This is a genomic window from Halopseudomonas sp. 4NH20-0008 (genome assembly GCF_057548395.1).
Window position 1 is genome coordinate 1 of sequence record NZ_BAAJMD010000013.1, and the last position, 115,343, is coordinate 115,343.

Annotated in this window: 98 protein-coding genes, 1 tRNA gene and 1 riboswitch (1 of these 100 running past the window's edge); of the genes, 37 read left to right on the forward strand and 62 right to left on the reverse strand. The window is 57.6% G+C overall.

What is annotated here, in order from left to right; genetic code table 11:
- Nucleotides 1–102: 102 nt before the first annotated feature.
- From AC27HQ_RS13145 to AC27HQ_RS13195, 11 genes are all read right to left on the reverse strand, one after another.
- The gene (locus AC27HQ_RS13145; RefSeq protein WP_487156634.1) at nucleotides 103–2,451 is read right to left on the reverse strand and encodes an efflux RND transporter permease subunit; all 2,349 of its coding nucleotides are present in this window, start codon (nucleotides 2,449–2,451) and stop codon (nucleotides 103–105) included.
- A gap of 24 nt (nucleotides 2,452–2,475) precedes the next feature.
- Nucleotides 2,476–3,588, reverse strand: a complete 1,113-nt coding sequence (locus tag AC27HQ_RS13150; RefSeq protein WP_487156635.1) for a WD40/YVTN/BNR-like repeat-containing protein — start codon at nucleotides 3,586–3,588, stop codon at nucleotides 2,476–2,478.
- A gap of 221 nt (nucleotides 3,589–3,809) precedes the next feature.
- Entirely contained in the window at nucleotides 3,810–6,185 is a 2,376-nt protein-coding gene (locus AC27HQ_RS13155) for an efflux RND transporter permease subunit (RefSeq protein WP_487156636.1), read from the reverse strand.
- Nucleotides 6,186–6,606: 421 nt separating this feature from the next.
- On the reverse strand, nucleotides 6,607–9,258 hold the full coding sequence (pepN, locus tag AC27HQ_RS13160; protein ID WP_487156637.1) for an aminopeptidase N: 2,652 nt from the start codon (nucleotides 9,256–9,258) through the stop codon (nucleotides 6,607–6,609).
- A 10-nt stretch (nucleotides 9,259–9,268) separates the two neighbouring features.
- Nucleotides 9,269–10,093 (reverse strand): DUF2797 domain-containing protein, encoded by an 825-nt coding sequence (locus tag AC27HQ_RS13165; RefSeq protein ID WP_487156735.1) that lies wholly within the window; start codon nucleotides 10,091–10,093, stop codon nucleotides 9,269–9,271.
- Between the two features lie 8 nt (nucleotides 10,094–10,101).
- On the reverse strand, nucleotides 10,102–10,368 hold the full coding sequence (locus tag AC27HQ_RS13170) for a YeaC family protein (protein ID WP_487156638.1): 267 nt from the start codon (nucleotides 10,366–10,368) through the stop codon (nucleotides 10,102–10,104).
- A gap of 19 nt (nucleotides 10,369–10,387) precedes the next feature.
- Nucleotides 10,388–11,233 (reverse strand): rhomboid family intramembrane serine protease, encoded by an 846-nt coding sequence (locus AC27HQ_RS13175; protein WP_487156639.1) that lies wholly within the window; start codon nucleotides 11,231–11,233, stop codon nucleotides 10,388–10,390.
- A gap of 1 nt (nucleotide 11,234) precedes the next feature.
- Complete coding sequence (locus tag AC27HQ_RS13180; protein ID WP_487156640.1) at nucleotides 11,235–12,203, reverse strand: metallophosphoesterase; 969 nt, start codon at nucleotides 12,201–12,203, stop codon at nucleotides 11,235–11,237.
- 2 nt (nucleotides 12,204–12,205) lie between these two features.
- On the reverse strand, nucleotides 12,206–13,090 hold the full coding sequence (locus AC27HQ_RS13185; protein ID WP_487156641.1) for an NAD(+) kinase: 885 nt from the start codon (nucleotides 13,088–13,090) through the stop codon (nucleotides 12,206–12,208).
- 109 nt (nucleotides 13,091–13,199) lie between these two features.
- On the reverse strand, nucleotides 13,200–14,033 hold the full coding sequence (locus tag AC27HQ_RS13190) for a hypothetical protein (RefSeq protein WP_487156642.1): 834 nt from the start codon (nucleotides 14,031–14,033) through the stop codon (nucleotides 13,200–13,202).
- Between the two features lie 227 nt (nucleotides 14,034–14,260).
- Nucleotides 14,261–16,294: an oxidoreductase gene (locus tag AC27HQ_RS13195; protein WP_487156643.1), complete on the reverse strand. Its 2,034-nt coding sequence runs from the start codon at nucleotides 16,292–16,294 to the stop codon at nucleotides 14,261–14,263.
- 169 nt (nucleotides 16,295–16,463) lie between these two features.
- Between AC27HQ_RS13195 and AC27HQ_RS13200 the strand changes: the two genes are divergently transcribed.
- On the forward strand, nucleotides 16,464–17,480 hold the full coding sequence (locus AC27HQ_RS13200; protein WP_487156644.1) for an AraC family transcriptional regulator: 1,017 nt from the start codon (nucleotides 16,464–16,466) through the stop codon (nucleotides 17,478–17,480).
- Between the two features lie 309 nt (nucleotides 17,481–17,789).
- Here the strand turns inward: AC27HQ_RS13200 and AC27HQ_RS13205 are convergent, their stop codons facing one another.
- From AC27HQ_RS13205 to AC27HQ_RS13310, 22 genes are all read right to left on the reverse strand, one after another.
- A complete protein-coding gene (locus AC27HQ_RS13205; protein ID WP_487156645.1) occupies nucleotides 17,790–18,545 on the reverse strand; it encodes an adenosylcobinamide-GDP ribazoletransferase in 756 nt (251 codons plus the stop codon).
- Nucleotides 18,542–19,108 carry a histidine phosphatase family protein gene (locus tag AC27HQ_RS13210; protein ID WP_487156646.1) on the reverse strand — a complete coding sequence of 189 codons (567 nt, stop codon included), beginning with the start codon at nucleotides 19,106–19,108 and terminating at the stop codon, nucleotides 18,542–18,544. The genes AC27HQ_RS13205 and AC27HQ_RS13210 overlap by 4 nt, the downstream gene beginning before the upstream one ends.
- Nucleotides 19,102–20,166, reverse strand: a complete 1,065-nt coding sequence (cobT, locus tag AC27HQ_RS13215) for a nicotinate-nucleotide--dimethylbenzimidazole phosphoribosyltransferase (protein ID WP_487156647.1) — start codon at nucleotides 20,164–20,166, stop codon at nucleotides 19,102–19,104. Before cobT ends, AC27HQ_RS13210 begins: the two co-directional genes overlap by 7 nt.
- Nucleotides 20,163–20,684, reverse strand: coding sequence for a bifunctional adenosylcobinamide kinase/adenosylcobinamide-phosphate guanylyltransferase (gene cobU, locus AC27HQ_RS13220; RefSeq protein ID WP_487156648.1), 522 nt, complete (start codon nucleotides 20,682–20,684; stop codon nucleotides 20,163–20,165). The genes cobT and cobU overlap by 4 nt, the downstream gene beginning before the upstream one ends.
- Entirely contained in the window at nucleotides 20,677–22,137 is a 1,461-nt protein-coding gene (locus AC27HQ_RS13225) for a cobyric acid synthase (protein WP_487156649.1), read from the reverse strand. Before AC27HQ_RS13225 ends, cobU begins: the two co-directional genes overlap by 8 nt.
- Nucleotides 22,137–23,144, reverse strand: a complete 1,008-nt coding sequence (gene cobD, locus AC27HQ_RS13230) for a threonine-phosphate decarboxylase CobD (RefSeq protein WP_487156650.1) — start codon at nucleotides 23,142–23,144, stop codon at nucleotides 22,137–22,139. Before cobD ends, AC27HQ_RS13225 begins: the two co-directional genes overlap by 1 nt.
- Nucleotides 23,137–24,045 (reverse strand): adenosylcobinamide-phosphate synthase CbiB, encoded by a 909-nt coding sequence (cbiB, locus tag AC27HQ_RS13235; protein ID WP_487156651.1) that lies wholly within the window; start codon nucleotides 24,043–24,045, stop codon nucleotides 23,137–23,139. The genes cobD and cbiB overlap by 8 nt, the downstream gene beginning before the upstream one ends.
- A complete protein-coding gene (locus AC27HQ_RS13240) occupies nucleotides 24,039–24,836 on the reverse strand; it encodes a cobalamin-binding protein (protein ID WP_487156652.1) in 798 nt (265 codons plus the stop codon). The genes cbiB and AC27HQ_RS13240 overlap by 7 nt, the downstream gene beginning before the upstream one ends.
- Nucleotides 24,833–25,480 carry a 5,6-dimethylbenzimidazole synthase gene (gene bluB / locus AC27HQ_RS13245; protein WP_487156653.1) on the reverse strand — a complete coding sequence of 216 codons (648 nt, stop codon included), beginning with the start codon at nucleotides 25,478–25,480 and terminating at the stop codon, nucleotides 24,833–24,835. Before bluB ends, AC27HQ_RS13240 begins: the two co-directional genes overlap by 4 nt.
- A gap of 13 nt (nucleotides 25,481–25,493) precedes the next feature.
- Entirely contained in the window at nucleotides 25,494–26,831 is a 1,338-nt protein-coding gene (locus tag AC27HQ_RS13250; protein WP_487156654.1) for a cobyrinic acid a,c-diamide synthase CobB, read from the reverse strand.
- Nucleotides 26,828–27,439 (reverse strand): cob(I)yrinic acid a,c-diamide adenosyltransferase, encoded by a 612-nt coding sequence (gene cobO, locus AC27HQ_RS13255; RefSeq protein ID WP_487156655.1) that lies wholly within the window; start codon nucleotides 27,437–27,439, stop codon nucleotides 26,828–26,830. The genes AC27HQ_RS13250 and cobO overlap by 4 nt, the downstream gene beginning before the upstream one ends.
- On the reverse strand, nucleotides 27,436–28,023 hold the full coding sequence (locus tag AC27HQ_RS13260) for a hypothetical protein (RefSeq protein WP_487156656.1): 588 nt from the start codon (nucleotides 28,021–28,023) through the stop codon (nucleotides 27,436–27,438). The genes cobO and AC27HQ_RS13260 overlap by 4 nt, the downstream gene beginning before the upstream one ends.
- Before the next feature lie 28 nt (nucleotides 28,024–28,051).
- Nucleotides 28,052–29,872, reverse strand: a complete 1,821-nt coding sequence (gene btuB / locus AC27HQ_RS13265; protein ID WP_487156657.1) for a TonB-dependent vitamin B12 receptor — start codon at nucleotides 29,870–29,872, stop codon at nucleotides 28,052–28,054.
- 121 nt (nucleotides 29,873–29,993) lie between these two features.
- Nucleotides 29,994–30,237: riboswitch (cobalamin riboswitch) on the reverse strand.
- Nucleotides 30,238–30,284: 47 nt separating this feature from the next.
- A complete protein-coding gene (locus AC27HQ_RS13270; protein WP_487156658.1) occupies nucleotides 30,285–31,076 on the reverse strand; it encodes an ABC transporter ATP-binding protein in 792 nt (263 codons plus the stop codon).
- 11 nt (nucleotides 31,077–31,087) lie between these two features.
- The gene (gene ntrB / locus AC27HQ_RS13275; protein WP_487156659.1) at nucleotides 31,088–31,963 is read right to left on the reverse strand and encodes a nitrate ABC transporter permease; all 876 of its coding nucleotides are present in this window, start codon (nucleotides 31,961–31,963) and stop codon (nucleotides 31,088–31,090) included.
- 32 nt (nucleotides 31,964–31,995) lie between these two features.
- Complete coding sequence (locus AC27HQ_RS13280) at nucleotides 31,996–33,339, reverse strand: ABC transporter substrate-binding protein (RefSeq protein WP_487156660.1); 1,344 nt, start codon at nucleotides 33,337–33,339, stop codon at nucleotides 31,996–31,998.
- Between the two features lie 450 nt (nucleotides 33,340–33,789).
- Nucleotides 33,790–35,073 (reverse strand): nitrate- and nitrite sensing domain-containing protein, encoded by a 1,284-nt coding sequence (locus AC27HQ_RS13285; RefSeq protein ID WP_487156661.1) that lies wholly within the window; start codon nucleotides 35,071–35,073, stop codon nucleotides 33,790–33,792.
- A gap of 71 nt (nucleotides 35,074–35,144) precedes the next feature.
- The gene (locus AC27HQ_RS13290; RefSeq protein WP_487156662.1) at nucleotides 35,145–36,326 is read right to left on the reverse strand and encodes a hypothetical protein; all 1,182 of its coding nucleotides are present in this window, start codon (nucleotides 36,324–36,326) and stop codon (nucleotides 35,145–35,147) included.
- On the reverse strand, nucleotides 36,308–37,009 hold the full coding sequence (locus AC27HQ_RS13295) for a hypothetical protein (RefSeq protein ID WP_487156663.1): 702 nt from the start codon (nucleotides 37,007–37,009) through the stop codon (nucleotides 36,308–36,310). Before AC27HQ_RS13295 ends, AC27HQ_RS13290 begins: the two co-directional genes overlap by 19 nt.
- A gap of 177 nt (nucleotides 37,010–37,186) precedes the next feature.
- Nucleotides 37,187–37,263: transfer RNA gene (locus AC27HQ_RS13300), tRNA-Asp, on the reverse strand.
- Between the two features lie 111 nt (nucleotides 37,264–37,374).
- A complete protein-coding gene (locus tag AC27HQ_RS13305) occupies nucleotides 37,375–40,410 on the reverse strand; it encodes an efflux RND transporter permease subunit (RefSeq protein WP_487156664.1) in 3,036 nt (1,011 codons plus the stop codon).
- Nucleotides 40,407–41,489, reverse strand: coding sequence for an efflux RND transporter periplasmic adaptor subunit (locus AC27HQ_RS13310; protein WP_487156665.1), 1,083 nt, complete (start codon nucleotides 41,487–41,489; stop codon nucleotides 40,407–40,409). The genes AC27HQ_RS13305 and AC27HQ_RS13310 overlap by 4 nt, the downstream gene beginning before the upstream one ends.
- Nucleotides 41,490–41,598: 109 nt before the next feature.
- Between AC27HQ_RS13310 and AC27HQ_RS13315 the strand changes: the two genes are divergently transcribed.
- Nucleotides 41,599–42,288: a TetR/AcrR family transcriptional regulator gene (locus tag AC27HQ_RS13315; RefSeq protein WP_487156666.1), complete on the forward strand. Its 690-nt coding sequence runs from the start codon at nucleotides 41,599–41,601 to the stop codon at nucleotides 42,286–42,288.
- On the opposite strand, the gene AC27HQ_RS13320 is transcribed toward AC27HQ_RS13315, so the two are convergent.
- Nucleotides 42,250–42,960, reverse strand: a complete 711-nt coding sequence (locus AC27HQ_RS13320; RefSeq protein WP_487156667.1) for a murein L,D-transpeptidase catalytic domain family protein — start codon at nucleotides 42,958–42,960, stop codon at nucleotides 42,250–42,252. The genes AC27HQ_RS13315 and AC27HQ_RS13320 overlap by 39 nt on opposite strands.
- A gap of 232 nt (nucleotides 42,961–43,192) precedes the next feature.
- On the opposite strand from AC27HQ_RS13320, the gene AC27HQ_RS13325 reads away from it, so the two are divergent.
- Genes AC27HQ_RS13325 through AC27HQ_RS13335 form a run of 3 tightly spaced genes read left to right on the forward strand, consistent with a single transcriptional unit; the run spans nucleotide 43,193 to nucleotide 45,533 of the window.
- A complete protein-coding gene (locus AC27HQ_RS13325) occupies nucleotides 43,193–44,764 on the forward strand; it encodes a L,D-transpeptidase family protein (RefSeq protein ID WP_487156668.1) in 1,572 nt (523 codons plus the stop codon).
- A gap of 12 nt (nucleotides 44,765–44,776) precedes the next feature.
- Complete coding sequence (locus tag AC27HQ_RS13330) at nucleotides 44,777–44,953, forward strand: DUF2897 family protein (RefSeq protein ID WP_487156669.1); 177 nt, start codon at nucleotides 44,777–44,779, stop codon at nucleotides 44,951–44,953.
- 49 nt (nucleotides 44,954–45,002) lie between these two features.
- Nucleotides 45,003–45,533, forward strand: coding sequence for a DUF2058 domain-containing protein (locus AC27HQ_RS13335; RefSeq protein WP_487156670.1), 531 nt, complete (start codon nucleotides 45,003–45,005; stop codon nucleotides 45,531–45,533).
- Nucleotides 45,534–45,561: 28 nt separating this feature from the next.
- Here the strand turns inward: AC27HQ_RS13335 and rloA3 are convergent, their stop codons facing one another.
- A complete protein-coding gene (rloA3, locus tag AC27HQ_RS13340) occupies nucleotides 45,562–46,173 on the reverse strand; it encodes a retropepsin-like aspartic peptidase RloA3 (protein ID WP_487156671.1) in 612 nt (203 codons plus the stop codon).
- A 203-nt stretch (nucleotides 46,174–46,376) separates the two neighbouring features.
- Nucleotides 46,377–47,135, reverse strand: coding sequence for a substrate-binding periplasmic protein (locus AC27HQ_RS13345; protein ID WP_487156672.1), 759 nt, complete (start codon nucleotides 47,133–47,135; stop codon nucleotides 46,377–46,379).
- A gap of 460 nt (nucleotides 47,136–47,595) precedes the next feature.
- On the opposite strand from AC27HQ_RS13345, the gene AC27HQ_RS13350 reads away from it, so the two are divergent.
- Nucleotides 47,596–49,245 carry a methyl-accepting chemotaxis protein gene (locus tag AC27HQ_RS13350; RefSeq protein ID WP_487156673.1) on the forward strand — a complete coding sequence of 550 codons (1,650 nt, stop codon included), beginning with the start codon at nucleotides 47,596–47,598 and terminating at the stop codon, nucleotides 49,243–49,245.
- Nucleotides 49,246–49,349: 104 nt separating this feature from the next.
- On the opposite strand, the gene AC27HQ_RS13355 is transcribed toward AC27HQ_RS13350, so the two are convergent.
- Complete coding sequence (locus AC27HQ_RS13355; RefSeq protein WP_487156674.1) at nucleotides 49,350–50,669, reverse strand: Na+/H+ antiporter family protein; 1,320 nt, start codon at nucleotides 50,667–50,669, stop codon at nucleotides 49,350–49,352.
- Nucleotides 50,670–50,835: 166 nt separating this feature from the next.
- Here AC27HQ_RS13355 and AC27HQ_RS13360 point away from each other — a divergent pair, with 166 nt between their 5' ends.
- Both AC27HQ_RS13360 and AC27HQ_RS13365 read left to right on the forward strand, forming a co-directional pair.
- Entirely contained in the window at nucleotides 50,836–51,432 is a 597-nt protein-coding gene (locus AC27HQ_RS13360) for an NADPH-dependent FMN reductase (protein ID WP_487156675.1), read from the forward strand.
- A gap of 241 nt (nucleotides 51,433–51,673) precedes the next feature.
- Nucleotides 51,674–52,900, forward strand: coding sequence for an OprD family porin (locus AC27HQ_RS13365; RefSeq protein ID WP_487156736.1), 1,227 nt, complete (start codon nucleotides 51,674–51,676; stop codon nucleotides 52,898–52,900).
- 61 nt (nucleotides 52,901–52,961) lie between these two features.
- Here the strand turns inward: AC27HQ_RS13365 and AC27HQ_RS13370 are convergent, their stop codons facing one another.
- Nucleotides 52,962–54,170: an ammonium transporter gene (locus tag AC27HQ_RS13370; RefSeq protein WP_487156676.1), complete on the reverse strand. Its 1,209-nt coding sequence runs from the start codon at nucleotides 54,168–54,170 to the stop codon at nucleotides 52,962–52,964.
- Between the two features lie 253 nt (nucleotides 54,171–54,423).
- Between AC27HQ_RS13370 and AC27HQ_RS13375 the strand changes: the two genes are divergently transcribed.
- Nucleotides 54,424–55,728, forward strand: coding sequence for an EAL domain-containing protein (locus AC27HQ_RS13375; RefSeq protein WP_487156677.1), 1,305 nt, complete (start codon nucleotides 54,424–54,426; stop codon nucleotides 55,726–55,728).
- On the opposite strand, the gene AC27HQ_RS13380 is transcribed toward AC27HQ_RS13375, so the two are convergent.
- The 4 genes from AC27HQ_RS13380 to AC27HQ_RS13395 are packed head-to-tail and all read right to left on the reverse strand — an operon-like array spanning nucleotide 55,696 to nucleotide 58,346.
- Nucleotides 55,696–57,036 (reverse strand): sensor histidine kinase, encoded by a 1,341-nt coding sequence (locus AC27HQ_RS13380; RefSeq protein ID WP_487156678.1) that lies wholly within the window; start codon nucleotides 57,034–57,036, stop codon nucleotides 55,696–55,698. The two genes, AC27HQ_RS13375 and AC27HQ_RS13380, sit on opposite strands and share 33 nt — an antisense overlap.
- Complete coding sequence (locus AC27HQ_RS13385; protein ID WP_487156679.1) at nucleotides 57,033–57,704, reverse strand: response regulator transcription factor; 672 nt, start codon at nucleotides 57,702–57,704, stop codon at nucleotides 57,033–57,035. The genes AC27HQ_RS13380 and AC27HQ_RS13385 overlap by 4 nt, the downstream gene beginning before the upstream one ends.
- Nucleotides 57,704–58,057, reverse strand: coding sequence for a PepSY domain-containing protein (locus AC27HQ_RS13390; RefSeq protein ID WP_487156680.1), 354 nt, complete (start codon nucleotides 58,055–58,057; stop codon nucleotides 57,704–57,706). Before AC27HQ_RS13390 ends, AC27HQ_RS13385 begins: the two co-directional genes overlap by 1 nt.
- Nucleotides 58,041–58,346: a PepSY domain-containing protein gene (locus tag AC27HQ_RS13395; RefSeq protein ID WP_487156681.1), complete on the reverse strand. Its 306-nt coding sequence runs from the start codon at nucleotides 58,344–58,346 to the stop codon at nucleotides 58,041–58,043. Before AC27HQ_RS13395 ends, AC27HQ_RS13390 begins: the two co-directional genes overlap by 17 nt.
- A 144-nt stretch (nucleotides 58,347–58,490) precedes the next feature.
- On the opposite strand from AC27HQ_RS13395, the gene AC27HQ_RS13400 reads away from it, so the two are divergent.
- Both AC27HQ_RS13400 and AC27HQ_RS13405 read left to right on the forward strand, forming a co-directional pair.
- Nucleotides 58,491–59,570 (forward strand): patatin-like phospholipase family protein, encoded by a 1,080-nt coding sequence (locus tag AC27HQ_RS13400; RefSeq protein WP_487156682.1) that lies wholly within the window; start codon nucleotides 58,491–58,493, stop codon nucleotides 59,568–59,570.
- A complete protein-coding gene (locus AC27HQ_RS13405) occupies nucleotides 59,571–60,314 on the forward strand; it encodes a CPBP family intramembrane glutamic endopeptidase (protein ID WP_487156683.1) in 744 nt (247 codons plus the stop codon).
- Between the two features lie 11 nt (nucleotides 60,315–60,325).
- Here AC27HQ_RS13405 and AC27HQ_RS13410 read toward each other — a convergent pair whose 3' ends face one another.
- The 5 genes from AC27HQ_RS13410 to AC27HQ_RS13430 all read right to left on the reverse strand — a co-directional run bounded on the left by AC27HQ_RS13410 (nucleotide 60,326) and on the right by AC27HQ_RS13430 (nucleotide 63,934).
- Entirely contained in the window at nucleotides 60,326–60,838 is a 513-nt protein-coding gene (locus tag AC27HQ_RS13410) for a C40 family peptidase (RefSeq protein WP_487156684.1), read from the reverse strand.
- A 73-nt stretch (nucleotides 60,839–60,911) separates the two neighbouring features.
- Nucleotides 60,912–61,583, reverse strand: a complete 672-nt coding sequence (locus AC27HQ_RS13415) for a DNA-3-methyladenine glycosylase I (RefSeq protein WP_487156685.1) — start codon at nucleotides 61,581–61,583, stop codon at nucleotides 60,912–60,914.
- A gap of 38 nt (nucleotides 61,584–61,621) precedes the next feature.
- Nucleotides 61,622–62,446, reverse strand: a complete 825-nt coding sequence (gene ttcA / locus AC27HQ_RS13420) for a tRNA 2-thiocytidine(32) synthetase TtcA (RefSeq protein ID WP_487156686.1) — start codon at nucleotides 62,444–62,446, stop codon at nucleotides 61,622–61,624.
- A 114-nt stretch (nucleotides 62,447–62,560) separates the two neighbouring features.
- Nucleotides 62,561–63,160, reverse strand: a complete 600-nt coding sequence (locus tag AC27HQ_RS13425; protein ID WP_487156687.1) for a Yip1 family protein — start codon at nucleotides 63,158–63,160, stop codon at nucleotides 62,561–62,563.
- A 162-nt stretch (nucleotides 63,161–63,322) separates the two neighbouring features.
- The gene (locus AC27HQ_RS13430; RefSeq protein ID WP_487156688.1) at nucleotides 63,323–63,934 is read right to left on the reverse strand and encodes a DNA-J related domain-containing protein; all 612 of its coding nucleotides are present in this window, start codon (nucleotides 63,932–63,934) and stop codon (nucleotides 63,323–63,325) included.
- A gap of 143 nt (nucleotides 63,935–64,077) precedes the next feature.
- On the opposite strand from AC27HQ_RS13430, the gene AC27HQ_RS13435 reads away from it, so the two are divergent.
- From AC27HQ_RS13435 to AC27HQ_RS13450, 4 genes are all read left to right on the forward strand, one after another.
- Nucleotides 64,078–65,952 (forward strand): choice-of-anchor I family protein, encoded by a 1,875-nt coding sequence (locus AC27HQ_RS13435; protein ID WP_487156689.1) that lies wholly within the window; start codon nucleotides 64,078–64,080, stop codon nucleotides 65,950–65,952.
- Between the two features lie 202 nt (nucleotides 65,953–66,154).
- Nucleotides 66,155–66,442: a hypothetical protein gene (locus tag AC27HQ_RS13440; protein ID WP_487156690.1), complete on the forward strand. Its 288-nt coding sequence runs from the start codon at nucleotides 66,155–66,157 to the stop codon at nucleotides 66,440–66,442.
- A gap of 16 nt (nucleotides 66,443–66,458) precedes the next feature.
- Nucleotides 66,459–66,926 (forward strand): flavodoxin family protein, encoded by a 468-nt coding sequence (locus AC27HQ_RS13445; RefSeq protein ID WP_487156691.1) that lies wholly within the window; start codon nucleotides 66,459–66,461, stop codon nucleotides 66,924–66,926.
- A 67-nt stretch (nucleotides 66,927–66,993) separates the two neighbouring features.
- Complete coding sequence (locus AC27HQ_RS13450; RefSeq protein ID WP_487156692.1) at nucleotides 66,994–67,482, forward strand: SprT family zinc-dependent metalloprotease; 489 nt, start codon at nucleotides 66,994–66,996, stop codon at nucleotides 67,480–67,482.
- A gap of 6 nt (nucleotides 67,483–67,488) precedes the next feature.
- Here AC27HQ_RS13450 and AC27HQ_RS13455 read toward each other — a convergent pair whose 3' ends face one another.
- Both AC27HQ_RS13455 and AC27HQ_RS13460 read right to left on the reverse strand, forming a co-directional pair.
- Nucleotides 67,489–68,613 carry a DUF5610 domain-containing protein gene (locus AC27HQ_RS13455; protein WP_487156693.1) on the reverse strand — a complete coding sequence of 375 codons (1,125 nt, stop codon included), beginning with the start codon at nucleotides 68,611–68,613 and terminating at the stop codon, nucleotides 67,489–67,491.
- A 92-nt stretch (nucleotides 68,614–68,705) separates the two neighbouring features.
- On the reverse strand, nucleotides 68,706–69,872 hold the full coding sequence (locus AC27HQ_RS13460; protein WP_487156694.1) for a CaiB/BaiF CoA transferase family protein: 1,167 nt from the start codon (nucleotides 69,870–69,872) through the stop codon (nucleotides 68,706–68,708).
- 165 nt (nucleotides 69,873–70,037) lie between these two features.
- Between AC27HQ_RS13460 and AC27HQ_RS13465 the strand changes: the two genes are divergently transcribed.
- Nucleotides 70,038–70,880, forward strand: a complete 843-nt coding sequence (locus tag AC27HQ_RS13465; protein WP_487156695.1) for a sulfurtransferase — start codon at nucleotides 70,038–70,040, stop codon at nucleotides 70,878–70,880.
- Between the two features lie 9 nt (nucleotides 70,881–70,889).
- Here the strand turns inward: AC27HQ_RS13465 and AC27HQ_RS13470 are convergent, their stop codons facing one another.
- A complete protein-coding gene (locus tag AC27HQ_RS13470) occupies nucleotides 70,890–71,756 on the reverse strand; it encodes a spermine/spermidine synthase domain-containing protein (RefSeq protein WP_487156696.1) in 867 nt (288 codons plus the stop codon).
- A 279-nt stretch (nucleotides 71,757–72,035) separates the two neighbouring features.
- Here AC27HQ_RS13470 and AC27HQ_RS13475 point away from each other — a divergent pair, with 279 nt between their 5' ends.
- The 3 genes from AC27HQ_RS13475 (at nucleotide 72,036) to AC27HQ_RS13485 (ending at nucleotide 76,475) form a co-directional block, all read left to right on the forward strand.
- Entirely contained in the window at nucleotides 72,036–72,710 is a 675-nt protein-coding gene (locus AC27HQ_RS13475) for an SGNH/GDSL hydrolase family protein (protein ID WP_487156697.1), read from the forward strand.
- Between the two features lie 185 nt (nucleotides 72,711–72,895).
- On the forward strand, nucleotides 72,896–74,728 hold the full coding sequence (locus AC27HQ_RS13480) for an ABC transporter ATP-binding protein (protein WP_487156698.1): 1,833 nt from the start codon (nucleotides 72,896–72,898) through the stop codon (nucleotides 74,726–74,728).
- Between the two features lie 133 nt (nucleotides 74,729–74,861).
- Complete coding sequence (locus tag AC27HQ_RS13485) at nucleotides 74,862–76,475, forward strand: Vgb family protein (RefSeq protein WP_487156699.1); 1,614 nt, start codon at nucleotides 74,862–74,864, stop codon at nucleotides 76,473–76,475.
- Here AC27HQ_RS13485 and acnA read toward each other — a convergent pair.
- Complete coding sequence (gene acnA, locus AC27HQ_RS13490; RefSeq protein WP_487156700.1) at nucleotides 76,451–79,201, reverse strand: aconitate hydratase AcnA; 2,751 nt, start codon at nucleotides 79,199–79,201, stop codon at nucleotides 76,451–76,453. The genes AC27HQ_RS13485 and acnA overlap by 25 nt on opposite strands.
- A 182-nt stretch (nucleotides 79,202–79,383) precedes the next feature.
- Here acnA and AC27HQ_RS13495 point away from each other — a divergent pair, with 182 nt between their 5' ends.
- Nucleotides 79,384–80,943, forward strand: coding sequence for a methyl-accepting chemotaxis protein (locus AC27HQ_RS13495; RefSeq protein ID WP_487156701.1), 1,560 nt, complete (start codon nucleotides 79,384–79,386; stop codon nucleotides 80,941–80,943).
- A 159-nt stretch (nucleotides 80,944–81,102) separates the two neighbouring features.
- The gene (glmS, locus tag AC27HQ_RS13500) at nucleotides 81,103–82,935 is read left to right on the forward strand and encodes a glutamine--fructose-6-phosphate transaminase (isomerizing) (protein ID WP_487156702.1); all 1,833 of its coding nucleotides are present in this window, start codon (nucleotides 81,103–81,105) and stop codon (nucleotides 82,933–82,935) included.
- A gap of 33 nt (nucleotides 82,936–82,968) precedes the next feature.
- Here the strand turns inward: glmS and AC27HQ_RS13505 are convergent, their stop codons facing one another.
- The 5 genes from AC27HQ_RS13505 to AC27HQ_RS13525 form a co-directional block, all read right to left on the reverse strand.
- Complete coding sequence (locus AC27HQ_RS13505; protein ID WP_487156703.1) at nucleotides 82,969–83,775, reverse strand: ABC transporter ATP-binding protein; 807 nt, start codon at nucleotides 83,773–83,775, stop codon at nucleotides 82,969–82,971.
- Complete coding sequence (locus AC27HQ_RS13510; RefSeq protein WP_487156704.1) at nucleotides 83,772–84,821, reverse strand: ABC transporter substrate-binding protein; 1,050 nt, start codon at nucleotides 84,819–84,821, stop codon at nucleotides 83,772–83,774. The genes AC27HQ_RS13505 and AC27HQ_RS13510 overlap by 4 nt, the downstream gene beginning before the upstream one ends.
- Before the next feature lie 76 nt (nucleotides 84,822–84,897).
- Entirely contained in the window at nucleotides 84,898–85,713 is an 816-nt protein-coding gene (locus tag AC27HQ_RS13515; protein ID WP_487156705.1) for an ABC transporter permease, read from the reverse strand.
- A gap of 63 nt (nucleotides 85,714–85,776) precedes the next feature.
- Complete coding sequence (locus AC27HQ_RS13520; RefSeq protein ID WP_487156706.1) at nucleotides 85,777–86,790, reverse strand: fatty acid desaturase family protein; 1,014 nt, start codon at nucleotides 86,788–86,790, stop codon at nucleotides 85,777–85,779.
- Between the two features lie 355 nt (nucleotides 86,791–87,145).
- Nucleotides 87,146–87,985, reverse strand: a complete 840-nt coding sequence (locus AC27HQ_RS13525; protein WP_487156707.1) for a sugar phosphate isomerase/epimerase family protein — start codon at nucleotides 87,983–87,985, stop codon at nucleotides 87,146–87,148.
- A gap of 268 nt (nucleotides 87,986–88,253) precedes the next feature.
- Here AC27HQ_RS13525 and AC27HQ_RS13530 point away from each other — a divergent pair, with 268 nt between their 5' ends.
- Nucleotides 88,254–88,631, forward strand: coding sequence for a hypothetical protein (locus AC27HQ_RS13530; protein WP_487156708.1), 378 nt, complete (start codon nucleotides 88,254–88,256; stop codon nucleotides 88,629–88,631).
- A gap of 76 nt (nucleotides 88,632–88,707) precedes the next feature.
- On the opposite strand, the gene AC27HQ_RS13535 is transcribed toward AC27HQ_RS13530, so the two are convergent.
- From AC27HQ_RS13535 to galU, 6 genes are all read right to left on the reverse strand, one after another.
- Nucleotides 88,708–90,702, reverse strand: a complete 1,995-nt coding sequence (locus AC27HQ_RS13535; RefSeq protein ID WP_487156709.1) for a polysaccharide biosynthesis protein — start codon at nucleotides 90,700–90,702, stop codon at nucleotides 88,708–88,710.
- A gap of 113 nt (nucleotides 90,703–90,815) precedes the next feature.
- On the reverse strand, nucleotides 90,816–91,835 hold the full coding sequence (gene galE / locus AC27HQ_RS13540; protein WP_487156710.1) for a UDP-glucose 4-epimerase GalE: 1,020 nt from the start codon (nucleotides 91,833–91,835) through the stop codon (nucleotides 90,816–90,818).
- Between the two features lie 124 nt (nucleotides 91,836–91,959).
- Nucleotides 91,960–93,369, reverse strand: coding sequence for a phosphohexomutase domain-containing protein (locus AC27HQ_RS13545; RefSeq protein WP_487156711.1), 1,410 nt, complete (start codon nucleotides 93,367–93,369; stop codon nucleotides 91,960–91,962).
- 94 nt (nucleotides 93,370–93,463) lie between these two features.
- Nucleotides 93,464–95,110, reverse strand: coding sequence for a glucose-6-phosphate isomerase (pgi, locus tag AC27HQ_RS13550; protein WP_487156712.1), 1,647 nt, complete (start codon nucleotides 95,108–95,110; stop codon nucleotides 93,464–93,466).
- Nucleotides 95,110–96,396, reverse strand: coding sequence for a UDP-glucose dehydrogenase family protein (locus tag AC27HQ_RS13555; protein WP_487156713.1), 1,287 nt, complete (start codon nucleotides 96,394–96,396; stop codon nucleotides 95,110–95,112). Before AC27HQ_RS13555 ends, pgi begins: the two co-directional genes overlap by 1 nt.
- A gap of 6 nt (nucleotides 96,397–96,402) precedes the next feature.
- Nucleotides 96,403–97,284 carry a UTP--glucose-1-phosphate uridylyltransferase GalU gene (gene galU, locus AC27HQ_RS13560; RefSeq protein ID WP_487156714.1) on the reverse strand — a complete coding sequence of 294 codons (882 nt, stop codon included), beginning with the start codon at nucleotides 97,282–97,284 and terminating at the stop codon, nucleotides 96,403–96,405.
- A 621-nt stretch (nucleotides 97,285–97,905) separates the two neighbouring features.
- Between galU and tssA the strand changes: the two genes are divergently transcribed.
- The 15 genes from tssA to tssM form a co-directional block, all read left to right on the forward strand.
- Nucleotides 97,906–99,474: a type VI secretion system protein TssA gene (gene tssA / locus AC27HQ_RS13565; protein WP_487156715.1), complete on the forward strand. Its 1,569-nt coding sequence runs from the start codon at nucleotides 97,906–97,908 to the stop codon at nucleotides 99,472–99,474.
- Between the two features lie 12 nt (nucleotides 99,475–99,486).
- Nucleotides 99,487–99,993: a type VI secretion system contractile sheath small subunit gene (gene tssB / locus AC27HQ_RS13570; protein ID WP_487156716.1), complete on the forward strand. Its 507-nt coding sequence runs from the start codon at nucleotides 99,487–99,489 to the stop codon at nucleotides 99,991–99,993.
- Nucleotides 99,994–100,015: 22 nt separating this feature from the next.
- The gene (gene tssC / locus AC27HQ_RS13575; RefSeq protein ID WP_487156717.1) at nucleotides 100,016–101,491 is read left to right on the forward strand and encodes a type VI secretion system contractile sheath large subunit; all 1,476 of its coding nucleotides are present in this window, start codon (nucleotides 100,016–100,018) and stop codon (nucleotides 101,489–101,491) included.
- Nucleotides 101,492–101,497: 6 nt separating this feature from the next.
- Entirely contained in the window at nucleotides 101,498–101,902 is a 405-nt protein-coding gene (gene tssE / locus AC27HQ_RS13580) for a type VI secretion system baseplate subunit TssE (protein WP_487156718.1), read from the forward strand.
- 11 nt (nucleotides 101,903–101,913) lie between these two features.
- Nucleotides 101,914–102,195 (forward strand): PAAR domain-containing protein, encoded by a 282-nt coding sequence (locus tag AC27HQ_RS13585; protein ID WP_487156719.1) that lies wholly within the window; start codon nucleotides 101,914–101,916, stop codon nucleotides 102,193–102,195.
- Nucleotides 102,196–102,359: 164 nt separating this feature from the next.
- On the forward strand, nucleotides 102,360–104,150 hold the full coding sequence (gene tssF, locus AC27HQ_RS13590; protein ID WP_487156720.1) for a type VI secretion system baseplate subunit TssF: 1,791 nt from the start codon (nucleotides 102,360–102,362) through the stop codon (nucleotides 104,148–104,150).
- Complete coding sequence (gene tssG / locus AC27HQ_RS13595) at nucleotides 104,114–105,121, forward strand: type VI secretion system baseplate subunit TssG (protein ID WP_487156721.1); 1,008 nt, start codon at nucleotides 104,114–104,116, stop codon at nucleotides 105,119–105,121. Before tssF ends, tssG begins: the two co-directional genes overlap by 37 nt.
- Before the next feature lie 11 nt (nucleotides 105,122–105,132).
- Nucleotides 105,133–107,778 carry a type VI secretion system ATPase TssH gene (gene tssH, locus AC27HQ_RS13600; RefSeq protein WP_487156722.1) on the forward strand — a complete coding sequence of 882 codons (2,646 nt, stop codon included), beginning with the start codon at nucleotides 105,133–105,135 and terminating at the stop codon, nucleotides 107,776–107,778.
- A gap of 10 nt (nucleotides 107,779–107,788) precedes the next feature.
- Nucleotides 107,789–109,336: a sigma 54-interacting transcriptional regulator gene (locus AC27HQ_RS13605; protein WP_487156737.1), complete on the forward strand. Its 1,548-nt coding sequence runs from the start codon at nucleotides 107,789–107,791 to the stop codon at nucleotides 109,334–109,336.
- 80 nt (nucleotides 109,337–109,416) lie between these two features.
- Nucleotides 109,417–109,548 carry a type VI secretion protein gene (locus AC27HQ_RS13610; protein WP_487156723.1) on the forward strand — a complete coding sequence of 44 codons (132 nt, stop codon included), beginning with the start codon at nucleotides 109,417–109,419 and terminating at the stop codon, nucleotides 109,546–109,548.
- Nucleotides 109,549–109,569: 21 nt separating this feature from the next.
- A complete protein-coding gene (gene tagH, locus AC27HQ_RS13615) occupies nucleotides 109,570–110,775 on the forward strand; it encodes a type VI secretion system-associated FHA domain protein TagH (RefSeq protein WP_487156724.1) in 1,206 nt (401 codons plus the stop codon).
- Between the two features lie 5 nt (nucleotides 110,776–110,780).
- A complete protein-coding gene (gene tssJ / locus AC27HQ_RS13620) occupies nucleotides 110,781–111,260 on the forward strand; it encodes a type VI secretion system lipoprotein TssJ (RefSeq protein ID WP_487156725.1) in 480 nt (159 codons plus the stop codon).
- A 2-nt stretch (nucleotides 111,261–111,262) separates the two neighbouring features.
- Nucleotides 111,263–112,594 (forward strand): type VI secretion system baseplate subunit TssK, encoded by a 1,332-nt coding sequence (gene tssK / locus AC27HQ_RS13625; protein ID WP_487156726.1) that lies wholly within the window; start codon nucleotides 111,263–111,265, stop codon nucleotides 112,592–112,594.
- A 4-nt stretch (nucleotides 112,595–112,598) separates the two neighbouring features.
- Entirely contained in the window at nucleotides 112,599–113,483 is an 885-nt protein-coding gene (gene icmH / locus AC27HQ_RS13630) for a type IVB secretion system protein IcmH/DotU (RefSeq protein WP_487156727.1), read from the forward strand.
- Nucleotides 113,480–115,343, forward strand: partial view of a type VI secretion system membrane subunit TssM gene (tssM, locus tag AC27HQ_RS13635; RefSeq protein WP_487156728.1) — the 5' portion only. It continues 1,586 nt past the right edge of the window; the window shows 1,864 of its 3,450 coding nt (coding positions 1–1,864); the start codon lies at nucleotides 113,480–113,482; the stop codon falls past the right edge of the window. The genes icmH and tssM overlap by 4 nt, the downstream gene beginning before the upstream one ends.

Below are 115,343 nucleotides of genomic sequence, written 5' to 3' on the forward strand. Positions count from 1 at the left end.
AAGCTGGAAGCTGGAAGCTGGAAGCTGGAAGCTGGAAGCTGGAAGCTGGAAGCTGGAATAAAAAACCGCCCGAGTTGGGCGGTTTTTTATTGGCTGCGCGTATCAGCTGCGCAGCTTCTCCGGGCGAATCAGGAAGCGTGCCAGGGCTGGCAGCAACCACAAGGCACCGAACATGTTCCAGAGGAACATGAAGGTCAACAGGATGCCCATGTCGGCCTGGAACTTGATCGCCGAGAAGATCCAGGTCGCTACCCCGATAGCCAGAGTGAAGCCAGTGAAGGTCACCGCCTTACCTGTCGTCTTCAGCGTTTCGTAGTAGGCTTCCTGCAAAGGCAAGCCTTGACGCAGATAGGTCTCAAGCCGGCTGTAGATATAAATACCGTAATCCACACCGATACCCACACCCAAGGCGATCACGGGCAGCGTTGCCACCTTGACCCCAATCCCCAGAAACGCCATCAGGGCATTGGCCAGAACCGATGTCAGCGCCAAGGGGATAATGATGCAAAGCACGGCCCGCAATGAGCGGAACGTCAGCAGACACATGAAGATGACTACCGCATAGACAGTCAGCAACATCTTGGTCTGGGAAGCCTCGATGACCACGTTGGTCGCCGCTTCAATGCCAGCGTTACCTGCTGCCAGCTTGAACTCGAGGTTTTCGGTGTTGTACTCGGCGGCGAAGGCCTCGATCTCATCGGTAACCCGCGTCAGGGTATCGGCCTTATGGTCCTCAAGGAACAGCATGACCGGCGCCAAGGAGCAAGAGGCGTTGAACATGCCAGAGGGGGCGCGGCTGATGGCATTGTTCAAATTGTCCTGATTACGCGACAAAGTCTGCCATTTGAGGCTGCCCTCGTTATTCCCCATGATTACCTGTTTACCTACCGTCACCATGGATACAGCTGACTGCACGCCAGGCAAATTCTGCATGCGCCATTCAAGCTGGTCGATTGCTTCCATGGTCTCATAGGCCGAACACATTTCTTTGGGCGTTTTCACCATCACAACCAGTACATCCGAGCTGGTCGAGTAATTGTTGATAATGAAATCGTTGTCCAGGTTATAACGCGAGTCCGGACGCAGCTCCGGCGCACCCGGATCAAGATCGCCAATCTCGACGTTTTTGCCGTGATAGATACCAAAGGCAAAGGCTATGACGGCCAGCGTTACAGATACCGGCGCCACCTTGGGATGGGCAAATTTGGCAACCTGGACCCATAGACCCTGTGGCCGCGATGCCATATCACGGTTGCGCTCTATTGCCCGCTTGCCGATGCCGATGTAGGACATAAGGATCGGCAACAACATAAGGTTGGTAAGAATAATCACACCCACACCGACTGAGGCAGCAATGCCCAACTCGCGGATTACCTCGATCTCAATCAACAGCAGTGTGACAAAACCAACAGCATCCGACACCAGCGCAACGATGCCCGGAATGTAGAGGGCCCTGAAGGCCCGGCGAGCTGCAGTATTGGCATCATCGGCATTGGCATATTCAATCGCCATGCCATTGATGATCTGCACCCCGTGGGAGATACCAATGGCAAAGACCAGGAAAGGTACAAGTATGGAATAGGGGTCAAGGCCAAAGCCCATGGTCCGTAACAGCCCCAGTTGCCAGACCACGGCGATTAACGAGCACAGCAGCGTGGTTAATGAGCTTTTGAGGCAGCGGGTAAAGATCAAAAGTAGAACAAAGGTAATCAAAAGGGCCGCGCCGAAGAACATCACTACCTTGATGATTCCCTCGATCAGATCACCGACTTTTTTGGCAAAACCGACAATGTGAATACTGATATTGGGGTTTTCGTTCTGGAACTCGTTACGGATCTTCTCTTCCAGCAAGCGCGAGAATTCCCCGTAATCCAGTTTGATCTGCTCAGACTGGTTGTCGGGATTGGGGAAGGATTCCTGCAAAGGCACTTCAATGATAGTGGACTTGAAGTTGTTCGCCACCAGCCTGCCGATTTCACCCGACTTGAGGACATTCTCCCGAAGCTCATCCAGGTCATCTTCGCTGAGATAGGCCGGACGATTGGCCACCGGACCGCCGTCAAAGCCGTACTCGGTCACTTCCGTCCAGCGCACATTGGGCGTCCAGAGCGACCTGAGGTTGGAGCGGTCTACGCCCGGCAGGAAGAACACCTCGTCATTGATGCGCTTGAGGGTTTCCATATATTCGGTTGAGAAGATGTCGCCATTCTCGATGGCTACGGCAATGCGTATGGAGTTGCCCAACCCGGCCAGATCATCCTCATGCTCAAGCATGTTGACGATATAGGGATGCTTCAGAGGGATCATTTTCTCGAAGCTGGTATCGGGCTTCACTTGCGCTGCCTGGTAGCCGAAGAACAGCGTTAACAGCGCAAAAATGAGTAATACAACCAAGCGGTGATTGAAGATCAACCGCTCCACGAGGGGAGCGGTCTCCTTATGCGTGGACATCCAGAGTCTCCTGGTATCTGTTTTTTATTGAGCGGCGGGGCTTCCATCTGGGCCGGCTTTGAATACGCCGGGCTGACCAACCAACAACATGTTGCCATTCGGCAGCGACTTGGCAGATGCCAGGGCCACACGATCCGAACGCACAGTCACGTTAAAGGTACGACCACGATCATCACTGGTAAGTACAACGCCACCCGTTCCGACGACCACCAGCTTACCTTCGCGGGACAAGCTCCCACTTGACAGGGTAGATTCGACCGGACCATTACCGGGGGTCATCAAGCTGACCTGCTGCCAGTTATCACCAAAGTCTTCAGAACGGAACATATTGCCGCGCAGGCCCCAGGCCAACACAACGCCTTGCTCGCCAGTACCACTTACGCCAAACAATGAGCCGTCATAGGGGACGTCTTCGTAGGGATCAAAAGCCTCCCAGGTGTCACCGTAATCGGCAGAGCGATACATGGTGCCCATCTCACCGACCATGAACAAGCCGGTATTGGCGATCTCGGAAATAGCGTTGTAATGGAAGCCATCCGGGTTATCGATGTCGTCAGTCAGATCTTCCCAGGTTTCGCCGCCGTCATCCGTACGCAAATAGATGCCATAGGCACCAATAGCAAAGCCGGTCTGGTTATCACGGAACCAGACATCCATAAGAGGGCGCTCAAGCAAGCCGCCTTCCTGCACCTCTTCTTCCAGGGCCGGATCACGGTATTGCATGGTCCAGGTTTGACCTGCATCACTGGAGTGAAGAATCAGCGAGTCGTGACCCACTGCCCAGCCATGATTTTCGTCACTGAAGTAAACGGCTGTCAGCATCTGACGGGTAGGCACAGGTGCCTGCGTCCAGGTTACACCCTGGTCATCGGAATAGACGATGTGTCCACGGCTGCCCACAGCTACCAGTCGTTCGCCAGCCCGGGCAATATCCAGAAGCAACACTTCAGTCGCCTTCTCGGACATGACAGCCGGGGTTGTTACCGGTTCTGCATCCTGCGCGAGGACAAAACCTGTAGGTGCAGCCAAAGCAGCCGAAAAGCTCAGGGCCATCAGAATCTGACGAGACAGAGAAGTTTTGCGACCTTTGCCTGACTGACAAAGAGATAAAGCGCGCCGCTCGATGGGCTCACGCATACACCATTCCCCCTTATTCTTATAGGAAACCTGTCACACCGGACAAGCATGGCAACCGCCACAGCGGTCAAATAATAGTAACGGGCTTTAGCTGGCAGTGCCAACCGGCCACCGTTATCTTTTGTTAATTCCTGCACTGCTACCAACGAGCGAACAGCATGCCCATTGCGCTGAAATCGGAACGCCTCAACCTGAGGGTAGAAACGCTCCGATATCGGTTATCAGTGCTTGATACCCTTGGATGCAGCGGCCATTTTTTCCGGATTGATCAGGAAGCGGGCCAGTGCCGGCAGCAACAGAATGGCGCCGATCATGTTGACCAGGAACATAAAGGTCAGCATCAGGCCCATATCAGCCTGGAACTTGATTGCCGAGAAGACCCAGGTTGCCACACCAATGGCAAGACACAGACCGGTGAAAAGTACGGCCTTACCGGTTGAACGCAGCGTCTCGTAATAGGCTTCCTGCAACGGCATGCCCGCGCGCAGGAAACTCTCAAGGCGACTGTAGACATAGATGCCGTAATCCACCCCGACACCCACACCCAGGGCAATAACCGGCAGCGTTGCCACCTTCATACCGATCCCCAGGAAGGCCATCAGTGCATTACCCAGCACCGAGGTCAACACCAGCGGCAGTACCACGCAGATGGTTGCCGGCAGTGACCGGAAGGTGAAGTAACACATGACACCAACCCAGACGTAAACCAGCAGCAGGATAGTCAGCTCAGAGCTGGCAATTTCCTCGTTGGTTGCGGCTTCGATACCAGCGTTACCAGCCGCCAGCAGGAACTTACGGTCCTCGGTGTCATACTCCGCCGCAAACTCCTGAACGGCCTTGACCGCATCGCTCAAGGTTTTTGCCTTGTGATCGTTAAGGAAGATCATGACCGGAGCCAACGAACAGGTATTGTTGAACATGCCTTCAGGTGCGCGGCTGACGGCACTGTTCAGGTTGTCCTGGTTGCGCGACAGCGTCTGCCACTTGAGGTTGCCCTCGTTGTTACCCATCAGTACCTGCTTGGCCACCGTCACCAGCGACACGGCAGACTGCACGCCAGGCACGTTGTTCATGTGCCATTGCAGCTGATCAATGGCTTCCATGGTTTCGTAGGAAGAGCACATCTCCGGACCGGTCTTGACCATCACCACCAGTACATCCGAGCTGGTCGAGTAATTGGAAATGATGAAGTCATTGTCCAGGTTGTAACGCGAGTCAGGGCGCAGTTCCGGCGCGCCTGGATCAAGGTCACCGATCTGGATGTTGGCTTTTTGGTAGAAGAAGCCAGCTGTGCCACCCACCAGAGCGAGGATCACCAGGAAAGGTGCGAGTTTCGGATGCGCCGTGTAGGACAATGCACGCCAGAACGGGTGCTCACGCAATGCATCCGCCTTGCTGCGGGCAATCGCCTTCTTGCTGATACCCAAGTAGGAAATGGTTACCGGCAACATGATCAGGTTGGTGAACACAATCACACCCACACCCACCGAGGCACCGATAGCCAACTCGTGAATAACCCCGATATCAATGACCAGCAGGGTAATAAAGCCAACAGCATCGGCCAGGATGGCGATCATGCCGGGCAGGAACAATTGACGGAAGGTACGACGGGCAGCAATAAGCGCGTTGTCGGCCTCGCCGGACTGCAGGGCGATACCATTGATCTTCTGCACACCATGGGAAATACCGATGGCAAAAATCAGGAACGGTACCAACATGGAGTAAGGGTCAAGACCAAAGCCCAGCAAACGAATCAAACCCAACTGCCAGACCACCGCTACCAGCGTGGTAACCAGAACGGAAATGGTACTGCGCACGCAACGGGTGAACCAGAACAACAATACCAAGGTAATCAGCAGTGCGATGCCGAAGAAGGCAACCACGGCAGTGAGACCTTCAATCAGGTCACCCACTTTTTTCGCAAATCCAACGATATGGATCTGGATGTTCGGGTTTTCGTCCTGGAACTGGTTACGGATTTTCTCCTCCAGCAAATCAGAGAACAAACCGTAATCCAACGGGATCAGTTTGGACTGATCATCCGGATCCGGATAAAACTCCTGAAGGGGTACTTCAATGATGCTCGATTTGAAGTTGTTGGCCACCATGCGGCCAATCTCACCCGACTTGAGCACATTGATGCGCAGATCTTCAAGCTGCTCTTCATCCAGATAAGCCGGGTGGCTGGCAACCGGACCACCGTCGAAACCGTATTCGGTCACTTCCGTCCAGCGTACATTCGGCGTCCACAACGAGCGCATGGCAGAACGGTTCACGCCCGGCAGGAAAAACACCTCGTCGTTTACACGCTTGAGGGTTTCCATATACTCGGTGGTGAAAATATCACCATCCTTGATGGATACAGCGATACGAATGGAGTTGCCCAGGTTCGCCAGATCGTCCTGGTGATCCATCATATTGACGATGAACGGGTGCTCCAAGGGAATCATCTTGGCGAAGCTGGTATCGGGGCGTATTTTGCTGGCGTGGTAGCCAAGCACAATTGTGATCAGGGTAAAGAGGACAATAACCAACAAACGGTTATTGAACACCAGCCGCTCCATAAAGGTTTCGGCTTCATGAACATTATTCGACATCCCGACTCTCCAGGCTAACTAGCCATCGATCATTGTTTTTGGAATACAGGCAACGCACAGACTGCCAGAACACGCTGTGGCAGAACTGAAACAACTGAGGAGTTCAGTCGGAGATCTGCGCCGACCTTGCACACGCTCAATTCTGCGCCTCCCTGAATGACAGGCACAGATCAAAAGGTGGTACTTGTGGGTATTGCTTCCAGCAACAGGCTACAGGCCTGTGTCTGCAAGACCACAAATGAATCGCGCCGCTCAGATGAACCTCGCATGCATCAACCCCTTTTTATTGTTATCGGATGCTGCGACGCAGGGTCGCGGCAACATGATATTACAGCGTCTTGGGCAACTTCACTACACACCACTCGGTTATCTTTTGTGAACGGAGCCAGTCGGATCGATATGATCCGACAGATCCCCTTACTTAAGCCAGCGACTTGCTGACCACTTCAAAGACGTCCGCAGATAACTGTTCCGCCGCTCTGATGCGCGCCAATTGGGCTTTTACCAACACCTGACGATCCTCGTCGAGCTTGCGCCAACGCGTCAGCGGCGTCATCAAGCGCGCCGCAATCTGCGGGTTCAGCGAGTCCAGTTCGAGAATGCGATCAGCCAGAAAAGCATAGCCAGCGCCATCCAACGCATGGAAATTGACCAGGTTCTGGTTGGCAAAGGCGCCAATCAGAGAACGCACCTTGTTCGGATTGCGCAGACTGAAGGCGGGATGCGTCATCAAAGCTTCAACCCGTTTCAGAGCCCCCGACTGACTGCAGGCTGCCTGGATACTGAACCACTGATCCATGACCAGAGGGTAATCGTGCCAGCGCTGGGCAAAGTCAGCCAGCGCCGCAGCTTTCTGCTCTTCGGCCGTGGAGTTGACCAGACAGACCAGTGCGGCCTGGCGATCGGTCATATTATTGGACTCAACATACTGGCGCACGCAGACATCAACCGCCTTACCCGAATGACAGAGCATCAAGTAGCCCAGCAGGGTGTTCTTCAGACTGCGCCGTGCCATCTCGTCGGCTGCTGGACTGTAGGCAACCTGATCATTCAGTTGCTCATAGAGTGGCCACATCAGCGGCTCCAACCTTATGGCCAGTTCATGCCGGACCCAATCACGCACGTGGTGAATGGCGTCAATATCAGCAACATCTGCCAGTTCGACCAGATAGGCCTCGGAGGGTAGCCGGAGGATTTCAGCCACCATGGCCGGATCCAGACACTGATCGCTTAAAACGGTCGTGAACACATCGAGCAAGCGCTGATCCAGCATCAGCGGTCGGCCAGCACGGTGAATGCCAATCAGGCCCTGGATAATCTCGACCGCCAGTGCCTGAGCCGCCTCCCAGCGATTAAAACCATCCGGGTCGTACTTGGCCAGAAATACACGATCATCGCGACTATAGGGGTAGGTCATCTTGACCGGCGCAGAAAAGCCCCTGAGCAAGGATGGCAAAGGCGCTTCGGTCAGGCCCTCGAACACAAACAGCTGTTCTGCCTCGGTGACGGAAAGGACAGTTTCAGCGCCCCGCTCTGTGGCTTCGCCCTGCAACTTCAAGCTCAACTCACGACCGCTGGAATCGAGCAACGCCAGACGCAGCGGTATCACCTGCGGCAACTTCTGGGCCTGTCCCGGCGTCGGCGGACAACTCTGGCGACAGAGCAGGCTGAAAGTGCCTGCCGACTCATCGAAACGCCCCTCAATGGCCAGCCGGGGCGTACCCGCCTGACTGTACCAGCGTTTGAACTGGGTCAAATCCAGCCCATTGGCCTCTTCCAATGCCATGACAAAGTCATCGCAGGTAACGGCCTGACCATCATGGCGCGAGAAGTAAAGATCGGTACCCTTGCGGAAACCGTCAGCGCCACACAGGGTATGCAGCATGCGCACCACTTCAGCGCCCTTTTCGTAGACCGTCAGGGTGTAGAAATTGGAAATCTCTATAAAGGAATCCGGCCGCACTGGATGGGCCATTGGGCCGGCATCTTCGGCAAACTGATTAGCCCTGAGAAAGGTGACATCTTCTATACGCTTGACAGTGCGCGAATTCATATCGGCACTGAATTCGGAATCACGGAATACTGTAAAGCCTTCCTTCAAGGACAACTGGAACCAGTCGCGACAGGTCACCCGATTACCCGACCAATTGTGGAAATACTCATGGGCTACCACGGCTTCAACTCGTTGAAAGGCCAAATCCGTTGCAGTATCAGGATGCGCCAAAACACAGCTGGAGTTGAAAATGTTCAGGCCCTTGTTTTCCATGGCGCCCATATTGAAGTCGTTGACCGCGACGATCATGAAGATATCCAAATCATACTCGCGACCATAGACCTCCTCGTCCCAGCGCATGGAGCGCTTGAGACTGTCCATGGCGTGGCCACACTGTTCACGGTTTTCCGGTTCGACATAGATACGCAGGTCGATACGTCGACCCGTCATGGTCGTGAAGCTGTCCTGAATCAGACACAGATCGCCCGCTACCAGGGCAAACAAATAGGCCGGTTTGGGGAAAGGATCCTCCCAGGTTACCCAGTGGCGCCCGCCCTCTTGCTGACCCGAAGCGACCGGATTGCCATTGGACAGCAGGACCGGATAATCCCCGGCATCGGCGATGACCGTGGTGGTAAAGCGGCTCATCACATCGGGACGGTCAAGGTAGTAGGTAATCTTGCGAAAGCCTTCGGCCTCGCACTGGGTGCAGAACATACCGCCGGATTTGTACAGCCCCTCCAGCGCGGTATTGTTCTGCGGTTCAATTCGGGTCGTCAGCGCCAGTTCGAAGGTGTCCTGGGAAACCTGCAGGGTCAGTTGATCTTCATCCAACTGATACTCATCGGCACTCAACAGACGGTCATCCAGGGCAATACTGATCATCTCCAGCTGTTGGCCATCAAGCACCAGTGCTGGCTGAGCACCCTGCCCTTTGACTGCGTTCAGGCGCATGGCCAGCCGACTGTGCACCAGGGCGTGGTCCTCAAACAACTCGAAGGTGAGGTGCGTTTCATCAATCCAGTAATCGGGCTGCTGGTAGTCCTTGAGGTAAATGGTCTTGGGCTGTTCGGTACGCATGGCTTGATCCTCAGGACACACTGACGGAGAGTGTGTAGGCAGTATATTTGCGAATATTGATGACGCCGGTATCAAGCAGCAGATATTGCCCCTTGATACCCAACAATGTGCCCTCAAGCACAGGGTCTTTTTCCAGATTGACGGACTGTGGCTTGACGCTGTATTCGAGAACCGGATAGCTGATATCCAGAGGCTCTGCACTCGCCAGCAACTGGATAGCCTGCAGACCGAAGCGCTGCTGCAGATCAGCAATACCCGGTGCCGCCTCTTCCAGCAGGCGCTCTCGCTCGGCGAGCATATCCAGTGCAGGCGGCGCGCCTTTGAGCAGCGTTCGCCAATTGGTTTTGTCTGCCACCTGCTGACGGAGCAAGTCTTCGACAAAGCCAGACTGCTGACGGGTGGCAACACGCAGTATCGGCAATGCCTGGGATGCACCCTGGTCGATCCACCGCGTAGGCACCTGGCTGGCACGGGTTATACCAACCTTGAGACCGGACGAATTAGCCAGATAGACAATATGATCGGTCATGCAGAACTGCTCACCCCAGGCCGGTTCACGGCAGGTCCCCTGCTCGTAATGACAGCGCTCAGGGCTCATGATGCAGGTATCGCACTGTGCCAGACGGGTCATGCAGGGATAACAATAGCCCTGACTGAAGCTTTTCTTGGTACGGCGTCCACAATGAATGCAGTGAATATCGCCAAGGGCGTGCAGCCGCAGGGTTTTACCCAGCGCCTGATTCAGTGGCAACAACTGTTCGCCAATCGGCAGACTGTATTGCACCGGGCTGTCCAGTTCGCCGCGCAGCTTGCGAATGCTGCCCTCGCCTGCCATGACCCCCATCAGTGAAGAGTATCCTGGCCTGTCGAGAAGAGCAGGTTAGGGATCTCCTTTTTCTCCGACTTGCAGTGCTGCGGGCCCATATAGCCAGTGCGCTCTTCTTCGGGCAGGTTATCCATCTCCCAGGCAATCATCGCCTGCAGACAGAGTTCTTTCTGCTCCTGGGTAAGCTTGCGGCCATCTGGCCACTTGCCAATCTCCACAGCCACCTTGAGACTGTCATAGACTTCAGGGGTAATACTGCGCAGCATGTCGAGGAATTGCGTCATGGAAGCCTCCGACGGCAAGTTAATCCAGTTTGGTTCGTTGTCTTTGCACGGCGCCCGCCAGCAAACCGGCCACGCAACCTGTCAAAAGCCCGCTGACATGGGCGGTATTGGCGATGGCACCAAAGCCGAGCAAGGTCACCAACCCGCTCAGACATAGCACCAGCCAGACCAGCATCAGGGTTACCACCCCGCGTGGCAAATCAAAGTGCACGTTTGGTGCCAGCCACTGGTACAGCCAACAATAGCCCAGTAGTCCGTATAGCACCCCGGACAGGCCACCGAACAAGCCGTTGCCACCCACCCACCATTGCGCCGTGTTCGACACCAGGGCAAACAACAAGGTCAAGCCAAGCAGAAACAGTCCGCCAGAGCGCAGCTCAATGCGTCGACCAAGTTCCCAGTACCACAGGGCATTGAAGGCCAGATGCATAATGCCAAAATGCAGAAAGATCGGGCTGATCAGGCGCCACCACTGGCCAAGATCCAGCTCGCTAGCCAGGTAGCCATCAGCCCCCACGGGTACGATGGTGAAGTGCACTATGGTCTGCGGCGTTGAACCCAGCCCTGTCAGCAAGGCAACAACGGCGGTGATCGCCAGTATCAGCAGCGTAACCGGAATCCTGCGCGGCATCAGCGCCCAGTGCAGGCCTGACGATTGCGGCCGAACATCGGGCCTATGTGGCCCAGGCACGCCCTGTGCGTATAGCGCGCGGACTATCTGGGCACCTGCTTCGTCATGCGTCCAGATAACCTGCCGGTCATTTTCCTCGCTGATCCGATGCACGACGCCCCGGCCACGCAGAAACTGCGTCAAACCACTCAGGTCTTCTTCCAACGGACAGTCCATAGCACGATACATCATCACCTCAAGCCAGTCTCGGGACGTCAACCCAGACAAAATGATCACGCTGCAGGTGCGTTTCACCCTCCCAGCGGTAGGCAACCAGTTTGCCATATTTGACCGCACTGTAATCCAGACAGGCCAGATTGGGTCTGATCGGATGCGGCTTACCCTCTTGCCAGTAATGACCGACGAACAGGATGGGTTGCTCAGCATCATAAACCAGCAGTTCAGCCTTCTGATCGTCAGTCAAGGGGCGGCTTGCGACCTCATCCGGTAGCGCATCCGGCTGAAATACAATATCTCCATAGGTTTCCGGCGCTTCTTCCCAGAACTTGGTGCGGAAGAAAGCCCGATTGAAGCCATCTTTCCCGGTCATGGTCATGCCGTGCGGCAAGCGCATATCCATGCCCCGCAGCAATCGTTCCAGCACCTGGGCGGCGAAGCTATCACGCGCCAGGGCAGACTCCAGAAACTCACGGTCGATACAGCCATCGGCATACTGCGCCTGAAAAGGAGTAATGAGGCTTTGGTCCCAGCACGCATGCACCAGTCGAAACTCACCCATATCCAGAAATAACGGCAGCGTATAGAACCACTCGAGAAAATAGGCCCACTCGTCAGGCCAGGCGGCAAACTGCTCAAGTGTGTCAGCTATCATGCGCCGATGCCGGTCTGTATGCTCACGAATAAACTGGCGACCGGTCCCTGGCGGCGCCGGTGTGGTCCAGGCCAGGGCATTCAGCTCGTGATTGCCCATGATGCAGCGCGCACTGCCCGCCTGGACCATATCATGTACCAGGTGCAGCGCCTCACGGATTCTGGGTCCACGGTCGATGATGTCACCAAGAAACAACGCCTGACGTCGCGGATGCGACCATACCCCCTGAATGCATCTGTACCCCATCTGCTCAAGCAACCGCTCAAGTGTCCGGGCACAGCCATGCACATCGCCAATGATGTCATAGCCGGCAAAGGGCAAGACCTGGGTCATGCTCATTGTTCGGTCAAACGGCTTGACCAGCCAAGCTTGCCACGGCAGGTAGCATAAAAGTTGTGATCAAGTGGATGGATCAGTTTCAACTTCTGCGGCTTCTTGCGTATTGTCAGGCTATCGCCGGGAGCACAAGCAATATGCACCTGGCCATCACAGCTGACCTGCGGATAGATACCATTCTGTTTGGAAATGATGATCTTCAGTTCGCTGTTGGCATCCACCACAATGGGGCGACTCGACAGGGTATGCGGAAACATGGGTACCAACACCATGGCATCCAGACGCGGATGCATGATCGGTCCTCCGGCGGACAAGGCGTAGGCCGTTGAGCCGGTCGGCGTGGCAACGATCAACCCATCGGACTTCTGGCTATACACAAACTGGCCATCGATATACAGCTCGAACTCAATCATCCGGGCCGACTTGCCTGGGTGCAGGACAACGTCGTTCAACGCCTCGCTGGTACCCAGCTGCTCATCATCGCGACGCACAAACGCATCAATCAGAAAGCGGCTCTCAACACTGTATTTGCCGTTGAGCACGTCACCAACACGGGTTTCAATATCATCCGGGGAGATATCGGTGAGAAAGCCCAGGCCGCCCCGGTTTACGCCCAACACCGGCACATTGTAGCGGCACAGGGCACGGGCAGCGCCAAGCAAACTGCCGTCGCCACCCACCACAATGACCAAATCACAGATTTCACCCATCATCTTGCGTGAGCAAACCTGCAGCTGGTGGCCTGGTAACAGATCAGCAACGGCGTCTTCAAGTATGACCGTGTGGCCGTTGTCGAGCAGAAAGCGTTTGAGGCGCTTGAGGGTATCCACTACCCTGCCGCTGCCAAGTCGACCAATAAGGCCGATATTGCGGAACTGCTCCATAGCACCTCACCGTGTTACTGAATAAACCTGTGGGGTGTGATTATCCGCAGCCAGCAGCAGGCTGGCAAATGGGCAGGACAAAAGAAGCGTGTCAGAACGTGATCAGTACTTATTCAACATCGCTTGGCGCGCGATTCTGTAGTTTCAGCAGGTCACGTTTGAGGGCCATGTTCAATTTTTGCTGCTGGGCCAGCTCGTTCTTGATATCGCTCAGCTCACCCTGCAGAACAGTCAGTTGCTCGGCATGCCGCAGTCTGAGCTGATCAGACTCGGCTTGCCGCTGCTGCCTGAGGCTCTTCAGTTGGTTTTGCAGCTCGCTGACCTGGGCCACATGCAGCGCACGCTCCACTTCGAAATGCTTTGCAGTAGCTGATGGTTCAGGTTTGGGTTTGGCTTCAGCGGGCGTATCTGCATAGGCGTTACTCTCCCCGTACCAGGCATCTTCCGCAGCCATTTGCAGACGTTCGGTGGGAATGACCGCAACGGCTTCATCATCATCACCAATGATACCCAGGGTATTGCGCGTCACGGACTCCTTGATCAAGACCAGATCGGAGCGACCATCACGTTGCCCGGGCTTCCATAGCGCATTCTTGTATTTCGGCGTGGGGTTAAACCCAAGACAAACCAGGCGAATAGGCCCGCCGCCCATATCCGGTCCACGCCCAGCTTTTTCGGCAAGCGTCCGCAAGGGCATATTCCAGAGCGGGCTGATATGCCCCTGCTGATCGAAATCCAGGGTAAAAAATACCGCCGCGCGCACATGTAAGCGATTGCTGATCTGCAAAAAAACCGCCTCGATGGTTTCGTCGGCAAATTCCGGCGTGGCCATCATGCCATCGAGCAGGGCTTCAAACTCCGTGTACAACATCTCCTTGGCGATGCCGCGCTCGGAAAAGAACAACACTGCTTCGGTTAGCAAGGGCTTGCGCGTTGTGTTCATTGCGTTCTCCACGCCGGGTCCATCCAGCCGTCACTGATCATTTACGTCACTTTACGCTTTTTTTTGGCAATTGCACTTTGGAACGCAAGTGTAGTGAAAAGTGCAATGGAGGATTGTGATGCAATTGGCAATACTGTCACTGCGACAGCATGGCGAAGCCGGTTGGAGCAGGAGATACCACGGCAGGCGTGGACCATCGGGCAGGCCGATGGTCCACGTGAAGCAGCTCAGATAGCCGCCGCCAGACGGGAACCCTGGTCAATGGCGCGTTTGGCGTCGAGTTCGGCCGCTACATCAGCACCACCGATCAGATGCACCGTCTTGCCAGCAGCTTCAAGGCCGGCCTGCAGCTCGCGCAAGGGATCCTGACCGGCACAGATGACCACATTGTCGACCGGCAACACCTGCGTCTCGCCGTCGGCGATACGGATATGCAGGCCGGCATCATCAATTTTCAGATATTGAACGGCATTCAGCATGTGAACCTGCTTGTTCTTCAGGCCGGTACGGTGAATCCAGCCCGTGGTCTTGCCCAGGCCGTCGCCAACCTTGCTGGTCTTGCGTTGCATCAGGTAAACCTCGCGGGCAGGCGGATGTGGTTGCGGCGTGATACCGGCAATACCACCACGGGCCTCAAGATTCAGATCAATGCCCCACTCCTTCCAGAACAGCTGGGTGTCCAGGCTTGGATTGCCGCCCTGATGAGTAATGAATTCGGAGACGTCAAAGCCGATACCACCGGCGCCCATGACCGCCACACGCTGGCCAAGGGATTTGCGCTCAAGGATGACATCCAGATAGCTGAGCACCTTGGGATGGTCGATACCTTCTATATCCGGAGTCCGCGGCTTGATCCCCGTAGCCAGAATGACTTCGTCAAAGCCAGACAGATCGGCGGCTTCAACCCGTTTGTTAAGCTGCAGCTTGACGCCATTCTTGTCGATCATCTTGCCGAAGTAACGCAGGGTTTCGTAGAACTCTTCCTTGCCGGGCACGCGTTTGGCGATATTGAACTGCCCGCCAATCTCAGCGGCCGAATCAAACAAGGTGACCTCATGGCCGCGCTGCGCAGCAATGGTCGAGGCGGCAAGGCCGGCCGGACCGGCTCCGACCACGGCAATTTTCTTCACTTGGGTGGTCGGGATGTAGTTCAGTTCGGTTTCGTGGCAGGCCCGTGGATTGACCAGACAGCTAGTCAGCTTGCCACCGAAGGTATGGTCAAGACAGGCCTGATTGCAGCCGATACAGGTATTGATTTCATCCGCCTTGCCGGCTGCTGCCTTGTTGACGAAATCCGGATCAGCCAGGAATGGCCGTGCCATGGAGACCATGTCCGCATCACCCTCGGCCAGTACCTGCTCGGCGACCTCCGGGGTATTGATCCGGTTGGTGGTGATCAGCGGGATTGATACTTCACCCTTGAGCTTGGCGGTGACCTTGGTAAAGGCCGCACGCGGCACCTTGGTGGCGATGGTCGGAATCCGCGCCTCGTGCCAGCCAATGCCGGTATTGATAATGGTCGCACCGGCCTTTTCGATGGCCTTGGCCAGCATGACCACTTCATCCCAGGTACTGCCGCCTTCAATCAGGTCGAGCATCGACAGACGGTAGATGATGATAAAGTTGGCACCCACACCTTCACGCACGCGGCGCACGATTTCCACTGGCAGGCGCATACGATTTTCATAGCTGCCGCCCCAGCGATCGGTGCGTTTGTTGACGTGGCTGACCAGGAACTGATTGATGAAGTAGCCTTCCGATCCCATGATCTCGACGCCGTCATAACCTGCACTCTGGGCCAGTTGCGAGCAGGTGACAAAATCACTGATCTGCTTCTCGATACCCTCCTCGTCCAGTTCCTTGGGGGTAAAGGGGTTGATGGGTGCCTTCACCGCGCTAGCCGAAACCTGCTTGGGGCTGTAAGCATAGCGACCGGCATGCAGAATCTGCATACAGATCTTGCCACCCGCTTCGTGCACCGCCTTGGTCACTATCTTGTGCTGCTCGGCTTCTTCCGGCGTGCTCATTTTTGCAGCGCCATGGCCCACACTGCCCTCCTCGTTCGGACCGATGCCACCGGTCACAATAAGGCCGACGCCACCCCGTGCGCGTTCGGCAAAGTACGCCGCCATGCGCTCGAACCCATGGGGGCGCTCTTCCAGCCCGGTATGCATGGAACCCATCAGGGTACGGTTGCGCAGCGTGGTAAAACCAAGGTCCAGCGGGGCCAGCAAGTGCGGATAAAGGGTTGATTCGCTCATGGACTGCTCCGGTAATCACATCATCAGGGGACTTTACCGGATACATGCCCGGCAAATGCTATGGCAAGACAATAGGCTTGAGCCTGACCGCACTCAATCACCTTGAATGACATTTTTATAACTTTGAATTACATTTGTGTGTCTGCTCATGCAAGGTAACGGGGCCGCTATGAAACTCGGTGATATCTCAGTCGGCTACCTTTACAGCCTGCAAGCGGCCCTGCATCACCTTGGCCATGACCCCGAACCCCTGTTCCAGCGTTTTCGTATCACACCCGAATTACTGGCCCAGCCGCAGGCACGAATCAGCATTCCGCGCTTCATGCGCCTGGGTAACGCGGCCATACAATTGAGCGGCCGGCCAGACATTGGCCTATTGATGGGGCATCACAGCCACGCCAGTCACCTCGGCCTGGCCGGCTTGACCGCGCAATGCGCCAGCAGCCTGAGCCAAGCCTTCGACACACTGGTCCGCTTTGAACGGCTGTCAAGCCAGAATTACCGTGGTCACTCGCGCTTTGTCAGTCCGGCACTGCGCTTCTACTCCATCAGCCCCTACAACGCATTCAATCTGTTTGTCGTTGACTCCGCGCTGGCTTCGCGGGCGCAACTGGGGCGCTACCTGACGGGCGGCAAGGCCAGACTATCGGCAGTGCATATCGAGTTTCCTGCACCCGGCTATGCGGCGCGCTACGAGGAATGTTTCAGCTGCCCGGTGCTGTTCGAGCAGCAACACAATCAGCTGTTATGGGAACCCGAGAGTCTAGCCATGCTGCTGCCGCAACGCGCACCTGCCAGCTTCCACCACCTCGAGCAGATCGGCCTTGCACAACTGCACGAACTCAGTCGACAGCGCGGATTGCGGGAAAAGGTCGAGGAGATACTCTCACCACATCTACACCAGCGTCTGCCTACTCTGACTGAAGTGGCACGCACACTGGGCTTGCCGTCCTGGACCCTTCGCCGCCGACTACAGCAGGAAGAGCAGACGCGCTTTCAGGACATTATCGATGAAACGCGCCAGGACCTTGCGGTGAGCTATATTCGTGATACCGAGTTGGCTTTGGGAGAAATTGCCTTTCTGCTTGGTTTCTCCTCACCCGGTGCCTTTCAACGCGCCTTCAAGCGCTGGACCGGTCAGCCGCCAGGACAGTTTCGCAGGCAGCAACGCAGGCAAATAGCCTGATGGCGATATGAGTAAGCTGAATTGGCTTGGCAACGCTTGGGCGGGTCAAACAATGCGGTATTACAAGGGGGATTGATGCAGGCTTGATAAGGGAAAACTCGGCGGCGGAAACGCCGAAGCTGTTACATCTCTTCGGCGTCTTCCACTTCCTGATCCCATTCCTGGGCGCGCTGCTCCATCAGTTCTTCGACATAGTCGTTCATTCTTGCTTCCTCATTACTGTTCATGTTCTTCCTGCTGAGTCATGGGACCCAGTAGATGACGCTAATCTGCGTACATGACAGTAAGATGAAGCTCATAAAGAAAAGTTCAGAACTGTAGAGCAAAACCCAGCAAAAACAGCGTCTCAGCCATTTCTAATAGTGCCCCAGCGGTATCACCCGTGGTGCCACCCAGCCGCCGTATCAATACCCGGCGCCAGTATAGGGTGAATATCGCAACGGCAAGCACGGGCAACAATCCAAGCGCACCCCAAGCCACCAGCGCCATTGTACTGATAGTCAACGCATGAACGGCGAGCCAGCGGAGCAAGGAAGGCGGCGCATTGTCGACCAGCACCTGGCCCAGACCACCGGGACGAGCGTAGGGCGTACTGATCAGCAAAACCGGCAACAGCAGACGACCGACCCAGGGTGCCAGTAGCAGCGTCAGCCAGGCTGATGAGCTGCTGACCAGACTGGTCAGGACCGCGAACTTGAGCATCAAAGTCAGAACGAGCGCGATCACACCCATAGGCCCGCAGGCCGGGTCCTTCATGATCGCCAGAGTACGTTCGCGATCGCCGTGCCCACCGACCCAGGCGTCGGCAGTATCCGCCAGCCCGTCCAGATGCAGGGCACCACTTAGCCAGACCCAGACTGCCAACAACAGGGCCGCCTGCAACAAGGGGTTGCTGCCTGACAGCAGCCAGTGCAGTGCCACCAGCAGTATGCCGATCAGCAAACCCACCAGCGGATACCAGAACAGTGAGCGGCCACTCTCCTGCGGCTCGGGCAGACGCGACAGACTGACAGGTAGACGCGTCAGGAATTGCACGGCAATCAGCAGCGGCAGCCAGCCCCTCACAGAGCCTCCAGCCTGCCGGCCGGATCACACCGCAGCTGCACGCGCTGCGCCAGTGCAACCTCGACCTGCAGTAAGTCAGCCCTTGGCAAACCTCGGGCCCGGGTAATCAGCAGACGCATGACGCCGCCGTGGGTAATCAGCAGCAGATGCTCGTCGGCATGCTCTGCGGCCAGTTTATCGATACTCGCCAGCACCCGTTGCTCGAATGCCGTCATTGTCTCACCGCCCGGCGCGTTGAACTGATAGGGATCGCGCCAGAACGCCGCCAGCCGGTCGGAATACTCCGGCATCAGCTCCGCTGGCGAGCGCCCTTCCCATTCTCCAAAATGCAGCTCGCGCAACCCCGGCTCAAAGCTGACTGGCAAGTTCAGCTGCTCAGCCAGATCCTGGGCAAATAGCGCGCAACGCCGCAGCGGCGAACTGACAATCCGCGTCCAGGCTCCGGGCGCCTGACAGGCCAGCTGCATCTGCTGCCAGCCCTCGGCGGTCAGGTCATCATCCAGGCTGCCGCGCAGGGTGCCTGCCAGGGCTGTTTCACCGTGACGCAGCAGCTCGATCAGCATGATTGTCTCTCCGACACAGCGGCCTCGGCAAAGGTTGCCATGCGGTTATGCAGGGCGCAGGCCGCACGAAGCAGGGGCACTGCTACCGCCGCACCGCTGCCTTCACCCAGGCGCATGCCCAGGTCCAGCAAGGGCTCTGCCTGCAAGGCCTGCAGCACTAGTACGTGGCCTGGCTCGGCGCTGCGATGACTGAACAGCATCCATTTCCGGCAGCCGGGATTCAGGCGCGTGGCACAAAGCGCCGCGACCGAACTGATATAACCATCCACCAGTACCGGCAAACCCCGTTGCGCCGCCGCCACGTAGGCGCCCGCCAGTGCCGTTATCTCCAGTCCGCCCAGGCGCGCCATGGCTGTCAGCGGATCGGATAGATACGCCGCATGCAACGCCAGACCTCGCTCAACGATCTGCAGTTTGTGGGCAACCCCGGCAGCATCCAGCCCGGTACCCGCTCCAACCAGCTTCGCTGCGGGCAACTCGAGCAAGGCGCTGGCCAGGGCACAGGCACTGGTGCTGTTACCAATGCCCATCTCGCCGCCGATAAACAGATCTGCAGCAGCCGCGGCCGACACCGCATCGCGCCCGGCCTGCAAGGCCTGCCGACACTGTTCATGGGTCATTGCAGCGGTACGGGTAAAGTTGGCGGTGCCGGGGGCAATAGGGCGGTGCTCGACCTGGCTCAGGGCAGTGACCGGGGTGGCCAGCCCCAGATCCATGACCCTGAGCGTCGCACCCAACTGATCCGCAAGCACACAGATAGCCGCACCGCCACGGGCAAAGTTGCCCAGCATCTGCCCGGTCACCGCTTGCGGATAGACAGACACGCCCTCCTCGGTCACCCCATGGTCAGCAGCAAAAATGCAGATCCAGGGTGCTTGGATACCAGGCTGCTCCTGTCCCTGCATGGCCGCCAGTTCGATGGCCAGGGTCTCCAGTTGACCCAGCGCGCCCGCAGGCTTGGTCAACTCTGTCTGGCGCAGCACTGCAGCAGCCCGCACCTCTTGCTGCCATGCAGCGACCGGCGCTTTCCACCAATGGGCCTCGGGGCGCAAGGTCATGGATAGCGCCCCTTGACCGCCAGGGGCAGCCCGGCGACACAGAACAGCACGCGCTGACAGCGCTGGGCCAGCGCCTGATGCAACCAGCCAGCTTCATCCACATAGCGACGACTGAGCTCGCCCAGGGGCACCACGCCCAGCCCGGTCTCGTTACTGACCAGAATGATCCGCCCAGGCAAGGCTTCAATGCAGTCCAGCAAGGCCTCGCGCTCGGTCTGCAAACGCTCGGGCGCATCACAGAGCAGCAGATTGGTCAGCCACAAGGTCAGGCAATCGACCAGCAGACAGCGCTTCACACTCGCCTGCTGCTGCAGTACCCGAGCCAGCGCCAGGGGCTCCTCAATCAGCGCCCAGTGTTGGGGCCGCCGCTGTTGGTGCTCGACAATCCGGACACTCATCTCGCCATCCAGTGCCTGGCTGGTGGCGATATAGGTCACTTCCAGGCCGCTGTCACTGGCCAACTGCTCGGCCAGTCGACTCTTGCCCGAGCGCGCGCCCCCTAGTATCAATTCACGCATGAGTTACCCCACAGCATTGCAATAACAGCTCGGTGTTCAGGTGCGCCTCGACGCATTGCGCCAGGCGCTCGATATCGCGCTCGCGCAGCGCTGCGTAATCCAGCGCCTGGGCCTGTTCCAGCCCGGCCCAGCGCAGCAGTGCCTGACTGGCTGCCGGCGATTCAAACAAGCCGTGCAGATAGGTACCGGCAATCTGCCCGTCGGCACTCAGCACACCGTCCGCCTCGCCGCTGTCGAGGTACAGCAGCGGCCGTTCCAGAGCCGGGCCGCTGCTGCGCCCGGCATGTATTTCGTAACCACTGACCCGCGCCTGATCCAGTTGCAGCTGCCCGCTTACCCGGGTCAGGCGCTTATGCGCCTGCAAGCGGGTAGCAAAGTCCAGCAGCCCCAGTGCCGGTTCAGTTCCCACAGGTCCCTCCAACCCCAGGGGGTCGTGCACGCACTGACCCAGCATCTGCAGGCCGCCGCAGATACCCAGCAGCTTGCCGCCGTATCGCAGATGCCGACTGATCGCCTGATCCCAGCCATGTTGGCGCAGAAAAGCCAGATCGGCAGCCACGCTCTTGGAGCCGGGTAGAATGATCAGATCAGCCGCCGGTATTGGCTGGCCCGGACCGACAAACTGCAGGTCTACCTGAGGATGCAGACGCAGAGGATCAAAGTCGGTGTGGTTACTGATACGCGGCAGCACCGGCACCAGTACCCGCAGCGCGTTGGCCTGCTTGACGCCTTGACTGGCATTGACGGCATCTTCCGCCTCCAGGTGCAGGTCATGCAGATAGGGCAGCACGCCCAGCACCGGTTTCCCGGTATGCGCTTCAAGCCAGTCGAGACCCGGCTGCAGCAGAGCGATGTCACCGCGAAAACGGTTGATCACAAAGCCTTTGATGCGCGCCTGCTCGCTGTCGGACAGCAGCGCCAGGGTGCCGACCAGATGGGCAAAGACCCCGCCCTTGTCGATATCGGCAATCAGAATCACCGGACAGTCCACCGCCTCGGCAAAGCCCATATTGGCAATGTCCCCGGCACGCAGATTGATTTCCGCCGGTGATCCGGCGCCCTCCACCAACACCGTCTGGTATTGCTGCAGCAGCCGTGCATGTGAGGCCAGTACCGCCTGCAAGGCCACCGGCTTGTAGGCATGGTAGGTGGTTGCATCCATACAACCGATCGGATGACCGTGCACAATGACCTGAGCACCGACATCGGTATTGGGTTTGAGCAGCACCGGATTCATATCCGTGTGCGGCTGCAGGTGCGCTGCCTGGGCCTGCACCGCCTGGGCGCGACCGATCTCGCCGCCGTCTACCGTGACAGCCGCGTTCAACGCCATATTCTGCGGTTTGAAAGGCGCAACGCTGATCCCACGGTGCCGCAACCAGCGACACAGTGCCGTCACCAGAGTGCTTTTACCGGCATCCGAGGTGGCGCCCTGAATCATCAGCGTGGCCATCAGCGGGCACTCCTGAGCGGCCTAGCAAGATACTCTTCCAGCGCGCTTTGCAACTGCTGCCAGCCCGCCTCAGTGCCGGGCAGGCCAATGCGCACGGCCGGAGGCGCATCGAAGAGGCGCAGCAGAATGCCCCTTTCCGCCATGTGCAGGTAGAGCCCTTTAGCCTCGGCCATGGGTAGATACTGGAAGAGTTCACAGCCGCCCGCTGGCGCTAATCCGGCGCGCGCCAACAACGCAACCAAACGGGCGCTGTCCTGCTGCAAGCGCGTCCGCCACAGGCTCTGGATCATCTGATTGGCCAGCGCCGCCTTGCCTATAGCACGGGCAGGACCGCTGACACTCCAGGGGCCCAGCAGGCGGCGCAATGAAGACAGCACTACCGGCTCGGCCAATACAAAGCCCAAGCGCACGCCAGCCAGACCAAAAAACTTGCCCAATGAACGCAGTACCAGCAGGCCGGGCCTATCACTGTAGGGTGCCAGACTGATCTGCGGCCTCGGGTCGGCAAAGGCTTCATCCACCAACAAACAGCCGCCATGCTGATGCAAGCGTTGATGCCACACCAGCAGCGTCTCGACATCAATCACCTGGCCTGTCGGATTATTTGGATTGACCACCACCAGCAGATCAAGCCCTGACAACTGTTCGGCAACCTCAGACAAAGCCAGTGCAAGCACCTGATGCCCGGCTTTTTCCCAAGCATGTCGATGCTCGGCATAACAGGGCTCGACAATGCCCACCCGCAGTTGATCAGAAAATAACCGTGGCAGGGCCTGGATCGCCGCTTGCGAGCCCGCTACAGGTAGCACATGAGCGGCCTGATAATAGGACTGAGCCAGGGCTTCCAGGCCGTCCTGTTCCTCTGGCAGGCGCGCCCAATCCTCGACCGCCAGCGCCGGCAGGGGCCACTCATAGGGCGCCAGTCCGGTGGACAGATCAATCCACTCTTCCGGGGCGATGCCGAAACGCTCGGCGGCCTGCCGCACGCCACCGCCGTGCTCAAGCATGCAGCACCGCCCAGATCGCCAGCAGAACCACCAGCCAGAACAACACCGCCAGACGCACCAATCGCAGGGCCCGGTCAATATCCGCTGCCTGGGCAGCGGGGCCGGCACCCAGCAGGGAACGATCATGTACCGCGCCATGGTAGACAGCAGGACCACCGAGACTGACATGCAGCGCCCCGGCGCCCGCCGCCATCACCGGACCGGCGTTGGGACTGTCCCACTGTGGCGCCTGGCTGCGCCAGCACGCCAGGGCCTGACGGGTGCGGCCACAGAGCGCGTAGCTTAGCGCCACCAGGCGCGCCGGCAGGTAATTGAGCAGGTCATCCAGGCGTGCCGCCGCCCAGCCAAACTGGTCATAGCGCGCATTGCGGTAACCCCACATGGCATCCAGGGTGTTGGCCAGTCGGTACAGCACCACCCCGGGAGCGCCCAGCAGGGCAAACCAGAACAGGGCGGCAAATACCGCATCGCTGCCATTCTCCAGCACCGACTCGGTCGCTGCGCGGGCCACGCCCTGCTCATCCAGCGCCTCGGTCTGGCGGCTGACCATATAACCCACGCGCTGTCGCGCCCGCGCCAGGTCGCCCTCCCGCAAGGCCGCGCTGACCGGGCTGGCATGCTCGGCCAGGCTGCGTAGGCCGATGGCCAGATACAGCAGTAACAGGGAAAAGACCCAGCCGACCTGCGGCAGACTGGCCAGCAGCCAGGCCAACAGCGTCAGCGGCAACACCGCCAAGACCCAGGCCAGAAGGCCGCGCCAGCGACGTTGAGCGCTCTTATTCAAGCGCTGCTCCAGATAGCCGGCAAAACCGCCGAAGCCGACCAGCGGGTGCCAGCGCCGCGGCTCACCGAGCCAGTGGTCAAGCGCCAGCGCCGCCAGGATCAGCGGGACGTTCAGCATTGACGCTGATCCCAGTCACGGATCAGGCGGTGCAGTTGCTCCAGCCCAATGGTCAAGGCCGAGATACCCGGCTGCAGAATATCCGGCGACTTGATCTCGAACAGTTGCCCGTCACGCAGTGCCGGAATCGCTGGCCAACCCGGCCGATCCGCCAGATGCTCCGGGCGAAAACGCTTACCACACCAGGAGCCGATAATCAGATCCGGCGCTCGTCTGACCACGTCCTGCGGGTCGATGATATAGCGCTGTTTGGCCTTGGGATAGTGGCTGAGTTCAGCAAAACAGTCTTCGCCACCGGCCAGCTCGATCAGCTCACTGGCCCAGCGAATGCCCGAGATCAGCGGGCCATCCCACTCCTCGAAATACACTTTGGGTCGGCGTGACAATTGCGCTGCCTGTTGCCGCACTCGATCCATCCCGGCCTGCAGCTCGGCGACCAGCGCCTCAGCCCGCTCGCTGGCGTGCACCAGTGCACCCAGGGTCTCGATCATGCGCAGGATGCCAGCGATATCGCGTTGATTGAACAGGTGTACTTCCAGCCCCTCGCGCGCCAGCTCGGCAGCGATATCCGCCTGCAGGTCGCAATAACCCAGCACCAGATCCGGTTTGAGTGCGAGAATCTTCTCGGTCTTGGCGCTGGTAAAAGCCGACACCTTGGGTTTTTCCTTGCGCGCCTGCGGCGGATGCACGGTAAAGCCGGAAATACCGACAATTCGATCCTGTTCGCCCAGCCGATAGAGCACCTCGCAGGTTTCGGTGGACAGACAAACGATGCGTTGCGGGCCTTTCATGGCGACTCCCATTGATCGGTAAACAGCAGTTCGGACAAGGGCCTGACGCTGGTCCAGCCCTGCTCCACCAGCATCGGCTCGGCATAGAAGGCTTCCACTGGCCCCAGACACAGCACCGCGACCGGCCTGGCCCCGGCGGGCATGCCCAGCAGCTCTGCCAGCTCCGAGGGCTCGAACAAGGACACCCAGCCCAGCCCGAGGCCTTCGGCACGCGCCGCCAGCCACAGGTTCTGAATGGCACAGGCCACCGAGGCCAGGTCCATTTCCGGCAGGGTACGACGACCAAACACATGCTGCTCGCGGCCATCCGGCAAGGCCGCCACCAGCAGCTCGGCGCAGTTGAGAATGCCCTCGACCTTGAGCCGCATAAAATCCTCCGCGCGTTCACCCAACGCCTCGGCGGTGCACAGCCGCTCCTGCTCCACCAGCCGGTGAATGGCCGTGCGCAGCTCAGGCCGGGTAATACGTACAAATCGCCAGGGCTGCATCAGCCCAACACTCGGGGCCTGATGCGCCGCCTGCAACAAGCGCGACAGTTGCTCGGGCGGCACCACGCCGCCGCTGAAGTGGCGCATATCCCGACGCTCACGAATTGCACGGTAGACTGCGTTGCGCTCAACGGCGGAAAAGGCCGATGTACTCATGGTCGAATGCCGTTCATGGGCGATACAAGGCCGCTGCCGCCAGCGGATTGCCCGGCAGATACAAGTGAACGTAGGAAGCGGTCAAACGATCAATACGCCATACCGCTTCGGCAGTGCGCCTGTAGTTCGGGCACTCGCCACGTACCAGCGGTTCGAGCTCACATACCAGTGACGAGTGATGAAAAGTATGCCCGCGCAGCGTGCCTTCCGGCAGCGCCACTTCCTGAAGGGCCAAGGCAGTCAGGCGCTTTTGCATGGTCGCCTGACCCGGCAACAGACCGACCAGATCGGCTCGGACACCTTCAGCATCGGTCAGCGATTCGCACAGGTAGAGCATGCCGCCACATTCGGCATGAATCGGTTTGCCCGCCGCATGATGCTGCCGAATCGCCGCCTGCATGGCGCTATTGCTGCCCAGCTCGGCCAGATGCAATTCGGGGTAGCCACCCGGTAGATAGAGGCTGTCCACATCCGGCAACTGCCGATCGGCCAGCGGCGAGAAAAACACCAGCTCGGCGCCCAGCGCCTCCAGCAGATCCAGATTGGCCTGGTAGATAAAGGCGAAGGCGCTGTCGCGCGCCACCCCGATACGCACGCCCTGCAGGCCTTGCAGCGCAGACAGGTCGCCAGTGTTCTCAGGAACGGCAAAGCGCACCGGTGAGGGCAAGGGTGCAACCTCGCCATCCGCCAGCGTGCCCAATGTCTCCAGCAGCGCATCGGCAGCGGCATCCAGTCGCGCATCCAGATCGGCCAGTTCATCCGCCTGAACCAGGCCCAGGTGGCGGCTCGGCAGCGTGATTGCTTCGCTACGCGGCAACGCACCAAACCAGGTATGGCCCGCTGGCAGGCAGTCACGCAGAATCTCCCCATGCCGCGTACTGCCGACCTTGTTGGCCAATACCCCGGCAAAGGGCAGGTTAGGCTGATAGCTGGCCAGACCATGGGCCATGGCGCCGAAGGTCTGGGCCATGCCCGAACCATCAATCACCGCCATGACCGGCACGCCAAAACAGCGCGCCAGATCCGCCGCCGAGGGCGTGCCATCAAACAGGCCCATGACGCCCTCGATCAGGATCAGGTCGGACTCGGCCGCCGCCGCATTGAGCAGGCGTCGGCTTTCATCCTCGCCGATCATCCACAGGTCGATCTGGTACACCGGCCGACCGCTGGCGCGCTGCAGGATCATAGGATCGAGAAAGTCCGGCCCGCATTTGAACACCTGCACGCGTCTGCCCTGACGGCTATGCAGCCGCGCCAGTGCAGCGGTGATGGTGGTCTTGCCCTGCCCGGAAGCAGGCGCGGCGATCAGTAACGCCGGACACTGCTGCTCTGTTACTGCGCTCTTGTTCAAAACTCCACCCCTTTCTGCGCCTTGATGCCCGCTTTGAAGGCGTGCTTGACCACCCCCATCTCGGTCACCGTATCGGCGGCCTCGATCAGCTCAGCGGGCGCGCCGCGACCAGTGACCACCACATGCTGGGCCAGCGGCCGTGAGCCGATGTCGCGCAACACCTGATCGAGCGACAGATAACCGTACTTGAGGGCTATGCTCAGCTCATCCAGCACCACCAGTGCCACCTCGGCATCGCTCATCAACTCCACGGCTACAGCCCAGGCGGCTTCGGCCTTGGCAATATCGGCCTGGCGATCCTGGGTTTCCCAGGTAAACCCGGCGCCCATCACGTGATAACGCACCTGTTCGGGGAAACGCCGAAAGAAGGTTTCCTCGCCAGTACTGCGGGCACCCTTGATGAACTGCACTATGCCCACCTGCATGCCGTGGCCGAGACTGCGCGCGGCCATGCCAAAGGCCGAGCTGCTCTTGCCCTTGCCATTGCCGGTCAACACCAGGAGCAGGCCATGCTCGTTCTGGGCCTGGGCGATCTTCTCATCGACTACCGCCTTCTTGCGCTGCATGCGCAGGCGGTGGCGTTCGTCACGCTCAGCGCTGTCACTCATGCCTGACGACCGGCTTGCCCTGCACTCGCGGCCGTGTGGGCGTGGTAAATGCGCGCGGCGATATAGATCAGCGTCGCAGCACCCACATACAGCGCCAGGCCGCTAAGGTATTGCGGGTAGTAGGTGGCAATACGCTCGAGCATGCCGACAAAGGTCGGACTCTCATGACGGCCGGAGAAGAAATAGAAGCCACCACTGGAAAACAATTGGCAAACCAGCGCACTGCCAAGCGCAGTGGGTACCAGTACCAGCAAGCTGCTGAATTGCTCACGATGCCAGCGGGCGTAAAGGCGTCCGCCAAACCAGAGCGCAGCGTAGGCCGGCAACAACATCCAGTAGGCAACTGTCATGCAGTGATGCCCGGCATTGCTCCAGCCGACACTCATGATGTCCATGAAGGTGGTTTGCAGAAACAGCAGCGGAAATACCCAGCGCGGCTTGAGCAGCACCCCGGCAAGGAAGAATACCGCCCAGGATGCGCCCGGCAGATTGACCAGGCTGAAATGGCTGCCACGGGTCATGGCAATCAGCAGTACAAGTACGATACCAATAGCCAACTGGCTACGTCTGGACAGGTCCAACATGGTCATCCTCCTTGGATGTTTGGGTAAATCAAAGCGCTTGATAGCGCAGGGTCAGATAGCCCGCCCTACCCTGTTGCTGGTAGGTCGCGGCAGTTTCATAGTCGCTGTCAAACAGGTTGCTGATGCGCGCCTGAACGCGCCAGCTATCACTCAACTGATATTCGGAGCGCAACTCGACGGTGTTGTAGCCGGACAGCTCGTTGGTGTTGCTGGCGTTATCCCAACGCCGTCCCTCGACATGCAGACTGGCGCCGACGCCCAGCCGACCAAAACGGCGATCCAGATCCAGATTGAATATCTGTTCGGCGCGGCGAGGCAGCAGGTCGCCCTGACCGGCACGGGAAGACTTGTTGGCGGGGTCCTGCAGCGTCAGGTTGCTGCTCAGATCCCAATTCAGCACCTGGCTGGCGATCGACAGTTCAATGCCGGTAATGACCGCCTTGTCGATATTCTGCGCCCGCAGTCCGCTGCCCTGATTGAAGTAGGCGATCAGGTCGTCGATCTTGTTGCGATAGACCGCCACCGCCCAACTACCCCACAGGTGTTCGCCGTCCAGACCCAGCTCCAGTCCCTGGGAGGTCTCCTCGTTGATATCCGGATTGCCAAAGGTCGGGTGGTACAGCTGGTTGAAGGTCGGCGCCTTGAACGCTGTGCCATAGCTGGCACTGGTCCGCAGGCTGTCGTTGATGGCATAGCCATAGCCAATGCTGCCGGTGTTGTAGGTGCCATGCTGTTCGTTATCATCATGTCGGGCACTGAACTGCAGCTCGTGGCGACCTAGCTGTGCCAGGTATTGTGCATAAGCGCCGTGATTGTCGCGGCTGTCTTCAGCAAACGAGGTAGTGCCGCTGACCGAGTCCTGCAGCAGGTCATAGCCCAGGGTCAGTACCTGGCCGGGCTTGATGCGCACATCGTTCTGCCAACTGAAGCTGTCACGGCGGGTATCGATACGGGTGTTGAAAACATCGCCATTGAAAGTATCGACCTTGTCTTCACTTCGCCCAGCCTGCAGGGTCACCAGCCAGGGATCGGTGGGCGCGAAGCGTGCGCGTAGACCATGGGTGCGCAGCAGGTTGTCGGCGTTAGCCTTGAAGCCGGAATCATAGTCATTGTGCGAGCGCACCTCGATGACATGGCCGTCCAGCTCCAGACCGCTATCAAAGCGATAGCCCAGATTGAGATTGGCCGACCACTCCCGGTAGCCATCGTTGTCAGGTTCTGGGGATGGCGCGCCGGGGCGCGCATCAATGCCGCGGGTGCCCATGCTGCTCAGCCCCAGGTTGTACCAGGCATTGCCCAGGCCACCGAAAACCCCGGCGCTGCCAGCGTCATAATGACGGCTACCCGCCGTCGCCGCCGCCCAGGGCCGCGCGCCCTGCTGCTCGCCCCGGCGGGTAAAGATCTGAATCACCCCGCCTATGGCTTCCGAGCCGTAGAGACTGGAGCGCGGGCCGCGCACCACCTCGATACGCTCGACCTGCTCGACCGGCAGGTTCTGCAGCGCCACGTCACCCGTGGTCGCCGAACCCTGGCGTATGCCGTCGATCAATATCAGTACATGATTGCTGTTGGTACCGCGAATGCCCAAGGCCTCATTCTTGCCATGGCCTCCGGTGTTGGTCAGGTTGATGCCCGGCACGCGGCGTAGCAACTGCGCCACACTGGTTGCCTGCAACCGTTCAATATCGGCCCGCTCGATAACGCTGACCGAAGCAATGCCCTCACTCGCCGACAGAGTCGTTCGCGTGGCGGTGATTACCTGATCATTCAGGCTCAGAGAATTGGCAAGACAAAAGGAAGAAAGGCCCATACAGGCCACCGCCAAAGTGGCGGAGAAAAAGCGGTTCATGCGTTCAAGTGCTCCGTCGTACCAACCCGTACGACACTGCTGTAGGTAAGCAGTCGGCGGAGCATTAAGGCAGACGGATCCGGCACAGCAGGAGACCGCACACCCGCAAAGCCCGCCGCTCTGCTGTGATAAGCGTCAGGCCGGTCTCCGGGCTTACGAGCGGATCATTGATCCCGTCACCGCACCTTCCCATGCCGTTGGCACAGTGGTGTATGGCGATGACGTGCCAGCCGATTCACATCGACTGACGCTCGCTTACCGTTGCGGGGGCAGCGCCGGAATTGTCTGCAATCGGCAGACGCACCGGCTTCCCAGTTTCACCCACCGATTGAAAACCGGCGGGCACCTGAAGCGGCTTGCAGGTTAGAAGCTTTTTGTTACAAGGTCAATCGCAAAACGGGCGCTGACCGACTCATGCCGCCTCGACCTTGCGCTGTTTCTCATACAGGAAGCGCAACACCGCCTGACGGTACTGGTTGTACTTGGGATCATCCGCCAGCGCGATCCGGTCACGCGGTCGCGGCAGGTCAATCTCGAGTATTTCACCAATAGTTGCCGAGGGGCCATTGGTCATCATCACGATACGATCCGAGAGCAGTACCGCTTCGTCAACGTCGTGGGTGATCATCAGCACCGTGTTCTTCAGTTCACCCTGGATACGCATCACCTCATCCTGCAAGTGTGCGCGGGTCAGCGCATCCAGCGCACCAAAAGGCTCGTCCAGCAACAGCACCTTGGGCTCCATGGCCAGCGCGCGGGCAATACCTACCCGCTGCTTCATGCCACCGGAAATCTCACTCGGCAGCTTGTCCAGGGCATGGCTCATATGCACCATATCCAGGTTGTGACGTATCCATTCATGCTGCTCGGCAGAGCTCTTGTTGCGGCAGACCTTTTTAACCGCGATAGCGACATTCTGGTAGACCGTCAGCCAGGGCAACAGCGAGTGATTCTGGAATACCATGCTGCGGTCCGGGCCTGGATCACTGACCTCCTTACCATCCAGAATGACTGCGCCTGAGCTGGAGTCGATCAGTCCGGCGACAATATTCAGCACCGTGGATTTGCCACAGCCAGAGTGACCTATGATCGAGATGTACTCGCCGCGCTCGACGCTCAAATTGATATCCACCAGCACCTCACTGACGTTTTTGCCGGTGATGAAGGTCTTGGAGACCTTTTCGATATTCAGATAGCCTTTCATCTCTATTCTCCTTAGCCTGCCGAGGTGCCACGGGTCACCAGTTGACCAATCCAGGCCACCAGACGATCAAGAAAGAAACCCACCACACCGACGTAAATCAGCGCGAGGATGATGTCGCTGATCAGCGAGGCATTCCAGGCATCCCAGATAAAGAAACCGATGCCCACGCCACCAATCAGCATTTCTGCAGCGACAATCGCCAGCCAGGACAGGCCCACCCCAATGCGCAAGCCGGAGAAGATATACGGCGCCGCAGCCGGCAGCATGATCTTCATGAAGTACTCGGCACCATTAAGGCGCAGCACCCGGGCCACATTGCGGTAATCCTCAGGGATATTGCGCACGCCGACCGAGGTGTTGATGATGATCGGCCAGATCGCAGTGATAAAGATCACAAAGATGGCGGACGGATTACTGTCCTGAAAGCCGGCCAGTGACAGCGGCAACCAGGCCAGCGGCGGTACGGTACGCAGTACCTGAAATACCGGGTCCAGACCACGCATGGCCCAGGTCGACTGCCCCACCAGCACACCCAGACTGATACCCGCCACAACGGCCAGCAGATAACCATAAGCCACCCGCTCAAGGCTGGCGAGAATCTGCCAGGCCATACCCACATCATTCCCACCATTATCGTAAAAAGGATCAACGATCAGCTCCCAGGTATCGGTCACCACCTGGGTGGGTGGCGGCAATGCACTGCCCTCCATCGAACAGAGCATCTGCCAGAGCATCAACAGCACGCCGGTAAACAACAAGGGCGGCAGCAGCCGCTGGACAAAGAGTCCGCCGTAATGCTGCAACCACTGTGGCAGCTCAATGTTGTGCCTTGGGTCAGGCTCGAATGCCTGGGCCTTGGCCGGATCAATCTTCACATTCGCGTTCATGGGCACCCCCCTTACTGGTTGCTCGATCATGCTCAACTCGTGGCTTTGATGGCCTTGATGCTCAGGCTATCGAGGTAGGCTTGCGGGTTCTGCGGATCAAAGACCTTGCCGTCGAAGAAGGTTTCGATACCCCGCGAGGTCGATGCCGGAATCTGCTCTGCCGGCACACCCAGACGGGCTGCCGCCGCACGCCAGAGGTCCTCACGGTTGACGCTGTCAACCAGTGCATCCATGTCCAGATCGGCAGGCAGGTAGCCCCAGCGAATGTCCTCGGTGAGGAACCACTTGTCGTGGCTCTTGTAGGGATAGGACGCGTTGTCCTTCCAGTAACGCATCTGATGCGGGCTGTTTTCCACCACCCGGCCGTTGCCGTAGTCGAAGTTGCCCTTCATGCGCTCGACCACGTCATTGAACGGGGCGTTGATCCAGCGACGCTTGGCGCAGATCTGCGCCACCTCCTCGCGGTTGGCCGGATCTTCGCAATACATCTGCGCTTCCATAACAGCCATCAACAAGGCCTGGGTCGAATTCGGATTGGCATCGACCCAATCCGCACGCATACCCAAGGCCTTTTCCGGGTGGTTCTGCCACAGCTCACTGGTGGTCAGCGCGGTGTAACCGATCTTCTGGTTGATGAGTTGTTCGTTCCAGGGCTCACACACGCAGAAGGTATCCATGCTGCCCACCTTCATGTTCGCCACCATCTGCGCCGGCGGTACAACAATGGTGGAAATGTCACTGTTCGGGTCAATTCCACCTGCTGCCAGCCAGTAACGAATCCACAGATCATGGGTTCCGCCAGGGAAGGTCATGGCCGCATTGACGGCTCTGCCACTGGCCTTTTTGGCCTCAAGCGCGGCCTTGAAGGGTTGGCTGTCAACGCCCAGTTGCAGGTCCATGTATTCCTGACCAACGGAGATGCACTGCCCCCCAAGATTCAGACGCGCAAGGATGTACATCGGTGTCGGGATATTATTGGCGGTCATGGCGCCGGTACTGATCAGATAGGGCATGGGCGTGAGAATGTGCGCGCCATCAATGCCGTTACGCGCCGAACCCAGCACCAGGTTGTCACGGGTGGTACCCCAGGACGACTGCTTCAACACCTCAACGCCGGTCATGCCATGCTTAGCGAAAAAGCCCTTCTCATCCGCAACGAACAGCGGTGCCGCATCCGTCAGGGCAATAAAGCCCAGCTTGGCATTGGTGGTTTCCAATCCATCCGTGCCTGCCGCCCAGGCTGCACTCCGCATACCCCCTGGCACTGCACCAAGCAATGCTGCGCCGCCAACGGCGGCAATCGAGTATTTGAGAAAGTCCCTGCGCTTGATAGCTACCGGGCTTGCTGTTGTGTCTTTGCCAGTCTTGTCATCCATTGTCAGTCCCCTTTCAACATGCATAAAAAAACGGCGTGCACGCATGGGCCGAAGTAGTATCGAAACCATGGTGGACGCCGTTGCCCGTGTTCATATGTGGTGGTCCAGATGGACCTGATTTAGCTTGAGCAGAAAACGTGCCAATTTCGGCCAGACCGTAATACCAGACCGACAAGCCGCTCAAACAAGGTCAAAACGCAATCTGCAAACAGATCTCGGCACTTCAAAAAAGACCTATAAAAGAAACTGTAACCGTCTGAATTTGGTTATTTTTATACCAACAACGCAGAATCTCTCGAGCTTAGCGGCCCGCACTACCAACGGAGAAAACCACTTGGAGGGAAATGACTGCTAGGGCTGCGTAACTGCACGCGCCGAGTATCAACTTCATCGCACAGTATCAGAGCAGTGGCGGCAAATATGCACAGACTCGGAGCACCGAAGCCAGGATCAGCGCTTCGCCTGAGCCTTGCCCTGCAGCAAATCGGCATAATCCAGCAGGGTCTGGGCTACATCCGCCAGGCGTTGACTTCGCTCCATGGCGGCATTCTGCAGCATACGGTAAGCCTCATCTTCCTTGAGTCCGTGCTGGGTCATCAGCAAGCCCTTGGCCCGATCAACCAGCTTGCGCTCGCTCAGCGAGCGCCTGGCCTCATCAAGTTGCTGACTCAACTCTTGAAGCCGCAGGGTTTGCGCATGCAGCACATCAAATACAGAGCGATTGAGCTGCGAACCCATATTGTCCGCCGGGACACTGTCCAGCTCGGTGACCTGCACATTGAACAGCATGGTGGCTGGCTGTTCAGCATCGCGATCAAGGCTGCTGAGGCGCTGCAATAGCGCTCGGTGATTCTCCAGGTCGGACTGGGCCTGGGCAATCTTGCTATGACAGAGCTGCTGCAACTGCTCAGTCAGGCGATCCTCAAGCTGCTTCATGCTATCGATGCGCTGGCTGGTCAAATCAAACCACAATTCTGCCACGGAGCCGGGCACGGGACTGGACTTGAGCGAGCGCATAGCCACCTGACGCAGACGCCCAATCTCACCAAGCACAGCGTCGTCGCACAGTGATTGCCACTGGCCGAGCATGGCCGTATCGGCATGGTCGGCAAAACAGTCAAAACAGCGCTGTTGCGCCTCGCCAAGATATTGCAGACGTACCTTGAGCTCGTCGTTGAAGTAACCGCCGATAAAGCCGGCTACGCCACAGGCGCGCTCCTGACCTGCCAATTCCTTGCCCTGCATGAAGTTAAACAGGGCAACCAGGTTGCGGGTGATATCCGGATCCACTGCGGTATCCGCGGCCTCGAAAACCACACTGAGCAAGCCGCCAATCGGACGGGTGAAATGCCGTGTGGCATCCTGTGAAGACAGCTGCTGTTGACGGACCCCCTGACGCAACAGGGGCAACCCCTGGAGGCAATGAAGGACGTAGGCGATCCGGTTGAATAACCGCGCCTTGTCTGCACCACAACTGGATTCCAGATCCATTCGGTTGAAACAATCGATGACCTGCGCCTGACGCGCCAGGCTATCCGCCGTCAGGTCATCGAGTCCGGCGCGAAAACGCGGATCCTGACTACCCAGACAAATATTGGAAAATCCGCGTTCGCGCTGCAGTGCATGAACCAGTCGGCTAACGCCGCTGACCAACTCACAGGTCAATTCCAGAGCACGTAAGCCCTGCAATTCGCTGCGCCGCGCCGCCAACATGAAATCCAGTGCGCTTGACATTAACCTTGCCTCCCATGCCCCTGATACAACAGAAGGCTACCGAGGAGAAGCCAAGCAATAGTCATGCCGGGTCAAGGATCAAGCGACTCGTCCGCAGGCAGCGACCGATCACCCAGAACGTGGAAGCGCCGACCAGCCTGATAGTCACTCAGAGCTAGCAGCAACTCGGCATGCATGGCCTCATGCGACCATGACGTTCGGACCGGCAGATGGCTATGCAGCTTGGCCCGAAAGGTTTCACGCGACGCCTGCAGCGAAGCGCTCAACTCATGCTGCAAGGATGTCCGCAACATGGCCTCCTCTGCCTTGAGCAGGGCAAAGTCGGTTATCACTATGGTCCCCGCCGCGGTAACAAAAGCGACGCCACCCGCCACCAGAGCACCTGGTCCAGTAGGTGATGTAGCGACGGCAACGCTGCCGCCCGCAGAGACAGCCATCGCCATGCGCGGCATCATGCGTGCGGTATAGGCCGCTATTACGCGACGTGCGCCCTGCATGGCCGGCAAGCTCATGCTGCGCTGAATCAGCGTCCGCCGGGCAAACCAGACCAGCGTTCCACCCCCGGCCAGCATTGAGGCGTTGGCACTGGTCTGCCAGCGCTGAACGTCCTCGGAGCCAGCTTTAAAGCCCTGCGCCAGAGTGCTATCAATGTCCACTACCAGATCAGGCAACAACACAGAGGCCGAGGGTTCCGTTTGACGCTGGGCATAGCGACCCGCCAGCTGACGCGCCAGATGTTCCGACTGACTGGCAAATTCCGTGCTCATGGCCAGATTGAAATCGGACTCAAAGTCCACAAGCGCCTGCTGCAGACCGCTGTCATCAACCAGATAACCGGTCAGACGTTGCTTGAGGTAGTCATCCAGATCACCACCTATGGCGTGGTACAAGCGGCTGTAGGATCCGGGCATAGAGTAATACCAGTCGAGATAGAGGGGGATTGCCGCCTCCGCTCGGGCAAAACTGTCATCCACCCACTGATCCATCCAGGTCTCGGCATAACGACCTATAAGTCGATGCTGATGAGCACTCATCTGCAACAGATCCTGCTGGAAAGACCCCAGGGTCTTACCATCGAGTATCAAGGTCTGGCCATTGACCAACACTTGATACAACTGATTGTCCGCCATGCGTTCGCCGAGCAGACGCATACCCAGTTGAAACAGGGACAATAGCAGAATCACGCCCACCGCCGTTGCCACCGGCAACTGCCAGCGCTCACGCCAATGCGGAATTACTCTGCGCTTTTCCATTGCTCTATCATCTGTTCCGTTATCCGGTTTACGCCCGTCAGCATATCAACCCAGGCCCAAATGAAGGCTGCCCCACTGAGTAGCAGCAATAACCACCCCAGCAGACCTGTCAGCCCTGAGCGGGAAAAGCCGCCGAGACTATTTTGCATGCCCCATTGCAAGCTCAAATCAACCAGCCCATGAAATCGCTGCAAGACCCCGAACAGGCTTGTCGGGCCATGGACATCAGGCATATGGACTGCCATAGCCACACTCCAGTTCATTCCCTGTAACCAGGGTTGTGGCTGATAAACGCCGATCAACAGGTAACCGAGGGTCAACAGCAACACGCAAAATGGGCGTAACAGCCGGCGAGTCAAGGCTGGCACATAATGCAGCTGAACATGCCGTCCGAGCAGGCTGGCCAGACCACAACGCATCAGCCAGAAAAGCGGCAGACTGCCAGCAAGCAGCAACAGGCTCGGATAGGTCAGCAACGGCAAACGACTCAGGAGCAATACCGTCAGGATCACAGCCAAGGGTACATGCCACAGCAACATCAAAAGACCGCCACGCAAGCGCTGCTGCCAGGGAGAGGATGGCAATAGATATTGTGCGAGCCAGACCCGACGCCTGAGTTGAGCCGATTCGAAACTGGCAGCGAGAATGAACCAGGCCACCAGCACACAAAGCGGGAGAAACAACGGGTCTTGCCACGTGTCTGGCAAGGTCGACCAGAGCAGCAAAAAACAAAGGAGCAAAGACTGAATTAGCGATGAAGGCAGCAAGGGCACCCCCCTATGGCGTGTTCGCCCAGTGTACTGCAGGCAGGCCATAAGCAGAAAAGCCCCCTGATATTGCTATCAGGGGGCTTGCAGGTATGGCGCAGCGGACGGGACTCGAACCCGCGACCCCCGGCGTGACAGGCCGGTATTCTAACCAACTGAACTACCGCTGCGCGATGCTCAGTGGACTCCGGAAACCGGCAAGGGGAGGTCACCCCATCCATCTGAACAGGCGCGCATTGTAAACTTTCCGCAAGGCGAGTCAAGCACGTTAACTCAATTTCTCACTGTACTACTGGAGAGCCCTGTTCGGTTGACCGTTTCTCCCCTTTGAGTGCCAACCGGCAGACTGCCGGCACCACCAGCAAGGTCAACACGGTAGAGGCCAGCAAACCGGAAATAATCGCCCAGGCCATCGGTGGCCAAAGGGTCGAACTGGAAAAGGCCAGCGGCAATAAACCGGCAATGGTGGTGGCAGTTGTCAGCAATATCGGTCTGGTTCTGCGCATCACTGCATCACTGACTGCCTCAGCCAGCAGGCGACCCTCGGCCAGACGCTGGTCAATCACATCCAGCAGCACGATGGCATTATTAACCACTATGCCAACCAAGGCGATGATACCTAGCATGGACTGGAAGCCAAAAGGTGATCCAGACAGCACCAGGCCAGGAAAGACACCCACACTGGCCAGTGGCACAGTCAGCAAAATAATCCCTACCCGGCGGAAAGAGTTGAATTGCAGCAACAGAAAAAACAGCAGCAACAACAAACCCACGGGTGCTGTAGTAAAAATGGCGTTATTGGCGTCACCCGAACCCTCACTGTCGCCGCCAAACTCCAGTCGTGTGCCCGGTGGCAAGGGGTTGTCGACCAGTCTGGCCCGCAATTGGTCGAGCACCTGACTGAAGCTGGTGCCTTGCTCCAGGCCGGCAGTCACGCTGTAAGTGCGCACCCCGTCGCGTTGCCGAATAGCCGCCGGCTGCCAGGCCACGTCTATCCTGGCCAGCGCAGTCAAGGGGGTGCCTTCGCCCGACGCATTGAATACCTGGGTTGAAAGCAGCCTGTCCAATGGCAAGGCGGTTCCCTCTGGCGAACGTAACACCAATGGAATGGGGTCGCGTTCCTGACGGTATTGTTCAATGGTCAGCCCCAGACTTCGGGTATTCAACGCCCTTGCGACATCAGCACGGTTCAAGCCATAGACTCGAGCCGAAGCATCGTCCACATCAACTGTCAGAACCGGTACGCCCAAATCAACATCATGCCGGACATCCACCGCACCACTTGCTGCTTTGAGCAAGGCAAACACCTGCTCGGCAGCGGCAATACGTTGGCGGTCGTCATGGTGATACAGGCGCACTTCAACCGGTGCCACACGCGGTGGCCCCTGCCCCAGAGTACTGGCGACCACATCCAGTTCTGGCAATGTCGAGGCAACGTGCTCCCTCACCCAGCTTATCAAGCCCTCGGTTGCGGCCAGATCGGTGGTATTGATCACCAGGCGCGCTCGATTGGGTGCCTGCGGTGAGCGCAGCAGATTGTAATAAAAGCTGGGGCCGGCCGAGCCGGCAAAACGGTGTACCGATTGAACATTCGGTTGCTGACGAATATCACGTTCAAGATTGGCAGCCACGTCTTCGGTTCGCCGTTGATCAGTACCTTCAGGCATGAACAGCTCAACAACAACCAGCGGCCTGTCTGCATTAGGGAAGAACTGCAGCTTCATAAAGGGCGTCAGCGCCAGGCTAAGAAGAACCGTTACACCACCCAGAAGCACCATGGCTCGAGGCGCACGCTCACTGAACATGGCCAGCCTGTTTCCCAAGGCAGCCATGTGCGCTTTGCCGGGACGCGCCACCGGACTGAGAAACCGACCGGCCAGCAAGGGCGCGACACTGATGGCCAGCAAATAGCTGACGCTCAGTGTCAACATGATCATGACCGGTATGCCGCGGGTGAAGTCGGCTGTTCCCCCTTTGGCCAGCAGCAGCGGCGTAAAAGCCGCCAGCGTGGTCGCCGTTGATGCGCCAAGCGGGCCGGCCAGCTCACCAATCGCGGCTCTGACCGCCTGTTGCCGGGTCTCGCCCTGATTGAGCCGATCCTGAATATTCTCGACCATGACAATGGCATTATCGATAAGAATACCCAGCGAGATCACCATACCGATAACCGCGATCTGATGCAGAATGCCGCCACCAAGATCATATATTCCCAGACTGATCAGGGCGACCATAGGGAGCATGGTGGCGACCAGAATACCCATGCGCCAACCCATACCGACAAAGACTACCAGCACGATAATCAGCACGCTCCACAGCAGGCTCATTTCCAGACTGTCCAGACGCTCCTTGACCTGATCGGGCTGAAAGAACATTTCATCAATCTGCAGTGGCGCAAAGTCATCACGCAGGAGGGCCAGCCGCTCCCTAACCTGAGCGCCCAGTCGGATAGCATCCTGTTGGCCGCGCATGGCCGTCAAACTGACCAACACCGTTTGCTCACCATCAAACCAGGCGCGTGGCTGAGACGGTTCCAGAGGGCCGCGCCAAATATCTGCAAGCACTTCAAGTGGGACATGACCGCCCTGCGGCAGGGGTATCTGGGTCGCACGCAGCTCCTCAATGGTTCCGAATTCGCTATTGGGCAGCAATCCCAGGCGACGTTCACTCGACACAATAAAACCGCCAGGTATGACCTGATTGCGCTGCCGAAGCACATCACTCAGATAGTCAGGTGATATACCCAGGCGTGCCAACTCTGCATCGCGCACGGCGATGGTCAACTGCTCATCAGCCTGACCATCAAGCTCAATACGTGATACGCCGGGAATATCGACCAACAGCCGTTTCAGTCGCTCAGCCTCCTGGCTGAGCCTCACCAGTGATGGATCCCCGCGTACGGCCAGCACAATGGCGGGAATATCAATCAGGCGATCATCCAGGGACATCTGCGCAACACCCGCAGGAAAATCCAGTTCAGCTCGGAGCATGGCCTGCCTGACCCGGTCCCAGGCAGCGTCGGTATCGTAGATGGCATCCTTGAGATTAATCGGAATCAGCGCCACGCCGGTCCGCGCCGTAGCGGTGAAATAGTCTATTTCTTCAACCTGGGACAGTTCATCCGACAGCGGTTCAAGAACCAGTCGCTCGATGGCTTCAGCCATGGCACCCGGGTAAATCACGGTAATCATGCCAGCCCGCTGGGGAAAGCTTGGGTCCTCCTGGCGGGCCATGGTCAAGTAGGATGCAACCCCCAACAGGCAAAGCATCACTGTAACCAGGCCGATCAGGCGCGGCCGCAGGCTCAGCAGGTTGATCATGGCAGCAGCTCCAGCGCATCGCCGTCGGATAGACGGCTAAGCCCGGCGTAGACCACCTGATCGCCTGGCACCAGAGCGCCCGCGCTTAGCAGCACCTGCTCGCCAAGCAAGGCCGTCACCGCTATGTTTACCCGCTCAGCACGCCCCTCGGACACCCTGAACACGCTCAGCCCTTCGCCCGAGCGCATGACCGCAGCGATAGGAACACCCATTGCAACAGGCCGAAGGGCCTGCAACTCAACCTCAACCGCGGTACCGGAACGCAGATCATCCTGCTCTAACGAAACAACCAGTGGATAGAGCGCACCACCCTGAGAGGCACCCTGCCCTACCTCGACAATCCGGCCGAGCCATTGCTGACCATCCAGACTGGACCAGACAGCAACCTCCTGTCCTGGCGAGAGGTCGGCAACCAATGCCGCGGGGACACGCACTTCTACCTCAAGTCCTTGTTCGGCCGCCATCTGCAGCACCGCCTGACCAGGCGCGACGAACTCCCCAGGCTCAACCATCAATGCCTCTACGCGTCCCCCGAAGGGGGCGCGCAGTTGAGTTTCGGCACGCAGCTGTTCTGACTGACTCAATGAGGCCCGAGCGCTAACGACACTTGCCTGAAGCCGCTCCTTCAGAGCCTTTTTCTGCTCCAGCTCCTGCGCAGAAAGCACGCCACGCTCAAATAACTGGCGACTCCGTTCATGGTCGCGGATCGCTTGTGCAGCCTGAGTTTGCAGCTCGCTCAGGCGTGCTCTGGCAGCATCCCTGGCTGGCTCAAGCTCGGGATTGTAAAGAACGGCCAGCACTTCCCCAGCAGCAACTTGCTGGCCTATCTCTGCTGAACGGGAAAGCAGCACCCCACCAACCTGAAAGGTCAGACTTGCACGCTGACGCGCACGCACCACACCGGCAAAGCGCAGGGGTGAGGATTGATCAATACTGACCACATCGGCAACACGAACAGCCATTGTCGGGGTTGCTGACTCCCCGGCTTGATCAGACAACCCCAGACAACCGGCCAGCAGCAAGCTGACGACCATTACAGGCATTCCCTTCAGCAATGGGTTTGACAATACAGGGGACATGGCAGGCTCCAGACAGGTTTTTTAACATACTGTCATTTATTGACAATATGTCAATACGCTGCGCAGAATAACCTCACTGTCGTTACAAAAACCTGACCGAGGGGGCTAAATGGTATTGAACAAGCGTCGCTTACAAGAAAAGCAGAATCGCCACGAAAGCATCCTGGACGCAGCTGAATCGGTATTCTTCAGCAAGGGTTACGATAAATGCTCAATGGAGGAGATCGCCCGTGGCGCCCAGTTGAGCAGAGCCCTGTTATATGTCTATTTCAAGGACAAATCAGCCATCATGCGCGGGATAATGCTGCGCGCAGCCGAATCCATACGTACACGCTTTGAGCAGGCACTGGCCAGGGGACAACGTGGCGACGAGCAAATAACCGAAATCGGTCGTAGCTATTACAGGTTCAGCCTTGAGGAGCCTGATTATTTTAATGTCCTTACCCATGCCAATGTTTTCCCGCACCTGAGTGATACCGACCAAATGAGTGAGGACCTGTTGGCATGCAGCACGCAGGCAATGCAATTCATGGTGATGGCACTGGAAAATGGCGTCCGCGACGGCAGCTTGTGCCCTGAACGTGTAAGCAACCCGCTGCAAACGGCCTATTATTTGCGCGGTGCGCTGCACGGCGTAATCATGCAATGCGCCGAACTCAAGGATAACCAACACGGCCTGCCTGGGCACCCCGAACCGGATGAGTTGGTCAGCTATACGCTGAACATGCTGACACGCTCAATGAACCCCCTTGGCAGCCGATCAATCCCGCCAAGCAAGCAATCTGCTGACTTCAGCTGAAGGACAGTTAAGCAGGGTTGAGTTGGCCAACCAATGCGCATCAGGGTAATAGGAAAACATGAACTGACCACCGCGCAAACTATCGACCACCATTTCAGCAACACCCGGCCGTACGGCAGGACATCCCTGACTCCGGCCGATACGGCCATAGCGTTCGATCCAACTCTCATCGACGTAATCAGCTGCATGAATAACGATTGCACGCTGTCGGGCCAGATCGTTGATGCCAGGTTCTAGACCATCCATGCGCAGGGAATAGCCATGTCGCCCCATATAGCTCTCCTGGGTACGGAACAAGCCGATACTGGACTGGTGGCTGCCTTCTATATTGGAAAAAGCCTCGGCATAGGTATCACCCGAGCCCTGACCGTGGGCTACCAGGTCTCGCAACAACAAGCGCTTGGCCTGCAGATCGAATATCCATAAACGTTGCTGCGTCGAGGGCAGCGAAAAATCTATCACAGCCAGTCGTTCTGCCGGCTCAGCACCACTGTTAACAGCGCACTGCATGGCGGATACGGCACGCAACAACACATCCGAATTCATTTCAGGGGCCAATTTGGCTAACTGGTCGTGCAAGCGTTCCGGCGACTCTGTCGCCATACCGGGCAGACTCAATAAAGCAAAAATCACCCCCGCTATTGCCGCTGTCCAGCGCAACTCATGCCGCATGACGCTCCCCCAGGCTTGAATAAGCCGCACATCGTTAAATTGATCCGTTCGAGCAAGCAGGCTTGGTTTGACATAAAAATGCCGTATCCTGCCCTGAAACTAGGTTCTTATCTATGGAACTGCTAGCAAACGCCCTTTGGGAGGTTACCTGTTGCTCAACAAATGTACAGTGCTGTTCGTCAGCTTGGCTATGCTGGCGCCCCTTAGCGGGGCAGTTCAGCAGGCGGAAATTGTGCAACAACAGCCGCCTACGGATCAGACTGAGTACTGCAGTGACCTGGCTGAACTGCATAGCCTGGATCAAAATGCGAGTCTTGCGCAGCTCTACCAAAGCCAGCAGGCTGGGCTGATCTGGAGCCATCCCGAGCGCCGCCGCATGCTGGCCCAGGCAATCCTTGCACTGGGTCAGGACGGGCTGCAGCCAGAGGACTACCCGCTTGCCCTCAATCCGCCGAATGAACTGGATCACTGCATCGATCAACGGCTTAGCAGCCAATATCTGCAGGCACTTGAACACCTGCACCTGGGCCCTGTTGCGCAGATGTCTGCCGAGCCTTTCTGGCAACCCGAAAACAGCCCGCATAGTCCTCAGAGTCGGGTTCTACAGCTGGCCATCAATGGCCTGGATCACATTGACCTGACCTTTGAACAGGCGCGCCCCACCTTCCCGCTATACCGCCAACTGCAGCGTGTCTATGCCCAAGGCATCCCCCCCGAGCCCGATTTTGCACCACTGGCAGAGGGGCCAACCCTGCGCCCTTTGATGCGTGACCCCCGTGTACCCCAGCTGCGCATGCTGCTGCAACTCAAAGGCTATTTAGGGACAGAGTCGACCGACGTCGTTGACACAGCGGACGACAGTTACAACCTGTCGCTACAGGAAGCTCTGCGCCAGTTTCAACGCGACCATGGACTTGAGCCTGACGCAGTGATGGGGCGCCAGACATTGGCGGCCTTGAATCTTAGTCCTGCGCAACGAGAGCAGTTACTGCTGATCAATCTTCATCGGATGCGCTGGTTGAGCGCCCAAAGACACCCTTATCTGCTGCTGATCAATGTCGCCGCAGGGGATATTCGATTATTCCAGAATGACCATGTTATCTGGCAGTCAAAGGTGCAAACCGGGCAACCGAAACGCCCAACCCCCCTGCTGATATCCAGAATCAACCGCGTTACCCTGAACCCCAGCTGGACCATTCCCCCGACCATCTTTCGGGAAGACAAACTGCCGCAGATCAGACAAGACCTGGACTTTCTGGCGCGCAGTCACTTGCAGGTTCTGGATTATCAGGGCAATCAGCTGGATCCCGCCAGCATTGACTGGCAACAGCCCCGCGGTATATTGCTGAGACAGCCCCCTGGACCAGGCAATCCATTGGGTCAGTTGGTGCTGCGCTTCCCCAATCCGTTTTCCGTGTACCTGCATGACACACCGAGCCAGCACCTGTTTTATCGTGCCGAGCGAAATCTCAGCTCCGGATGCGTGCGCGTTCAGGATGCCCAGGGTCTGAGCAAACAACTGCTGTCAAACCTTTCAAGCAGCCAGCAAGCCCACATCCAGCGCTTGCTGGAAACGACTGAAACCCATGAGATCGGTCTGCCACAGGGCCCACAGCTGATACTCGGTTACTGGACCGCTGAAGCCGACGCCAACGGACAGATGCAATGGTTTGGCGATCCCTATCTGCATGATCCGAGTCTCATGGAAAAACTTGCCCCCAAGGCCAAAGAGGGTGAGGATCAAGACAACCGCGCCGTTTACGGTTATGTCAGGGCGTCATCCGACCTGCCCCTTCCCAACTGAGAAGCAGCCATCATGTCCTTGTATGCCTGGATTTTTATTGCCCTCGTGATCGTCACTGTGCTGGGCGGCCTGTACAAGCTGTATATAACTGCCTGGAAAATGCCCATCGACAAGGACACCATGGCCCGCATCAAGGCCCGGCAGTCTGAACTCGAAGAACAAGAAGCACGGGAAAAAACCGATGATTGAGGTAGAATACGCTTTCATCTTCAGCGACAACAGCAGGTAGTTCTCAGTCATGGTCAATGCACTGCAAGCTCAACTACTCAAGGCCGGCCTGGTCGATGAGAAAAAGCTCAAGCAAGCCCAACGGGCCAAAAAGAAAGCCGCCAAGAATGAGCCTGAAAAGGTGCATAATCCGGCAGCTGCAGTAGAAAAGGCGCGCAGCGAGAAAGCCGAACGTGACCGGCAGCTCAATCTACAGCGCCAGCAAGATGCAGCCCGCAAGGAGCGTGAGGCTCAGGCCAAACAACTGATCGAGCAAAGTCGCCTGGATCGCAGCAAAGGCGAAACCGCCTACCAGTTCGTGAACAAGAACAAGGTCAAGAAGATTTATGTGACTGAAGAGCAGTTTGGCAAGCTCAGCCGTGGTCAGCTCGGTATCGTACGTCTGGGCGGGCAGTTCGAGGTGATACCACTGGATATCGCTGAACGCGTGCGGGAAAGGGCACCGCAATGGCCTGTGCACATTGCCTCGCCGGCAGAACAAAAGCCGAATGAAGATGATCCCTACGCCGCCTTCCAGGTACCAGACGACCTGATGTGGTAAGCATCAGGTCTACAGACTGGCAAACGGGCTATTCCTCGCTTTCCTCTTCAACCTGCTCCGGCAGGTCCATATCCGTTTCCAGCTCGTCGCCCCGCTCAGTTCTGAGCTGCTGCTGCCGACTGCGTTCGTCCTCCTCAGCACTGGGCGGGCAGTCGAGGGACAACATGAAGGTCCGTGACACGTCAATCAAGCCGATATGTTCGATCGTCCGGCGGCCAATCAGCACCGGATAGGTCATATCACCACGATCACGCAGGGAAAACTGCTCTTCGTAGATCCGGTTGCCAATGCACATGGTCATCTTGACCACGGGCCGGCGATCAGCCCCTCCTGCGCCTCTCACAAGAACGCGCCGGTGTACCGGACGCTCAAAATGCAGCGTCACCATTTCATCGGTATCGGCGTCCTTGACCGGCACATCGTAGCGAACCCATGGGTTGCCACCGCGGGTAAAGTCTTCAATGTTCACGGCATGCATGGATGAGGTCAGGGCGCCGGAATCGACCTTGATCTTGACTGCCGTATGCTCAGGTAGAATTCGGCCCTTTTCAATCCAGCCAACAATGACCTTGGTATCAACAACCTCTACTTCCTCTGAAGCCAGGGCCTCTTCGGCAATATCCGGATCTGCGTACGACAAGCTGGAGCTCATCAACAGACAGGAGCAAACAAGAGCAAAGCAGGTAAATTTGGGTGTGCGCAGCATGGAGGATCCTTTGTCAAACAACAGGATAGACAAGCACTCTGTGAATTGGTGCCCTGGTGCCCCCCGATTGGGCGCCAGTTCAGGCTGCGCATTCTAGCCTATCCACGGCAAATGCAAAAACTACCATTCAGCGTTGATCAGGGCTCGAGGCGATAACGATCCATCAATTCACCCAGGCGGCCGGACTCCTGCAACTGACGCACGTAAGTATCCAGCTCGTCACGAGAGGGCCGGATACCATTGCGAACCAGAAAAAAATCATCGTATGACTGATCTGCAAAATCGGATACCAGTAACTGAGACCGGTACTGCGGATAAATACGCAAATAATTATCCAGATAGGCATCAGAAACGATGCTCAAATCAGCTCTGCCGCGCAGTACCATCTGGATGTTGCTTTCATGGGAAAAGGTAATGATCGCACTGAAACGCTCACGCAGCTGGTTCTTGTCAGGGTTGAAACCGGCAAAGGCATAGTGATAGCCACTGAACAGCGCAATGCGCTTACCTTCGAGGTCACGAAAGTATCGCTGATCAAGCTGCCCATCAGTCTTGGCAATAAAGACCTCACGTCCCACCACCGGCCCCTTGACCGAGTAAACCGGATAGTCCTGCCAGCCCCAATGCGGGCTTTCAAACAGCATCATATCGAACTGGCCATTGGCAAAATCCAGATAACGCCGATTGGCTGAGGTAGGAAACAACTCGAAGTGAACATCATCCTGCAGCGCATTCAATGCCTGCAGCACATCCGGCGTAAGCCCGGACCATTCCCCATCCGCCTGAGTTTGTATGTAAGGTGGGAACAGATAGCCGCCCACCCTAACCGTGACCGGATCGGACGAGGCTGTCACGCTGACACATAGCAAACCCAGTAACGTCAAAATGAAACGCATGAAAAACTCATAGTGTGATCATGGCAAGATGCCATTTGGCCATTATAGCCTGAGCAGACCCGGCACCATGCCGTGAAACAAGCACTTTTCAAGGGCGTTTCCGCCAGCCTCCCGGGTTAGTGCTGCCGTCTGTCTGAAACCGACCCGAATCGCTTCACCTCAGCGCCAAGCCGTGAAAAAGGCCCCAAGTCCATTCTATTGACCCATCAGACTTGACCTGATCAGAACTACCTCGAGCAATTGAGCCAATTAATATAGTCGCAAATTGATCTCACTGATGAGACGACACCGGACTTGAAACATTGGGTAAATGGCGTCAAATTGACATCTCAGTTGTCAGGAAAATACCGCTCAGGTTTTCCGCCTGCCTGCCGACATAAGATTCAAGACCTTTTCTGCGCTGGGCCAACCACCGCGAACATCATAATAATCAAGCTTCAAAGCACCCCGGAGGTTGTCAATGACATTGTTGCGCCGCATGAAGATCAGTCAACGCATCTGGTTGATTCTGGTGGTTGCGCTGGTCAGCATCACCATCCTGACGGTGACCGCCCTGCTCAACATGAAAGCCGAGTTCCGGCAGGCAGAAATCACCAAAGCCACTCATCTGGTGGAAAGCGCCCACGACATAATGGCCTACTTCCATGGTCTTGAGTTATCTGGCGAACTGAGTGGCGAACAGGCCCGCAAGCAAGCCATGGCTGCGCTGCGCGGCCTGCGCTACGGCGGCCAGGAATATTTCTGGGTGAATGACATGAACAACGTGATGATCATGCACCCGATGGCGCCTCAGACCGAAGGCGTAGACCTGACAACCATTACCAATGACGACGGCCGCCCCAATATCATCGTTGATATGGTCAACATGGCTCGCACCCAGGGCACTGCCCACGTTGAATATACCTGGTCCAGGCCAGGACAGAATCCGGGTGAAGGCGAAGGCTTCAAAAAGATTGCCGCCTTCAAGCATTTCAAGCCCTGGGATTACATGGTGGGTACCGGGATTTTCATCCAGGATATGGAGAAGAAATTCTTTGATGAAATGATCCGCCTGTTGATCATTTCTACCCTGATCGTGATTGCCATGGTGATCATTCTGTTCATCATTGGCACCAGCATTTCCAAACCCTTGAACCAGGTTGTCAATGCCATGCGGGATATCGCCAGCGGCGAAGCCGACCTGACCCGTAAACTCGATGACAATGCCCATGATGAACTGTCAGCATTGGCCCACCACTTCAATCAATTTACCTCCAATCTGCGCGGTATAGTCCAGCAACTGGGAGACAATGCCCGTCAGTTGATCAGTGCTGGTCAACAGCTCGATCAGATCAGTGAGAGCAGTCTGCGCGGCATGACCAAGCAGTCCGAACGCATGGAGTTGATGGCTACTGCCATCAATGAGATCACCTATGGCGTTCAGGATGTGGCGCAGAATGCAAACGCCGCAGCTCATGAGGTCGAGAACGCCAACGAGGGTGCCAACAATGGCCGTATTCAGGTCGAGAAAACCATTGAGCAGATCAGCCACCTGTCAGACAGCGTCAAGACCGCAGTGCAACACATGGAAACCTTGTCCACCGATGCCAACCAGATCACCTCGGTGCTGGATGTCATACGCAATATCGCCGAGCAGACCAACCTGCTGGCTCTGAACGCCGCCATCGAGGCTGCCCGTGCCGGCGAAATGGGCCGTGGATTTGCCGTGGTCGCGGACGAGGTGCGCAACCTCGCCCAGCGCACCCAGAAGTCCACCGAAGAAATTCATCAGATGATCAGCAAGCTGCAGACCAATACCCAGTCGGTGGTCGAGGTGATCAATCAGAGCGACCGTTACTCCGAACTCAGTGTGCAGCAGGTTAATTCTGCAGGCGCAGCTCTGGAACAGATTGCCCAGTCCATGCAACAAATGGTCGCCCTCAACGCCTCCATAGCCAGCGCCACAACCCAGCAGTCGGTGGTCGTTGAAGACGTCAACCGTAATGTGACTGAAGCCGCCGAGCTGGCCCGGGAAACCACCGACGGTGCGCAGCAGACCGCACAGGCCAGCCAGCACCTGACTCAACTGGGCAAGCAACTGGATGCGTTGGTGGGGCGGTTCAGAATTTAGGCTGCGCCAGCTGGAAGCTGGAAGCTGGAAGCTGGAAGCTGGAAGAAGCAGACCGCACCAACCGGGTTTACTTCCAGCTTTCAGCTTCCAGCCTCAAGCTTTAGTCAGAGCACCATCACCGCCAACCATCCAAAGGCAATCAGCGGCAAATTGTAGTGCAGGAAGGTAGGCACTACGGTGTCCCATATGTGGTTGTGCTGGCCATCAGCATTCAAACCGGCAGTTGGGCCCAAGGTCGAATCGGAGGCGGGAGAGCCTGCATCGCCCAGCGCGGCTGCGGTACCCACCAGCGCGACAATGGCCAACGGACTGAAGCCCAGTTGCATGGCCAGCGGCACATAGATTGCCGCGATAATGGGAATGGTCGAGAAGGACGAGCCAATACCCATGGTTATCAGCAAGCCAACCAGCAACATGAGAAGCGCCGCCAAGGCAGGATTGTGACCAATGATCGCCGCCGAGCTGCTTACCAGGGTCTGGATTGATCCGGTTGCACGCATGACTTCGGCAAAACCGGCAGCGGCAATCATGATAAAGCCGATCATGGCCATCATCTTCATGCCCTCAGTAAACACATCATCAGCCTCGCGCCAACGCACCACCCCCGAGACAGAGAAAATCACAAAGCCGGCCAGTGCACCCATGATCATGGAATCCAGCCATAACTGCACGACAAAGGCGACCACCACCGCAATCAGAGCCACCAGCAAGGACAGGCGACTGTAATCCCCAGACACTTGTTCACGCCTCTCGATCTTAAGCACATCGTATTCCCGCGGCCGTCTGTAGCTGACGAACACGGCCACCCCCAGACCGATCAACATGCCCAGCGCCGGCAGCGCCATGGCCTGCATGACATTGACTCCGTTAATATCGGCGCCACTGTCAGATACGTTGGCCAGCAGAATATCGTTAAGGAAAATGCCGCCAAAGCCAACCGGTAAGAACATGTAGGGGGTGATCAGACCAAAGGTCAGTACACAGGCTACCAAGCGTCGATCCAGCTTGAGCCTGGCCATCACGAACAGCAACGGCGGAATCAGCAGGGGAATAAAGGCAATATGGATCGGCAGGATGTTTTGTGAAGACAAGGCCACAACCAGTATCACTGCCAACAGCAAAAAACGTAGCAGCCCGGTACCGCCCGACTGCTGCAGATCCACCAGACGCAGCGCACGATCAGCCAACGCATGGGCCAGCCCTGACTTGGCAATGGCTACAGCAAAGGCGCCCAACAGCGCATAACTCAGAGCAACGTTGGCGCCTTTGCCCAAGCCACCCTGGAAGGCATCCAGGGTGGCCTGCAGCCCAAGACCACCGTACAGGCCGCCAACCAGCGCACCGACAATCAAGGCCACCACCACATGCACTCGGCATAGGCTCAAGCCCAACATGACCAGAACGGCCGCGATCACTGCATTCATGCTGACTACCCTCTGTGCTGTCTTGAGCCCTGTTTCCTGAGGGCGGCTACTCTGCCGCAGAGGCGCAACCCTGTCAAAATCTCGATATATTCGATCATGATTTTGCGCTATCAGTGGCTAATCGTAGGTATTAGCATGAGAAAATCTTACCAAGGAGTTTCAAGTCATGTTGAATATTGCCATTGTCGCCGGCAGTAGCCGCAGTAACAGCCAGACCTCAAAAGTTGCACGCTTTATGCGTCAAAGTCTGATCAGCCGAAACAAACTGGCGGCAGATCAGGTATCTGTGATCGATCTGGGCAGTTATCCCCTGCCACTATGGCCCGCAGAAGACCAGGGCCCGTGGGGCCTGTTCGAGAAGCAACTGGTCAAGGCCGATGCTGTGATCATTCTGGCGCCGGAATGGCATGGCATGGCCTGTCCAGCGATAAAGAACTTTTTCCTGTATGCCACCAAAGCCCAACTGGCACATAAACCGGCCATGCTTGGCGGCATTTCGGCGGGCATTGGCGGAGCCTATCCGATCAGCGAATTGCGCGCCTCCAGCTACAAGAACTGCCGCCTTTGCTATATCCCCGAACACCTGATCGTGCGAAACGTGGAAAAGGTGCTGAACATGCCCGAGCCGGTTTCCGAAGAAGACCAGCGCCTGCGTGAGCGCATGCAATACAACCTGGATATCCTGCTGCGCTATGCCACAGCATTAAAGCCGGTGCGCGAAGCCATCGATATGGATAACCCGGCCTTTGCCAATGGCATGTAACCCCCCCTGCTAAGGTCTAATGGCTGGCAAGTGGCTGCTCCAGCGCGCCTACTGCCAGCCTTGGAGCTCTCTAGAACAAGCCTTGCCTCGCCCCTTTACGCCCCCCTGCAGTATCCACTGACAACCGCGTTCGACCAATGTCTTAGAGGCCCATTCTGCATTGCATGCTTTATTGGTTCGCGTAACCGGCACATGAAGCCGGTGCCAACCCGATCACACGAGGAAAACAATAATGAAGCATGTGAACAGCTCCGCGCTGGCCAGCGCCATTGCCCTGGCACTGTCCCTTCCCCTGGCCTCAACCACCCATGCCGCCGGTTTCACTGAGGATGCAACAGCCACGCTGCAAATGCGCAACTTCTATTTCAACCGCGACTTCCGCACCCCCGGCGCACAATCCAAGGCCGAAGAATGGGCTCAGGGTTTTGTCCTGCGTGCTGAGTCCGGCTATACCCAGGGTGTTGTTGGTCTAGGCCTGGATCTGTATGCCGCCACCGGAATCAAACTGGACTCAGCCGATGACCGGGCCGGTACCGGACTGCTGCCTAACGCCTTTGGCGACGAAGGCCCAGACAGTTACGGCCATGCCTCTGTGACAGCCAAGGCCAGACTCTCCAATTCAGTCTTACGCATCGGCAATCTGGTTCCGGCCATCCCGATTGCCCAGGCCAGCGATATCCGCCTGCTGCCCCAAACCTATACCGGCGGTAGTCTGGTCATCAATGAAATCGACAATCTGGAACTGCAGGCGGGCCAGTTACGTGAAGTAAACTACCGTGCCAGTACCAACCGACAGGACATTGATGCCACCGTGGGCGGCAGCTCCGATCGCTTCAACTACCTTGGCGGCACCTATAAGCTTAATCAGAACAACACCAGCTTGGCGCTATGGCGCGGTGAGCTTGACAACGTATACAGCCAAAATCTGATCAACCTGATCCACGGCATGAGCCTGGGTGACTGGAAACTGGGCGCCAACCTGGCCTATTTCGACACCAGCGACCATGGCAATCAAACCTTGGATATCAATCATAAGATGAAGTCGCTGATGCTCTCGGCTGGCACCGGGCCTCATACCTTCAGACTTGGCTACCAGCACAGTGACGGCGACACCGCCTTTCCCTATCTGCGCGAAAACAATCCCTACGTTGCCAACTATGTACAAATACTCGACTTTGCCCGGGCTGACGAAAAGTCCTGGCAGGCCCGTTACGACCTGGATTTCGCTCCCCTCGGGATTCCCGGACTCAAGGGACTGATCCGCTATGTCAGCGGCAGCAATATCGATCTTGGCCCCGCAGGCAACGGCAATGAGTGGGAGCGCGACATCGACTTCACCTACACAGTCCAATCCGGCACCTTCAAGAATCTTGCGATTCAATGGCGCAACGCCATGGTGCGCTCGGATGCTACTCGTGACATCGATGAAAACCGTCTGATTCTGTCCTATAGCCTGCCGCTACTCTGAGCCATAAAGAAAAAAGCCCGGACTTCATCCGGGCTTTTGACCAGATCAGACAGGCTGGGGATCAGTCATTTGATACAGCGCCGATCTTGTGAATCGACAGATCCGCCCCCTGGAACTCTTGCTCTTCACTCAGGCGAATACCACTGATCGCCTTGATCACGCCATAGACCAGCACGCCGCCAGCCAGGGCAAAGGTAGCACCCGCAAGAGAACCAATCAGCTGGGAGGCCAGTGAAACCCCCCCCAGACCGCCCAGACTCTGGGCTCCAAAGATGCCTGCGGCAATACCACCCCATACACCGCACAAACCGTGCAGCGGCCAGACGCCCAGTACGTCATCAATCTTCAGGCGATTCTGGGTCAGAATGAAGGTCCAGACAAACAGGCCACCGGCTATTACGCCCGTCGCCAGTGCGCCAATCGGGTGCATGATGTCAGAGCCTGCGCACACCGCTACCAACCCCGCCAAGGGACCGTTATGCAGAAAACCGGGGTCAAAACGACCTACCAACAGCGCGGCCAACGTGCCACCCACCATCGCCATCAGTGAGTTCACCGCGACCAGACCACTGATACCGTCCAGGGTCTGTGCCGACATCACATTGAAGCCAAACCAGCCGATAGTCAGAATCCAGGCACCCAATGCCAGAAAGGGGATATTCGAAGGCGGCATGGCAATGACATGACCATCACGATAGCGGCCGCGACGGGCACCCAGCATCAACACCGCGCCCAGCGCCAGCCAACCACCGACCGCATGCACCACGACGGAGCCGGCAAAATCATGGAAAGGCGCACCAAAACGCGCCTCAAGCCAGCCCTGAAAACCCAGATTACCGTTCCAGACCACGCCTTCGAAGAAGGGATAAAGGAAGCCAACAATCAATAATGAAGCCACCAATTGCGGAGCAAATCGTGCCCGTTCGGCAATACCACCGGAGATAATGGCTGGAATGGCTGCAGCAAAGGTCATCAGAAAGAAGAACTTGACCAGCGAATAACCATTCTGCTCAGTCAAGGCCTCGGCACCCTGGAAGAAGGTCACGCCATAGGCAATCCAGTAGCCAATAAAGAAGTAGGCCAAACCCGATACGGCAAAATCGCTGATGATTTTAGACAGGGCGTTGACCTGATTTTTCTGTCGGACGGTGCCGACTTCAAGGAAGGCAAAACCGGCGTGCATGGCCAGTACCATGATCGCCCCCATCAAAATGAACAGGGTGTTTGCACCATGCATCAAGGTTTCCACTGCGCTATGCAGATTTTCCATCGTTTAAGCCTCTTTTCGAAAACGCACCAGACAGACGCAAAAACCACAGCCAATGTGCAAAATTGGTGCACCTAAAATTGCGCTTGTTGGCAAGGTAGTTAGACGAGAACCCAGTCTGGTTTATTTTTCTTTTATATTTCAGTTATTTGAACGAATACCCAGCGGACAGCCTGCATAAATGGCACCAGTATTGTGCAGTCTCGACCCATTGGCTCACCAGATAAGTGCAAAGGTCGTACCAAATCCACCTTTCATGCACCATCCGATTGCAAAGCATCATCTCTGCTGCCCTCTGATACAGACTTGTTCAGATCAGACAGCCGCATTTATCCAGTGCTTGGCTATAATCTTGCATACTTGGTCGAGCTGTCTGTCCCAACAACTGGAGTATGCTGTGTTCAATGGTCAACCTCTGCCCTACTTTCAACCACTGGTCGATACCGCCACAGGTCGCATAGCCGGCTATGAAGCGCTGGCAAGACTTCGAGACGATCAAGGGCAGGTCGTGAGCGCCGGCCCCTTGTTTACCGACCCCACGGTTGACCCGGTTGACTTGCTGGAGCTGGATCGCAGTATTCGACGCATGGCGCTGGAAGCCTTCAGAGATAACCCGGAAGGCTTTATCAGCATCAATATTTCACCGCTCTGGGTCAGCCAACTGGAACCGGGCAAGCCCTTGCCAAGCTTGCAGCTGTTAGAGGAAATTGGGCTACCCCCAGAACAGGTGGTGTTCGAGATCACCGAACTGCAGGGTAATATCCATGATCTCAAGGACGCGGTAAGACGCTACCGTGAAGCCGGTATTCGCATTGCGATTGACGACTTCGGCGCTGGCTATTCCATGCTCGATCGGGTGTTGGCGCTGGAGCCCGATATTCTCAAACTGGATATTCAACTGTTCCGTCAGGCTGCCAGCGGCAACGGAAACAGTGGCGACTTCGTCAAGGCCCTGGCCTTGATGGCCGAGAAGAGTGGCTGCTGGATCATTGCCGAAGGCGTAGAAACAGAGCAGGAGCTACACTTTGCCCTGGAATGTGGTGCGCGCTATGTACAGGGCTACCTGTTCGCCAAACCAGCGGAAAACTTTTTACCTGCAAACGCAGTGCAGGCACGCTTTTCCTCCATGCGCGATGACTTTGCCCGGAACAAGCTTGCCGAGCGAGCCCAACTATTGGAGCTACGCAACGCGCTCAGCCTGCTTTTTGCCGACCTGCAACAGTGGCTCGACCAGGGAGGTAGCCCGTCAGCCCTGCCCCACCCCAATGCTTACCCCTGGCTGTTACGCTGCTTTCTGTGTGACGCCCATGGCACCCAGATATCACCAAATTACGAATGGGATGCCAACCGCTGGCGCGCTGATCCACGCTATCTTGACCACAACTGGTCATGGCGCCCGTACTTCTATCAGATACTTGCCGAGGCCGGTCAGGACAGTCGCGTTATCCTTTCCAACCGTTACCGTGACGCCACTACTAACCAGTACTGCATGACATCGGGACTCTTTATCGACAATGGTCGGCACCTGCTATTGGTGGATATCGACACCGCCTTGATCTGAGGGCAGATACACCTCGACCTGCAGCCCTCCAAGGCCAGACTGTGACAGTTCAATCTGGCCGCCATAGGTGTCCACCAGGTCTGTGACAATCGCCAGCCCCAACCCTTGACCGGTCACCGACTGGTCAAGACGCTGCCCTCTTCGCAGCACGCGTTGACGCTCGGCCTCGGGCACACCCGGACCGTCATCACAAATACTCAGACGCAAACCGCCCTTTTCAATCCGAAAGGCCAGTGTCACCTTTGATTCAGCCCATTTGCAGGCGTTGTCCAGCAGGTTGCCAAGCATTTCCAGCATATCCTGGCGTTCAAATGGCCAGCGCATCCGCTCGGATTCATTTACCAGAATCTCGATATCCAGAGGTTTGTCCGCATGCAGACTGTGCAGAGACTCAAGCAACCAGGGCAAATCTTCACGGGGATCAAAACGCTTGCCTGACAGGCTTTCTGGCGCCAGCCTGCTGCGCTGCAGAACCCGCTCAAGCAATTGGCGTATCAACAGCAACTGAGCCTTGATAGCCGAATACTGTGCGGCATCAAGGGTCGCAGCCGCCTGATCAAGCAGGCTCTCTACCACCGCCAACGGGGTTTTCAAGGCATGTCCAAGGTCTGCCTGAGCAGTGCGGGATCGCTGAATAACCTGTTCGACCTGACGACCAAGATGATTGATTTCATGGACCAGGGGTTGCAACTCTTCAGGGACAGTTTCAGTCAGTTGCAAACGTTGCCCGACATGCCATTCAGCCAACTCTGACTTGACGCCACGCAAGGGTAATAACGCCCGGCGCAACAGGAACTGCTGAAGCAAAAGGCTAAAGAAAATGACCCCGAGTCCAAGACCCCAGATCCACCATCGGGCCCGTTCAAAACTTTTCAGCAGAGGTACATAGTTGATCGCAACACTGATCTTCACCGGCTGATCGTGAACAACATATTGGCTCGACCATACCAGCAATTGTTGCTTGTTGGGGCCACTGACGAGGGTGTTATGCAATCCCTCGGCATCCAGGGGCAGGCGATGATCCCAAAGCGAGCGCGAGCGCCAACGCTGGTCGGCATCAATGACAAAGTAGCGCCCTGAAAAGAGCCGCTGGTAATCGGGATCAAGGCGTAACTTGTCCAGATAAAGCCCGCTGTCTCCCAGCTGCAGAGCAGCAAGCAGACTGTCCGTTTCACTTTGCAGGACGCTGGTGAAATAGCGCCTGAACGCCTGGTCAAAAACCCATACACTCCCTTGCCCGACCACTATGACAGCAATCAGCAGGGTCGATAACAGCCCGAGACCCAACTGACGACCGATGCTTTTCATGGCAGCCGTCCAACCAGCAAATACCCTTGCCCACGTCGTGTTTCAATGACCTCGCGACCAAGCTTGCGCCGCAGGTGATTGATCAACACTTCAATAACATTGGAGTCACGCTCGTTTTCGTAATCATAGAGATGGTCAGTCAGGCGCGACTTGGATAGTACCTGCCCTGCATGCAACATGAAAAACCGCAGCAATTTGAATTCGCTGGCAGAAAGGGTGACGTTGGATATACCTGGCGCAGAAACCTCCCGGGTCGCCTCATCAAGTATCAAGCCTACGGCCTTGAGCTGAGGGGTGGGGGCATGCCCGTGACGTCGCCGCAGCAAGGCCTGTATGCGCAATAACAGCTCTTCAGGGTGAAAAGGCTTACTCAGATAATCGTCTGCACCAGCACGCAGTCCATCCACACGCTCACTCCAGCTACCGCGCGCTGTCAGCACCAGAACCGGCAAGCTGAGCCCCGCGGCACGCCATCGTGATAACACCTGCAGACCCTCCATACCTGGCAAGCCAAGATCCAGAAGACACAGATCATAGGGCTCCTGCTCCCCGAGAATCAGGGCATCACGGCCGTCTGCGCGCCAATCCACGGCGTAACCGGCTTCCTTGAGTTGCTGGCACAGGCTCTCGGCGAGCATAACGTTATCTTCAACCAGTAACAGCCGCATCAATCATCCTCATCCACCTCAAGCAGTACGCCACTGGCTGCATCGTACTCCAGCTCCAGCTGCCGACGCTCAAGAGTAATGATTTCAATTTCATACACATACAGGCCATCATCCCACTCCAGCTCTGCCTCCAGGAAGCGTCCCGGATAACGGCCAAGCGCGTCATCAATGATACCTTGCAATGGTTTGATAACCCCTTGCTCCACCAGATACAGGGCCTCATCCTGACTGAGATCGCGCCCAGCCGAAGCGTAACCGGGCAAACCTGACAACAGGCAGCACAGCGCGACAAACAACCAGCCGCGCGAAGCGGCTGGCTGTTGCTTGACTGAGTGATCAGTCGTCACGCTCATTTTTGACCACCTCGCCTGTTGCCGCATCCAGCTCCAGATCCCACTCCTGGCCCTGCTCATCACGGATATCCAGTTTGTATATGTAACGGCCATATTCATTCTCCAGCTCGGTATCAGTAATATTACCTGCACGAGCGGCCAAGGCTTTCTCATTGAGAAAATCGAAAGATTGGATACTGCCATCGTTGACCAACGCCTGAGCCTGGTCAACACGCACGTCATCTGCAAGCACTGCAACAGAACCCAGGGCCAGCACAGCAGTTACAGAAGCAACAAGATATTTTTTCATGGTAAGACTCTCCGTTGATTGGGTACGCTTGGAGTGTGCACCAGCAAGCTTAATCCAACCTTAATGCGCGTCTGAAATCGTCGGCTGGCACATGACGATTCTGATACGCCCTGGGCACACCGGACATTTCAGCAAGGACCTAGCATGGCAGCGATTCATATTCACAAACCCGTCCTGACCCTCCGCGCAGGCCATCAGGCGATGGTGCAGATCCGTGAGCAGGGCCTTAGCCCAGCCGATGTACATATGATTCCGGGGGCAGCGGGCGGCCCCAAAGCGCTGGGTATTCAGGGGCTAGACCTGGCGCTTTTTGGCGACTGGCTACCCCGGGCACCGCAACCTCGCAGCCTGATTGGTGCCTCGATTGGCAGTTGGCGATTTGCCAGCGTCAGCCTGCCCGATCCGGTACAGGGCCTACGCAACCTCGGCGAGCTGTATACCAGCATGCGCTTTCCAAAAGGTATCAGCATGGCCGACATCAGCTTGCGCTGCGGTCAGATGCTCGATGACCTCCTTGGCGGCCAGTACGACAGCATCCTTAGCAATCCTTACTACCACCTCAATATCATGGTGGTGCGCAGCCTGGGCATGATGCAGCACGACACCCGGGGCCGCCTTGGACTGGGTCTGAGCGGCGTAATAGGCTTCAATTTGCTGGGTCGCAGACATCTCAAGCGCTATTTCGAGCGTGTCATCATGCACGACCCCAGGCAGCGCCCCGCGCTGGCAGAGTTGACGGATTTCTCCAGCAGTCATGTGCACCTGGATAGAGACAATTTAAGAGCTGCCCTGATGGCTTCTGGTGCGATCCCGATGGTCATGCAAGGCGTAAGGGATATCCCGGGTAGCCCTGCCGGGGTCTACCGTGACGGCGGACTCCTGGATTATCACCTCGACTTACCTTATGAATCGCCCGGTATCGTGTTGTACCCACACTTTCTTGATCGTGTTGTACCCGGCTGGTTCGATAAAAGCCTACCCTGGCGCAAGGCCAACCCGGAACAGTTGAAGTCTGTCCTGCTGGTCGCCCCCTCGGCCGACTACCTGGCCGGTTTACCCTTTGGCAAACTGCCGGATCGCCGCGATTTCAAACGATTCCTGGGCGACGACCAGGGACGTGAACGCTATTGGCGCCAAGCCATGGCTGAAAGCCAGAGACTTGGTGATGCCTTCCTTGAGCTGGCGGATTCCGGGCGTCTGCATGAACAGGTTCAGCCGCTCTAGATGCTCATCCAGCTGATGCGACAGGGACTGCTTGCACCGGAGCGAAGTCGCAATAGCCTTGACGACGGACTGATCCTTATACGCCTGGCGTTGTTGTATGCCGTGTCGGCCTTAATGGCTCACCATCTCTCGATTGAGCTAGCCCAGCTCAGTGGCTTGCAAATTGATCACCAGGTTGTTTTGCTGCATGTCCTGTATGCCTTGATTTCAATAGTGGGCAGTCTTGGCGTGGCCTGGCTACTGGTCTCGCAACACGCTCTACGTTGGCAATGGGGCCATGCGCCCTCTTTCCTGGCCCTGCTTTGTGCCACCCTTGTGGCCGTGACGTTAGCCTGTATGGCACTGCCCCTGGCCGACCTTGTTGAGCATTATTGGCCGGTCAAAACGGTTTATCAAAAGACCCCCAATTACAGCCCGGAATTCGACCTTCTGATGGGCTCCACGCTAGAGCGCATGCTGGCTTTTCTATCCGTTGCTCTGCTCGTGCCGCTGGCCGAGGAGTTGATCTTTCGAGGCTGGCTGTTCAAGGCCTTGATGCTGACGCGGGGCGGTCTGTGGCTGGCGTTACCGCTGAGTACCGGGCTCTTTGTTCAAACCCACAATTTTGTCAGCCCGGGACCGGTGCTGATCATCAGCCTGTTGGGTCTGGCTCTGGGCTGGTTACGCTGGAAGTTCGACAGTTTATGGCCCTGCCTGCTGGCTCACTGTCTCTATAACGCGTTAATACTCTGGCAGATGCTCTGAGCGCCACAGGCTCAGTCAAGCACCCGCCGTGCCCCCTTGAAGCTACGCTGCCAATGGCTGGCCTGCAGGTTATCTACCCGCACACGGCCGCCACTGCTTGGCGCGTGCAAGAAGCGTCCATCCCCCACATAAATGCCAGCATGATCAACTTGCCGACCACCCATGGCAAACAACAACAGATCGCCCGGCTGCAATGACCTTGGCGAGGGCTCATGGGCCTGCATGGCTGAGAGCCCAGCTGTGGTTCGTGGCAACTGGACGCCAGCCGCCTCACGGAATACATAGTTGATCAGGCCGCTGCAATCAAAACCCGTGCTGGGTGAGCTACCGCCATATTTGTAGGGCGTACCGACCAGACTGAAAGCATGAAAGAGCACATCATCGTGGACCGGCGGGCGTGGCTGCGTACTGGAGACGGTTACCCGCGGCATGTCCGCAGCAGGGGCAACAGCAGGCTTGGGTGCACTGGCGCAACCAGTCAGAAACGCCAGACACAACAGGGATAGCAATACATAACCACGCATAAACATCACCAGACTCTCAATTCAGCATTAAACATGCGCTCCAAGCCATTGAAGGTCAAGTTATTTACCATGACTAATGATTCGCACTAAAGGCCAACATCATCGACAACTGCGACAAGGGCCGACCACTCTGCGCATGCAACTGGTTGAAATAGTCCTGAACCAGCCGCTGATCGCGCTGGCTGCTGGCCGCCTGGTCAATTACCCCGCGCGCACGCAAAGCCGCTAATACGTCCTCGGTCAGTACAAAGGTGTCCTTACCCAGCATGCGCAGAAAACGCGGTGCGGAATGACCGCCAAGCTGATTGCCCCGCTTGGCCAACAGACGCCAAAGACCGACTATATCCTCTGTTGGCCAATCGGCAATCAGCGCGCCCATACTGCCGTACTCGGCGCGCAGATCCAGAATCATCTGCGCATTGCGAGGCACGCTGCGTAATTTCCCCAAATGCCGAATGATCCGCGCATCCTGCATCAAACGCTCAATATGCTCGGCGCCCATCAACACGACCTTGTCCGGATCAAAGCCGAAGAAAACCTGCTCAAACACCGGCCATTTAGCATCCACCAGGCTGTGTTTGAGCCCGGCACGAAAGACCCTCAGCGCCAGGGTGGACAGGTAGCGGTCATCCGGGAGATTGCGCAAACGGGTCGCAGTGGCCGGCTTAGGCAACCGTGCTTCCAGCTCGGGAGCGGAGCCAAAACGATTCAGGCAATACTCATGTAGCTGGGCATAATCCGACATCAGCGCTCCTTGACCAACAGGCAATGACGTATTGCCCGCTACAGATTCATCAGATTGAGCATACGCGAGGGTGCAGTGGTATCAACGCGCAGACTGGCAAAATCAAACAGATTGGTATCAGCCAGTTGTGAAGGATGCACGTGTCGCAGCGAGCGGAAAATACTGTCAATGCGACCGGGTGTTTCACGTTCCCAACCCTGCAGCATTTCCTTGATCACTTTACGCTGCAAATTTTCCTGGGAGCCGCACAGGTTGCAAGGAATGATCGGGAACGCCTGCAGACGGGAATACGCTTCAATGTCTTTTTCGCTGCAATAGGCCAAAGGCCGAATGACTACGTTGCGGCCATCATCAGAACGCAGCTTGGGCGGCATGGACTTCAGACTGCCGCCATGGAACATGTTGAGAAAGAAGGTTTCGACTATATCATCGCGGTGATGCCCGAGTGCCAGCTTGTTTGCGCCAATCTCATCGGCAAAGGTGTACAAATTACCGCGTCGCAGCCTCGAACAGAGGGCACAGGTGGTTTTGCCCTCAGGCACCTTCTCCTTGACGATCGAATAGGTGTCACGCTCAAGGATATGGTAAGCCACCCCCAACTGCTCAAGGTAGGCTGGTAACACGTGTTCGGGAAAGCCGGGTTGTTTCTGGTCAAGATTGACGGCGACCAATTCAAAGCGAATCGGTGCGACCTTCTGCAAATGCAGCAGCATGTCCAGCAAGGTGTAGCTGTCCTTGCCACCGGACAGGCAAACCATCACCTTGTCGCCGTCCTCGATCATGTTGTAATCAACCACTGCATCGCCTGTCAGGCGACGAAGACGCTTCTGAAGTTTGTTCTGGCTGACGCTGAGGCTGGTCATGGAGGGCAATCCGGTCGTTAAAGTGTGCGCATTTTAACCGGAAAAGTCAGGACTAAAAAACAAAACCCCCTGCCGATCAGACGACCGACAAGGGGCAATGTCTGTAACAGGGAATCAGCGCAGGTAAACCGGACCTACACCCATGCCCCAGAAAATGACCGACGTCGCCATCATCGCGACCAGTACCACCAGGCCTACGGCGAGAATGGAGCTGGAGAACATGAAGCCCTCTTCCTTGGGAATATCCATGAAAATTGGAATACCCTGATACAGCAGATAAACGGTGTAGCAGATAGCCGCAGTACCAACCAGCATACCCAGCCAGATACTTGGATACAGAGCAGCAAGGCCCGCAATGAACAGCGGAGTGGCGGTATAGGCGGCAAAAACCACACAATCACTCAAGGAGGGGTTGGAATCATAAGTACGAGCCATCCAGTGTATAAAGGCACCCATTACAGCGACGCCAACCAGCATGGCAAGATAAGACAGGATTGTGAGTTGCAGGGCGCTTGACTGGGTAAGTTTGACGGCCTCGGCGGTGCCAATAGCCCAACCGACCTGTGTAGTACCAATATATGCAGACACGACTGGTATTGCGGCAAGCAACAGCACATGGGTGAGATACATGTGACCGATGCTTTCTTCTTCACCCTTGATCTCTTTCCATTCCTGATCCGGGTGGGTAAACAACCCCAAAACGTGATGAATCATGGTCTTGCCTCCAATTTTTATTCATTCCCGTCGTCCTGACTATCTGCTTTGAGCAGGGCCGGCGGCGGGTGTCTGGGTGCGACTTGTTGTCGCATTCCCTTGTCCTTGACTATAGACAAATTTGCTTCAAATGTGCTGATTTGCTTAGAGTGATTAGCAACTTCAAGGTCTTCCGTAATAGCGTTGGAGTATTACCAGCGCCGCATTCAACTCTTGCACTACTGCCGTATCACCCCCTCTGTCCGGGTGTGCAGCACTGACCAACTGGCGGTAGCGGCGTTTGATCTCTGCGCGGGTCACAGGCGGCTGCAGACCAAAACGCTGCAGCGCGGCCTGCAACTCCGTCTGATCAACCGCGCCCGCGCCACGAACAAAGCCGCCCAACAAACGCTCCACATCCTCAACATGGGTAGAGGCCCATTGATCCCAGTCCAGATAATAGCTACGCAACGGATCAGTCGGTTGCAGCGCAGCCATGCCGGGAACACGTGGTCGCAAACGAATGGACAGGGTGTGCACCTGCAGCTCCAAGCCCTTCTCGGTCAGTCGGTCTGACAAGCGATACAGCGCGTGAAAAAGCAGGAAATGCGTCTGAAACAGTAGCAGGGAGTCACGCAGGGCGCCCTCCCGCGCAAACAGGGAGTCAGGGAACAGCGCGGCCAGATGACGGATTAACCTGAACTCATCGAGACCCTCAGGGTGGTCTCGAAGACAGTCCAGTACCACCTCGTCAAAATTATCAGGCAACACATCATCGGCTTGGATAGCAGTCATCCGATCATCCTAGCGGAACGCCCTGCCCTCTAGCCAGCCGGAAAAGGCCGCGCATCCGACAACGGTAATCAAAACGCCATCATTTCGTCACTGATCTGCCTGTCAAATAACGACCTTGTTTCTATCCTACAGGGCTGCAATATATGAACAAATGGATTCTGGCCAGCAGCGCAACCGCGTTGTCCATGGCGCTTTCAGCTTGTATTTCCAGCGGTGGCGGTGGTTCTTCCTCCAGCCCCGCGCCGGCACCCCAGCCGGTCGTCACCCCCGATAGCATTCAACTGAATTTTCTCGGTCGCTACAGCGCCAACGTATTTGAACAGAGTGCGGCTGAAATCCCCGCCTTTGATCCCGTAAATCGACAGATCTTTGTGGTCAACGCCCTGGCCGGCGCCGTGGATATTCTGGATGCCAGCGATCTGGCCAATCCCGCGTATGTCAGCACCCTGACCGTTGAAGAGGTCGCCGCCAATGCAGTGGTCAACAGCATCGCCTATTACAATGGCCTGCTTGCTGTAGCCATTGAGTCTTCGCCGAAAACCGAGCGCGGCTATGCCGCTATTTACGATGCTGGAACCCTTGAACTCCTGAGCTTTACCGAAGTCGGTGCGCAGCCGGACATGCTCACCTTCAGCCCAGACGGCGAATACCTGCTGGTCGCCAACGAGGGAGAGCCCAGCGACAATTATCAAGTTGACCCGGAAGGCTCAATCAGTGTTATCCGCTTGAACGGCAGCGCTATTGTCAGCGTCAGAACCGCCGGCTTCGGTGCCTTCAACAGCCAGCAGCAAGCTCTGATTGATAGTGGTGTACGTGTTTTTGGTCCGAATGCCAGCGTGGCGCAGGATCTCGAGCCAGAATACATCACGGTGTCGGCAGACGGTCGCAATGCCTGGGTTTCCCTGCAGGAAAATAATGCCCTGGCCAAGCTGGATGTGGTCAACGCCCGCATCACCGACATTCTGCCACTGGGTTACAAGGATCACGGGCTGACCGGCAACGGCATTGCCGCCAGTGATACCGAAAGCACCATCAATATCCGAACCTGGCCAGGCGTTGTGGGCATGTACCACCCGGACAGCATCAGCAGTTACAGTGTGAATGGACAAACCTACATCGTTACCGCCAACGAGGGCGATGCCCGCGCCTGGGGAGAAGACAACCAGGCCTATTGGGATGGCGACAGCAGCCAGGGCTTTGTTGAGGAGTTTCGTCTCAAGCACCTGGTTGACGTGCGCGGGCACGCTCGCCGCATTGGTGACGACCGACCGGCACAACTCGGCGAACTGGCCTTTGGTGGCCTGCTCAACCCCGAGGTATTTGCCTACTGTGGCGCAAGTGCGGGCGAGCCCGGCGACTGCCGTGAGGATGATCTGCTCGGCCGTCTGACCGTCAGTTGGGTTGATGGCTATCGCCGTGACGCAGAAGGCAACGCCGTGAGATTTGATGCCGATGGGACAGAAAATGTCGCAGGCGAATGGATCATGTACGACAGGCTGTTTGCCTATGGCGCTCGCTCCTTCTCGATCTGGAACGAAGACGGCGAGCTGGTCTGGGATTCCGCTGATCAGATCGAGCAGTTTATTGCCAGCGATGACTGCTTTGCCGGCGCCGCACGCGACATTCCCTGCCGCGACTTCTTCAACTCCAACCACGCAGCGGGCGACAGCTTCGGTAACCGCAGTGACAACAAGGGGCCTGAGCCAGAGGGCATAACTGTGGGTCAGCTGGGCGAAAAGACCTATGTCTTTGTTGGGCTTGAGCGTATGGGTGGCATTCTCACCTATGACATCAGCAATCCAGCAGCGCCGTTCTTTGTCGACTACATCAATACCCGCGAAAACTTTGTACTGGATCCCGAGACCAACCTCGCCACCGTCGGCGACCTGGGCCCGGAAGGTCTGGTCTTTGTTCCGGCAGCCGATTCACCCAATGGCGAGCCCTTGCTGATTGTCGGTAACGAAGTCAGCGGCACCACTGTGGTCTATCAGATTGACCAACTGACAACTCCGCTCTAAGCCTGGCCAGGCATTCGGGTGAGCTCCCCTGCTCAACCGGATGCCTGCCAAACTGCGCAAGACCGAGCTTGTCCTGAACTGACACAATCGCCTCATTCAGGGCCTGCAATCCGCCCCCCGCCTTATTAACGTTTAAACCCTGTCAAAGCCGTTCTACAATGTCGTCAACAGCTAATCGCTTCCTCTGATTACGGGATGTCCCATGTCATCTATAAAGACTCTGGCACGATCACTCTTCGCGCCACTGCTCACGCCACTGGAACGTGGCGACCAGCCATACCACTACCCACCCAAAGCGCGCCTTATTCTGTGGGTGGTGGGCATATTGTTTCTGGGTCTATCAATTGGCTTGGCGGTTTTCTTGCCCGCCGGGACCGATGTTGCCTTTCTGGTGCCCGTCAGCATATTCGGTCTGGTCGGCCTGTTCGCCCTGGTTATTGCCTGGCTCGGCAGCGAGCGGGCCATAGCCAAGGTATGGGGCAACCGCTGAGTCCCGGGAGCTGCCCATGAAGCAGAAACAACTGCTACTGGTTGCCCACGCGCCGTCCGACAATACCCTGGCGCTGGTCGAAGCCGTTCTGCGTGGCGCGCGCCACCCGGATATTGACCAGGTCGAGGTCACCTGGAAAAAACCCCTGGAGGCGGTTCCGGAGGACGTTCTGGCAGCCGATGCGATCATCCTCGGCACTACGGAAAATCTCGGTTACATGAGCGGCGCCCTGAAGGACTTCTTTGACCGTTGCTACTACCCGGTGCTTGAAGTCAAACAGGGTCTCCCCTGTGCCCTGTATATACGCGCAGGCCTGGACGGTACCGGCACCCGGCGAGCAATCGAGTCGATTGTCACAGGGCTGCGCTGGACCTGGGTGCAAGACCCGCTGATTTTCAAGGGTGACTGGCAACCTGCCTTTCTCGAACAGGCCGAAGAGCTCGGTTTGACCCTGGCTGCTGGGCTCGACGCGGGTATTTTCTAACCACCCTTCTCCTGTACAAATGTAACCGAGGCTTCTGGAATGGGGTTCAGCGACATATAATCGACCCATGGACAAACTCATGGCACGCCTTGAAGAATGCTATCAGTTGGCCGAAACGCGCTTCGAGCGTCAGTTTCCACGGCCCCTGGTCGAGCTTGACCTGCGTGGTCAACGTGCGGGCGTGGCCTATTTGCAGCGCAATTTACTGCGCTTCAATGCGCAGATGTACCGCGATCATAGCGAAGATTTCCTGCAGCAGACGGTCCCACACGAGGCCGCACACCTGATTGCCCATCACCTGTTCGGGTTAGCTATTCGTCCACATGGCCCGGAATGGCAAAGCATCATGGTCGGGCTGTTCAAGCTGCCAGCCCAACGATGCCACGATTACCCGGTCAAACGCAGGGGGACCCGCTACCTGTATCGCTGCCAGTGCGCAGACAACATTCCCTTCACACCGCAACGCCATGCCTGGGTGTCACGCGGCAGACAATATCAGTGCCGCCGTTGTGGCAACCTTCTGCACTTCACCGGACAACAGGCCATCCTCAACTGATACGCTTTACTCTGCCTGTTCGGCCTTGGCAGACAAGCCTTCCAGTAACAGGTCATTGAGACTCATGGCCTTGTCCAGCCGCCCCTGATCGAAGCGTTCATCAAGACTGAATCCACCCTTGAGCATGTCGTTCAGCATATCGGTTGCAGTATTGGTCACTGTCTCTGCGCTACGCAGGGCTTCCAGTAATCCCTGAGCATATTCGCGCAGGGTAGAATTGACAGCACTGGCCGCCGTGGCTGGACCCGCAACCCGACCATAGGTCTCGCTGACCTGACGGACACTGGTCTGGGTCAGACTCAAGGACATGGACGCCAACTGATTGCCATCCATGTTCAAGGCCATGGCGCGGTCAAAGGCGCCATCCAGATCACCGGCATAGAACTGTCCGGCCAGTGTCTGCACCTGACCCAGCAGGTCTTCCAGCGCCTCGCGCTCAGCGGTATTCAGGTCACCCTCCAGATCAACTTGCCACATGCCGACCTGCAACTGGCTGCTGCGGCTGCTCAGCGATAACTGACTGCCGTCTTCGGAGACGCTGGCGTTAACCTGACTGCTGGACTCGCTGAAGCTGGCCTGGGCAATGCGAATGCGCAAGGTATCACCTTCACGGGTGCTGACAGAGAGCTCGAAGCTTTCGGCCAGGGCGGTCATCCGGCTTGCACTGGCGCTCAATGCCAGACCCGGGGAGCCTTCAGCGGCAGGCAGATACTCCTTGGCCAAACCCGCCATACCGGACTTGATCAGACTGTAACTCTGGTCAATATCCTCGGCTATCTTGCCTGTCAGCACGCCCATGCCATCGAGGATTTTACGCGCCTCGGCAAAGCCCTGTTCTATGCCCTTCTGGGCCTGATCAAAGCGCTTTTGCAATTGCGTGACATCGCCACCTTCAGCCCGTTCCCGCTCGAGTCGACCGCCGATAAAGCCCAACACGCTCTCTGCTACACGTGACGGCGCATAATCTTCGCCCTTGCCGCCCAGACTGCCCTTGTCCAGGCCAAGGCGTTCAGCAAGCCGGTTGGCCAGCACTTGCTGGCTGTCAGGGCTACGGGTGCCGGCTGAGGTTGCCGTTTGCCGAATAGCGCCTGATTGTGCGGATGAGGAAGGGAGAGAAGTGGGCTGGGTCATCACAAGGTCCTCAGGTTGATGTACCGCTATCGGCAATCAGCCGATGAACTGAAGGACCACTGGTCGGATCAACTTCCGAACGGCAGCAGCGTTCAACCAACCACGCCAGCGGCTGCCAGCCTTTCAATTTCAACTGCACTCAATCCCAGCTCGGCCAGGATCCGATGAGTATCGGCGCCCAGTGCCTTGCCGCTGTGGCGCGCTGCCGGCAGCCCACTGCCAAAGCGAATCGGGCAGGCCAACTGCGGAATATTGTCGACCCTTTGCAGCATGCCACGCGCCTCCAGAAGCGGATGCGCCAGTGCCTCGGGTAGCGTCAGAACCGGCTCAACACAGGCATCCACGGCAGCAAAGCGTTCACACCAATAGGCATAATCCTGCTCGGCAAAGGCCTCACGTAGACTGTGTTTGAGCGCAAGCCGGTCCGCCGGGCATTGCGACAAGGCTGCGGCAGACAGCTCCGGACAGCCCAATACCTCGAACAACAGCTTGAAAAACTGCGGCTCAAGACTACCGACTGCCATCCAGCGGCCATCGCGGGTTTGATAGACATCATAATGGCTGGCGCCATTCAGCAGCGTCGACTCAAGCTCGGGCTGTTCACCTGTGGCCAGGCTGGCCGCCGCCTGCATGGCATTCAGCGTGCGCACGCAGTCGGTCATGCTGATATCGACCTGCTGCCCCTCGCCGGTCTGATGACGATGGATCACCGCCGCCAGCAGGCCCGTCACCGCATGCAAGGAACCACCGGCAATGTCGGCCACCTGCATGCCCAGCGGTGCTGGTCCGGTTGCCTGCCTGCCGCTATAACTGGATAGCCCGGCTAACGCCATGTAATTGATGTCATGCCCGGCGCGGTCCTTGTATGGCCCGGTTTGGCCGTAGCCGGTTAGCGAGACATAGATCAGACCCGGATGGCTTTCGCGCAGCTGTTCATAGCCCAGACCCAGTCGCGCCATCACGCCCGGACGGAACTGTTCAATCAGGATGTCGTACTCTCCCAGCAGACGCAGCACTATGTCGCGGGCTTGCGGCTGCTTGAGATCCAGCCCGATCGAATCCTTGTTGCGATTCAGGTAGGCATGACTGGCCGAGGTGCCGTTTACATGGGGCGGCAACAGCCGCACAAGATCCGGCCGTCCAAGCGGCTCCACGCGCAACACCTGCGCGCCCATATCGGCCAGCATCAGGGATGCGAAAGGACCTGGTAGCAAGGTTGAGAAATCAAGCATTTTCAAGCTGGCAAGCGGGCCGGACATAGCAGCTCCCTGATGTTTGGTCTGAACGCAACAGGCTTCATGATAGACCGCCTGAATACACTGCACCCATGCCGTCCCGGCCATACAGCAGGACGCTTTGTCGCAGTCGACTCCCAGCTAGAAGCAGGTACACTGAAATCCACACTTTCAAACGGAGCACGGAACATGTCCCAGCTTATTTCTGTCGCTGAACTGGCTGAGCGCCTGGATGAGCCGGGGCTGCGTCTGTTTGATGTGCGTTTCTACCTGGATCGTCCAGAACAGGGCCGACTGGACTTCAACGCCGGACATATTCCGGGTGCCCGCTATTTGCACCTCAACGATGATTTATCCGATCCGATCATTCCCGGCACCAGCGGACGCCACCCTCTGCCCAACACAGCGCATTTTCAGGCGTGTCTGCGCCGCAACGGCGTGAATTCAGACAGTATGATCGTCGTCTACGACGAAGGCCCCGGTTTCTTTGCTGCCCGACTCTGGTGGCTGCTGCGCTGGGTTCGGCACGATCAGATCAGGGTTCTGAACGGTGGACTGGCCGCCTGGAAGGCCGCCAACCTGCCGCTCAGTTCAGAAACACCCAGGCCATTGCCCGAGGGTAACATCAGCGTCCGCCCCGACCCCTATAAAGTCATCGATGCCCAGACCATTTTGCGCCGGCTCGATGAGGACAGCATGCAGCTGCTCGATGCCCGTGCTCCTGAGCGTTTTCGCGGCGAACTCGAGCCCATCGACCCAATTGCCGGGCATATACCCGGTGCAGCCAACCTGCCCTGCGCAGCCAATCTGGACGGCAAAGGCCTGTGGCTCAGCTCCAAGGCGCTGAGATTGCGTTTTGCACCCTGGGTCAATAGCAAAAAAACCTTGGTCTGCTATTGCGGTTCCGGGGTAACGGCTTGCCACAGTGTTCTTGCCGCAGTGGAAGCCGGATTGGCTGAGCCGGTGCTGTATGCCGGGTCCTGGAGCGAGTGGATTACCCAGCCCGGCCGACCCGTAGCCACCGGCGAATAGCCCAGCCTGTCATTCTGATGCAGTGGGTGCTTCGCTGGCCCGGCGCACGGCGCTGACATAGGGACGAAGTGAATAGCCAAGCCGCGGTTCAAGGTCATCAGCCCATTGCTCCATTGCCTGGCGATCAAGGGGCAGGCGACCGGAGGCGGGTACAAAGAGCAGAATATTGCCTTCCTCCACCGGCACCTGCAGGTAATCATCGCCAAACAGTTCGTTGAGCATGCGTCCGGCATAGGGATTGCCGGTATTACCAAGTTGCCATTGATTGATGATCAGTACGCCACCAGGTCGCAGGGCTTGCCGGCATTGCTCAAAAAAGGCGGCTTGCAGTTGCAGGCGGGAAATACCCCCCTCCATATACAGGTCAACAAATAACAGGTCACAACTGCTTGCTTGCTCAGTGATAAAGGTCTGCGCACAACCGATCTTCAATTGCAGTTCAGGCGACTCGCTCAGACCCAGCCAGCGCCGACCCATATCAACAACCGCCGACCGCAGTTCGACCGCGGTGACCCGGTCCGGTTTGAAGTGGCGTAACAGACAGTTGGCCAGACTGCCACCGCCCAGCCCGAGCAAGGTCGCCTGCGCTGGCAACGGACACCAGAAGAGTCCCAGCAGCATGGCCCGGGTATAGTCGTATTCCAGCCAGGCAGGATCTGCGACAAAGCAGCAGCTCTGCTCGGTCTGATCACCAAAGTAAAGAAAGCGGTAGCCATCTGCCTCGGTTACGCGCAGCAGGCCAAAGTCATCTTGCAGGGACGCCAGCAGTGTTTCAGGTGAATTCTCCAAGCCAGGCCTCAGGGCGCGAAACAGGCGCGCATACAGTGTCTTGATCAGATCGAGCGGATAGGTGAAAGGCATGACACAGGGTAGCATTTACTGCACCCGCCCACAGCCCTGTAACCCTCGATTCTCTGAACGGCTTCAGATCTGGAAAAACGGCCTGCCAACCGGAATAGCCCCGATAACAAAGCCCGAACAGCTGCTCATTCTGTATCAGTCACCATCTGAAAAATCATCTGAAATCACCTGTATGGGTGCTTTACCGAACATAAGTCCGATGCAATCATCTTCGAGGCAAATTTGCAGTATGCCTCACGGATACAGGCACACAAATGCGACCTGGCAAATAACAATTTCAACAGGACCTACTCGATGAAATCGATTTTACGCTTTACCCGACTCAGCCTTACCGCACTGGTACTCTCGGTATTTGCCATCGGCTCCGCTCAAGCTATCAACCCGACCCCGTCGCCAACCACTGACACCATGATTATTGGTGACTCGGTATTTGCCCTGTCTGGCGATATTCATCGTTACCTGGAGCAGGATCTGAACAAGACCATCGCCACCTATGCGCGTTCGGGTTGTCAGATGATCGGTGGCAACTTTATCTGCAGCCGCCGCAACGCCATTCCCCAGCAGTATGCCAATGCATCCAAGCGCGGCATCAAGACTGTGATCTTCAATGGTGGCGGCAACGATATTCAGCTGAACAGCTGCGCGCCTTCCTTGAGCCGCTGCATGACCCTGCTGAACGACCTGGAAACCGAAATCGGTCGCCTGGTTGCTCAAATGCGCGCTGACGGCATTCAAAACATCATTTTCCTCGGCTACTACAATGGTACCGGTGATGCTGCAGCACTGCGTGAAATCAACGAGTTCAGCATGAACCGCAAGGCCATGACCTATCCGGGTATGAACATCCGTTTCGTTGACGTACGCAGCGCCTTCAATGGCAACGAAAGCCGCTACCTGCTCAGCGATGGCATTCACCCCACCGCTGCTGGTTCGCGCGTTCTGGCCACATTGATTCGCCAGGCACTGTAATATCCCGGCCCCGATGCACCCTGCGTCGGGGCTATCCAGCTCACCCTTGGCAATTCCTCAATACCCTCCAGCCCGTGCGCAATCGGGGTCGATCACCGCAACACCTTGTCCCGCAATCCACCTTGAGCCTGACGCCTGCCTGCAGCCATAATGCCCAGCCTTGATGCCCACCGCAGGCTAATGCCATGTTTCGCTGGTTTGAACAACGTCTGAACCCTTTCCCCGATGATGAGCCCGGCGAACCACCCCGCACCCTGTTGGCTTTTTGTCTGCATTATACCAAGGGCAGTTGGGCCTATCTGACTCTTGCAGCCTTGCTCATGGCCGGGATTGCCATGACCGAGGTCTGGCTGTTCAGTTTTCTCGGCAACATTGTTGACTGGCTGGCGGTTCAGAATCGCGAGACCTTCCTGGAAAATCAGGGCTGGCAGCTTGTCGGTATGGCGCTGGTGGTGCTGTTGTTGCTTCCCGCGCTGATTGCCACCAACTCGCTGATCAGCCATCAGACGCTGATGGGCAACTTTCCCATGCGCATCCGCTGGCTGGTCCACCGTTACCTGCTCAAGCAGTCCATGGCCTTTTATCAGGACGAGTTTGCCGGCCGTATCGCCACCAAGCTGATGCAGACCGCACTGGCCGTGCGCGAATGCGTAATCAAGCTGATTGATGTACTCAACTACGTGCTGGTGTACTTCATGGGCACTCTGCTGATCGTCGGGCTGGCCGACTGGCGCCTGACGCTGCCGATGCTCGGCTGGCTGCTGGGCTACATCCTGCTGATGCGTCATTTCATACCGCTGATGGGCAAGGTGGCCGAAGCCCAGGCCGATGCCCGCTCGATCATGACCGGGCGCATAGTCGACAGTTATACCAATATCCAGACCGTCAAATTGTTCTCCCATGCCCAGCGTGAATCCAGCTATGCCCGTGACGGCATGCAGTCCTTCATGCACACCGTGTACCAGCAAATGCGCCTGGTCACACTGGTCAATGGTTGCCTGTATCTGCTCAACGGCCTGCTGCTGGTCAGTGTTACCGCGCTGGCCATCTGGCTATGGCTGAATGAGGCCGCAAGCATCGGCGCTGTGGCGGTAGCCACCGGCCTGGTACTGCGTCTCTGGGGCATGTCGCAGTGGATCATGTGGGAGCTGGCGGCCCTGTTTGAAAATATCGGCACAGTGCAGGACGGTATCAATTCCATTTCCCGTCCGCAGGTGGTTCAGGATCAGCCTGAAGCCCAAGCCCTTGCGGTATCCAAAGGCGAAATTCGCTTCGAGCATGTACGCTTCCATTACGGCAAGGATCAGGGCGTTTTTGATGACCTGCATCTGAGCATTCGACCCGGCGAAAAAATTGGCCTGGTTGGCCGCTCCGGTGCCGGCAAATCAACGCTGGTCAATCTGTTGCTGCGTTTCCATGATATCGAGGCCGGTCAGATTCTGATCGACAATCAGGATATCGCCGGCGTCACCCAGGAGTCCCTGCGCCAGCACATTGGCATGGTCACCCAGGATACCTCCCTGCTGCATCGCTCGGTTCGCGACAACATCGTCTATGGCCGCCCGGATGCCGATGAAGCCTCTCTGCTGAATGCCGCGCGTCAGGCCAGTGCCGAGCATTTCATTCGCGACCTGCAGGACGCCCGCGGTCGCAGCGGCTTCGATGCCCATGTTGGCGAGCGCGGGGTGAAACTCTCCGGCGGCCAGCGCCAACGCATTGCCATTGCCCGGGTGATGCTCAAGGACGCGCCGATCCTGATCCTCGACGAGGCCACCTCGGCCCTGGATTCCGAGGTCGAAGCGGCCATTCAGGAAAATCTGAACACCCTGATGCAGGGCAAGACAGTGATTGCCATTGCCCATCGTCTGTCCACCATAGCGGCCATGGACCGGCTGATTGTGATGGACCAGGGCCGTATCATCGAAGATGGTACGCACGCCGAACTACTGGCCAAGGGCGGGCTCTACGCCCAGCTCTGGTCCAGACAATCGGGCGGTTTTCTTGGTGAGGATATCTGAGAGACATCGCAGGATAATTGCCTGAGTAACTGATGCCCGCTTGATAATGTGCCATCAACCCAGTGCATAACGGCCCCGGCATGAGACATTCCGGGCTAGAGTAGAGCAAATACACTAATAAAAAGGATCTGCAATGAAAGTCCTGTTTCCCCTCACCCTGGCCGCCTTGCTGCTGCCTGGCATGGGTCATACCAGCAACTATCAGGCGCCCGAAGTGCTGGTTGCGCCTTCGCCCTTCAAAGGCGTGCATGGTTTGGCGGTGGATCAGCAGAACCGCCTGCTGGCCGGCAGTGTGGTGGGCTACAGCATGTACCAGGTCGATCAAGTCAGCGGCGAGGTGAGCACCTTTATCGGCCCGGATCTGGGCCAGGCTGACGATATCGCCATTGGCCCGCAGGGTGAGATGGCCTGGACCGGCTTCACCCTTGGCAAGCTACTGTACCGCGACAATGACAATGCATCGATCCGGGTGCTGGCTGAAGGTTTGCCCGGCATCAATTCCGTGGCCTTTGACCAGAAAAACGGCAAGCTCTACGCCAGCCAGGTCTTTCTTGATGACGCCCTATGGGAGTTTGACATCAGCGCGCAGCAACCACCCAGACTGATCAAGCGCGATATGGGTGGTTTCAACGGCTTTGAAGTCGGCAGCGATGGCTGGCTTTATGGTCCGCTATGGTTCAAGGGGCTGGTCGTGCGCATCAACCCGGAGAACGGTGAGATGCAGACCGTGGGAGAAGGCTTCGGCACGCCGGCAGCAGTCAATTTTGATTCAGAAGACCAACTCTTTGTGGTCGATACCCTGTCCGGTCAGCTGATAAAGCTGGATCCGAGCACAGGTGAAACCGATATGATCGCGCAACTGGCCAGTGCACTGGACAATCTGGCGATTGACGCTGAAGACCGTATCTTTGTCTCCAACATGGCTGACAACAGTATTACCGAGGTCAACCCGGCGTCAGGCGCTACCCGGGTGATTGTTCAGGGCAATCTGGCAGCGCCCGCCGGGCTCAGTCTGGCCGAAGATGGCAAGACCCTCTATGTCGCGGATGTGTTCAGTTTCCGTTCGGTCGATACCGCGTCAGGCAAGGTCACCGATATCCGCCGCGCCCACGGCTCGGACATCGAGTACCCGATTGCCGTGGGGCTGGGCAAGGAGCGCGTGTTGCTGACCAGTTTTTCCACCGGTACCCTGCATGTACTCAAGCGTGATGACATGTCGACACTGGCCATGGTCCATGGTCTGAATGCGCCTTCGGCTGCGGTTGAGCTGGATGATGGCAGCATCCTGGTCAGTGAGCTTGGCAGCGGTGCGCTGATCCAGCTCAGTGGACCGCAACTGGAAAACCGTGGGACGCTGGCCGAGGGGCTCTTCGGCCCGGTGCAGATGATCAAAGGGCAGGATGGGCAGATCTATCTGACCGAGGCCGCAGGCTTTCTGACCCGGGTCAATCCGGCCAATGGCGAGATAACCCGCCTGGCCGAGGATCTGCAGATGCCTGAAGGGTTGGTACAGAGCGCCGAGGGCCAGTTCATCGTTGCCGAAACAGCGGCCAAGCGCCTGATCAGACTGGATATCGCCAATGGCGAACGCCGCATACTGGCCGACAACCTGCCGATCGGTTACCCGACCAGTCCCGGCATGCCACCGAGCGGCATACCCACGGGGCTGGCCATGGCCGCAGATGGCACCTTGTACTTTTCGGCTGATCAGGACAACGGCATTTATCGGTTACGCCCCGCCGACTGAACCACCATGCGGCGCAGGACATAATGCAGAATGCCACCGGCTTTGAAGTAATCCACTTCATTGCCGGTATCAATTCGGCAGATCACCTCAAAGTCGACAGTCTCCCCCTGGCTCTTGGTGGCGGTTACCTTAAGCTGTTGACCCGGCTGGATATCATCGTCAATACCCGTGACATCCAGCAGCTCGTGCCCCTCCAGCCCCAGAGAGGCGGCCGTCTGGCCATCCATGAACTGCAGCGGCAACACGCCCATACCGACCAGATTGGAGCGGTGGATGCGTTCGAAGCTTTCGGCGATGACCGCCTTGATGCCCAGCAAGTTAGTGCCCTTGGCAGCCCAGTCGCGACTCGAGCCGGTACCGTACTCCTTGCCTGCCAGCACCACCAGGGGCACACCCTCGGTCTGGTAACGCATGGCCGCATCATAGATCGCCATCCTCTCTCCGCTCGGCACATGAATGGTCTCGCCACCCTCCTCGCCGGCCAACATGCGATTACGGATACGGATATTGGCAAAGGTGCCGCGCATCATCACTTCGTGATTACCCCGGCGCGAGCCGTAAGAGTTGAAATCCTGAGGACTGACACCGAGCGACTGCAAATAGGCGCCAGCCGGAGAACTGGCCTTGATGTTGCCGGCCGGCGAAATATGGTCTGTGGTGATGGAGTCACCAAAAACCGCCAACACCCGCGCCTGCTTGATCGCAGCCAGGGGCTGCAGCGGCTGATCGATAAGGTCAAAAAAGGGTGGGTTTTTCACATAGGTCGAGTCATCGCGCCAGGCATAGGTCGAGCCTTCAGCCACGGCAATACCCTGCCAATGTTCATCCCCGTTGAAGACGTCGGCATAGCGCGCTCTGAACATACTGTCTTCAACCAGGGCAACGGCTTCGGCTATCTCCGCATTACTTGGCCAGATTTCGCGCAAATAGACCGGCTTGTTCTGTCTATCCAGCCCAAGGGGGTCAACCAGCAGATTCAGCCGCGTGTTACCTGCCAGCGCATAGGCAACCACCAGTGGCGGCGACGCCAGCCAGTTGGCCTTGACCTGCGGATGCACCCGACCTTCGAAATTACGGTTACCGGACAGCACCGCCGACACCACCAGATCATGCTCACTGATCGCCTTGGCGATGGTATCCGGCAAGGGACCTGAGTTGCCGATACAGGTCGTACAGCCATAACCGACCAGATTGAAACCCAGGCTATCGAGGTACTGGGTGAGATCCGCCTTGAGCAGGTAATCGGTGACCACCTTGGACCCCGGGGCCAGGGATGACTTGACCCAGGCACGGCGCTGCAGGCCATGTTCAACCGCTTTTTTCGCCAATAGGCCCGCCGCCATCATTACGCTTGGGTTAGAGGTATTGGTGCAAGAGGTAATAGCCGCAATGACCACCGCACCGTGCTGCAATCTATGTTCCTGACCATCAATCAACACCACGGCTTCGTTGCTGGCTGCGCCCACCGCCGTTCCACCGCCTCCTTCACTTTCCAGGCGAGCCTGTTCACTGTCCTTGGGCTGCAGCTGCAAATCCAGTAGGTCATCAAAGGCTTTATGCACATCAGCCAGTGCCACCCTGTCCTGGGGTCGACGCGGACCGGCAAGACTGGCCTCGACCTGCCCCATGTCCAGGTGCAGGGTATCGGTGAACACCGGTTCATGACCCGGCTCACGCCAGAGTCCCTGCGCCTTGCAATAGACTTCCACGCGCTCAACCAGCTCATCCGAACGGCCGGTCAGTTTGAGATAGCGCAGGGTTTCCTCATCCACCGGGAAAAATCCGCAGGTAGCACCATATTCAGGCGCCATATTGGCAATGGTGGCGCGGTCCGCCAGCGGCAGTTCTGCCAGTCCATCGCCATAGAACTCGACAAACTTGCCGACCACACCATGGCTTCGCAGCATGTGCGTGACAGTCAAAACCAGATCGGTTGCGGTCATGCCCTCAGGGAGTTTTCCGCTCAGCTTGAAGCCCACCACCTCGGGTATCAGCATGGATACCGGCTGGCCAAGCATGGCTGCCTCGGCTTCAATACCGCCGACACCCCAGCCAAGGACTCCCAGGCCGTTGATCATGGTGGTATGGGAATCGGTGCCGACCAGGGTATCCGGCCAGGCCCACTGCTCGCCATCACGCTCTGCAGACCATACGCTCTGTGCCAGATACTCCAGATTGACCTGATGACAGATGCCGGTACCAGGGGGCACGACGCGAAAATTATCGAAGGCCTTCTGGCCCCAGCGTAGAAACTCATAGCGCTCGCCGTTGCGCTGCATCTCAATGGCGACGTTCTGCTCAAAGGCACTGTCATCAGCAAAGTGGTCGACCATCACCGAGTGATCGATGACCAGATCCACCGGTGATAGCGGATTGATCTTCTCTGGATCACCTCCGGCACGCGCCAAGGCATCGCGCATCGCGGCCAGATCCACAACCGCCGGCACCCCGGTAAAATCCTGCATCAACACCCGCGCCGGGCGAAACTGAATCTCACGGTCCGAGCGCCGGTCCAGCAGCCAATCCGCCATCGCCTGAATATCGGCCAGGCGCACCGTTTCGCCGTCTTCGCAGCGCAGCAAGTTCTCCAGCAAGACCTTGAGCGACATCGGCAATCGGTTTATATCGCCCAGTGTCTCTGCCGCTTTGGCCAGTGAATGATAGCGATAACGGGCCTTGCCTACCTCGAGGGTAGCCAGACTGCCCAGACTGTTTGAAACCGACATGGGAAATAACTCCTGAAGACTGAACCTGTTGATCCTGCGTTGTGGCTATACTCACCCTAGGCTTCTGGGCTGGATACCGCAAGGGTGATTCAAGAAGCTGCAAAGTCAGTCGATAATGTTAACCAGTCCTTAATAAAACCGTTGTAGTGCCTTTCCCTGCTGGCCTCGAACAGGAATTATCCATGCGAAACAATCAACCCGTCACTCAACGCGAGCGCACGTTCAATGCCGAGGAGCGGCTGATTTCAACGACCAACCTCAAGGGGCAGATCACCTACTGCAACAAGGCCTTTGTCGATGTCAGCGGTTTTGAGCACAGTGAGCTGATCGGTAGTCCGCATAATATGGTTCGTCACCCGGACGTCCCGACTGCGGTCTTCGAGCATATGTGGCACGATCTGAAAGCCGGCAAAAGCTGGATGGGGATCGTCAAGAATCGCTGCAAGAACGGCGACCACTATTGGGTCAATGCCTTCGTCACGCCCATTTGGGAGAACAACCAGGTGGTGGGTTACGAGTCGGTCAGGGTGAAAACCACCGCAGGTCAGGTTCAACGTGCTGAAGCGCTCTACAAGCGGCTCAAGAGCGGTGGCAAAGGCGTTCAGACCGACATGAGTGGCATAGTCACGGATGTCCTGCCAGTTGTGGCCATTGCTGCACTATCGGGCGGCGCAGGCCTGATCTTTGGTGGCTGGGGTATATTGGCTGCCGGCGCAGTAGCCATTCCCGCAGGCTTTGCCCTCAAGGCCTTTTATGATGGGCACCTGAAACGCATACTCAAGGTCGCCGACAACAGCATCACTGACCCTCTACTGGCCAGCATGTATACGCCTTACAAAGGTGTACTGGGTCAAATCGAAATGTCTCTGCACAGCCAGCAGGCTCGCTTGCAAACCTGCCTTACCCGGGTCATGGACAGCGCCGAGCAACTTAAAAAACAGGCCAGCGAAGCCAGTCACCTGGCAGTCCAGAGCCATGAAGGCATCAACAGGCAGCGTACTGAAACCGATATGGTCGCTGCCGCCATCAACGAAATGGCCGCCGCCACCCAGGAGGTCTCCGGTAATGTGCTGCGTACAGCGGAGGCGACCCGTGAAGCCAATGATCTGGCAGTTCACGGCAAACGGGTGGCCAGTCAGACCCGTGAAGCCATTGAAATTCTTTCCGAGTCAGTCAACTCCGCCGCCAGCGTGTCCGCGCAACTGGCCAACGATGCCCTGGAAATCGGCAAGGTCGTGGATGTCATCAAAAGCATTGCCGACCAGACCAACCTGCTGGCCTTGAATGCCGCCATTGAAGCCGCACGTGCCGGTGAGCAGGGCCGCGGCTTTGCCGTGGTAGCTGACGAAGTCCGCGCCCTGGCCAGCCGAACCGCCGACTCAACCGGGCAGATCCACGGCCTGATCGATAACCTGCAAGCCGCTGCACGCCGCGCTGTTGATACCATGCGCAGCGGTCATGAGCAGGCTGACCGGGGCGTAGCCCAGGTTATCGAAGCGGATGAAGCGCTGGACGGTATTCGTGCTGCGATTGAACGTATCAACGATATGGCCGGACAGATTGCCAGTGCTTCCGAGGAGCAGAGCGCAGTAGCCGAAGAGATCAACCGCAATATCACCAACATTGCCGCCCAGTCCGATGTCACTGCTGAACAGGCGCAGCGCAGCGCCAGCCTGAGCAGCGACCTGTCTGCTACGGCGGCACAGCAAGCGGCACTGGTGCAGCGCTTCAATAGGCGCTGAGTCAACAATTGGTAGTCGCCCATGGCCGAAAGGGAGTTTGGCCATCACCTCCGACACACCTCCTTCCTGGCCGCTGCCACAGGAGCCATGACATACCGTGACCGTCCAACGGGTCGGTGATAAACTGCCGAGCTTTACAGCACCCCCAAGGAATACAGCATGTGCGGAATTGTCGGCGCCGTCGCCCAGCGCAATATCACCCCCATTCTGATTGAAGGCCTGCGGCGCCTGGAGTACCGCGGCTACGACTCCGCCGGGGTAGCGGTGCTGGCGGATGGCAACGGCATCAAACGCGTGCGGGCGGTGGGCAAGGTAATTGAGCTGGAAAACGCCCTGGCCAACTCACCGGCCAACGGCCACCTGGGCATTGCCCATACCCGCTGGGCGACCCATGGCAAGCCGGCCGAACACAATGCTCATCCACACATCTCCGGCAAGCTGGTAGTGGTGCACAACGGCATCATTGAAAACCACGCGCCACTGCGCAAACGTCTGATCGACCTGGGTTATCAGTTCACCTCGGAAACCGACACCGAGGTGGTTGCTCATCTGATCGCTCATTATTTTCAGCAACAGCATGACCTGCTGGAGGCCTTTCGCACGGCCCTGGGCGAGCTGCATGGTGCCTACGCGCTGGCGCTGATCCATGAAGACCAGCCACAGACCCTGTATTGCGCACGCATGGGCAGTCCGCTGGTCATTGGCGAGGGCAGCGAAGAGCACTACATAGCCTCCGACCCCTTGGCCCTGCTGCAGGTTACTGACCGTTTCCGCTATCTGGAAGAAGGCGACCATGCGCGCCTGAGCATGACCCGTTGTGAAATATGGGACAGTCGCAACAACCCTGTTGATCGCCCGGTAAAACGCTATGAGCATGCCGCCCATAGTCTGGAGAAGGGTGAGTATCGACACTACATGCTCAAGGAGATTTTTGAGCAACCCCAGGCCATCAGCGATACCCTGTCCGGCACCCTGGGTGACGATCATGTGCTGACCGCTGTGCTCGGCCCGGAGGCAGAAACCCGGCTGGCAGATATCGCCACTATTCATATTGTTGCCTGCGGTACCAGTTACCACGCCGGTCTGGTGGCGCGTTACTGGATTGAAGAGCAAGCCGGTATCCCCTGCTGCGTGGAAGTCGCCAGCGAATACCGCTATCGCACCGTGGTGGTTCCCGCCAACACCCTGCTGATTACCATCTCGCAGTCAGGCGAGACCGCCGACACCTTGGCGGCGTTGCGCTTTGCCAAGGATCAGGGTTATCTGGCCACACTGGCCATCTGTAACGTGGCAGGCAGCTCGCTGGTACGTGAAGCAGACTGGCGCCTGCTGACCCATGCCGGCCCCGAAATCGGTGTTGCCTCAACCAAGGCCTTTACCACACAACTGGTCGCCCTGCTGTGGCTGACGACAGCCCTGGCCCAGGTACGCAACAGAGATAGCGCGGTGATTCAACGCAACGTGCAGGCCCTCAAGACCTTGCCGCAGGTGATCCAGCAAAGTCTCGAGCTGGCTCCGCGCATTACCAGTCTGGCCGAACGGTTTGCCAACAAGCATCATGCGCTGTTCCTCGGCCGTGGCACGCACTATCCAATTGCCATGGAGGGCGCACTCAAGCTCAAGGAAATCAGCTATATACACGCTGAGGCCTATGCCGCCGGCGAACTCAAGCATGGTCCGCTGGCACTGGTTGATGAAGACATGCCGGTGGTCAGCGTCGCCCCCAGTGACAGCCTGCTGGAAAAGCTCAAATCCAATCTGGAGGAAGTCCGTGCCCGTGGCGGTCAGTTGATCACCTTCGCCTGCGAGACCATTGAACAGGGTGAGCCTGACGCCAACCATGAAGTCATCACCCTGCCCTGGGTTGAAGACTGCATTTCACCCATTGTCTATACCATCCCGTTGCAGCTGCTTAGCTACCATGTGGCGCTGGTCAAGGGGACGGATGTGGACAAACCGCGCAACCTGGCCAAGTCGGTGACCGTGGAATAAGCCACGCTCACCCCGAGCCTGTTTGGCGGTCACTCAGTGACCGCCTTCATCCCGCATCATTCCCAGAATCTCCCGCTCCATCAACGCGTAATCAGGATGGGCCCGAAGCTGTTCGCGGGTAGTGATCTGCCCGTCGGCCTTGAACGGCGGATACAGGATTTTTCTGACCCGGCCAGGATGGCGGGATAAAAACACGATCTGATCCCCCAGCAGCAGCGCCTCCTCGACATCATGGGTGACCATGACCACAGTCATGCGCTCCTTGCGAATCACATCCAGCAGCAGCTCCTGCATCTGCCAGCGGGTCTCGGCATCCAGTGCACCAAAGGGCTCATCCATCAGCAGCACCTTGGGTGAATTGGCCAGGGCACGGGCCAGCGCTACCCGCTGACGCATGCCGCCGGACAATTCATGCGGGTACGCCTCGGCAAAGGCGGTGAGACCGACCCGGTCGAGAAAATAATCCACCGTGCCTTCCTGCATGGCCAACACATCGCCGTTGATCTTCAAACCATAGGCCACATTCTGCCGCACCTTGAGCCAGGGGAAGGAGGTGTAACCCTGAAACACCATGCCGCGGTCCCGGTGCGGACCGCGCACCAGCTCACCGTCCAGCAGCACGTCACCACTGCTGGGCATATCCAGTCCGGCGAGCATGCGCAACACCGTTGACTTGCCGCAGCCGGAGGGCCCCAACAGCATGCACACCTGCCGAGGCTCGACGCTGAAACTCACGCCATCCACGGCCACCACGTCACGGCCGCGGTCCGAGAACACCTTGCCCAACTGCCTGGCCTGCAAGCCAGACAGCTCGGTGATAGCTTCGGCGGCGCTGCTCATGGCGTCTCCAGCGCTGCCTTGAGTGGGCCAAGCTCGATACCTGTGGTCCAGTCATGCAGTTCAGTGGCCAGGCCAAACTTCTGCCACCAGGCGTTGGTGGTGTTCCAGTGCTCGACAATCTGACCGTTGCTCATGCCCAGTGGCAGATCGCCTTCGGCTATGCCCATGAAGCGGCCGGCCTCATCGCGATCGAACACCATGATGCCGCCCTTGTAGATCTCACCATCGGTGCCAATGACCATTTCCACATCAGAGACACTGAACTGGATAGCCTCGGCGATAATGCGGTTGCCCTCCTCCGGGTTCTGCTTCCAGAACTCCACAGCCCGGAAATAGGCCTGCATGGCCAGATTAGCCGCCTCGGGTCGCTCGCTCAGAAAGGCCTCGCTCATATACATGCCGTCACCCAGCAAGGCGGTACTGATCCAGTCATCCTGACTGGAGTCGGCGACCACGCGGGCACCCGGCATATTGGCCAGCAACTGGCTGCCGAAGGGTTCCCACAATTCAACGGCGCTGACACTGCCGCCGAGCATGGCGCCAACTGCTTCATCCATGATCACGTTGACGAACTCCACCTGGTCAATGGCCACACCGTTCTGCTCCAGCCAGATACCCATGAAAATCTGCGTCAGCCCCCCCTCCATAACAGCAATCTTCTTGCCGATCAGGTCGGTTGCCGATTCGATGCCAGGCGCCAGGATGATCTTGTCAGTGCCATAGGACGGATTGGTATAGGTCACCAGTTTGATCGGAACCTGCTGGTCCACGGCAATCGGGCCATACTCCACGGTGCTGGAGGTGATATCCAATTGACCGGCGGTCATCAGGGCAAAGCTTTCGTAGGGGTCTTCAATGATGCTGATCTGCAAATCCAGTTCAGGCACCAGGTTCTTTTCCTTGGCAATAAACCAGAAACCATACCCCGGCCATGAGAACAGCGATACGTTGACCTTTTCAGCCGCCTGCAGCACCCCGCTGGCGCAGAACAGGGCCGCGCCAAGCACACAGCCCTTGAACCCTTTACTCCAGTTGTTCAGTCCCATTGTCATTTCTCCCGTCATGTACAACGCTTATGCCCAGGCGCAGGATCGCGTCCGGTTCAAAACTCATGTTTGCCTGTCAGCGACGCGACTGCCGCAAGTAAGGAAAAAGCAGCCAATGCAAGCCACGGAATGCCAGATCACAGAGCAGACCCAGTACACCGATCACGACAATGCCGGCCATGATGTCGTCCACATGCACAAAACGCCGGGCACGCATCATCATGGCCCCGATGCCGTCAGTGGCTGCGACGATCTCGGCAATCACCAGATAGGTCCAGCTGACTGCCAGCATCTGCCGGCAGGTATCCACTATCCCTGGCAAGGACGCAGGCACCACCACCGTCCAGAGAATCACCCGCCTGGAACCACCCAGGGTTTTAGCCGTTTCAATAAAATCAGTCGGTACCTGACGAACCACATCACTGATCAGAGTTATCAGGAACCACACCACGCCCAGAACCAGAAAGGCGATCTTTTGCTCGTCACCGGTACCCAGCCACATCAACAACAACGGAATAAAAGCCGGCGCAGGCAGATAGCGAAAGGCCGAGACCAGAGGATTGAAAAAGGCCGAGACCAACGGGAAAGCTCCCATCAGGATGCCCAGTGGCAAGGCAATGGCCAGTGCAACTGCAAAGCTCAAGGCAATGCGTTTGAGACTGCTCAGGACATCGGCACTGAAGCCTTTTTCGAAGAACAGTTCACGCAAGGCTTCCAGCACCTGCAACGGGCCGGGAAACAGCGGGCTGGGCACATCGCGCAGGGTAGCAGCGCCGTGCCAGAGCAGCACGAAAGCGATCCAGGCCGCCAAGCCGAGTAACAGTCTGGCACTCGGCGCCACTGGCTGTTTGAAGTCAAACTTGGCCCAGACCATAGTCAACACACCTGCCATACACTGCTCCCCAGTCAGACTCTTGAATGCCCTGCATGCGCAGGCCAACCCAGCAAAGACAACTCAGAACGCTGTAAGAAAGGACAAGGCATTAACCCCAACCGCCTGACCCTCGCGCACGGTCGAGCGCACATCTGCCGTGCCGTACTCCTCGGCCAACACCCGCTCGACCCGGTGCCGGTGGAAACAGCGCAATTGCCCTATCACATCCAGTTGCTGCGGACAGTCATCGCCATAAAGCTCGCGATGGAAGGCCGGCAAACGGAACCAGGGCATGTTCGGCTTGGTGTGGTGGGCGTTGTGGTAGGAAAAATTCAGCGCCAGCAGGTTGACCCATGGCCAGCGCACCGACAGCAGGTTGCTGTAGGTGTTGGTCTCTTCGTACTGACGATCACCCTTATGAACCGGCTTGATCTCGGGCGAATCCAGGGTATAGACGATCTCGTAGTTGTGCTGAAAGCTGTCCATGAACCGCAGAAAGGTCAGAAACAGCAGGTAAGCCAGTACATAGCCGAGCGCCGCCAATGGCGCAAACCAGAGGACGAACGCGAACAGCGTGAAGCGCAGCAAGGTTACGCGTATCACGCGGCCGCGCTGGGCACGCTTGGCCGGGTAGATAAAGGGCGCGACAATCAGCATGGCATGCATCAGCAGCTCAACAGCCGGGATATAGCACCACTCCAGAGCACGTACCAACTTGTGAAGACGCGGCCGCGCGGTCAGAAAAGCCCGATAGTCAAAACTGACTGGCTCGCAGTTATCGACATGGTGGCGCATGTGCTTGTAACGCATGTCTTCATAGGTGCCGTAGTGCGAGCCGGTGAGCACATTCATCCAGCGACCCAGCCAGGTATTGTGCTCAACCTTCTTGAACAGGGCATTGTGACCGCATTCGTGGATCAGGTAGGCGGCAATCGTCATGGCATGGGCTACTGCCAGCACGCCCAGTACCAGACTCCACACGTTGCCAAGCAGCATCAGTGCCCAGCCACCAAAGTAACCAATCAAAACGTAGGCAATGGCCAGGGAGTTTGGCCACATGCCGTTTTCCCGCCAGAGTGAACTGTATGACTGCATTACCTGTGCCTCCTCGTTGAATCAACTTTCATATATCGAACAACTCATTACCTGCATGGCGCCAAATTCCGTGCCGACCCGCCAGCCTAAACCCTCTTCGCGGCGAGGCCGCCGCTCCCACCTGCCCCTGGGAAGGCCGAGTTCCATATCGGCCCAGAGTTGGCGGCTAACACCTTTGGTCGAGATGGGACTCGACCTACCCGGCAACAGCAAACCCACTCGCAGCCAAGCCGCCAACCCAACCTACCCCTGGGAGGGCCGAGTTCCATCTCGGCCCAGTGTTGGCGGCTAGCGCCCTTGGTCGAGATGGAACTCGACCATCCCGGCAACAGCAAAAACCGCCGCGCTTATCGGCTTACGCTGTGCGCTGGGCAAAGCGTGCTTTCTGTCGCTGGCCTATCCAGCTGTTGACCTGCCACAGATCCGCCACCGGCTGATGGGTAAAGGGCAAGGTGTGCAGATACCCGTCCGGACCAAACTCCGGCGTCATGGTTGTGCCCGTGTAGCCTCGGCGAGCCTGAGAGGACCAGATCGCGTCCCAGCAGCGTTCATGGGAGGCCAGGGCTTCCGCGTATTCAGGGGCCGCCGGATGTGGCACCTGCGGACCCTGGTCATAACCCACCCTGCCGTGCACATGGTGGGCTCGCTCGGCGACTTCAAGAATGGTGTCCCACTCGCTGTCCATCAGCCGCTCGCAGACCACCACCCAGTGACTGAAATCGCAAGTAATCACCAGATCCGGAACGGCGCGCAAAACGTCACGGGTGATCCAGGGATTGAAAAAGGAGCGACCGCGGTGGGTTTCAAAGCTGCACAACACGCCCTGCTGATCAGCCAGCGTCTGTGCCCGTTGAAAAAAATCGATCTGCACATCCAGTGGCCAGGCATCGCAGCCACCCATCACGTTGCAGAACAGCGGGTTGAGCGGTTTACTTTGCTGGATTTTCTGTTCAAGCGAAGCCAGATGCTGCTCTGGTGTTGCCGTGCGATCAGGCACATAGCTGCCTGTCGTGCAGATTTCGGCGATATAGGCCAGACCATGACTGTGTAGCGTATCGAGGAACAGTGCCAGCTCAGCCTCGCCAGTGGGTGCGGGTGCTTCGATTCCCGAAAAGCCCGCCGCCACCGCCAAACTTGCTGCTTGCTCGATGCTGCCGGTATGTCCCCAGAGGGTCTTGAACAAGTCAAACTGCATGTTGCCCCCGAATCACAAAGTATCTGGGGTAACCGAAGCAAGGCCCATGCCATTTACATGCAAATTTGCATATTCACAGGATTTACATGCACTTGAGCATGTAAATAACAAATCACGAGTTTAAGCCGCCGCAGAAAACGCACCAAAACTAGACAAGGTTGCACAACTTGTGATCACAGGCACAAACCTGTTGGGAAACTTGATCAGCGCAATTGCAGCAATCAGGCTAATCGCGCCTAATAGACGACAAAGCTACAAGGAACAGCGCATGAGCAGACCCTTCAACGCTGCCGACCGGATTCTGGCAGCCAAGGCCATTTTCGATATCGACACTTTCTGGTCGACCAGCTTTGCCGATACGGGCCTGAGCGATTTGAACTATTGCGACCTGTTTACCCAGATGTGGCTAAACCGGGAGGCCCCACCGCAACCCAAGACCGAACTGTACGCACTGATGCCCAACATCAGCCGCCGGACAGCCGTCAAATATGTGCAGAACGCCATTGACCAGGGCATGCTGGCTGAGCAGGAATGCGACACCGACCGCCGCATCCGCCTCATCAGCCTGACACCAGCGGCCTGCGCCAAGGTCGAGCGCTTCCTGGATCATACCTGCGCCTGCTTCAGCAGTGTCGGCAACCCATGACCCTCCGTCATCAGCAATCCTTTTTACAGACAGAAAAAAGCCGGGCTTCAACCCGGCTTGTATACTCAGATCATTACTAACGCGCTGTGCGCTCGGTCTGCTCATAGAGCAAGTCAACAATGCCGTTGCTTGGCACATAACCCTGAACAGTTGACAGCAAAATACTGCGCACCCCCTCAAGATCATCCTGCTGCACAGCTTCTTTCAACTGGTCCAGAACCTGTAGCATCTGCGACCAGGGCAAAAAGACTTCGTTGGCACGGAAAATCTTCTCATGACTTGTTGTTTCGGGATTGTCACCGATCAAGAGTTCCTCATAGAGCTTTTCGCCGGGCCGTAAGCCGGTGAAAGCCAAACCGATATCACCCTTGATATTCTGTTCATCGCGCACGCTCAGGCCGGACAGCATGATCATCTTGCGTGCCAGGTCAACAATACGCACCGGTTCGCCCATATCCAATACGAACACATCACCGCCCTGCCCCATGGCACCCGCCTGAATCACCAACTGTGCGGCTTCAGGTATGGTCATGAAATACCGGGTGATGTCCGGATGGGTAACCGTCACCGGCCCACCACGACGGATCTGCTCACGAAACAGGGGAATGACCGAACCCGAAGAGTCCAGAACATTACCAAAGCGCACCATGCTGAAACGGGTACGATTAACCTGATTGACCTGCTCATCGTCTCCCCACAGGTGCGGCGCCTGCTCGGCGCTCAGAGCCTGCAGCAGCATTTCCGCAAGTCGCTTGGATGAGCCCATGACATTGGTCGGTCGAACGGCCTTGTCGGTGGACACCAGGACAACATGTTCGACCCGGCAGCGAATCGCTGCCTGGGCAGCGAACAGCGTGCCAAAGACATTGTTCATGATGCCTTCGGCAACATTCATTTCGACCATGGGTACATGCTTGTAGGCAGCGGCATGGTAAAGGGTCTGTACCCCCCAGGCGCTGATCACATCCTCAACCCGCTGTGGATTGCGAATGGACGCCAGTATAGGCACCAGCTCAACCTCAATGGATCGTGAACGCGCGAATGACGACAGCTCGGCATGTATCCCGTAGAGCGCAAACTCACTGTGCTCGAGCAATACGATACGCGCAGGATTGGACTGGATGATTTGCCGACACAGTTCGCTGCCGATGGATCCCCCGGCCCCGGTCACCATGACCGACTTGCCCTTGATGCAGCGCTCGAACAGGCTCTGATCCGGCGGCACCGAGTCACGCCCGAGCAAATCCGTCACGCCCACATCCTGCAAGTCATCAACCTTGACCCGACCTGTCGCCAGATCCATCAACCCGGGTATCGAGCGCACATGCAGGGGATATTGCTGCAACCTGGTCAGGACTTCACGGCGGCGAGTCCGGGTGGCCGAAGGAATAGCCAGAAACACCTCGCGCAGTCCGACTTTGTCGATCAGCTTATCAATGCTGGCTGAACTGTAAACCGGCACACCAGCCATGCTGCGCTCTTGCAGCGTCTCATCGTCATCGATAAAGGCAACAGCCTTGTACCGACTGCCCATACGCAACGAGGCTAGCAACTGATTACCTGCCGACCCTGCACCGTAGATGGCAATCGGAATGGCCGTCGACAGCGGCTGATCAGCGCTGCTATTGCCTGCCAGAAACCAGTGCCCCATAAAATACTGGCGTGCGGCCAGACGCAAGCCACCAATCAGCATCAAACTCAACCACCAGTAATTGAACAGCGCCGAGCGCGGAAAGCTGATAACCCAACCGGCATCCCGGATCAACAACAAGGCCAGAACAAAACCCAGATAACCCAGGGTCACGGCCTTGAGAATGCCTACCAGCGCGTCATTGCCCAAATGGCGCATGACCGCGCGGTACATGCCCAGACGAACATAGAAAGGAATAGCAATCAGAGGCGCGGCCAGGAACAGCAGCGTCTGACCCATATCCGGCCAGCGCCAGCCCTCATTGCCTAACCGCAGATAAAGCGCACACCACATGGCAACCGACAGCAGGATCAGGTCAGCCAGAATCTGAATGCTGCGTTTCTGCGCGTAACTCAAGCCAATCAATCTGTCCTTGAGCACAGAGATCTCCAATCAAGGGAACCGAATATGTCAAAGCATCATTCTAGTGCTGTTGACTACGGACATAGGGGTCCAGTTTCAGTAAAAAACGGAACTACAGTTCGGCGTCCTGTTCAGACCCCGTATCCATTCGGGTTATTCAACTGCCAGCGCCAGGCATCAGCGCACATGCTCTGCAGATCCAGCTCAGCCTGCCAGCCGAGTTCAGCACTGGCCAGGGATGGATCAGCATAGCAACTGGCTACATCCCCTGACCGCCTCGCAACAAAGCGTCTGGGCAAGGACTTGCCACAGGCCTGCTCGAAGGCATGCAGCATATCCAGCACCGAATAACCCTGCCCTGTCCCCAGGTTGAAGGCCTTGATACCGGGCTTACCGTTCAGCCACCCGAGAGCTTTTACATGTCCGGCGGCCAAGTCCATAACATGAATATAGTCCCTGACACCGGTTCCGTCAGGTGTCGGGTAATCATTGCCAAACACACTCAGGTAATCGCGCCGTCCCACCGCCACCTGAGCAACATAGGGCATGAGGTTGTTGGGAATACCGGCCGGATCCTCGCCTATCAGGCCGCTGGGGTGGGCCCCCACCGGGTTGAAGTAGCGCAACAAGGCAATATTCCAGCAATCATCGGCCTGATGCAGATCGGTCAGCATCTGTTCGATCATCAGCTTGGAATGGCCATAGGGATTGGTCGCACTCAGAGGAAAGTCTTCCTTGATCGGCAAACTGACGGGATCGCCATACACCGTGGCCGAAGAACTGAAGACCAGATTTTTCACATCCGCGCGCTGCATGGCCGCGCACAGCACCAGGGTGCCACTGATGTTGTTGTGGTAATAGCGCAAGGGTTGCTGAACCGACTCACCGACGGACTTGAGCCCGGCAAAGTGAATCACCGCATCGATCGGGTGCTCACTGAACAGCTGATCGAGCAACGGCGCATCGTTGATGTCGCCGACGGTGCAGGGCACAGAACGGCCGGTTATACGCTCGACCCGACGCAAGGCCTCAGGCGAGCTGTTGCTGAAATTATCCAGCACTCGCACACTGAAGCCCGCCTCAAGCAGCTTGATGCAGGTATGGGTGCCAATGTAGCCGGCACCACCGGTAACCAGAATGGATTTGCCCATGAAATGGCGCCTTTGAACATGAATACGGATTATGAACCCTGTTGATTCATGCGTCACCCCATGGCCTTGAACGGACTATTGCCTGGCACCTAATCCAGCCCTGCATGCCTGGCCCTTGATATATCTATGCAGAAGCCCCCGAGCGCAGGCGAATCGCCTCCAGCAGGCGCTCCGTTTCACGTTCCATTAACCCCTGGTCAGCACGGCTTTCGACATTCAGGCGGATGACCGGCTCGGTGTTCGAAGCACGCAGATTGAAGCGCCACTCGGCGAAGCAGACACTGACACCGTCGGTATGATCCAGCGCCAGAGCATCCGGGGCATACTGCGCCTCGATCTCACGCAGCACCCGCGGTGCATCAGCGACGGTAAGATTAATCTCGCCCGAGGAGGGATAGGCGGCAATACGCTCGTCCACCAGCGCTGACAGCGGTTTGCCCTTGACACACAACAGCTCGGCGACCAACAGCCAGGGAATCATGCCGCTGTCGCAGTAGGCGAAGTCACGGAAGTAGTGATGTGCGCTCATCTCGCCGCCATAGACCGCATCCTCTTCACGCATGCGCTCCTTGATGAAGGCGTGCCCGGCCTTGGTTTGAACAGCCACACCACCGTTCTGCTCGACCTGCTCCACGGTGTTCCAGACCAGCCGGGGGTCATGAATGATGCGCGCGCCTTTCTCCTTCTGCAGGAAGGCTTCAGCCAGCAACCCAACGATATAGTAGCCCTCGACAAAGCGGCCCTGCTCGTCAAACAGGAAGCAACGGTCAAAATCACCATCCCAGGCAATCCCCATGTCAGCGCCATGGGCCAGCACCGCGTCACGCGTCAGGCTGCGATTTTCCACCAGCAGTGGATTGGGTATGCCGTTGGGAAAACTGCCATCGGGTTCATGGCATATCTTGATCAATTCAACCGGCATATTCAGATTGGCAAACGCCGCTTCCAGGGCATCCACAGCCGGACCGGCAGCACCATTGCCGGCATTGACCACCAGTTTCAGGGGCTTGAAAGCAGCTGGATTGATATAGCCCATCAGATGACGAATATAGTCCTCACGGGTATCAACCTGCTGGTAGTTGCCGCGCTGGCTGTCTGCCACGGTCGGGTCACGACCGTCAATCAGCTCATATTTCAGACCCTCGGCCAGGCTACGAATCGCCTTCAGGCCACTATCAGCTGATATCGGCCGGGAACCCTCGCGAACCAGTTTGAAACCGTTGTAGTCGATTGGATTGTGTGAAGCTGTGACTTCAATGCCACCATCCACACCGAGATGGAAGGTAGCAAAATACACTTCCTCGGTACCGGCCAACCCAAGATCCAGCACATCCACGCCCTCATCACGCAGGCCATTGGCCAAGGCTGCTTTCAGCTCAGTGGAGGTGCGGCGAACATCTCCACCCAGCACAATACGGCGGGGCTTGAGCCACTGGGCGAAGGCGCGGGCGATGCGGTAAGCCACATCTTCATTGAGCTGAGTGCCCAACTGGCCACGAATATCATAGGCTTTGAAGCAGGTTATCTCAGACATGTAAGTCCCTGGGTGGTTAAGTAAGTCCATTTGCCCCGTACATTCACTGGGCGGCGGTCAACGGTGGTCGGACCTGTTGAGTTACTGCCTTGATTCAGTGTTTCTCCATTACCGCAGCCAGCAGACCTGTCGTGGAGGCATCCAGCCCTTGCCCCAAGGATTGCTCTGCCCGCAGCTGGGCCAAGGCATCTACTGCAATAAGCTTGCCCATTTCTACGCCCCACTGGTCAAAGGGGTTGATCTCCCAGATCACCGATTGCACAAACACCTTGTGTTCATACAGGGCAATCAACGCCCCAAGACTGAAAGGCGACAACTCATCCAGCAACAGCGTGGTGCAAGGCTGGTTGCCCCGATAACGCCGGTACAACGGCAGGCTTTCGGCATCAGCCAGCGCTGCATCACCAAAGGCTAACAGGCGCGATTGCGCCAGGCAGTTGGCAATTGCCAGTTGATGCTGGGCCGCCAGCTCTTCCATGCCCTCCAGATGCTGAGCCTCTCGGTAACGCCGCGCTGGCACGATAAAGTCGCAGGCGACCGGCTGCGTACCCTGGTGCAGCAGCTGATAAAAGGCATGCTGTGCATTCGGCCCCACATCCCCCCAGATGATCGGACAGGTACTGCGTGTCACCAGAGCACCATCGCGCGTTACCCGTTTGCCATTGGACTCCATTTCCAATTGTTCAAGATACGCAGGGAATTGTTTCAATCTGCCGTCATAGGGCAAGATCGCCAGGGCATTGATGCCCAGCAGATTGACATTCCAGATGCCCAGCATGGCCATAAGCACCGGCAGGTTTTCGGTACCGGGTGCCTCACAAAAGTGCCAATCCATGTGATGCGCCCCATCAAGCAGCTCTCGAAAGCCCGCCATCCCCAGCGTAAGCGCAATAGGCAGACCTATAGCCGACCACAGCGAGTAGCGCCCACCGACCCAGTCCCAGAGCAGTAACTGGTTGCTTTTGCTGATACCCCATTCAGTCATTTTCTCTGGCGCCGCCGACACACCAATGAAATGGCATTGCAGTAGCGCGGGCGAGTCACCCAAACTGCGCTGCAGCCATTGGCGCGCAGTATCGGCGTTGCTCAGGGTATCTATGGTGGTAAACGACTTGGACGAAACAATGAACAGCGTGGTATGCGGGTTCAGCGTTTGCAGAATCTGCGCCAACTGACTGCCATCCATAGTCGAGGCAAAGTACACGCGCAATGGTCCGGCTGTCTCGACCTTGAAATCACGCAGGGCATCACAGACCATCAGCGGGCCCAGATCAGAGCCACCTACACCAATGTTAACCACATGGGTAATGGCTTCACCGCTGACACCGCGCCACTGGCCGGCATGCAGTTTGGTAACCAGTGAGTCCATATGCTGCAACTGCGCATGAATCATGCCTGCCAGAGGCTGACCATCCAGGTCACCGGCTGCTTCCGCCGGCAAACGCAGGGCCCAGTGCATGGCGGCTCTGCCTTCGCTGGCATTGACCTTGTCGCCAGCAAACAAGCGATCACGCCATAGGGGCAAGCCACAGGCATCAGCAAGACGGCACAACTCGGCCAATACTTCATTGGTCACCCGCTGTTTGGACATATCCAACAGTAACGGTCCACAGCGGCGTTGCAGCGCCTCAAATCGCGCCGGATCAGCATCGAACAACTCGGCAATGGTAACCTTGTCAAATTGCTCGGCCAGTGCTTCTAGCCTGGCCCAGGCCTGGGCCTTGTCGCTCTGCTCGATCACTAACCTCTCCCTACACCGAAGTAAACAAATCCCTGCTCACGCACAAAAGCTGGATCCCAGATATTCCGTCCATCCAGTAATACCGGCACGTGCATCAATTGTTGCAACCGGGTCCAGTTCGGACTCCAGTAGGGTTTCCACTCGGTCACCAGCATCAGTGCATCCACCCCTTCCAATGCCTGATAGGGATCATCAAACAACAACAGATCATCGCGCTCACCGGCCCAGGCCTGCAAAGCCGGCAAGGCTCGTGGATCATGCACACGCACCTGCACACCCTGGGCCCAGAGCGCCTCAATCAGCTTCAGCGCGGGTGCGTTGTCAATCCGCCCAGTCTCTGGTTTGAAAGCCACACCCCAGATCGCCACTTTGCGCCCTTGCAGATCGCCGGCAAAATGCCCCCAGAGCTTGCGAAACAGCAGTTCCTTTTGCCGCTCGTTAATGGCCATCACCTGAGTCAGCAACTGTGCCTGCTGGCCTCGCCGGGTCAGGGTCGACGCCAGGCTCATGACATCACGGGAAAAGCTCAAGCCACCAAAACCGCAACCGGGATACAGATAGGCCTCGCCAATACGCTTATCCGCACCCATACCCTGACGCACCTGCTCGATATCAACGTCCAGACTGTCAGCCAGATTGGCCATGTCATTCATGTAACTGAGGCGGGTCGCGAGCATCCCGGTAATCGCCAACTTAGTAAACTCGGCATCCCGCGGACGCATCAACATGATGCTATCGCGCCTGCGATTAAAGGGTCTGAGTAACTCCGAGACCATCTGGCTTGCCCATGGCGATTCTGTGCCAACCAACCAGTGGTCAGCTCGTTTGAAGCTTTGAATGGCATTACCTTCGGTCAACAGGTCCGGCAGGCTTACTACCGCCGAATCGGCACCATTGGCCTCACGCAAGCGTGCCTGCAGCAGCTCGCTGGTACCCACCTGAAAGGTGGACTGATTAACCAGCAGCCAGCGTTTGAAGGGATCAGTGGGAAGGGCTTGAATGATATCAAAGGCCTGCTGTTCGGATTGCGGTGAAAGCGCCAGCCAGATCACCTGGTTATCCTTGTCAACCGGCTCATGCAGTGCCGCATAGCGCAAGCGCTGTTCTGATACCTGCTCAGACAGCAACTCGGCCAGGCCCGGCTCACGGAAAGGGCAAATACCCTGCTGCAACTGCTCCAGCATGGCATCATCGGCGACATGCAGTACGACCTGATGGCCGGTCGAGGCCATAGCTGCGGCGCTGATCAGCGCACACAGGGTATCGCCGTAGGAATCAATATGCATAAGGCCTCATCCGGCATAACGCCGCAGTAAAGCCTGAAAATCCTCGGCCAGCTGCGCATGCCGCAAACCGTAGGCCAGGGTGGCCTCAAGGTAGCCAAGCTTGCTGCCACAATCGTGCGAACGCCCCAGCAGCCGGTAGGCATCGGCTCCCTGCTCCGCCATCAGTGCTGCAATTGCATCCGTCAGCTGAATCTCGCCACCGGCACCTGCTGGTGTCACTGACAACAGATCAAAAATTCTCGCCGGCAATAGATAGCGACCGACGATTGACAGGTTCGAGGGTGCATCGGCCCTGGCTGGCTTTTCCACTACCCGCTGCAAGGCTGCATTCTTGCCCGGTTCCAGATCCTGTCCGGCCAGGTCAACCACACCGTATTGATGCACCTGATCCCAGGCCACCGGTTCAACCATGACCTGGGCACGGCCTGAGCGATCAAAGGCCTCCTTCATAAGCTGCAGATCATTTGCCTCGCCGGCCGCCGCTACCAGCACATCAGGCAACATCACGGCAAAGGGCGCATCACCCACAACCTGACGTGCGCAATACACTGCATGCCCAAGGCCAAGGGCTCGGCCCTGACGTACCGACGACACTCTCAGACGCGCAGGGGCGATATCCCGCAGCACCGCCAGCAACTCGGTTTTGCCACGCCGCTCCAGCTCAGCCTCGAGCTCATAGTTCGCATCAAAGTGATCCTCGATGGCCTTCTTGCTGGAATGTGTCACCAGCACAATCTCGTCTATCCCCGCCGCCAGAGCCTCCTCAACGACGTACTGAATCACCGGCTTATCAACCACGGTGATCATCTCCTTGGGAATCGCCTTGCTGGCTGGCAAAAAGCGAGTCCCAAGACCGGCAACAGGTAATACGGCTTTTCGAATACTCACAATGACTCCATCACTGTCTGAAACGGGGATAGGCTTGTCCACAATGGTGACACAAAATCATCGGTAAATAACCCGATGGGTTGACGAGGCAATCGCATTGAGCAGACTGCACGAAGCATTTCCCGCTGGCACATAGCAACAGCCACCCTCATATATTGAGCCCTGTGACAGGACTCGCCGCTGAACTTAATTAAATGCTCAGCGCTATAAAGAAGCCCTTTGTTAATTACCAAACCAAACTAACAAACAATGCCACAAGTGCATGAAATTCAACTTCCTCACTCCGCGCCCATGTCAAGCATTAAATCCATTTCTTAAAAATTCAATATTGCGGCGCCAATGAAATGACAGACTTTTAATCACGTACCAAAAATTGCGCACCAATGATCAAATTTGCCAAATCCATCACACACCCCTGCTTCCATTAGCATTGATGCCTGTCTAGGATGCGCCCTGCAATGACGGCTGCGCAATTTGTTGCGCTCACCGACTGCGCCAAAAGTTGCACACTTAACAAAACTGCGCAACTTCTTGCGCAACTTGAAGTTGGAAAAACTTAATCAGTGCAGAGGAATAAGGAAGTTTTCTCTGCGGGCACTTTATAGGGATGATTGGTTGTTTATGCTCGCACTCAAATATATATCTCTGGCCAGCACGCCCATTGGTGAAGACAACTTCGCCGGTGATGACGTTCGCTACTCCAGTGAGTTCGAAGCATTGGAAGCCGAGTTGGCCAAATCCAACTCCCTGCACCAGAACGGCGGGCCTGACTGGCAGAAAATCACCGCCCAAGCTGAGCAAGTTTTGCAGAGCCAATCCAAGGATTTGCGTGTTGCCTGCTGGCTGGTATGGGGGCTGTTTCGTTGCGAACAACTGCCAGGACTGCATGCCGGTCTGGCCATGCTCCGGCAGTTGTGTGACACCCATTGGGACATCCTGCACCCGCTCAAGGATCGCACCCGCAGCGCCGCCCTGAACTGGCTGACGTCGCGTCTTGAGCAAAGCCTCAATGAGCTGCAGCCGAGCCCGGCGGATGCGGAAGTGCTGAGCCTGCTGACCCAGGATCTGAAAGCCCTGGATGTCATTCTGCAGGGTCGACTGGGCGAACAGGCACCCTTGCTGCTACCCCTGTGCAAACGCCTGCAACAGGCAGAAAAAACCGGCCAGCAGCCGGCACAGCAGAGCGCGGAAGTCTCCCCGCCGCCCTTGAGCCTGGTCAGCAGCTCGGGGAATAACGGCAGCCAGTCAATCGAGAGCATTGTCAGCACCCGCGACGCCCACAAGGCCCTGAGAGCCATGCAGGAGCAGTCTCGCCCGCTGTGCCAGTGGTGGCACAGCCAGTCGATACTCGACGCGCGTGCCATCAACCTGTCTCGTACCCTGCTGTGGCTGCCGATTGAAGCCCTGCCTGAACATGATGCCGAGGGCAAAACCGGCCTGCGCGGTTTGCCCGCTGACCGCTTGACGGCCTTCCGCGAACGCCTGAATCAGGGTCAGCCGAATGCACTTCTGATGGATCTGGAGACCAGCCTGGCGCGCGCACCGTTCTGGCTCGACGGTCAATATCTGGCCTGGCAATGCCTGGAGATGCTCAAGGCCGACGCCGCCATGCAGGAACTTGAGCAGCAGCTCTCACGCCTGCTGCAGCGACTACCCGGACTGGAGGCGTTGCAGTTTTTTGACGGCTCGCCCTTCGCCAGCCAGGAGACCCTGGTGTGGATCAGATCGCGCGTCAACACAAGCCGCGCCAATGGTTCCGCCAACCCAGGCCTTGACGCTCTCGGCGGTTCCGGGCGCGCCTGGGATGAGGCTTTCAAGGAGGCCTCGGAACTGTTGCGCAAGGATAGCCTGCGCGTTGCCATGGCTCACCTGAACACCGGCATGCGCGCAGCGCGCGGTGGCCGGGAACAGGTTCAATGGCAAACCGCCATGGCCCGACTGTGTCTTCGGGCGGGCAAATACGAGCTCGCCAAGAATCTGCTTGAAGGGCTGGATAGCCGTCTGCAGCAAGGCGGCCTGGCTGAGTGGGAACCCGCACTGGCAGTACGCGTTATGCGCCTGCTGCTCAGTTGCTACGAGCAACTGCCACTGGACGCACAGGCGCGGCTGCGCCGCGACGCACTTAATCAACGGTTGTGCCACCTCGACTTCGATGTGGTGCTGGAACAGGCCCTCGGGCCAAAACAGTAAAGGAGAACGACCATGGCCAAAGAAGGCTCGGTAGCACCCAAGGAACGCATCAATGTGACCTTTCGCCCCGACACCAATGGTGCCCAGGAGGAGATTGAACTGCCTCTGAAGCTCATGGTGCTGGGTGATTTTACCCAACGCGCGGATGACCGGAAAATCGAAGAGCGCAAGCCCATCGCCATCGATAAACACAACTTCGATGAGGTGCTGGCCAAGCAGGAGTTGAACCTCAGCTTCAGCGTGCCCAATCGCCTGCAGGAAGAGGCTACCAGCGAAGATCTGGCGGTCGGCCTGAAGATCAATTCGATGAAGGATTTCAACCCCGCCAGCCTGGTTGAACAGGTGCCCGAATTGCGCCGATTGATGGAGCTGCGTGACGCACTCGTGGCACTCAAAGGGCCACTGGGTAACGTACCGGCCTTCCGCAAGGCGATCGAAAGTGTGCTCAGCGACGATGATTCGCGTGAACGCATTCTGAACGAACTGGGCCTTGCCGCCCAGGACCAACTGGACTCCTGAAGACCTGAAAGGACGCGCGACCATGACGACCCAAACCGCACTGGACACCAGTCAGAACACGACTGAAGAAAGCATTCTCGATCGCATCATTGCCGAAACCCGGCTGAGCCCCGAAGACGAGGCCTACGGCATAGCCAAACGCGGCGTTTCCGCCTTCATTGAAGAGCTGTTGAAACCGCACAATGACAAAGAGCCGGTGAAAAAGGCCATGGTCGATCGGATGATCGCCGAAATTGATGCCAAGCTCAGCCAGCAGATGGATGAAATTCTGCACAACGCCAGCTTCCAGGCGCTGGAATCCTCCTGGCGTGGACTCAAGCTGCTGGTCGATCGCACGGATTTCCGTGAAAACATCAAGATCGAGGTCATCAATGCCTCCAAGCAGGATCTGCTCGAGGACTTTGAAGACAGCCCCGATATCGTCCAGTCAGGTCTATACAAGCACGTCTATACCGCCGAGTACGGTCAGTTCGGTGGGCAACCGGTCGGCGCGCTGATTTCCAGCTATTATTTCGACCCCAGCGCACCCGACATCAAGACCCTGCAATATGTCGCCAGTGTCGCCAGCATGTCCCATGCGCCCTTTATCGCCTCGGCGGGTCCGAAATTCTTCGGCCTGGAAAGCTTCACCGGGCTGCCGGACATCAAGGACCTCAAGGATCACTTCGAAGGCCCACAATTTGCCAAATGGCAGTCCTTCCGTGAGCGAGAAGATTCCCGCTATGTCGGCCTGACCCTGCCACGCTTCCTGCTACGCAACCCCTATGATCCGGAAGAAAATCCGGTCAAGAGCTTCGTCTACAAGGAAAACGTCTCGGCCAGCCATGAAGATTATCTGTGGGGCAACACCGCCTTTGCCTTTGCCACACGCCTGACCGAAAGCTTCGCCAAGTTCCGCTGGTGTCCGAACATTATCGGCCCGCAAAACGGTGGCGCCGTTGAGGATCTGCCCCTGCACCATTTCGAGAGCATGGGCGAAATCGAAACCAAGATCCCCACCGAAGTACTGGTCTCGGACCGCCGCGAATACGAACTGGCCGAAGAGGGCTTTATCGCCCTGACCATGCGCAAGGGCAGCGATAACGCGGCCTTCTTCTCGGCCAACTCGGCCCAGAAGGCCAAGTTCTTCGGCAACAGTGAAGAAGGCAAGAATGCCGAGCTGAACTATCGCCTGGGCACCCAACTGCCCTACCTGTTTATCGTCAACCGTTTAGCCCACTACCTCAAGGTACTGCAGCGCGAGCAGATCGGTGCATGGAAGGAACGCACCGACCTGGAGCTGGAACTGAACAAGTGGATTCGCCAATACGTTGCCGATCAGGACAATCCCAACCCGGAAGTTCGTGGCCGTCGTCCGCTGCGCGCTGCACACATCGGCGTGTCGGAAGTGGAAGGCGAACCCGGCTGGTATCGCGTCAACCTGAGCGTGCGTCCGCACTTCAAGTACATGGGTGCTGATTTCACCCTGTCGCTGGTTGGCAAGCTGGACAAAGAGTAAGCCCCGATGAGTTACGGCAGCCTGTTTGAACGTCTTGGGGGTGAGGTCGGCGCGCGCGCCGACCATAGCCAACACGACGCGGTTATGAGTTCGGTGGCACGCCACCTGGCGCGGATGCTCAGCACCCGCGCTGGCAGCGTGCAAACCCTGCCGGACTATGGGCTGCCAGATCTCAACGACATGCGTTTATCGATGCACGACGCACTGCAGCAGGCTCGCAGTGCCATTGAGCGCTTTATCGAGCGCTACGAACCTCGTCTGCGACAGGTCAATGTGATTGCCCTGCCCCGTGACAACGATCTTTTGTGTCTGTCCTTCGCCATCGAAGGTCAGCTCGATGTGGCCGGTCATAAACGCCACGTAAGCTTTGCCGCCCGCCTTGATGGCAGCGGCCAGGTCAAAATTCAATAAAGGAAACAGGGATGTCAGGCAAACCCGCTGCACGACTGGGCGACCTCAGCAACTGCCCGAAAACCGGCCACGGCAGGAACCCGATCAGCGCTGGTTCGCCAGACGTCCTGATTGATGGACTGCCCGCGGCGCGCATGGGCGATCCAACCGGCTGCGGCAGCGTCATCAGCAGCGGCGTCAGTGGCTCGGTCATTATCAACGGCCAGCCGGCAGCAGTGCTGGGAAGCCAGGGCGATCACGGCAATGTGGTGGTAGCGGGTTCCAGCACGGTACTGATTGGAAGCGGTAGCTAAAGCCAGGCAGGGGCAAGCCTGATCGAACACTCGAATAACCATTCGAAATGCGTGTTGGAACGTTTACTTCACCTGTTTGATGAAGACCGGAACAGGCTAAAACGCCGAGCAGCGCTTTATGCGTGTGTTAATCGAAATATTGCCAGTACAACAAGGATAGTTGCGTGTCATTCAATCACTACTACCAAAGCGAACTGACCGCCCTGCGCCAGATGGGCAAGCGTTTTGCCGAGCGCAGCCCGGCGCTGGCGCCGTTTTTGGGACAGAGTGGCAAGGACCCGGATGTCGAGCGACTGCTGGAGGGCTTTGCCTTTCTTACCGGGCGCTTGCGGCAGAAGCTCGATGACGAGTTGCCTGAACTGACTCACTCGCTGATGCACCTGTTGTGGCCCAATTACATGCGCCCGCTGCCGGCCTTCAGCATGCTGCAGTTCGATCCATTGATGCGCAGCGGCCCGGCTGTGAACGTGCCGCGTGGCACCCCCGTGGAATCCAAGCCGGTGCAGGGTGCGGCCTGCCAGTTTCGCACCACCAGTGCTGTCGAGCTGCTGCCCTTGACTGTGCGCAGTCTGGAATACTCGGTCAAAGGTGAAGGCGCGCTGCTCAGCCTCAAGCTGAAGATGAGTTGCGAGGGTCATCTGGGCGATCTGCAGCTACAGCGCTTGCGACTGCATCTGGCAGGCGAGCGCTATATCAGCCAGATGCTCTATCTGGGCCTGCTGCGGCATATGGATGACCTGACCCTGGTACTGCTCGACAAGCAGGGCAAGCCGTTGCCGGATGACCTGCAGAGCAAGGGCATCAAGCTCCACCTGGGCCAGCAGCATCTGCAGCCCGGTGGCTTTGGCGAAGACGAAGCACTGGTGCCCTATCCGCTGAATACCTTCAGCGGCTACCGTTATCTGCAGGAATACTTCGCCTTCCAGGACAAGTTTCTGTTCGTTGACCTGAGTGGACTGCAGATACTCCAGCGTCTGCCAGCCGAGCGATTACAGCAGGCCCACGGTCTGGAGCTGCGCTTCAATATTGGCAAGACCGGTAGCCAGCGCATTCGTCCAACGGCTGACAATATCCGCCTGCACTGCACACCGGTCGCCAATCTGTTCACTCAGGACGCCACACCGATCCGCCTGGATGGTCGCCAGGATCAGTATCTGTTGCGCCCTGCCGAGTTTGGCAACCAGCAATGCGGGGTCTATTCGGTCGAACGCGTGGTTGGCTGGAAGCCCGGCGGCATGGGCTATGAGGAATACGTTTCATTTGAATCCTTTGAGCATGACCGAGCCCTGGACGGCCTTGAAAGCAAGCCGCATTACAGCCTGCGCCAGTACCCGTCGGTGCTGGGTGACACGCTGGAAACCTACCTGAGCTTTGGCCCGCGCAGCCTTGATCGGCATGAAACACTGTCTATCGAAATGGTCTGCACCAACCAGAACCTGCCCAGCCAGTTGGCCATGGGCGATATTTGCCGGCTCAGTGAAGACACCCCGGATTTTCTCAGTTTCCGGAATATCAGCAACATCACCCCCAGCTACGCCCCGCCCGTGGACAGTGATTTCCTGTGGAAACTGATCAGCAACATGTCACTGAACTATCTGTCGCTGGCCAATGTTGATGCCCTGCGGGTCATCCTGCAGACCTATGACCTGCCTCGTCATTACGACCAGAACGCAGCGCGCATCAGTCAGCGGCTGCTGGATGGCCTGAAGAAAATCAGCCACAGCCAGGTCGATCGCCTGCACCAGGGTTTACCGGTGCGCGGCATACGTACCGAGCTGTTAATGGATGCCGACAATTATCTGGGCGAAGGCGACATGTTCGTCTTTGCCTCGGTGCTAAACGAATTCTTTGCACTCTACGCCAGCCTCAACTCCTTTCACGAGTTGAAGGTTAAAAGTACCCAGGGAGAACACTACCAATGGACACCGCGCATGGGGTTGCAGCCCCTGCTTTGAGCGGGCTGACCCGGAGTATCCGTGAGTACAGCCTGTTTCAGGGTGTCATGCAGGTACTCGACAGACTGCGAACCGACTCGCCGGAATTGAATGACGAGGCGCTCTACGAGCGCATCGAATTTCAGGCCAATCCGAGCATGGGTTTCCCTGGCTGCGATATCGAGCAGGTAGTGTTCTTTCATGAGCAGGGTGAGCTGCGCGCGCGTATCCGCGTCAATCTGATCGGGTTGTTTGGTTCGGGCTCGCCACTGCCGGCGTTTTACAGCGAACAGGCCCTGGGTGATGGCCCCAACGGCAATACCACGCGGGATTTTCTCGACCTGTTCAACAACCGTCTGCAGCGCCTGATGCTGCCGATTTGGCGCAAATACCGCTATCGCGCCCAATTCCAACGCGGCGCCAGTGACGCCTTCTCGGCCCGCCTGTTCGCCCTGATCGGGCTGGGAAATGAGCCACTGCGCGAAGACAGCACACTGGACTGGAAGCGGCTACTGCCCTACCTCGGGTTGCTGAGTATGCGCATTCAGTCCGCAGCCTTGCTGGAGTCCGTGCTGCGTTATTACTTCAAGCACCGCGCCATGCAGATCGAAGAGTGTGTCGAGCGCCATGTGGTGATCGGCAGCGAGCAGCGCAACAGCCTGGGACTGGCCAACAGCGGTCTGGGCAGCAGCCTGGTACTGGGTGAGCAGGTACGCGATCGCAGTGGCAAATTCCGTATTCATATACGCGACCTGAGCTGGGATCGCTTCCATGATTTTCTGCCCAGGGGCGCTGAGTACCAACCCTTGTTGGCACTGGTGCGCTTCAGTTTGCGCGCACCGCTGGCCTACGACCTGAGACTGCAGTTACGCCATGAGGAACTGCGCGAGTTACGCCTGGGCAATGACAACGTCTGCCGGCTGGGATGGACCAGTTGGCTTGGAGACCGGGATGAAGACGCTGAAGTCACCCTGGCCGGCCGAACACATTAAGGAATGATGACATGATCAATATCGACATCCAGAAACTGGTACAGGCCCTCGACAGCCGATGCCGCGCTGACCTCGAAAGCGCGGCGCAGCACTGCGTCGCCCGCAGCGCCGGCAAGGTAGCCGTTGAGGACCTGCTGCTGATGCTGCTTGAGCGCCCTGACAGCCTGCTGAAACTGGCCCTGCAGGATGCCGGCGTGAGCAACGAGGACATGACCGCACAACTGCAGAGCGGCACCGGCAACGACAGCGCACGCAGCCCGGTTTTTTCCCTCGAGCTGGTGCAATGGCTGCAGGATGCCTTGCTGGTTGCCAACCTCGAACTGGGTCGTTCTGAGGTTGATCAGGCCGCACTGCTACTCGGCCTACTGCGTAATCCATTGCGCCATGCCGGCACCCGCTATCAAGGCCTGATCAGCCGCATCAATGCCGAACGTCTGACTGACTTTATCGCCTCAGCCCAACAGCAGGAAGCAACTCAACCCGCCGCCAGCAACACCGAACAGACATCCCTGTTGCAGCGCTTTACCCACAACCTGACCCAGCAGGCACGTGACGGCAAACTGGATCCGGTGTTGTGCCGCGACGAGTCCATTCGCCAGATGATCGACATCCTCGCCCGACGCCGCAAGAACAACCCCATCGTGGTTGGCGAAGCCGGCGTGGGCAAAACCGCCATAGTCGAAGGCTTGGCCTTGCGTATTGCCGCAGGCGAAGTCCCGGAGGTATTACGCCATGCCGAACTGCTGGCACTCGACCTGGGCTTGGTGCAAGCCGGCGCCAGCGTCAAGGGTGAGTTCGAGCGTCGCTTGCAGGGCGTGATAGACGCCGTCAAAACCCACGTCAAACCAGTGATTCTGTTTATCGACGAGGCCCATACGCTGATTGGTGCCGGCGCCCAGGCCGGCGGATCTGACGCAGCCAACCTGCTCAAGCCAGCACTGGCTAGGGGTGAGCTGCGGACTATCGCCGCCACGACCTGGAGCGAATACAAAAAGTATTTCGAAAAAGACCCGGCCCTGACCCGCCGTTTTCAACCGGTACAGTTGCTGGAACCGACCACCTCAGAGGCGGTTACCATTCTGCGTGGCCTGGCACCGCTGTATGAGCGCAGCCATGGTGTCTATCTGCGCGATGATGCGGTGGTCGCCGCCGCTGAACTCTCGGCCCGCTATCTGACAGGTCGGCAATTGCCCGACAAGGCCGTGGACGTGCTCGATACCGCCTGCGCCCGGGTTCGCATCAACCTGGCCTCGGCGCCCCAGGCGATCGAACGGCTGCGTACCGGCATCGCTGAACGCCAACGTCAGCAGCTGGCCATGCAGCGTGATCTGGACGCCGGTCTGGCGCTTGATCCGGCGGCCTTCGATGCCCTGCAGATACAGCTTGAAGAGAATGAGACCGAGCTCGGCGCACTGACCCGTGAATGGGATAGTCAACGGGCCCTGGCCAGCGAACTCATGGACTTGCGCAAGCTCTGTGCCGAGCGCCACGCCGCTGCACAGAAGACCGAGCTGAGCAACAGCGAATCGGACAGTCCGCTCGAAAGCACTGACACCGCTGAAGACCCTCAGCAAGCCAACCCGGAGCAACGTATGCAGGCGCTGCAGGCGCAAATCAGCGCCCTGCCCGCCGATCAGCGGCTGGTCAGCCATGAGGTCTGTCCACGTCTGGTTGCCGAGGTCATCAGCCACTGGACTGGTGTGCCCCTGAGCCAATTGGCCCGCGAACATAATGACAAGGTCAGCCGCTTTGCCGACGACCTGCGCCTGCGCGTACGCGGCCAGGAACAAGCAGTACAAGCCATTGATCGCGCAGTAAGGGCTACCGCGGCCGGCCTGAACAACCTGCCGGCCCCGGCGGGGGTATTTCTGCTGGTTGGCCCCAGTGGCGTCGGCAAGACCGAAACCGCACTGGCCCTGGCTGATCTGCTGTATGGCGGTGAGCGCTTTCTGACCACCATCAACATGAGCGAATTCCAGGAAAAGCACAGCGTTTCACGCCTGCTCGGTGCGCCACCCGGTTACGTTGGCTATGGCGAAGGCGGCATGCTGACTGAAGCCGTGCGACAAAAGCCCTATTCCGTGGTGCTGCTCGATGAAGTTGAAAAGGCCGATCCGGACGTACTCAATGTGTTCTATCAGATCTTTGACAAGGGCGTGGCCAATGATGGCGAAGGACGCGAGATCAACTTCCGCAACACCCTGATCCTGATGACCTCGAACCTTGCCAGCGAACAGATCATTCAGCTGTGTACCGGCGACCAACGCCCGCAACCCGAGGAGCTGGAACAGGCCATCCGTCCGACCCTGAGCCGCCACTTCAAGCCGGCGCTGCTGGCACGCATGCGGGTTGTGCCCTATTTTCCGGTGGATGGCGAGGTGTTGCATGAGCTGACCACCCTCAAACTGCACCGCTTTGGTCAACGCCTTGAGCGCCGCCAACTGGGCTTCAGCCACTGTGCTGCGCTGGTCACTCATCTGGCCGAGCGCTGCCGCGATACAGCCAGTGGTGCACGTTTGATTGATCAACTGATAGATCAGCATCTGCAGCCGCAGGTGGTTGATCGGGTACTGGATGCCATGGCCAGCGGTGAAGCTCTGCGCCATGTGCACGCCACGCTCGATGGACAGGGAGCACTGGTCTGTGAGTTCGCTTAAATTGCCTGCCCTGTTCGATCCGCTCGCCCAACCGCTACATTATGCAGAAGCGCTGTTGGCCGAGTTTGCCCAATTGGCCCGACTGCGCAACAGTCGCCAGCTGCAGGATCATCTAGTCACGGCGGTTGCCGAGCTGACTGGCTGTCCGTTGTGTCAGCTGTATTTGCTGGATGCCACACATACCCGCCTGCTGCTCGCGGCAAACTGGCTGGATGGTCAGCTCAACGCGGTTGACAGTGGCGCCCTGCCGAGCGATTACAACGAAGAACAATTACTGCAATACAGCCTGTGCCAAAACGAAGTATTGAACATCCCCAATCTGGACAGCAGTACCTGTGATACCAGTTTTCTACCCTCCCTCGGCAGCAACTGGAGAAGCCTGTTGTGTCTGCCCATTCGTGATGGCCAGGAACATATCAGCGGCCTCCTGCTGATTGCCAGCCATGCCGCTACTGACCTGCAGTGTTTTGCTCACTCGTTACGTTTGCTTGGCGACTTTTCAAGCGCCCAGATGCAGATGCTCAACCAGTTGCATGTTGGCCAACAGCCGACCAACGAGCCCCTGCCCGCCAGCACCGGAAACAGCCGTGGCTATGGCCTGATTGGCGACAGTGAAGCCATGCAGGGGGTCTATCAACTGATTGGCAAGGTACTGCACAACCCGGTGACGGTATTGCTCACCGGCGAAAGCGGCACAGGCAAGGAACTGGTCGCCAAGGCCATCCATGATTATGGTTCACGTCGAACCAAGCCGCTGATCGTGCAGAACTGTGCCGCGCTGCCGGAGAGCCTGCTTGAAAGTGAACTCTTTGGTTATCGCAAGGGAGCCTTCACCGGTGCTGAACAGGATCGCAAAGGGCTGCTCGATGCAGCCAATGGCGGCACCCTGTTTCTTGATGAAATAGGCGATATGCCGTTGTCGCTGCAAGCCAAATTGCTGCGCGTGTTGCAGGAGGGCGAAGTACGCCCTCTGGGCAGTAATGAAACCCACAAGGTCGATGTGCGGATTATTGCCGCGACCCATCAGGACCTGCATGAAATGGTCCGTGCTGGCCAGTTCCGTGAAGACCTCTACTACCGGCTCAGCCACTTTCCGATTGAACTGCCGCCCCTGCGTGAACGCAGTGACGACATTCAGTTACTGGCACGCCGCTTCGTCGAGGATGCCTGCTGTTTTTTGCAGCGTGAGACCTGTTACTGGGCCGAAGGCACCCTGGAGCTGTTGAGTAGCTACCACTTCCCCGGAAACGTTCGCGAACTCAAGGGCATGATTGCCCGGGCCATGCTGCTGTGCGACGGCAACCTGCTGTTGCAGGAGCATTTCAACCTGCCAAAGGACAGCCAGGCTGGTCCGAGTCTGAGCTTGCGCGAACGCCTCGAACGCGTTGAACGCAACCTGCTGCTCGACTCACTGCAACGCAATCAGGGCAACCAGACCCTTGCCGCCACAGAGCTGGGCCTGCCACGCCGCACCCTGCTTTACCGCATGCAGCGTCTGAATATCAACCCAGCCGAGGCCAAGGCCAGAGACAAGAACAATGCCCAGAACAGCCATTAGTCTGGCGGTCAAGCTGGTTTGCCACGCCCTGGCAGCCCTTGTGACGCCCGGCAATCATCCAGCAATGAGGAACTAGCTACATGAACAAATCAATCTGCTCTATCGCCCTGCTGTCACTTGCGGCCCTGCTGTTCGCCACCGGCTGTGGCACCGGCAGCCTGAAAGACTACCGTCCACTGGGTGAGCCGCAGGCTACCAGCCGTTCCAACTGATCAATACAGGAGCTTTTCACCATGGAACTGGTTTTCGATATGGTTAGCGCCCCGCAGCAGATTCCGGGTATGGCTGCCAGCAAAACCTTCAGACACGCCGGCGGCATTATCGGCCGCAGCGATGATTGCGACTGGGTCATCCCGGACCGCAATCGGGTGATTTCCGGCCGTCATGCGTTGGTCAGCTATGACAACGGCGCCTTCTTTCTGACGGATACCAGCAGCAACGGCATTCAGATCAAGAACAGTGGCATGCCCCTGTCGAAAGGGCAGGCGGTGCGCATCGAACATGGCAACGTTTACTGCCTGGGCGAGTTTGAAATCCGCGCCAAGCTGATTCAGGACCCGACCCACTTCGAAACCGGGCTGCACCACAGTCAGCCAACCGGCAGCATCATCCCGGATGATGCCTTCCTTGACCTTGATCCGCTGAATGCCCTGGATCAGCAGGAGCGCATGCACTATCAGGGCGACTCCCTGTCGCTGCTGGAACCGGTCAGCGAGTTCAAGGAAGTGCCCCTACAACCGCAGGATCATGCCCGTATCGACACCGAAAGCCTGACGGTACCGGAGCTGATTCCACCGCCTCCACCACCGGCTCCTGCACCCCAACCGGCCATTCGGGAAACCCTGCCTTCGACTTTCTGGGCCAAGTACGAGCAGGCACTGGGCGTCAGTCTCGACGGCCTCAGCGACGAGCAGCGTGAAGCCCTGGCACTGAGTTCGGCGGCACTGCTGCGGCAATGCATAGGCAATCTGCAACAAAGCCTCAAAACCCGCAGTGAACTGAAGGCCGACATGCGCCTGGCGCAGACCACGGTGCAGAGCGCAGGTAATAACCCGCTGAAACATACCGCCGATGGTGGCGAGGCCATGACCGCATTGCTGCGTCGTCAGGACCCCGGGCAGATGCCCGCCAACCATGCGGTTGGACGCGCCTTCCGTGATCTGCAGGCGCACCAGGTGGCCCTCAGTGCCGCCAGCCGGGCGGCAGTCAAGGCCATGTTCGAGCACCTGTCACCCGAGCAACTGACCCTGCGTTTCGAGCGTGAAAACAAATCACTGTTGAATACCGCCGGTGGCCGCTGGCGTGCCTACACCAAGCTGTATCAGGCCATGCAAAGCAACGACGATTGGAGTAAACGTCTGTTCGCACGTGATTTTGCCATGGCCTATGAAGAACAGATTCGCCTGATTGCCACCCTGAACACCGATATCCAAGGATGAATGCCATGCTGCGTATTGCTCTGTTGTCCCTGCTGCTCCCCTTGCTCAGCCTCAGCGGCTGCGCGATTTTGCAGTCCAACTCCGTTACCCGCATCGACCTGACCCTGGAGGGCAGTCGTACGCTGAACCCGGATCTGAATGGTCGCCCTTCACCCATCGTTATTCGACTCTATGAGCTGAAAAACCCGGTTGCCTTCGAGCACACCGAGTTCTTTGCCCTGTATCAGCAGGCGCCAGAGGTGCTGTCGATGGACCTGATTGCCAGTGAAGAACTGGAACTGCGCCCCGGTGAAAAACAGGTACTCAAGCTGACGACCACCGAACAGGGACGCTACATCGGCGTGATCGCGGCCTACCGCAATCTGCCCGAGGCCGACTGGCGTACCGTGATCTCCCTGCGCCCCGGTGCACGCAATGAAGTCAGCCTCTACCTCGACGAACTGAGCATCGGCCCGCAGGGCAGCGACAGCGCGAAAGGAAACTGAGCATGACAACCCGTAAAGTGGTCTGGCATGAGGGCATGCTGCTGCGCCCGCAGCATTTCCAGCAGCATGACCGATACTATGAGCATCAGATGAAGTCCCGCACACTGCTGATGCAGTCTGCCTCCTGGGGCTATTTCACACTGGACATCGACAAACAGTTTCTAGCCATGGGCAAGCTGGTAGTCAGCGAAGCCAGCGGCATGCTGCCCGATGGCAGCCTGTTCGAACTGGGTGCCGAGCGCGAACCGCTGGCACTGGATATTCCTGCCAATACCAGCAACAGCGCTGTCTATCTGGCGCTGCCACTGGTAACCGGCAACCATGTCGAAACCCGCCGCCCGGAGCAAAAGGACGTACTGGCACGCTATATTGCCAGCGAAGAAGAGGTGACTGACTCCAACGCCGGTGATGACACCAGCAGCCAGATCAACTGTGGCTCACCGGATTTTCGTCTGGTCATGGGTAGCGAAGTTGATGACCCGGCCTTCGTCAAGATCAAGCTCTGTCACATCCTCGATACCACACCTGACGGCGTAGTCAGTCTGGACAGCGAGTTTGTCCCAACTTACCTGCACCTGCATACCAGCCCTTTTCTGCTCTCCTGCCTGAAAGAAGTGATCAGCATGCTCACCCACCGCGGTGACATTCTGGCTGAGCGGATCAAGGCCAGTGGCAAGGTCAGTGGTGCTGAGGTCGGTGACTTCATGATGCTGCAGCTGATCAACCGGCACGAGCCCATCCTGCGCCACCACCTGACCTCGGATCAGCTTCATCCGGAGCTGCTGTACCGTGAACTGCTGGGCCTATTGGGCGAGCTGGCAACCTTCTCCAGCGACAGCAAAAGACCCAAGCTGGATAGTCGTTACCTGCACAGCGATCAGGCTACCAGCTTTCGCAAGCTGATGGATGCACTGCGTCAAGTGCTGTCCATGGTACTGGAGCAACACGCCGTCGAGCTGGCTCTGCAGCAGCGCCAGTACGGTATTCAGGTCTCGCCGTTACAGGATCACAAGCTGCTGGCTACCTCGTCCTTTGTCCTCGCGGCCAGTGCTCAGTGCGACTCGGAAGAGCTCCGCCAGCGCTTGCCGGCGCACCTGAAGATTGGCCCGGTCGAACGCATTCGCCAACTGGTCAATCTGCATCTGCCGGGCATCCGCGTCAAACCGCTGCCCGTCGCACCACGGCAGATACCTTTCCATTCAGGCAAGACCTATTTCGCGCTGGAACTCAACTCCGAAGAGCTGGCGCAACTTGAACGCTCGGGTGGATTTGCCTTCCACGTTTCAGGCGAATTCCCGCAACTCGAGCTGACATTCTGGGCCATCAGGAACTGACACCATGATCAAGGAAATGGATTACAGCAAGGACGACCAGACGGTCATTCTCAACCGCAACGGTGATCTGCCGGCACAGACGCCGCTAACCGACTTTTCCGCGCCACCCAAGCTGGAAAAGATGGAACAGCGGATGATCTACGCCACCCGCCGACGTGCCAGCGAGGGCGTTAACCTCAGCCTCAACCCGCTGATTGCCATGGCCGCGGCACTGCTCTCGGAAGTGGTCCGACTGAAAAACAGCTATCAGGCCGAGGACCTGCACGCCCTGAAGGATCGTCTGGTCGCGGAGATCAAGCTGTTTGAACACCGCGCCCTGCAGGATGGCGGCGACAGCAGTGAGGTCATGGCAGCGCGTTATGTGCTTTGTACAGCCATCGACGAAGCAGTGGTCACCACCCCCTGGGGCAATGAAAGTGCCTGGTCGCAGATGAGTCTACTGAGCAGCTTTCACAACGAGACCTTTGGTGGTGAAAAGTTCTTCCAGTTACTCGAGCGGCTATCGCGCAATCCGGTCAAGCATCTGCACTTGCTCGAGCTGATGTACCTGTGCCTGTCCCTCGGCTTTGAGGGCAAATACCGGGTCATGCCCCGCGGCACACTGGAGCTCGAAGTCATTCGAGACAGCCTGTACCGCCAGATCCGCCAACTGCGCGGCGATATTCCCCGGGAAGTCTCACCCCACTGGCAGGGTCTGAAGGATGCCCGCGGTCAGTTTGTGCGGGTGGTGCCCTGGTGGGTCATCACGCTCTTTACGCTGATTTGTCTGGCCGTCATTTACGGCGGCTTTACCTGGGTACTGGACGAGCAGCGTCAGAGCATTCTGCAGAACTATGAACAACTGCAGTCCAGCCTTATCGACAGCACGCTCAGGGACGACGCGCAATGAATGCAAAATCCGTATTACTCAAGAGTATGACCCTGTTCAAGCGCAACTGGGTCTGGAGCCTGGTACTGGTTCTCGGTATTGCCGCCATTATCTGGTACGCCGGTCCGGCGCTGGCCATCAACGACCGTAAACCCTGGGGCTCAGCAACCAGCCGTCTGCTGACCATCAGCCTGCTGTTCCTGACCTGGGGCTTGAGCCTGGTCTACAGCAGCTGGAAGGCCAGTGCACGCAAGAAAGCCGAGGAAAACGATGCCGATGCGGCCGAACGCGCGCGCCGCGAAGGCCTGATCGTCGAAGAGCAGATGGAGCTGCATGGCCGCTTCAAGCAAGCCCTGCGCACCCTCAGTCGCTCCAGCCTGTACAAGGGCCGCAGTGAGCGCTGGCGCAGTGAGTTGCCCTGGTATCTGGTCATGGGCCCGCAATCCAGCGGCAAGACCAGCCTGCTGGACTTTTCCGGCCTGGAGTTCCCGCTGAACAAGGGCGAGCAACAGCGCCTGACCCGTGATATCACCGGCACTCGCTATGCCGATTGGTATTTTGCCGAGCATGCGGTGCTGATCGATACCGCCGGCCGCTACCTGACGCAACCGGACCCTCACGTGGATGGCATCGGCTGGCAGACGCTGCTGGGCCTGCTGCGCAACCGTCGCCAGCGCCCACTGAATGGCGTGCTGGTCAACCTGTCGATCGAACAACTGCTCAGCGACAACGAACTGGAACTGGAAACCCTGGCGCGCCAGACCCGCCAACGGCTGATCGACATAAACCAGAAGCTCGGTGTCGAAGTACCGGTCTATCTGGTCCTCAGCAAAGCCGACCGGATTCCCGGCTTCGAGGAGTATTTCGACCAGTTATCCGCTGATGAAAGCGATCAGGTGCTGGGCGCGACCTTCCGCCAGGAACAGGAAGGCACGGATATCACCGTGGTCCGGGATGAATTCGAAGAGCTGCTGCGCCGCCTCAACAGCCAGGTGATCATGCGCATGCACCAGGAACGCGATACTCAGCGCCGCGGACGCATACTCGACTTCCCGCTGCAACTCAGCCGCCTCAGCGAACAACTGAGCCTGTTTATTGAACTGGCCTTTTCCGGCAACCGCTATCAGCGCGCCAGTCAGCTGCGCGGTTTTTATCTGACCAGCGCCCCGCAGATGCGCGGTGATATCGATCCCATGACCGCCAGCATTGGCCGTAATCTGGGTCCGGTTACCAGCGACCTGCCCACGGTGCGTAGCGGTAAGGCGCGCTTTATCAAGCACCTGCTGAGCAGGGTGATTTTCCCGGAGTCCGAACTGGCCGGACTGGATCAGCGCGAGATCAAGCGTATCGACTGGCGCCAGCGCATTCTCTATGCCAGTGCCGCAGCCTGCCTACTGATTGTCGGGCTGGTCTGGGCACATAGTTTCTCGGTCAACCACGGCAAGCTGGAACAGCTACGTGGACTGGCCCAGTCGCTTGATCGACTGCAACAACAGAGTCCCAGCGGCGATGATGTGGGACGCACGCTGAGTATTCTGGATAGCCGCTACAAGGCCACCGACATCTTTGCAGCGCGTGAAGACACGCGTTGGCGCGAACGTGCCGGCCTGTTTCAAGGGCAGGAGGTTAATCCAGAGCTAGACCAGGACTACCGTGACGAACTGGAAAGCCTGCTGCTGACCCGTGTTGGGCAGCGTCTCGAAGAGCAGATTCTGTCCAGTCTGCATGACCGCGAAAAACTTTTTGGTAGCCTGCGTGCCTACCTGATGCTGAACATGCGTGAACGCCGTGAGCCTGAGTATCTCAGTGCCTGGATGGCCGATGACTGGTCCCAGCGCTACCCCGGCAACACCAAGGTGCAGGCCGGTCTCAACGGTCACT

Excerpts from the sequence above, each read along its gene's own strand:
- AC27HQ_RS13190 (WP_487156642.1), bottom strand. The coding sequence starts at position 14,033 with ATGAACACAACGCGCAAGCCCTTGCTAACCGAAGCAGTGTTGTTCTTT.
- AC27HQ_RS13450 (WP_487156692.1), top strand. The coding sequence starts at position 66,994 with ATGGACAAACTCATGGCACGCCTTGAAGAATGCTATCAGTTGGCCGAA.
- AC27HQ_RS13335 (WP_487156670.1), top strand. The coding sequence starts at position 45,003 with ATGGTCAATGCACTGCAAGCTCAACTACTCAAGGCCGGCCTGGTCGAT.
- AC27HQ_RS13520 (WP_487156706.1), bottom strand. The coding sequence starts at position 86,790 with ATGCAGTCATACAGTTCACTCTGGCGGGAAAACGGCATGTGGCCAAAC.
- AC27HQ_RS13305 (WP_487156664.1), bottom strand. The coding sequence starts at position 40,410 with ATGATCAACCTGCTGAGCCTGCGGCCGCGCCTGATCGGCCTGGTTACA.
- ttcA (WP_487156686.1), bottom strand. The coding sequence starts at position 62,446 with ATGACCAGCCTCAGCGTCAGCCAGAACAAACTTCAGAAGCGTCTTCGT.
- AC27HQ_RS13310 (WP_487156665.1), bottom strand. The coding sequence starts at position 41,489 with ATGTCCCCTGTATTGTCAAACCCATTGCTGAAGGGAATGCCTGTAATG.
- AC27HQ_RS13510 (WP_487156704.1), bottom strand. The coding sequence starts at position 84,821 with ATGGGACTGAACAACTGGAGTAAAGGGTTCAAGGGCTGTGTGCTTGGC.
- AC27HQ_RS13400 (WP_487156682.1), top strand. The coding sequence starts at position 58,491 with ATGGCAGCGATTCATATTCACAAACCCGTCCTGACCCTCCGCGCAGGC.
- AC27HQ_RS13470 (WP_487156696.1), bottom strand. The coding sequence starts at position 71,756 with ATGCTACCCTGTGTCATGCCTTTCACCTATCCGCTCGATCTGATCAAG.
- AC27HQ_RS13460 (WP_487156694.1), bottom strand. The coding sequence starts at position 69,872 with ATGTCCGGCCCGCTTGCCAGCTTGAAAATGCTTGATTTCTCAACCTTG.
- AC27HQ_RS13280 (WP_487156660.1), bottom strand. The coding sequence starts at position 33,339 with ATGGATGACAAGACTGGCAAAGACACAACAGCAAGCCCGGTAGCTATC.
- AC27HQ_RS13260 (WP_487156656.1), bottom strand. The coding sequence starts at position 28,023 with ATGTTGGACCTGTCCAGACGTAGCCAGTTGGCTATTGGTATCGTACTT.
- AC27HQ_RS13395 (WP_487156681.1), bottom strand. The coding sequence starts at position 58,346 with ATGAAAAAATATCTTGTTGCTTCTGTAACTGCTGTGCTGGCCCTGGGT.
- AC27HQ_RS13445 (WP_487156691.1), top strand. The coding sequence starts at position 66,459 with ATGAAGCAGAAACAACTGCTACTGGTTGCCCACGCGCCGTCCGACAAT.
- AC27HQ_RS13415 (WP_487156685.1), bottom strand. The coding sequence starts at position 61,583 with ATGTCGGATTATGCCCAGCTACATGAGTATTGCCTGAATCGTTTTGGC.
- AC27HQ_RS13360 (WP_487156675.1), top strand. The coding sequence starts at position 50,836 with ATGTTGAATATTGCCATTGTCGCCGGCAGTAGCCGCAGTAACAGCCAG.
- AC27HQ_RS13410 (WP_487156684.1), bottom strand. The coding sequence starts at position 60,838 with ATGCGTGGTTATGTATTGCTATCCCTGTTGTGTCTGGCGTTTCTGACT.
- AC27HQ_RS13505 (WP_487156703.1), bottom strand. The coding sequence starts at position 83,775 with ATGAGCAGCGCCGCCGAAGCTATCACCGAGCTGTCTGGCTTGCAGGCC.
- cobD (WP_487156650.1), bottom strand. The coding sequence starts at position 23,144 with ATGCTTGAGCACGGCGGTGGCGTGCGGCAGGCCGCCGAGCGTTTCGGC.
- AC27HQ_RS13465 (WP_487156695.1), top strand. The coding sequence starts at position 70,038 with ATGTCCCAGCTTATTTCTGTCGCTGAACTGGCTGAGCGCCTGGATGAG.
- AC27HQ_RS13315 (WP_487156666.1), top strand. The coding sequence starts at position 41,599 with ATGGTATTGAACAAGCGTCGCTTACAAGAAAAGCAGAATCGCCACGAA.
- AC27HQ_RS13350 (WP_487156673.1), top strand. The coding sequence starts at position 47,596 with ATGACATTGTTGCGCCGCATGAAGATCAGTCAACGCATCTGGTTGATT.
- btuB (WP_487156657.1), bottom strand. The coding sequence starts at position 29,872 with ATGAACCGCTTTTTCTCCGCCACTTTGGCGGTGGCCTGTATGGGCCTT.
- AC27HQ_RS13155 (WP_487156636.1), bottom strand. The coding sequence starts at position 6,185 with ATGTCGAATAATGTTCATGAAGCCGAAACCTTTATGGAGCGGCTGGTG.
- AC27HQ_RS13515 (WP_487156705.1), bottom strand. The coding sequence starts at position 85,713 with ATGGCAGGTGTGTTGACTATGGTCTGGGCCAAGTTTGACTTCAAACAG.
- bluB (WP_487156653.1), bottom strand. The coding sequence starts at position 25,480 with ATGAGTACATCGGCCTTTTCCGCCGTTGAGCGCAACGCAGTCTACCGT.
- AC27HQ_RS13345 (WP_487156672.1), bottom strand. The coding sequence starts at position 47,135 with ATGCGTTTCATTTTGACGTTACTGGGTTTGCTATGTGTCAGCGTGACA.
- AC27HQ_RS13385 (WP_487156679.1), bottom strand. The coding sequence starts at position 57,704 with ATGCGGCTGTTACTGGTTGAAGATAACGTTATGCTCGCCGAGAGCCTG.
- pepN (WP_487156637.1), bottom strand. The coding sequence starts at position 9,258 with ATGCGTACCGAACAGCCCAAGACCATTTACCTCAAGGACTACCAGCAG.
- AC27HQ_RS13525 (WP_487156707.1), bottom strand. The coding sequence starts at position 87,985 with ATGCAGTTTGACTTGTTCAAGACCCTCTGGGGACATACCGGCAGCATC.
- glmS (WP_487156702.1), top strand. The coding sequence starts at position 81,103 with ATGTGCGGAATTGTCGGCGCCGTCGCCCAGCGCAATATCACCCCCATT.
- AC27HQ_RS13195 (WP_487156643.1), bottom strand. The coding sequence starts at position 16,294 with ATGAGCGAATCAACCCTTTATCCGCACTTGCTGGCCCCGCTGGACCTT.
- AC27HQ_RS13170 (WP_487156638.1), bottom strand. The coding sequence starts at position 10,368 with ATGACGCAATTCCTCGACATGCTGCGCAGTATTACCCCTGAAGTCTAT.
- cbiB (WP_487156651.1), bottom strand. The coding sequence starts at position 24,045 with ATGCTGAACGTCCCGCTGATCCTGGCGGCGCTGGCGCTTGACCACTGG.
- AC27HQ_RS13370 (WP_487156676.1), bottom strand. The coding sequence starts at position 54,170 with ATGGAAAATCTGCATAGCGCAGTGGAAACCTTGATGCATGGTGCAAAC.
- AC27HQ_RS13150 (WP_487156635.1), bottom strand. The coding sequence starts at position 3,588 with ATGCGTGAGCCCATCGAGCGGCGCGCTTTATCTCTTTGTCAGTCAGGC.
- AC27HQ_RS13585 (WP_487156719.1), top strand. The coding sequence starts at position 101,914 with ATGTCAGGCAAACCCGCTGCACGACTGGGCGACCTCAGCAACTGCCCG.
- tssB (WP_487156716.1), top strand. The coding sequence starts at position 99,487 with ATGGCCAAAGAAGGCTCGGTAGCACCCAAGGAACGCATCAATGTGACC.
- AC27HQ_RS13375 (WP_487156677.1), top strand. The coding sequence starts at position 54,424 with ATGCACCATCCGATTGCAAAGCATCATCTCTGCTGCCCTCTGATACAG.
- AC27HQ_RS13405 (WP_487156683.1), top strand. The coding sequence starts at position 59,571 with ATGCTCATCCAGCTGATGCGACAGGGACTGCTTGCACCGGAGCGAAGT.
- tssK (WP_487156726.1), top strand. The coding sequence starts at position 111,263 with ATGACAACCCGTAAAGTGGTCTGGCATGAGGGCATGCTGCTGCGCCCG.
- AC27HQ_RS13480 (WP_487156698.1), top strand. The coding sequence starts at position 72,896 with ATGTTTCGCTGGTTTGAACAACGTCTGAACCCTTTCCCCGATGATGAG.
- AC27HQ_RS13180 (WP_487156640.1), bottom strand. The coding sequence starts at position 12,203 with ATGACCCAGGTCTTGCCCTTTGCCGGCTATGACATCATTGGCGATGTG.
- AC27HQ_RS13285 (WP_487156661.1), bottom strand. The coding sequence starts at position 35,073 with ATGTCAAGCGCACTGGATTTCATGTTGGCGGCGCGGCGCAGCGAATTG.
- AC27HQ_RS13290 (WP_487156662.1), bottom strand. The coding sequence starts at position 36,326 with ATGGAAAAGCGCAGAGTAATTCCGCATTGGCGTGAGCGCTGGCAGTTG.
- AC27HQ_RS13165 (WP_487156735.1), bottom strand. The coding sequence starts at position 10,093 with ATGGCAGGCGAGGGCAGCATTCGCAAGCTGCGCGGCGAACTGGACAGC.
- AC27HQ_RS13185 (WP_487156641.1), bottom strand. The coding sequence starts at position 13,090 with ATGGAGCAGTTCCGCAATATCGGCCTTATTGGTCGACTTGGCAGCGGC.
- AC27HQ_RS13355 (WP_487156674.1), bottom strand. The coding sequence starts at position 50,669 with ATGAATGCAGTGATCGCGGCCGTTCTGGTCATGTTGGGCTTGAGCCTA.
- AC27HQ_RS13330 (WP_487156669.1), top strand. The coding sequence starts at position 44,777 with ATGTCCTTGTATGCCTGGATTTTTATTGCCCTCGTGATCGTCACTGTG.
- icmH (WP_487156727.1), top strand. The coding sequence starts at position 112,599 with ATGATCAAGGAAATGGATTACAGCAAGGACGACCAGACGGTCATTCTC.
- cobT (WP_487156647.1), bottom strand. The coding sequence starts at position 20,166 with ATGACCTTGCGCCCCGAGGCCCATTGGTGGAAAGCGCCGGTCGCTGCA.
- AC27HQ_RS13200 (WP_487156644.1), top strand. The coding sequence starts at position 16,464 with ATGAAACTCGGTGATATCTCAGTCGGCTACCTTTACAGCCTGCAAGCG.
- tssA (WP_487156715.1), top strand. The coding sequence starts at position 97,906 with ATGCTCGCACTCAAATATATATCTCTGGCCAGCACGCCCATTGGTGAA.
- ntrB (WP_487156659.1), bottom strand. The coding sequence starts at position 31,963 with ATGAACGCGAATGTGAAGATTGATCCGGCCAAGGCCCAGGCATTCGAG.
- AC27HQ_RS13545 (WP_487156711.1), bottom strand. The coding sequence starts at position 93,369 with ATGTCTGAGATAACCTGCTTCAAAGCCTATGATATTCGTGGCCAGTTG.
- AC27HQ_RS13225 (WP_487156649.1), bottom strand. The coding sequence starts at position 22,137 with ATGGCCACGCTGATGATTCAGGGCGCCACCTCGGATGCCGGTAAAAGC.
- tssE (WP_487156718.1), top strand. The coding sequence starts at position 101,498 with ATGAGTTACGGCAGCCTGTTTGAACGTCTTGGGGGTGAGGTCGGCGCG.
- acnA (WP_487156700.1), bottom strand. The coding sequence starts at position 79,201 with ATGTCGGTTTCAAACAGTCTGGGCAGTCTGGCTACCCTCGAGGTAGGC.
- tssH (WP_487156722.1), top strand. The coding sequence starts at position 105,133 with ATGATCAATATCGACATCCAGAAACTGGTACAGGCCCTCGACAGCCGA.
- AC27HQ_RS13485 (WP_487156699.1), top strand. The coding sequence starts at position 74,862 with ATGAAAGTCCTGTTTCCCCTCACCCTGGCCGCCTTGCTGCTGCCTGGC.
- AC27HQ_RS13240 (WP_487156652.1), bottom strand. The coding sequence starts at position 24,836 with ATGAAAGGCCCGCAACGCATCGTTTGTCTGTCCACCGAAACCTGCGAG.
- AC27HQ_RS13435 (WP_487156689.1), top strand. The coding sequence starts at position 64,078 with ATGAACAAATGGATTCTGGCCAGCAGCGCAACCGCGTTGTCCATGGCG.
- AC27HQ_RS13210 (WP_487156646.1), bottom strand. The coding sequence starts at position 19,108 with ATGCTGATCGAGCTGCTGCGTCACGGTGAAACAGCCCTGGCAGGCACC.
- AC27HQ_RS13430 (WP_487156688.1), bottom strand. The coding sequence starts at position 63,934 with ATGACTGCTATCCAAGCCGATGATGTGTTGCCTGATAATTTTGACGAG.
- AC27HQ_RS13455 (WP_487156693.1), bottom strand. The coding sequence starts at position 68,613 with ATGACCCAGCCCACTTCTCTCCCTTCCTCATCCGCACAATCAGGCGCT.
- AC27HQ_RS13320 (WP_487156667.1), bottom strand. The coding sequence starts at position 42,960 with ATGCGGCATGAGTTGCGCTGGACAGCGGCAATAGCGGGGGTGATTTTT.
- AC27HQ_RS13145 (WP_487156634.1), bottom strand. The coding sequence starts at position 2,451 with ATGTCCACGCATAAGGAGACCGCTCCCCTCGTGGAGCGGTTGATCTTC.
- galE (WP_487156710.1), bottom strand. The coding sequence starts at position 91,835 with ATGGGCAAATCCATTCTGGTTACCGGTGGTGCCGGCTACATTGGCACC.
- tssC (WP_487156717.1), top strand. The coding sequence starts at position 100,016 with ATGACGACCCAAACCGCACTGGACACCAGTCAGAACACGACTGAAGAA.
- AC27HQ_RS13475 (WP_487156697.1), top strand. The coding sequence starts at position 72,036 with ATGAAATCGATTTTACGCTTTACCCGACTCAGCCTTACCGCACTGGTA.
- AC27HQ_RS13390 (WP_487156680.1), bottom strand. The coding sequence starts at position 58,057 with ATGAGCGTGACGACTGATCACTCAGTCAAGCAACAGCCAGCCGCTTCG.
- AC27HQ_RS13555 (WP_487156713.1), bottom strand. The coding sequence starts at position 96,396 with ATGCATATTGATTCCTACGGCGATACCCTGTGTGCGCTGATCAGCGCC.
- AC27HQ_RS13425 (WP_487156687.1), bottom strand. The coding sequence starts at position 63,160 with ATGATTCATCACGTTTTGGGGTTGTTTACCCACCCGGATCAGGAATGG.
- AC27HQ_RS13380 (WP_487156678.1), bottom strand. The coding sequence starts at position 57,036 with ATGAAAAGCATCGGTCGTCAGTTGGGTCTCGGGCTGTTATCGACCCTG.
- AC27HQ_RS13610 (WP_487156723.1), top strand. The coding sequence starts at position 109,417 with ATGAACAAATCAATCTGCTCTATCGCCCTGCTGTCACTTGCGGCCCTG.
- AC27HQ_RS13530 (WP_487156708.1), top strand. The coding sequence starts at position 88,254 with ATGAGCAGACCCTTCAACGCTGCCGACCGGATTCTGGCAGCCAAGGCC.
- AC27HQ_RS13270 (WP_487156658.1), bottom strand. The coding sequence starts at position 31,076 with ATGAAAGGCTATCTGAATATCGAAAAGGTCTCCAAGACCTTCATCACC.
- cobO (WP_487156655.1), bottom strand. The coding sequence starts at position 27,439 with ATGAGTGACAGCGCTGAGCGTGACGAACGCCACCGCCTGCGCATGCAG.
- tagH (WP_487156724.1), top strand. The coding sequence starts at position 109,570 with ATGGAACTGGTTTTCGATATGGTTAGCGCCCCGCAGCAGATTCCGGGT.
- AC27HQ_RS13440 (WP_487156690.1), top strand. The coding sequence starts at position 66,155 with ATGTCATCTATAAAGACTCTGGCACGATCACTCTTCGCGCCACTGCTC.
- tssJ (WP_487156725.1), top strand. The coding sequence starts at position 110,781 with ATGCTGCGTATTGCTCTGTTGTCCCTGCTGCTCCCCTTGCTCAGCCTC.
- cobU (WP_487156648.1), bottom strand. The coding sequence starts at position 20,684 with ATGCGTGAATTGATACTAGGGGGCGCGCGCTCGGGCAAGAGTCGACTG.
- AC27HQ_RS13495 (WP_487156701.1), top strand. The coding sequence starts at position 79,384 with ATGCGAAACAATCAACCCGTCACTCAACGCGAGCGCACGTTCAATGCC.
- tssG (WP_487156721.1), top strand. The coding sequence starts at position 104,114 with ATGGACACCGCGCATGGGGTTGCAGCCCCTGCTTTGAGCGGGCTGACC.